Source organism: Pseudomonas sp. UBA5666, assembly GCF_002420785.1.
Lineage (GTDB): Bacteria > Pseudomonadota > Gammaproteobacteria > Pseudomonadales > Pseudomonadaceae > Aquipseudomonas > Aquipseudomonas fulva.
Genome location: NZ_DIIQ01000013.1, coordinates 1 through 112,391, shown reverse-complemented (window position 1 = coordinate 112,391; position 112,391 = coordinate 1). Strand labels below are relative to the sequence as shown.

Genomic DNA, 112,391 nt, shown 5'->3' with positions numbered 1-112,391 from the left:
TCAAGTGCGAGAAGGTGGACGACACCTATGTGCTGCGCGATGGTGCTTCGGGGCTGTTCCTGGCTGCCAGCCAGTTCCCGAAGAATCGCGAAACGCGTGCGCCCCTGGTGTGCGAGATTGTTCCGCACAAGCATGAGATCGATCCCAAGTACCATTTCCTGTGCGAAGCGCCCCAGAAGGATCCGGACGGTCGTCCTACCGTGATCCGCTACAGCCGCAAGACCAAGGAGCAATACGTCCAGTCCGAAGTGGACGGCAAGCCTACCGGTTGGAAGGCGTTCTACGATGGCAAGACCTGGAAAGTCGAAGACAAGCGCTGAGGTCTAGCGTTCAGGGATGGGGCCGCGCGGCGGCCTTTCGTGAGCTGATGCCACGAAAGGCCGCAGCACGGCCCCTTTCATTTATGATGCAGCAATCCGCTTAGCCACCTGATGGGAGGGCGACACATGGCCCAGGAGCTCTATACCCGTACCAATCAAAAACTGTTCTTTGCCGGGCTGGCACTGGAATCGATGGCCAAGGCTGAACAGAGTCAGGCCATGAACGCCCAGGGGCTGGTGCAGGCTGAGCGGGAGTCGGCATTGTTTCATCTGCACGGTGCATTGCTTGGCTTGTGTCACGAAATCAGTGGGTACTATCGCTTGCCTGCGCTGGCAACCGTCGAGCAGGCCCTGGCCCATGACGCCTTTAACGGCATCGCCATACCAGAAGTTGCCGAGCTTCTGGAGCTTGCCCGGCAACGGGAGACCTGGCTGGCGCAGATGCTGGCTGCGTATGCTGACTTGTTCCGAGCGCCCGTGATGCGCAAACCACCCAAGACTGACGTCACCCAGCCGCTGATCCAGGCCGTCAGCCTCGATGAGCAGGTGCCTGCGCCGCTGTCCCGTGCCGAGCTTGAAGCGTGGCGCAGCAACCTCAAGGCGCTTGTCAGGCGTTTTCGTGATGCGTTGAGTGAGTGCTGACGGCCTCGAGCGCTGGTACAATGCTCGCCTTTCGTGGAGAACCGCCCTTTATGTCTACGTCTTTTCTGGAAATTGTCGAGTTGCCTGATGGCCGCATCGAACTGCGTCGCGCCGAGGATGAAGGCTCACTGGTAACCCTGGATTTCTCAGAGGATGCCAAAGTATTTCTGCAAGGTCAGCACGTCGAGGTGGCCAAAGCCATGCTCAGCGTGGGGGTACAGATGGCTGGACGGCTTGTGGATGGCGAGCTCGAACGTGACGAAGGGCCGCGCGTTCTGCACTGAAACGCGCAGTCGTGTGATCGCTGCCACCGGCCTGGCCGGTGATGGCGGCAAGCGTATCAGACGGATGAATGTGGGGCAGTCGGAAAGGCGTTGCGCTTTCCCGGCGATCTTTACTCGTCAGGGTGAGCATGACCTGGGAGCGGTCAGGCTGGTAGCACGAATGCCGCAGTGTTAGCCGAAACGAATGTTCAGGCTTTGCGCGTTACCCACGCTTGCTGCACGCAACAGCAACTGACGTGCATTGGCATTGACGCTCCCCAGCCAGCTGACCACGGTATGGCTACGGCCCAGGCGTAGGGCTTCACACGCCAACTGAAGGGGAGGCTGGTTGCCGCGCGGATGAAGCAGCAGAATGCGCTCGCGGTTTAGGCCAGCCCTGCGCAGCCAGGCCTGTGTCAGGCTCGACGGTGGCGCAATGAGGGTCAGCCAGCGCGTTTCGTCTTCTTCGCTGAGTTCACGTAGCACAGGTGCCAGCAAGGTATGACAGTGACTGGGGGCGCCGTGCAGTGACAATTCGCTGAACAGGTCGGGCAAGTCACTCTTGCGCGCCAGTTCGCTGGCCTTGAGGCCAGGCAGGACGGGCTGGGCGAGGAATGCTTCGAACAGCGGCAACTGGACTTGCTCGGTTGTATGGGTGAATGGCTGCATGACGCCTCCTGATTCAGCGGCGAATGACGCCGACGCTCAAGCCCTCGATCACCAGTTCCTGATCTTTCAGGTTGACTTCGATAGGGGCGAATTCCGGGTTTTCGGCCAGCAGCCAGACCTTGTTGCCTTCGCGCTTGAAGCGCTTGACGGTGACTTCGTCGCCGATGCGCGCCACGACGATCTGGCCGTTGCGGGCTTCACGGCAGGTATGCACCGCCAACAGGTCGCCATCGAGGATGCCCACGTTCTTCATGCTCATGCCGTGAACACGCAACAGATAGTCGGCCTGGGGGTGGAAAAAGGCGGGGTTGATGTTGCAGGATTGCTCGATGTGTTGCTCGGCAAGGATCGGGGCGCCGGCAGCAACGCGGCCGATGATCGGGAGCCCGGCCTCCTCGGCCTTGGCTTCGAGGCCGGGAATGCGAATGCCTCGGGAGGCGCCTGGCGTCATCTCGATAGCGCCTTTACGGGCCAGCGCCTTGAGATGCTCCTCGGCGGCATTAGGGGATTTGAAACCCAGCTCCTGGGCAATCTCGGCACGGGTCGGCGGAAAGCCGTTGTCCTCGAGGCTGCGCTTGATGAAGGCGAGGATTTCGGCTTGGCGTGGCGTCAGTTTCAACATGATCAGCGCTCTGTCTTTTTGTACAGTGACTGGGATTATATACAGTATTGGTCTAGCCGCAAGCTTTGGCAGCCCCTAGGTAAGCCGACTGGAGCAGATCACCTCGAGATCACCGCTTCACGACCTTACAATGGCTTGACTGACCGGCCGGTCACGAGCGCTTGACAGATGTGGGGTTGAAACGTATGTTTCAAACACCTGTTTGTATGGCGGAGTGCTCGGAGTAGTCATGGCCCAATCGGAAACCGTTGAACGCATCCTCGATGCTGCCGAGCAGCTGTTTGCCGAGCGCGGGTTTGCCGAAACCTCGTTGCGGCTGATCACCAGCAAGGCCGGGGTTAACCTGGCGGCGGTGAACTACCACTTCGGTTCCAAGAAAGCCCTGATCCAAGCGGTCTTCTCTCGTTTCCTGGGGCCCTTCTGCGCCAGTCTCGAGCGCGAGTTGGAACGGCGTCAGGCCCGCCCCGAGCATAAGCCCACCCTTGAAGAATTGCTGGAGATGCTGGTCGAGCAAGCCCTTGCCGTGCAGCCGCGCAGCAACAACGACCTGTCGATCTTCATGCGGCTGCTTGGCTTGGCGTTCAGCCAGAGCCAGGGCCATTTGCGCCGTTACCTCGAAGACATGTACGGCAAGGTCTTCCGCCGCTACATGTTGCTCGTCAACGAAGCCGCGCCACGCATTCCTGCGATCGAATTGTTCTGGCGTGTGCACTTCATGCTCGGGGCTGCTGCGTTCAGCATGTCGGGCATCAAGGCGCTGCGGGCCATCGCCGAGACTGACTTCGGCATCAACACCTCCATCGAGCAGGTGATGCGCCTGATGGTGCCGTTCCTGGCTGCCGGCATGCGTGCCGATACCGGCGTCACCGACGCGGCCATGGCCAGCGCCCAGTTGCGCCCGCGCAGCAAAACCGCCAGCGGTGCAGCCCCCGTCAAGGCATAACTTGGCCTGTTGCCAGCCGCAAGCGGGCTTTTCCCTGTCTCTATTGAAGGATTTCTCATGACCGTCAGCCTGCAAGGCTCCTTGATGGTGGATATCGCCGGCACCTGGCTGACCGCCGAAGACCGGCAGCTGTTGCGCCAGCCTGAAGTGGCGGGGTTGATCATCTTCGCCCGCAACATCGAAAGTCCGCGGCAGGTGCGCGCGTTATGCGCCTCCATTCGCGCACTGCGCCCTGACCTGATCCTGGCCGTCGATCAGGAGGGAGGCCGAGTGCAGCGTCTGCGCCAGGGGTTCGTGCGCTTGCCGGCCATGCGTGCCCTGGCCGACACTGCCAATGCCGAGTACCTGGCCGAACAATGTGGCTGGTTGATGGCGACCGAAGTGCTCGCCGTTGGCCTGGACCTGAGCTTCGCCCCGGTGCTGGACTTGGATCACCAGCGCAGCGCGGTGGTGGGCAGCCGAGCCTTCGAGGGCGATCCGCTTCGAGCTACGCAACTGGCGGGCGCATTCATCCGCGGCATGAACGCGGCAGGCATGGCGGCCTGTGGCAAACATTTCCCAGGCCATGGCTGGGCAGAAGCTGATTCCCACGTAGCGATACCCACTGACGAGCGTAGCCTGGAGCAGCTGCGAGCGGCGGACCTGGTGCCGTTCAGCCGGCTGAGCGGTCAATTGGCGGCAGTGATGCCTGCCCATGTGATCTATCCGCAGGTCGACAACCGCCCGGCAGGCTTTTCCCGCCGGTGGCTGCAAGATATTTTGCGCGGCGAGCTGGGTTTTGACGGGGTCATCTTCAGCGACGACCTGTCCATGGCCGGTGCTCATGTGGTGGGTGATGCGGCCAGCCGCATCGAAGCTGCGTTCACTGCCGGGTGTGATATGGGGCTGGTTTGCAACGACCGGGCTGCAGCCGAATTGGCGCTGGGCGCGGCTCAGCGCCTGCGGGTCACGCCGTCGCCTCGGATCGCCAGCATGCGCGGTCAAGGCACGGCCTGCACCGATTATCGCCAACATCCGCGTTGGCTGCAGGCGCTGGGTGCGCTCAAGGACGCGCAGTTGATCGACTAGCCGCTTATTGCCAAGCAGGCTGTCGGGACGCGTTCACCCAGCCAGTGCGCGTCCCGACAGGTTTTACCGACCCCGCTTGCCCGGCAAGGGCGCAAACAACGCTTCGATTTCCTCGTCCCCCAGTCGCCACTGCCCAGCCTTGCCTCCGTCAAGCAGGCTGGTGGCCAGCGCTGCTTTCTCCTGCTGCAACAGCTGGATCTTTTCCTCCACTGTGCCGCGGGTAATCAGCTTGAACACGAACACGGGCTTGTCCTGGCCGATGCGGTAGGCCCGGTCGGTCGCCTGGTTTTCGCTGGCCGGGTTCCACCACGGGTCGTAATGAATCACGGTGTCGGCTGCTGTCAGGTTCAAGCCCACCCCGCCTGCCTTGAGGCTGATCAGAAAGACCTGGCTATCCCCCGCCTGGAATTGCTGTACAGGGGTGCGACGGTCGCGGGTGTCTCCGGTCAACAGGCTGTAGGAAATGCTGCGTTTTTTCAGTTCCTGCTCGATCAACGCCAGCATCGAGGTGAACTGGGAGAACAGCAGCACGCGGCGGCCTTCGCTCATCAGCTCTTCGAGCATCTCCAGCAGCGCGCCCAGCTTGCCCTTGTCGCTCTGGTTGCCCTTGATATCCACGCCCTTGACCAGCCGCAGATCGCAACACACCTGGCGCAGCTTGAGCAGTGCATCGAGAATGACGATCTGGCTGCGTGCGGCACCATTACGGGCTACCTCGTCGCGAACCTTCTTGTCCATCGCCACCCGCACGGCCTCGTAGGTGTCACGCTGTGCGTCGCTCAGTTCGACCCAGTGCACCAGTTCCGTCTTGGCTGGCAGTTCGGTGGCGACCTGCTCCTTCGTGCGGCGCAGCAGGAAGGGTCGAATGCGCGTGATCAGGTGGGTCAGGCGCTCGGTGTTGCCCTGGCGCTCGATCGGCGTGCGGTAGTCCTGGTTGAAACGCTTGAGGTCACCCAGCCAGCCGGGCATCAGGAAGTGGAAGATCGACCACAGCTCGCCGAGGTTGTTTTCCATCGGTGTACCGGTCAGGCACAGGCGCTGGCTAGCCTGCAGTTGGCACACAGCCATGGCGGCCTTGCTGGTGCTGCTCTTGATGTTCTGCGCCTCGTCGAGCAACAGCAGGTGCCATGGCTGCGCACGCAAATGCGCGAGGTCGCGGGGCACCAGGGCATAGGTGGTCAGGATGAGGTCGTAATCCTGCAGACGGGTGAAATGCTTGCTGCGTGCTGGCCCGTGCAGGGCCAGTACCCGAAGGTCAGGTGCAAAACGCTGCGCCTCGTCCAGCCAATTGGGTAGCAGGCTGGTCGGCATGACCGCCAGTGCTGGCGTCGTCAAACGGCCCGCTTCTTTTTCCAGCAGCACATGGGCAAGGGCTTGTAAGGTTTTGCCCAGGCCCATGTCATCCCCAAGGATGCCACCGGTGCCCATCTCCCGCAGTGCTTGCAGCCAGTTGAGCCCTTGCTGCTGGTAGCCGCGCAGGCTGGCGTGCAAGCCGGCAGGTGGGGTGACCTGCAGATCCCTGGTATCCCGCAGGCGGCGACCCAAATCGCGCACATGCTCCCCGCCTTCCCAATGCAGCGGCAGCGCTTCGATCCCGTTCAGGCGCGCAGCGTCTGCTCGGCTCATACGCAGTGCCGTTCCGGCTTCGGGTTCGCTCATGTACAGCTCGCCCAAGGTCGCCATCACGGCCTTGACCCGGCCATAAGGCAGTGCCACGCGCAGGGCGGAGGCGTCGATCCGGCCACGGTTGAGATCGATCAGCAGGTGCTCCTCGTCATTGCGCTTGGCCAGTTCGCTGGGGCGCAGCAGCTCAGGGCTATTGCGCAATAGTTGCAGCACGATGGGCAGCAGGCTGTGCCGCTGTCCATCGACGACGATACCCAGTTCGAGGTCGAACCATTCATGGCCTGGCGTTTCATCGACGGTGGCGTACCAGTCCTCCACTTCCTGCAAGTCGAACGCGAAGTCGCGGTTGACATCCACCTGCCAGCCCGCCTCACGCAGCCGGGGCAGGTCTGTACGCACGAACTGCAGCCAGGCTTCGTCGTCGGCGAGCAGGAACATCTCGCCCGCGCTGTCGGGCAGCGCCTTGCTCTGCCGGGTCGCGACCTTGAACCCCATGTCGCGCAGGACATTGCGCAGGGCTTGCTCAGCCTTGGGTTGACGGCTGATGCGCTGGCTCACACTGCCCACCAGGCGCGTGAGCGGCTTGTCGGTATTACCGCTGGCCGACAGGCCGTCGTAGTCGAACGACAACGCGGCGCGATGCTGCATCTGGCGCTGCATGCGGCCGGTCTTGGGCATGTAGGCGGTGAACTCCAGGCTCCCGAGCGCGAGGTGCGCCTTGGGCTGGATGTCATCGACGTGTTGCTCTTCGACCTCGGTCGGCGTAGGCACGGCATGGCTCAAGGCATTGAGCTTGTGGCTGAGTGGCACGACCAAGTGCTCCGGCACCTCGGGTGCGAGGGTCAGTTGCATTGCAACGTGGGGGTTGAGCCCATGTTCGAGGATACCGATCTCATGGGTGACCATGTCCAGGTAGTACAGCGGAAGCAACGGGATGACGCAGTTGGTTTTATCCCCGCCGGTGAACCACAAGCCACGGTACGCACCATTGTCCAGGCGCACCCAGCGAAACTCGCCCTGGCGCACCGGCCCGGGCACCAGTTGCGGTTGGGTGTCGAACAGGTACAGTCGGCCCGTGTCGATGATGCGCTGGAGCAACTCACCGCCTTCGGCCCCGGTCAGCCTGTAGCCTCGCTCCTGGCCGCCCCCCTGATTGAGCGAGGAGAGCAGACGCAGGATGCGCGCGTCTTCTTCGGTCACGAACTTCGGTCGGTCGTACAGGAAGTCGTAGACCGACTGCACCCGGCTGAAGCGAATGCCGTCTTCGGTTTCGGCGCCCTTGCGCACGACCACTGAGCAACTGGCATCGTCCTGAAGGCGCAAGTTGTAGCAGACCGAGCGCCCGCGCCTGTCCTTGCCCGGTTCGACTGGCGCGGGCGCTTGTTCGAGATTGCTGAGCCAATGTTGAAGCTCGGCTGACATCTTTGCAGAGGTGGGCTTGGCTATCAGTGGCGTGTCGAAGGGGTCGCTGATCAGCAGCAGCGCAGCCGCGCAGTGCTTGCAGTTGCGCGCAACAGGGCAACTGCACCGGCCTTTTACGAGCAGGCGCCCGGCATGCACGCTCACTTCGATGTCCTGCCGGTAGGTTTGTCCTGCACTGCCTTTGCACAGAGCGGAAAACCTTTGCCCGTTTAGGTACTCCAGCTCGGACATGCCCTCGCTCGCGTAAACCTCGCCTCGCCTCAGAGTGCCTGCGTCGAAACATTCGATCCAGTTGGGGTACTCGTTCAGCAGCTCGAAGGCATCCGGTCCATTGCGGCTCATGGGCTACTGCTCCAGCATGTCCAGCGATGGCATCTTGGGTGTGCCGGGTGGGGTGATCTTCAGGAGCATGGCCAGATGGCCGCCGTCCAGGTAGGTCAGTTGTCCGCCTTTCACATTGCTGTTGGCCTGGCGAAACTGCTCGCTCTGCAGCACGCTGCCGTTGCTGTCGAGCTGGTTGACCCAGAGGTTGGCTTCAACCTGGATGAAGCGGCCCTGGGTGATGCTCAGGTTGCCCTCGATCGGGAAATGGCCGAACTGCTCGGCACCCTCACCCAATGCGATGCGACTGGGCCCATCGCCTACCTGCTGTTGCCAGGCCCGATGCATGAGCACCGTGTAGTCGGCCGTGGCGCCCAGGCGCGTGGCCTCGTCTTCCAGGGCTGGGCGCTGCTCTGCGCTCTTGTCCAGCCGTGGCGCCCCAGCGCTCCAGTCTTCGGGAGCGAAGGGGCTGGTGAACGCGGGTACGTTGTTCTGCCGTACCAGGATCATTTCGACCTGGTACGGGCCCTGGGCGAATGCCGCTGGGGCAAACGCCACCAGCAGCAGGGTCAGACAGCGAATGGCGCGCATGGATCTTCCTTAGGCAGGCTTTGGTGTCAGGCGCTCGAACAGCGCCTCAAGGGTGTTGAAGCGCTCATCAGGCCGTTCCATTGGAACCAGGAAGCGGAACTGAGTGGCGCCCTCGAACTTGTAGCGCTTGGGCTGGCTCTGGATCAGCTTGATCAGGGTCAGAGGATCGACCGGCGTTTCGGCCTCGAACTCCAGCTTGCCGCCGTTGGGGCCGGCGTCGACTTTCTTGATGCCAAGTTTCTCCGCCTGCAACTTGAGCAGCGTCAGGCGCATGAGGTTCTTGGTGGGCTCTGGCAGAAGGCCGAAGCGGTCGATCATTTCGACCTGCAGGTCCTTGAGCCCTTCCTCATCGGCTGCCGAGGCGATGCGCTTGTACAGGATCAGCCGCGCATGCACGTCCGGCAGGTAGTCCTCGGGGATCAGGGCCGGCAGGCGCAGGTTGATTTCCGGGCCGCCGCCCAGTGGTTGCTCCAGGTTGGGCTGGGTGCCCTTGCGGATCGCCTTGACGGCGCGCTCGAGCATTTCCATGTACAGGGTAAAGCCCACCGCCTGAATCTGGCCGCTCTGGCCATCCCCGAGCAATTCGCCAGCCCCGCGGATTTCCAGGTCGTTGGTCGCGAGCACGAACCCGGCGCCCAGGTCTTGAGTGTTGGCGATGGCTTCGAGGCGTTTTTCGGCGTCGCCGCTGACCTTCTGGCGCGTTGGCGTCAGCAGGTAGGCATAGGCCTGGTGGTGGCTGCGACCGACTCGGCCACGCAGTTGATGCAGCTGGGCCAGGCCGAACTTGTCGGCACGCTCGATGACGATGGTGTTGGCGCTGGGCACGTCGATGCCGGTTTCGATGATGGTCGAGGCCACCAGCACGTTGAAGCGCTTGTGGTAGAAGTCGCTCATCACCTGTTCCAGCTCGCGCTCGCGCATCTGGCCGTGGCCGATGCCGATGCGCGCCTCGGGGACCAGCTCGGCCAGGTCGGCGGCGCATTTCTCGATGGTTTTCACATCGTTGTGCAGGTAGTACACCTGGCCGCCGCGCAGCAGTTCGCGCAGCAGTGCTTCCTTGACGGTGCTGTTGTTCTGTTCCATGACGAAGGTGCGCACCGACAGGCGCCGCGCCGGTGGCGTGGCGATGATCGACAGATCGCGCATACCCGCCACAGCCATGTTCAAGGTGCGCGGGATGGGCGTGGCGGTCAGGGTGAGGATGTCCACTTCGCTGCGCAGCGCCTTGAGCTGCTCTTTCTGACGCACACCGAAACGATGCTCTTCGTCGATGATGGCCAGGCCCAGGTCCTTGAAGCGCACATCGTCCTGGAGCAGCTTGTGGGTGCCGATCAGGATGTCGATCTTGCCCTCGGCCAGCTCGGCCGCGGCGGTGGCCACTTCCTTGGCCGATTTGAAGCGGCTCATCACCTCGACGGTGACCGGCCAGTCCGCGAATCGGTCGCGGAAACTGTTGTAATGCTGCTGGGCCAGCAGGGTAGTGGGCACCAACACAGCCACCTGGCGACCGCTGTGCACGGCGATGAACGCTGCACGCATGGCCACCTCGGTCTTGCCGAAGCCCACGTCGCCGCACACCAGGCGGTCCATGGGCTTGGGCGCCAGCATGTCGGCGCGTACCGCTTCGATGGCCGCTTGCTGGTCGGGGGTTTCCTCGAACGGGAAGCCTGCGCTGAACGTGGCGTAGTCGGCGGCGGGGTCGGCGAACGCATAACCCTTGCGCGCTGCTCGGCGGGCATAGATGTCGAGCAGCTCGGCGGCGACATCGCGTACCTGTTCGGCAGCCTTGCGCTTGGCTTTCTGCCAGGTTTCCGAGCCCAGGCGGTGCAGGGGCGCCAGCGCGTCATCGCTGCCGGTGTAGCGGGCGATCAGGTGCAGGTTGGCAACCGGTACGTAGAGCTTGGCGCCCTCGGCGTATTCAAGGGTAAGGAACTCGGCGGCCTGGCCGTCGATTTCCAGCGTGGCCAGGCCTAGGTAGCGGCCTACGCCATGGTCGATGTGCACCACCGGTGCGCCTTCGCGCAGCTCGGTCAGGTTCTTGATGACGGCGTCGTTGGCGGTTTCGCCGCGCTTGTCGCGGCGGCGGCGCTGCATCACCCGCTGACCGAACAGCGGGCTTTCGGCGATCAGGGCCATGGCCGGGTCGTCGAGCAGCAGGCCTTCGTCGAGCGGTGCGATGGTGATGTTCAGGCGTTCGCTGCCGGTGACGAAGTCGGTCCAGCCTTCGACCGTGTTCGGGCGCAGCTTGAGCCGTTCGAGCAGCTCGAGCAGCACTTCGCGGCGCCCGGCCGATTCTGCGGTGAACAAGACGCGGCCATCGAACTGGTCGAGAAACCCTGCCAATGCCGCCAGCGGCTGGTTGGCCTTGGCTTCGATGGCAAGGTCGGGCAGGGCGCGGGCGGCGAAGCGCTGGCGCCCGGCGCCGGGGTCCAGGTCATCGCGGCTGACCACCACCCTTGGCCACTGCTTGAGGCGTGCGAAACAGTCTTCCACTGGCATGAACAGCTCGGCCGGCGGCAGCAAGGGCCGGCTCAGGTCGCCCCGGCGGTCCTCATAGCGCCCACGCACGTCGTTCCAGAAATGCTCGGCCGCCTGCTCGACGCCCGGCAGCGAAAACACCTGGGTATCGGCTGGCAAGTAGTCGAACAGGGTCGAGGTTTCTTCGAAGAACAGCGGCAGGTAGTACTCGATGCCTGACGGGATGATGCCGCTGGCCAGGTCCTGGAAGATCGCGCTGCGGCGAAAATCCACGTCGAAACGCTCGCGAAAGCGTGCCTTGAACCGAGTGACTTCCTCTTTTTGCATCGGAAATTCGCGAGCCGGCAGCAGGCGAATGGAGTCGACCTTGTCGATCGAGCGCTGGGTCTCGGGGTCGAACGTGCGCAGCGTCTCGATTTCGTCGTCAAACAGGTCGATGCGGTAGGGCAGCTTGCTGCCCATCGGGAACAGGTCGATCAAGGCCCCACGCACGGCGAACTCGCCATGCTCATAGACGGTGTCGACGCAGCGGTAGCCACTGGCTTCGAGGCGGCTGCGCATCTGCTCCACATCGATGGTCTGGCCCACGTCCAGCACCAGGCTGCTGCCTAGCAGGAAGCGGGTAGGGGCCAGGCGATGCAAGGCCGTGGTAATGGGCACCACCAGGATGCCGTGGCTCAGCTCGGGCAACCGGTACAGGCTGGCGATGCGCTGGGAGATGATGTCCTGGTGGGGCGAGAACAGGTCGTAGGGCAGGGTCTCCCAGTCGGGAAACGGCAGCACTGGCAACTCGGGCGCGAAGAACTTCAGTTCCTGCTCCAGGCGGTCGGCGGCCTGGCTGTCTGCCGTCAGTAGCAGGGTAAAGCGGCCAGCGCTGCTGGCGGCCTCGGCGATGGCAAGGCTGAGGGCGGCACCGGGCAGGTTGCCCCAGGTTTGTTTGCCGGCGGTAGCCGACAGTTGCGGTAGGCGCAGAACTGACACGGGAGATTGCACTCCAAGCGTTTCGGCAAAGAGACCGATTGTACCGGTGACGCTGGCGGCTGTCAGGCTCCAATGGGGCAGGATGATCGATGTGCGTGACCTCGACAGGCGCTCATTGCCGGTTACGCATCGGGGCGTCATAATGTAGCCCCTTTTTTCTGTCCCTACATGTGGAAGGTTCCCGTGACTCAGAAGCCCGACCAGTGTCTTGGTGAGTGGATCGATCGTGAAGCCCTGGCTGAAGCGATGATCCCGCTTATCGGTCAGCTCTACCGCAACAACAATGTGGTGAGCTCGATCTATGGCCGCAGCCTGATCAACCGTTCGGTTATCTCGATCCTCAAGGCACACCGCTTTGCGCGTCATCGCCAGACCGACGAAACCGAACTGTCCGTTCACGAGACATTCCCCCTGCTCAAGGCCATGAGCGAGCTGAAGCTGGGCGCCGCCTCGGTCGACCTGGGCAAGCTGGCCAACAAGTTCAAGCTCGAAGGCAACGGCCGCAGCGCCGAGCAGTTCGTGCGTGAGGAGCTGGCCGACGTGGTGGGCCAGCAGAACGCCGCTGCGCGCAAGGGCACCGACGTCGTGCTGTATGGTTTCGGCCGTATCGGTCGCCTGCTGGCGCGTATCCTGATCGAGAAGACCGGTGGCGGCGACGGCCTGCGCCTGCGTGCCATCGTCGTGCGCAAAGGCGCCGAGAACGATCTGGTCAAGCGTGCCAGCCTGCTGCGTCGTGACTCGGTGCACGGGCCGTTCGATGGCACCATCACCATCGACGAAGCCAACAACACCCTGACGGCCAACGGCAACCTGATCCAGATCATCTATGCCAAGAACCCGAGCGAAGTCGACTACACCCAGTACGGTATCGACAACGCGCTGATCGTGGACAACACCGGCGTATGGCGTGATGCCGACGGCCTGGGCCAGCACCTGGCGTGCCCGGGTGCCAGCCGCGTGATCCTCACCGCACCTGGCAAGGGTGCCCTGAAGAACATCGTGCACGGCATCAACCATGGCGAGATCACGGCCGATGACAAGATCATCTCCGCCGCCTCCTGCACCACCAACGCCATCGTGCCGGTGCTCAAGGCCGTCAACGACCAGTACGGCATCGTCAACGGCCACGTCGAAACCGTTCACTCGTTCACCAACGACCAGAACCTGATCGACAACTTCCACAAGGGCAGCCGCCGTGGCCGCGCCGCGCCGCTGAACATGGTCATCACCGAAACCGGTGCTGCCACCGCCGCCGCCAAGGCCCTGCCAGTGCTCAAGGGCAAGTTGACCGGCAACGCCATTCGCGTGCCGACGCCGAACGTGTCGATGGCCATCCTCAACCTGAACCTGGAAAAGGCCACCAGCCGCGAGGAAATCAACGAGTACCTGCGCCAGACGGCCATGCACTCGGACCTGCACAAGCAGATCGACTACGTCAGCTCCCAGGAAGTGGTCTCCACCGACTTCGTGGGCTCGCGCCACGCCGGTGTGGTAGACGCCGAAGCCACCATCTGCAACGACAACCGCGTCGTGCTGTACGTGTGGTATGACAACGAGTTCGGCTACAGCTGCCAGGTCGTGCGCGTGATGGAAGACATGGCCGGGGTCAACCCACCTGCCTTTCCACGCTGATCGGCCGTTCAGACGCTGAACACACGGGAACCTTCGGGTTCCCGTTTTCGTTTGGGCGGCCGGGCACGGGTGCTTGTACTCGCAGAGCGCAGGGGGCACCGAGTGACTCAACGCGACATTTCAGGGACAATGACCGCCGTTTGGCAGGTGCCTGAGCGGTTTTTTCGCCTGAGCAGGTAGTGAAAGGTGATCGAAAGCGGGGACGAGGATGATTGCCGCCAAGGAGAAGGTTGTTTATGTAGTGCGGGCGAAATTGGCCTACGACGCGACCAAGGGTTAATGTGCGCGCCGTTCACGCTTGATTAGACTGCACCCGATTTTTTCTCATGGCGCCCAGGCGGCATGATCGTGCGCCGCAAGCGACCGTGGCTTGCGGGCCAGTTCTGAAGGAGTACGCATGGCTGTCTACAACTACGACGTAGTGGTGCTGGGTTCCGGCCCAGCCGGGGAAGGTGCGGCAATGAACGCCGCCAAAGCAGGGCGCAAGGTGGCGATGGTCGACACCCGCCGCCAAGTCGGGGGTAACTGCACCCACTTGGGCACCATCCCCTCCAAGGCACTGCGTCACTCGGTGCGGCAGATCATGCAGTTCAACACCAACACCATGTTCCGCGCCATCGGCGAGCCGCGTTGGTTCTCCTTCCCGGACGTGCTCAAGAGCGCCGAGAAGGTCATCGCCAAACAGGTGGCCTCGCGTACGGGCTACTATGCCCGCAACCGCGTCGATCTGTTCGTCGGCACCGGCAGCTTCGCCGACGAGCAGACCGTCGAAGTGGTCTGCCCCAATGGTGTGGTGGAAAAACTCAACGCCAAGCACATCATCATTGCCACCGGTTCGCGCCCCTATCGGCCAGCAGACATCGACTTCAACCACCCGCGTGTGTACGACAGCGACACCATCCTCAGCTTGAGCCATACCCCGCGCAAGCTGATCGTCTATGGCGCCGGGGTGATCGGGTGCGAATACGCCTCGATCTTCAGCGGCCTGGGTGTGCTGGTCGAACTGGTGGACAACCGTGGGCAATTGCTCAGCTTCCTGGATTCGGAAATCTCCCAGGCCCTGAGCTACCACTTCAGCAACAACAACATCACCGTGCGCCACAACGAAGATTATGAGCGGGTCGAGGGGCTGGACAACGGTGTCATCCTGCACCTGAAGTCGGGCAAGAAGATCAAGGCCGATGCTTTGCTCTGGTGCAACGGGCGTACCGGCAACACCGACAAGCTGGGGCTTGAGAACATCGGCATCAAGGTCAACAGCCGCGGCCAGATCGAAGTGGACGAGGCCTACCGCACCAGCGTGCCGAACATCTACGGCGCCGGCGACGTGATTGGCTGGCCAAGCCTGGCCAGTGCCGCGCACGACCAGGGCCGCTCGGCCGCAGGGAGCATCGTCGACAACGGCAGCTGGCGTTTCGTCAACGATGTACCGACGGGTATCTACACCATTCCGGAGATCAGCTCGATCGGCAAGAACGAGCAGGAACTGACCCAGGCCAAGGTGCCCTATGAAGTGGGCAAGGCCTTCTTCAAGAGCATGGCCCGGGCGCAGATTGCCGGTGAGCCCCAGGGCATGCTGAAAATCCTGTTCCACCGCGAGACGCTGCAGGTGCTGGGTGTGCACTGCTTCGGCTATCAGGCGTCGGAAATCGTGCATATCGGCCAGGCGGTGATGAACCAGCCGGGCGAGCTGAACAACCTCAAGTACTTCGTGAACACCACGTTCAACTACCCGACCATGGCCGAAGCCTATCGGGTAGCGGCCTATGACGGTCTGAACCGGCTTTTTTGAGCGGCTCCGACCGGTGGCCTGAGCCGGTCGGAGAGACCGAATTCAACCCTGCCCGAGGGTGGTCCTGGCCAAACCGGGAAAGTCTGTAATCAGGCTGTCCACGCCAAAATCAGCGAGCCGGCGCATCAGTGCCGGCTCGTTGACCGTCCATACCGACACGTGCAAGCCCTGCTTTTGCGCTTTTTGCAGGCGTTCCGGGGTGCACAGCGTCCAGTTCAAGGCCAGCATCTGGCAACCATAGTTCTGTGCAACTTTCAGCGGGTCGAGCCAGGCGTACTCGGCCACCAGGCCGCGTTGCACATCCGGCACCAGTTCTTGAGCGGCGCCCAGCACTTCGCGTGAACTGGAGGTGATCGTTACCTTGTCCAGCAAGCCAAACTGCTGGGCCAGTTCGCGAATGGCCAGCACCGTGCTGGCTGCGCGGGTGCGCGAGGCGCTCTTGACCTCCAGCTGCCAGTGCTCGAACGGGCATTTCTCGAACAACTCTTCCAGGCGTGGGATGGGGCAGGGCTGGACCCAGCCCGGGCCACCCTGACGTGCGTCGAGCTTGACCAGGTCTTCGGCCGGGTGCTCGACCACCTTGCCGCGCTTGCCGGTGGTGCGCTTGAGGGTAGGGTCATGGATCACCATCAGCTGGTTGTCGGCCGACAGGTGCAGATCCAGCTCGCAGCGCATGATGCCGTGGGACAGGCACTGGCGGAAGCTGTTCAGGGTGTTCTCGGGCGCTTCGCCCTTGGCGCCGCGATGGCCATAGATCAGGGTCACGTTCGTTCCTTCAGTGAGAAAAATGGAGTCAGGGTGATGGGGCGTTCTGTTCCAGTTGCTGGCGTCTTTGCTGCTGCTGGCGCTGCAGGATGTAGCGGGCAAGCAGCTGGCGCTGGGCATCGACCATGTCGATGAACTCGATGCCGACCTCGAAGCCCTCCTCGGGCCTGGCCTCGCAATGGGTGATCTTGCCACGCAACAGCAGGCCATGGGCGCGTGGCATCAGCACCATTTGTACCTTCACTTGGGTACCCGGTGCAAAAGGCCCTGGCTGGACGCACTCCAGACCGCCTTCGGACATCACCACTGCCTGCGGTTGGCCTACCTCGCCCAGCAGGGTATGGGCGACCACGGCGCTGAGCACGTCCAGGCGCTTGTTCTGTACCCGCAGAAACGCTGCGAGGGTGCGGTCCTTGTCGCTGAGCTGGCGCAGCAGGTGCTGGGCCTCGAAGTCGGCCAGGTGCAGCTCGCTGAGCAGATTGAACAGTGGGGAATCATCCTGCAACACATCTGGATCAAGGGCTTGGGCCGCGCTCAATGGGCTGATTTGAAGTGCGATCCGATCAGCAATGCGGTAGTATTCGCGGCGATCTTCTTCGTCTAATGTCGTCATGGCGAACCCATGGTAGCGGCGGTGGTCCGAGTGTAAAGCCGCCGTAGGCGCCTCGCCACAAGGACGTTCCCTTCCATCCGAACAAGCCCCGACATGTTCAGACCTCTTTTCGCATTCATCGGCACGCGTTATACCCGTGCCAAACGTCGCAATCACTTCGTCTCGTTCATTTCCCTGACCTCGATGATCGGCCTCGCCCTGGGCGTGGTAGTCATGATCGTGGTGCTGTCGGTGATGAACGGGTTCGACCACGAGATGCGCACCCGCGTGTTGGGCATGATCCCTCACGCCACGCTCGAGAGCGGCCAGCCCATCGCCGACTGGCCTGCCCTTGCCGAACAAGTAAAGCAGAATCCGCAGGTGGTGGCGGTCGCGCCCTTCACCCAGATGCAGGGTTTGCTTACCCATGACGGCAAGGTGCAGAAGGTGTTGCTCAACGGCATCGATCCGGCCCGGGAACGGGAGGTATCGATCATCGATAACTTCGTCCAGCAGGGCCGGCTGGACCAGTTGGCGCCCGGTGAGTGGGGCATCATGATCGGCGACAAGGCGGCAGCCAAGCTGGGCGTGGCCGTCGGTGACAAACTCACCTTCGTGGCCCCGGAGGTCAGCGTTACACCGGCCGGCATGTTCCCGCGCATGAAGCGCTTCACCGTGGTCGGCACCTTCCATGTGGGAGCCGGCGAAATCGACGGTTACCTGGGGCTGACCAACATCGCCGACCTGTCGCGCCTGCACCGCTGGAAGCCCGACCAGGTGCAGGGCCTGCGCTTGAAGTTCGATGACCTGTTCCAGGCCCCGCGGGTGGCTTACGACATCGCCCAACAGCTGGGCGACCAGGACTTCTACAGCCGCGACTGGACCCGTACCCATGGCAACCTCTACCAGGCCATTCGCATGGAAAAAGCCATGATCGGCCTGCTGTTGCTGCTGATCGTCGCTGTTGCCGCGTTCAACATCATTTCCACGCTGGTGATGGTGGTCAACGACAAGCGAGGGGACATCGCCATTCTGCGCACGTTGGGTGCCACCCCCGGGCAGATCATGCTCATCTTCATGGTGCAGGGCACCGTGATCGGTGTCGTGGGCACGTTGATCGGCGCCGTGGTGGGCATCATCGCCGCGCTCAACGTCAGTACGGCCATCGCCGGGATCGAGCATTTGATCGGCCACAAATTCCTCAACGCCGACGTGTATTTCATCGATTACCTGCCCTCGCAGATCCAGGCCCAGGACGTGTACATGGTCTGTGGTGCGGCATTGGTCCTGAGTTTCTTCGCCACCCTGTACCCTGCCTGGCGTGCGGCACGCACCCAGCCGGCAGAGGCGTTACGTTATGAGTGAGTCGCGCATGAGTGATAAAGCCGTTCTGAGTTGCCGCAACCTGGGCAAGTCCTACGACGAGGGCCCCGAGTCGGTGCAGGTGTTGTCTGGCCTGAACCTGGAACTGCACGCCGGCGAGCGCATCGCCATCGTCGGCAGTTCGGGGTCGGGCAAGAGCACCTTGCTCAACCTGCTGGGCGGCCTGGATCGCCCCACACAGGGCAGCGTGTGGTTGGCCGGCGAGGAGCTGTCGGCGTTGGGCGAGCGCGCCCGTGGCCTGCTGCGCAACCGCGAGTTGGGCTTCGTGTACCAGTTTCATCACCTGCTGCCCGAATTCACGGCCCTGGAGAACGTGTGCATGCCGCTGCTCATCGGCCGTACCGCTATCCCAGAGGCGCGTGAACGTGCCGAGGCGCTGCTCAAACGCGTTGGGCTGGGGCATCGCCTCAATCACAAGCCGGCCGAGCTGTCTGGCGGTGAGCGTCAGCGGGTGGCCATTGCGCGTGCGCTGGTCAACCGCCCGGGCCTTGTGATGCTGGACGAACCCACCGGGAACCTCGATCACCACACTGCCCAAGGCATCCAGGAATTGATGCAGGAACTGTCCAGTGCTTCGCGCACGGCGTTCCTGGTGGTGACCCACGACCTGAGCCTTGCGCGTCAGATGGACCGTGTACTGAAACTCGACAATGGCCACCTGGTGGCGATCTGACCGACCGAGCGGGATGACCCTTTCATCCCGCGACCTGTTTTGATTGGGTGTATTCGCACATGTTCAGACCCCTGCCCATCTTCATCGGCGCGCGCTATACCCGGCCCAAGCGTCGCAACCATTTCATCTCGTTCATCTCCATGACCTCGATGATCGGCCTGTCCCTGGGCGTGCTGGCCATGATCGTGGTGCTGTCGGTGATGAACGGCTTCCAGCGCGAAATGAGCTCGCGCATCCTGGGCTTGGTCCCCCACGCGGCCATTCTGGGCCAGCAGCCGCTGGACAACTGGCAGCAGGTGGCCGATGCGGCCATGAAAAACCCTGCCGTGGTTGCCGCGGCCCCGATCACCGAGATGGAAGGCATGTTGTCCTACAAGGGCGCCATGCAACCCATTCAGGTGGGCGGTATCGATCCGGCCGAGGAAAACAAGGTTTCGATCGTAGGGCGGCACATCGTTCAAGGCCGCTTGCAGGACTTGCAGCCTGGCGAGTTCGGCGTGGTGATTGGCGAGCTGACGGCCCGCCGTTTTCGCCTGAATACCGGGGACAAACTGACCTTGATCGTGCCAGAGATCAGCAGCGAGCCTGGCGGGATCACCCCACGCATGCAGCGCTTGACCGTGGTGGGCATTTTCAAGGTGGGCGCCGAGCTCGATGGCTCCCAGGCCTACATTCACATGGCCGATGCCGCGACCATGCAGCGTTGGGCACCCGGCCAGGTTCAAGGTGTGCGGCTGAAGCTGCATGACCTGTATGCCGCCCCGCAAGTCTCCAAGGCCATCGCAGCGCAGCTTGGCGAGGGCTACCGGGCAGATGACTGGTCCCACACCCAAGGCAGCCTGTTCAGCGCCATGAAGATGGAAAAGACCATGATCGGCCTGTTGTTGCTGATGATCATCGCCGTGGCCGCGTTCAACATCATCGCCACCTTGGTCATGGTGGTGAATGACAAAGGGCCGGATATCGCCATCCTGCGCACCCTGGGGGCAACGCCTGCGCAGATCATGGGGACATTCATGGTCCAGGGCAGCTTGATCGGCGTCGTCGGCACGCTGATCGGTGGGGTGCTCGGGGTCATCGCCGCGCTCAACGTGAGCCAGATCGTGGGCTGGCTGGAGCGCATCAGCGGTCAGCATATCTTCACCTCCGACGTGTACTTCATCAGCAGCCTGCCCTCGGAGCTGCAAAGCGGAGATGTGGTGATGATCTGCGCGGCAGGGCTGGTGATGAGCTTCCTGGCTACCCTCTACCCAGCCTACCGGGCTTCCCAGGTACAACCGGCCATTGGCCTGGCGGTTTGACCAAGCCTTTACCGGCCTGAGAAATCGAGCGTGAAGCGGGTCCACCCCGCCTCGCACGCCACCTGAATCCGCCCGCCATGGGCCTGCACGATCGACCGCGTGATCGCCAGGCCCAGCCCGGCATGTTCGCCCCCGCCTTCATGCCTGGACGGGTCCACCCGGTAGAAACGATCGAACAGCCTAGGCAATGCCGTCGCCTCGATGGCGCTGCCGGTATTGCTCACGGTGATGCGCGGTCCTGTCGCCAGCGTGATCCGCACCTGTCCCCCCGTCGGCGTGAAACGCAGGGCGTTGTCGAGCAAGTTGGAGAGCGCCCGGCGCAGCATGGTCCTGTCGCCGGGCAGCCACGCCTGTCCCTCGCGTGTCAGCTGCACGGCCGCTTCTTCAGCAGCCAGGGCGTAAAACTCCAGTAGAGAATCCACTTCATCATGCAGGGCAAGTGGGGTGTCACCTGGTGTCAGTAGTCCCTGGTCAGCCTTGGCGAGAAAGAGCATGTCATTGATCATCTGCGCCATCGCCTGCAATTCTTCGAGGTTGTCGTGCAAGACCTCTCGGTAGGTGTCGAGGCTGCGTGGGCGAGTCAGGGTGACCTGGGTGTGGGTCAGCAGGTTGGACAGCGGCGTGCGCAGCTCATGGGCGATGTCGGCCGAAAACGCCGACAGGCGCTGAAACGCATCGTCCAGGCGCTGCAGCATGGCATTGAGGCTGTCAGCCAATTGAGCCAGTTCGGCGGGCATTTGCTCCACGGGTAGCCGGGTGGTGAGCGAACGGGCAGAGACGCGTGCGGTGATGCGGCCCATCTGCCTCAAGGGCCGCAGGCCGCTGCGCGCCGCCCAGGCCCCCAGCAGGGCGGTGACCAGCGCCGACAGTCCGACTGTCAGCCAGATCAGGCGCTGCATGCCTTGCAGAAAATGCTGGTGATGGGTGATGTCGAGGTACAACACAAGTTGCGGCGAGGTCGCGCTGCCTGGTATCAGCGCCACAGCAAGGCTGCGGTAGTCAATGCCGTGCGCATGCAGCGTGTTCAACCCCGTGGAGGAGGGCGCCGGGGGGAGGCCGGCCTGGCTCTCGAACCAAGTGACGCCCCCACCCGAGGTGACCCGCACGGACAGGTCGGCCTGATGGCTCAGCTCCTCGCGCAGGGCCGGCAGGCGGGTTTGCAGGTCGGCCTGCGTGCCGACGTCCGTCAGGTGACGGCGCAACAACGACAAGCGCGAGGCCAGCAACTGCTGGTCAAGTTCGATGAAATGCTGCTCGCTGGCCTGATTGAACACCAGGCCCGCCCCGAGCGAAACCGCAGCGGTGCAGGCAGCGAACAGCAGCGCCAGGCGACTGGTCAGCGAAATGCGGCGCCTCACGATGGGCGCACTTCCAGCACATAACCCATGCCGCGTACCGTATGGATCAGCTTGTCCTCGTAGGCATCGTCCACCTTGGCCCGCAGTCGGCGGATGGCCACTTCGATCACGTTGGTGTCGCTGGCAAAGTTCATGTCCCAAACCTGGGACGCAATGAGCGCCTTGGACAGCACCTCGCCCTGACGGCGCAGCAGCAGTTCGAGCAAACCGAACTCCTTGGCGGTCAGGTCGATGCGTTGGCCGCCGCGCTCGACACGTCGACGAATCAGGTCAAGGCGCAGGTCTGCTACCGTCAGCAAGGTATCGGCACTGGGCGTGGAGCCGCGCCTGAGCAGGTTGCGCACGCGCGCCAGCAGCTCCGAGAAGGCGAATGGCTTGATCAGGTAATCATCAGCGCCCAGTTCCAAGCCATGTACCCGGTCCTCGACGGCATCGCGGGCGGTCAGGAACAGCACGGGCGTATCGATACCGGCTTGCCGCACGGCCTTGAGGATCTGCCAGCCGTCGCGCCCTGGCAGCATCACATCCAGGATCAGCAGGTCATGATCGCCCGTCAGGGCCAGAAACTGGCCTGTTTCGCCGTCGGTGGCCAGCTCCACCGTGAAGCCGGCCTCGCTCAGGCCCTGATGCAGGTACTGGCCAGTACGGGCCTGGTCTTCGACGATCAACAGTTTCATTGAGGCAAGCTCCGGCGGTTGATGCGGCGCGCCGCAGTGAGGTCCAGCCGGCGCGTGGGTGCCAGGATCATACGTGACCTGTGCGGCATTGAACCAAACTGACACGCTTGTAATGCAGCGGTCAGCTTGATGGCAGTCGCGTGGGCTTAATCTGGCGCCGTTCAATCCAACGCATGGGAGCCTCGATGTCTCGCTTTATCATTGCCTGCGCACTGACGCTGGCCAGTAGTTTTGCCCAGGCAGGCACCGCACACCCGCTAGCTTTCGGTGAGCCTGCACCAGCCGAGGAGGCCACCCGTACGGTTGAAGTGCGGCTCAAGGATATCGCCTTCGAGCCCGCCAGCCTCACTGTCAAGGCAGGTGAGACGGTACGCTTCGTGTTGATCAACGAGGGGCAGTTGCCCCACGAGTTCAACCTGGGTGACAAAGCCATGCATGCCCAACATCAAAAACAGATGGTTGCCATGCAAGCCAAGCTGTTCAATGCAGCCGCAGATGAGCAGGGCATGGGGCATGGCGACATGAGCGGGCACGATCACGGTGCAGGTCATGGGCATGGCGGCGGTAACACGGTGCTGGTGATGCCTGGCCAGCGCGCTGAGTTGACCTGGACCTTCAAGGCCTCTGCACCCATCGAATTCGCCTGCAATGTGCCAGGCCATTACCAAGCGGGCATGGTTGGGCCGCTGACCATCGAGTGAGGGGCGCTGCAAGGCGGCAAGCAACAGGGTAGACTGGGCGCCCTACGCGTCATCCTGTACACGACAGGGTTACCCCAGCAATGGGGGCGCGCACCGTACGAACGCTAGCGTCCACTCCACACTTTCAGGTCAGTTCCAATGCACCCTGCCGCCGAACACTCCCCGCTGGGCAAGTCCAGTGAATACGTCGCCACCTATTCCCCGGAGCTGCTGTTCCCGATCCCACGCACCGCCAAATGGGCGGAGCTGGGTGTCACCGCGCAGACGCTGCCCTGGCAAGGTGTGGATTACTGGAACTGTTTCGAGCTGTCCTGGCTGCTGCCCTCGGGCAAGCCCGTGGTAGCCATAGGCGAGTTCGCCATCCCCGCCGATTCGCCCAACATCATCGAATCGAAGTCATTCAAGCTGTACCTGAACTCCTTGAACCAGACCGTTTTCGCAGGCATCGAGCCCTTGCAGGCGTGCCTTGAGAAAGACCTTTCGGCGGCCGCCGGCAAGGCGGTAGGGGTGAAGGTGAGGACGCTGGAAGAGGTCGAGGCCCAAGGCGTGGTCGCTTTGCCAGGCACCTGTATCGATGGGCTGGATGTGGCTATTTCCAACTATGCGCAGCCGCAACCGGAGCTGTTGCAATGCGACGCTCATCAGGTGCTCGAAGAGACGCTGCACAGTCACCTGCTCAAATCCAACTGCCCGGTTACCGGTCAGCCGGACTGGGGAAGCGTGGTAGTGACCTATAAGGGCAGGGCGCTCGATCACGCCAGCCTGCTGACCTATCTCATCAGCTTCCGCCAGCATGCGGATTTCCATGAACAATGCGTCGAGCGCATTTACCTGGACCTGAAGAATCTCTTGCAGCCTGAGCACTTGACCGTTTATGCCCGGTATGTGCGCCGGGGTGGCCTGGATATCAACCCCTACCGCAGCATGGGGGAAATCGTCGTGAGCAATGGGCGCCTGGCCAGGCAGTGACCGCCGCCGGGGTGCGCCTGCGTTGAACCGCACCCGACCCTGACAACAGGCCGCGTGCTGTTCGACCCTGGACGCAGTGCGGGTCATGGCAGGCCACTGCGCTACGCTGTGTGCGCAGCAGCCCGAGCCGTATGCCTCAGATACCCATGCTGTGCAGCGAGTTGGCAATGCTGCGCAGGGTGGCCGTCAGGTCAGGGTGGTCGGCTTCAAATCGCTCCACGGCAAGGTTCACACCGTCGGCCAGGTTGTTGTCAGGCGTGGCGTTTTCCAGCTTCAGCTGCGCTTCGATTTGACGCGCTTCTTCATGGAGCGCAGCCAGCTCTTCGTCCGAAAGCGGCACGTTGCGATCCAGTTGCTCGCGCAGGCTGTTGAGGCGCTCTTGCAATTCGCGGGCAGGCATTGGCACTTCTCCATCATAGGTTTGGCAAGCCATGGACCTCAGCGAGGCGGCAAAGGTTCTGGCCTGTATTGAGCGTAAACCTTTCGCGTGGGATTTGCATGGCTGGCAGCCGCTGAGCTGTGTCCGTATTTTTCGCGCATTCGCTGGGAAGCGGTTCGTTTCATCCATGAGGTCGGCGAGCAACAGGTTCTCGTTAAATCTTGCTGCCATTGCGTAGCACCACTGACGTAACACTTGGTCACATTAAACTTCATAGATGCCGAAAGCTGTCTATCGGCCTGCAAAACTCTATACTGCCGCACTACAGCAGCGCGACCGTTGCGCTTGCGGCCGATAATCCTGATGGAGAAACACTATGCGTAGGATCGGTGCCAGTGTGATCGAACGAGTCACCCAGGCCTGTGTATGCGCCAGCATGCTGCTGGCGCCCGTGGCGGCTACTCAGGCCGCCACTGAAGAAGATCCCTGGGAAGCGGTCAATCGCCCGATCTTCCGCTTCAACGATACGCTCGATACCTACGCGCTCAAGCCGCTCGCCAAGGGTTACGACGCCGTGACGCCGCAGTTTCTCGAAGACGGCATCCACAATATGTTCCGCAACCTGGGCGATGTGACCAACCTGGCCAACAACGTCCTGCAGCTCAAACCCCATGCGGCAGGGGTGGATACGGCGCGCTTGATCGTCAACACCACCTTCGGCGTGGCCGGGTTCTTCGATGTCGGCACCAAGATGGGGCTGCAGCGCAGCGATGAAGACTTCGGTCAGACCCTGGGCTACTGGGGTGTGCCCAGCGGCCCGTATGTGGTCATTCCCTTGCTGGGCCCAAGCACTGTGCGCGATGGCGTAGCCAAGTACCCGGACACGTTCACCCGGCCTTATCGCTACGTGGACCATGTGCCTACCCGAAACTCGGCCTTCGCCCTGGACGTGGTGGACACCCGTGCGAGCCTGCTGCCGGCCGAGAAGCTGATTCAGGGTGACAAGTACATCTTCATTCGCAACGCTTACCTGCAGAACCGCGAGTTCAAGGTGCGCGATGGCGAAGTCGAGGACGATTTCTAAGGCTACCGCATGGCCAGGATGCGCAGCCCGAACGTGTGCTGCCCATCCGCCTGGGCCGCGATCCACACGACTTCCGCCGTGGCGTGCAAGCCTTCGAGCGAAGGGTGATCCGACTCCAGGCGCACCTCCAGCCGATCCCCGACGTGAAACGGCTGAGGCGCCTGTACTTGCATCCCGCTGCTGGACAGGTCGAGACACACCGCGGCGATGACCTTACCCTCGTGTACCAGGGTAACCGGCGTGTCGATGCGCATGCGGATGAAATCGCGTTTCTCGCTGTGGCTGGTGGCGTTATCGGGCATGCTGCATCCTTCCTGTGAGGTTACATCGTGAGGGTTTCTTATAACTCTCGGTCATTTGCCCTGTAAAGCCGCTCAAGCGTACCGTTCGATGCTTGAAACCCCTGGCGGATGGGAGTACCGTCTGCGCCTTACACCGCATATCTCGCAGTTGCCGGGTAGGCTTTCTTGCCCTACAACTCGCAGAACGTGCGACCTGTTCAGAATTCCCGCAGCTGTTGGTCTGCCTTGCCGGCTCGCTGCACAAACCCCAATCGGCGCCGTTCGCCCACATGCAGAAAACCAGTGCAACGCTGCTGATCATCGATGACGACGACGTGGTCCGTGCAAGCCTCGCCGCGTATCTTGAAGACAGTGGCTTCAGCGTTCTCCAGGCTGGCAACGGCCAGCAGGGGCTTCAGGTCTTCGAAGAGCACCAGCCTGATCTTGTGATCTGCGATTTGCGCATGCCGCAAATGGGCGGGCTTGAACTGATTCGTCAGATCAGCGCCCGTGCACCGCAGATACCCGTGATCGTGGTGTCGGGTGCCGGGGTCATGGCCGATGCGGTGGATGCATTGCGACTGGGCGCTGCGGATTACCTGATCAAGCCACTTGAAGACCTGGCGGTGCTGGAGCACTCGGTGCGCCGTGCGTTGGATCGAGCGCACCTTGTGCTGGAAAACCAGCGCTACCGCGAGAAGCTCGAGGCTGCCAACCGCGAACTGGAGGCCAGCCTGCACCTGTTGCAGGAAGACCAGACCGCTGGTCGGCAAGTGCAGATGAACATGTTGCCCCAAAGCCCTTGGCACGCCGGTGATTTTGCCTTCGAGCACCAGATCATCCCGTCGCTGTACCTGTCGGGTGATTTCGCCGACTACTTCCGTGTGGACGAGCGGCGTATCGCTTTCTACCTGGCCGACGTGTCCGGGCACGGTGCTTCTTCGGCTTTCGTCACCGTGCTGCTGAAGTTCATGACCACCCGCCTTCTGTTCGAATTCAAGCGTGGCGGCAACATGCGCGAGTTCCAGCCTTCTGAAGTGCTCAGCCACATCAACCGTGGGTTGATCAACTGCAAGCTGGGCAAGCATGTGACCATGGTGGGCGGGGTGATCGATGAAGACACCGGGTTGCTGACCTATGCCGTAGGCGGGCACCTGCCGCTGCCGGTGCTGCATACACCCGAGCACACCCGCTACCTCGAAGGCCGCGGTTTGCCCGTGGGGCTGTTCGAGGAGGCCCGCTACCAGGACCTGGTGGTTGAACTGCCACCACGTTTCAGCCTGAGCCTGATGTCCGATGGCATCCTGGACCTTTTGCCAGGTGATACGCTCAAAGATAAAGAAGCTGCGCTGCCTGAAATCGTCAGGGCGGCAGAGGGTAGCCTGGATGGGCTGCGTCAACGTTTTGGATTGGCTACGCTAGGGGAGATGCCGGATGATATCGCCCTATTGGTGTTGAGCAGGAACCTTCAATGAGTACCGGTAGAATCCAGTTCGCCGAGCAGGACGGTACCTTCGTACTGAAATTCGTCGGTGAAGTGCGCCTGACCTTGTGTTCGGCGCTCGATGCAACGATCGAGCGAATATTCACCGCGCTGAATTTCTCGACCATCGTGATCGACCTGACCGAAACCGAAAGCATCGACAGCACCACCCTTGGCTTGCTCGCCAAGCTGTCGATCCTGTCGCGACAGAAAGTGGGCCTGCTGCCTACCGTCGTGACCACCAACCCGGATATTTCCCGGCTGTTGCAATCGATGGGGTTCGATCAGGTATTCAACATCGTCGACCGCCCCATCCCGTGCCCCGAATGCCTGTCTGACCTGCCATCTCAGGACCAGAACGAGGAGGTGGTGCGTTCCAAGGTGCTGGAAGCGCACCGGATTCTGATGGGCTTGAATGAGTCCAATCGCGAAGCCTTTCATGACTTGGTGAGTGCGCTGGAGCGCAGTTGACCTGGTTCGCCGCGTTGTGATGCGCCAATGGCTGCTTCATCAGAGGAACTCCACGACGCGATGGATGAACCTCGCTTCGACAGCGGTGCTAACCAGCGAGGCTGAGCGCAGGGCGCCTCTTTGAGTGGCAAGCACTACCAGCAACCCGTTTAGCTGCTGGCGTACCTGCACACCGGTGCAAATGACTGTTCGAGGCTTGGTTTGCAGATCAGACCACCCTGAATCGATGGGTGCCATCACGCTTGAGCTGATCAACCAAGCCAAATTCCCACTCTAGATACCCTTGCATGGCCTCCCGGGGATTGTCCGTACCTTCATAGGGCCGTCTGTAGCGATCGCTACGCGGCACGGCAAGCCGTGACTCACCGCTCTCCAGCGGTTTTCCAGCAGCGATCCACTGTGCAGTGCCACCTTCGAGCAGATACACGGGCGTGCGCGTGAGGGCTTCAAGATCACGCGCGGCGAGGCGTGCCAACAGACCGCTGCCGCAGGTCAGCACAATGCGGCTCGCCTGTGGCACGTTTTCCAGTACCTTCGGCAGTTGGGCACGAATGGCCCAGTAGGCACCGGGGATGTGGCGATTGACGTAGTTGGCGCTGGTGGTGAAATCGAGCAAGACGGTGTCGCCTTCATTCAACCAGGCCGCCAGTTGCTCCACCCCAACCGTGGTGACGGGCGGCAACGCTGGCAACGGTGGCTGCCACTGGCCGGTGGCGGTGAAGTCAGCAGCGTGCAATCCGTCAAGCACTGCTACCTGCCAGCCCATCTGCGCCAGCCACGAGGCCGTCATGTTGGCGCGCACGCCGTCGTCATCGACCAGCACGATACTAGCGCCGCGTACACTGGCGACGTGGTCGGTTTCTTGTACCAGCTGGCCACCTGGCACCGAGCGGCTACCGGGCAGGTGGCCTGCGCCATATTCCTCGGGCGTGCGCACATCGAACAGGTAAGTGGTGCGGCTGGCATCGGCCTGCCATTGGGCAAGCCCGACGCGGTCAATCCTCAGGACGCCGGCACGGTCAGCCACGGCGCGTGCCTTGACCGCAGCCTGTGCCTGAATGCCTGCGTCCACTTCGGTGAAGCGTCGCTGCTGGCCATGGGCCAACTGCTGGCCGGCCAGCGTCCAGCCGATGGTACCGTTGCGCAGCGCTGCCACGGGATTGGGGATGCCGGCATTGACCAGTGATTGAGTGCCGATGATGCTGCGAGTCCGCCCAGCACAGTTGACGGTCACCTGGGTGCTCGGGTCTGGTGCCAGCTCAGCCACCCGCAGCACCAGCTCGGCGCCAGGTACGCTGACGCTGCCAGGGATGCTCATGGTCTGGTACTCATCGAAGCGGCGCGCGTCCAACACCACCACGTTGGCCTCTGCATCCAGCAACGCCTGTACCTGCTCGGCGCTCAGCGAGGGCGTGTGCCGCACACTTTCCACCAGTTCACCGAAGGCCTTGCTCGGTACGTTCACGTCGCGGAACAGCTCTCCACCGGCAGCCTCCCAGCCGGCCAGCCCCCCTTCGAGAAGCGCCACGTCGCTGTAGCCCAGCGACAATAGCCGCTGGGCGGCTTCGGCCGCCAAACCCTCGCCATTGTCGTAGAGGGTGATGGCAGTGTCTGCCCGCGGCACTCTGGCCAGTACCTCCAGCTCCAGTTTTGACAGGGGAATGTTGGCGGCAAACAGAGGGTGAGCCTGGGCAAAGGGGTCTTCTTCGCGCACGTCGATCAGGGCGAGCTCTTCTTGCGCAAGGAGGGCGCGGCGGATGTCGTGGTAGTGCCGTGTGTTGACGGTGCTCATCGGGCGGGGTTCTCTTTGGACAGGTCCCAGATATTGGGCAGGAAGGCGTTGGAATAGCCGGAAATGAAGGGTTTCTCGCTGCCGTCCACGGTGTACACGGCGCGCGTGACAGCGCCGATGTTGGCGCCGTAGACGTGAATGCTGATCGACACCTGGTCGGCGAAGGCATTGCTGACTTGATGGATATCCCCAATGATCGGCGATACCGCTTCGACTTGGCCAGGTTCAAGGCGTACCGGCGCGCCCTCGGTCTGCAGCGCACTGCTCGCATCGCGCGCGAAGCCTTGAGCGAGCTCAGCGCCGCGCAACATGCCGATCAGGCCCCAGACCCGATGATCATGGATGGGGGTGCGCTGCCCAGGGCCCCACACGAAACTAACCACCGAGAAGCGTTGGCGTGAGTCGCAATGCAGCAGGTACTGCTGATAGCGCTCTGGATCGGGTTGGGCAAGATCGACTGGCAGCCAGTCGTCATGGGCTACCAATTCGGCTAGCACATGCTTGCCCCGGTCAAGCAGGGTGGCCTCGTCGGGCTGTTGGTCGAGCAACGTGGCGAATTGGTCGATGAAATGGCGCAAGCGCTCCGGGCGAAGGGGTTGAGTCATGGGTCAGGCTCGGCAGTCCAGAATTTGGAAGACCCTAACAAAACGTCTGTATATTCTCAAAATGCAAAATAGTAATAACCTAATATGTAAAAATAGAATATAAAGTTCATTGTTGTCACACCGTCCCAAAAGATGAATATCGCATGAGGTTATGCCTAAAGCGCATTTCACAAGTCAGTTATTGCGCATTAGATTATAAAAAATTCTGTGCTAATGCTTTGAAGCTATAAATGACTTCCGGCCAGACCGCACGTGCGGATCGCCTCACATCCCACTGGGTTTACGGAGACGAACGTGCGCTATCTCAAACACCTGGCTGCTACCGTACTGGCCACTACCTTCAGCCTTGCCGCCGCTGCCCAGACGCTGGTCGTGGGCGATCAGAGCTACAACGCCCGCGCTGTCATGGAGGCTGCCGGCGTGCTGGACAATCTGCCCTATTCACTGGAGTGGAAGCAGTTCACCGCAGGCTCGCCGGTGGCCGAGGCGCTCAATGTTGGCAGCCTGGACATCGGCTTGCTCGGCGACGCGCCGCCGCTGTTCCTGGGCGCCCTGGGGGCGCCGATCAAGGTGATCGCCGTCAGTCGGCAGAACCTTGCGGGGGTGGCCATCCTGGTGCGCAAGGACTCGCCGATACGTAGCCTCCAGGATCTACGCGGCAAACGCGCCGCAATCTGGAAAGGCTCGTGGAGCCAGCAACTGCTGTTCAGTGCCCTGGACGAGGCCGGCGTGCCCCGCGACACCCTTGAGCTGCGCTACCTCAGTGCACTGGACGCCTCCCATGCGTTGGATGGCGGAGCCGTGGATGTGATCGCCACCTGGGAGCCCTATGTCACCCAGCAGGAGCGGCAAGGCGCTCGGGTGCTGGCCACTGCCGACGGGGTGATACCGGCGCAAAGTTTCGTGGTCGCCAACAGCCAGGCCGTGGAGCACAAGCGTGCACAGATCGCCGACTTCCTTGAGCGCCTGAGAAAAGCTCGGGACTGGACCTTGAGCGACCCTGCGCATACCGAAGCCTATGCCGATGCCTGGGCCCTGCGCACCCGCGCCGACCGTGACATCGCCCGGACATGGTTCGCCCGGGCGCGCACCGACCTTGCGCCACTGGACCCGCAGGTGATTCTCGACGCGCAGAAGACCGTGGATTTCTTCGCAGGGCTGGGCCTGATCAAGGCCTATCCGGCGGCAGACTTGTTCGATACCTCGTTTGGCGCAGCCGTTAAGGGCCACGCCTCGACCGCAACTGAGTGAAGGTTCCCATGAGCAAACGACAGATCAAACTCGGTGCGCTGACCATGGGATGTGGCGGCCCGGGGCGGCATAACCTGTGGCTTGACCCCGAGCTGCCCGTAGACGCCAGCGTCAATATCGACTGGTACATCGACATCGCTCGTCAGGCTGAGGCGGCGCTGTTCGACCTGATGTTCATCGTCGACAGCCAGTTCATCACCGAAGGTTCACCCTCGCACTACCTCAACCGCCTGGAGCCGCTGACGCTTCTCTCGGCGCTGGCGGTCAGCACCCGCCACATCGGGCTGGTCGGCACGCTCACCACGTCCTACAACGCGCCGTTCAACGTGGCCCGCCGGCTCGCTTCGCTGGATCTGATCAGTAAAGGCCGAGCAGGCTGGAACGTGGTCACCAGCGGCGATGCCGGCACGGCAGGCAACTACGGCCTGGACGAGCACTATGATTACGACACCCGCTACGCCCGCGCGCAGGAACATGTAGGAGTGGTACAAGGCCTGTGGCATTCCTATGAGGATGACGCCTTCCCGCGCGAGCGGGCCAGTGGTCGTTTTCTGGACCCCTCCAAGCTGCATCGACTGGACCACAAGGGGGAGCACTTTTCAGTCGAGGGCCCTTTGAACATTCAACGCTCGCCTCAAGGGCAGCCGGTGATTTTCCAGGCGGGCGATTCGGAGCAGGGCCGCGACTTGGGCGCTGCCACTGCCGATGTGGTGTTTACCCATGCCGCGAGCATCGAGCAGGGACAAGCGTTCTACCGGGATATCAAAGGCCGTGCCCTGCGCCTGGGGCGTGATCCGGAGCAATTGCTGGTGCTGCCAGGGGCGGAGATCTACGTAGGTGATACTGACGAGCACGCCCGAGAGATCGAACGTCACTACCATCAGGTCGACCACAGCTTCGAGCTGGCCCTGAAAGAGTTCGGGCGCAACTTTGGCTGGCATGACTTCACCCAGTACGACCTGGACGCACCCTTCCCGCAGCACAGCCTGGAGCACGCCCGCAGCAGCTTCTACACCAACGCCAAGCGCATTGCCGACCAAGCGCGTGAGAAAAGCTTCAGCTTGCGCCAGGCGGTTGAATTCGGTCGTCAACTGCTCCCTGGTACGTTCGTGGGTTCGCCCTCTACCGTAGCGGCCAAGATGGCCGAGTGGTTCGAAGCCAGAGCCCTGGACGGCTTCAACATCTACATTGGGCATCCGGGGCAATTTCGCCGCTTCACCGAGCAGGTAGTGCCGTTGCTGCAAGAACGCGGGATCTATCGCACGGCTTACGAAGGTAGCACCTTGCGCGAGAGCCTTGGGCTGACCATCCCGCACTTCAATCGGTAGGCCGCAGACACCCACACGCGGGGCTGCCATGACGCCCAGGCGGGTCGGGCGCTGTCTGACAGCGCTCGAACCCGCGTACAAGCCCTAGCCCAGGCGTGCCTGGCGCTGCGCTTCGAACCGCTCGACCTGTTGGCGAATGCGTGGAATCAGTTCCTGGCCGTACTCCACTGCATCGCGCAGTTGTTCGAACCCCCGAAACAGGAACGTACTCACGCCCAATTCGTAGTAGGCCAGCACTGCCTCGGCCACTTGCTCGGCGGTGCCCACCAGTGACGTGGAATTGCCAGCGCCGCCGCCCAGGGCTGCGATCTCGGTCCACAGCCGGGTGTCATGCACTTTACGCTCCTTGGCGAGCTGAACCAGACGCTCTGACCCTGCGTTGCTCTTGCCGAAGTTCTTTTCGCGGCGATTGCCCTGACGGATGCCGATGGTGTTCTGAGCGTCGGCCAGAATGCGCTCGGCTCGCGCCCAGGCGTCTGCTTCCGTGGCGCCGAGGATCGGGCGCAGCGACAGGCTGAAGCGAATCTGATTTTCTCGACCGTAACGAGCTGCAGCCTTGCGCACCTGCCTGATGCGCTCGCGCACTTGTGCCAGTGGCTCGCCCCACATCATGTACACATCGGCGTGCTTGGCCGCCACTTCCACAGCCGCATCCGAGGCGCCAGAGAAGTAGACGGGCAATTTGCCGACGGGCTTGACCAGTGTGAGGTTGTCTTCGACCTGGTAATGCGTGCCGTGATGATCGAAGGCAGTGCGCTGCGTCCAGGTGTTGTGCATCACCTCCAGGTATTCGTCGGTGCGGGCGTAGCGGGCATCCTTGTCCAGGTAGTCGCCGTCGCGTTGCAGGTCCCCGCTGTCGCCGCCAGTGATCACGTTGATCGCGGCGCGGCCGCCGCTCAACTGGTCCAGGGTGGCGAACTGCCGGGCGGCGAAGGTGGGCGCTTGAAAACCAGGCCGATGCGCGACCAGAAGGCCCATGCGGTCGGTCAGCGCCGCGACGTAGCTGGCCAGAATCATCGAGTCCGGTGCGCTGGTGCTGACCGCCAGCAGTGCTTTGTCGAACCCGGCGTACTCCTGCGCCTGGGCGAAAGCCTTGATGAACGCCAGATCGACAAGCGGGCCACGGGGCGCTTGTGATTCACTGCTTTCCTGAGGGCCGATCAGGCCGATGAATTCGAGGGTCATGGGTTGAAGCTCCTGTTCCAGTGGGTAGGCGTCAAGCCATGCGGCTTGACAGGGCGTTGGGTAATGCAGTGGATGGGCGCGGCGCAGTGGTTAAACCGCTACCGGCAGCACGCTGCGCGAGTGCCCCGGTATTGCCTGGATCAGTGCCCGGGTATAGGCGCTGGCGGGCCGGCCGAGCACCTCTGCCGCCGGGCCCTGTTCGACGACCTGCCCGTGTTGCAGCACCAGCACGTGGTCGGCCATGGTCGCCACCACTGCCAGGTCGTGAGAGACCAGCACGTAGGCCATGCCCAGGTCGCGTTGCAGTTCAGCCAGCAGGGCAAGAATCTGTGCCTGCACCGACACATCCAGCGCGCTGACCGGTTCGTCCAGCAGCAGCAGATCTGGCGCCAGTGCCAAGGCTCGGGCAATGGCCACGCGCTGGCGCTGGCCACCTGACAGTTCATGCGGCAGGCGATCAAGGAAATGCACAGGCAAGTGCACCCTGGCGATCAATTCCCGCGCCCTGCGCTCCAGTGCCTCACCCTTGCCCAGGCCGAACGACACCAGCGGCTCGACGATGCTGTCGAACACGGTGAAGCGGGGATCCAGCGCGGCAAACGGGTTCTGTTGCACCAATTGGATGCGCCTGCGTAGAGGGCGAAACTGCTGCCAACTCAATGCGCTGACGTTTTGCCCAGCGAGTTCCACATGGCCTTGGCTCGGTGTTTCCAGCCCCAAGGCAATACGCAACGCTGTGCTTTTACCCGAGCCTGACTCGCCTACGATGGCCAAGGTCTGGCCGGGGTGCACGGCAAGGTTCAGGTCGTGCAGGGCGGTGAACGGGGTGGACTGCCCAGGCAAGGCAAAGCGTTTGCAGATGTTGTGAAGCCGAAGCAGGGGAGGCTTACCGGTTGGCGAGACCGCGCTGCGCCGCGACACGAAGGCGGGCGCTGCCGTCAGCAGTTCACGGGTATAGGGCTGCTGCGCGCCCCACAGGATCTGCCTGGGCGAGGCGTGCTCGATGAGCTTGCCTTGCTTCATGACCAGCAGGCGGTCGGCGCGATCGCACGCCATGCCCAGGTCATGGGTGATGATCAGCAGCGAGATGCCGCGCTCGGCGGTCAGGTGTTGCAGGTGGTCGAGGATACGCCGCTGCACCGTGACATCCAGGGCGCTGGTAGGCTCGTCGGCCACGATCAACTTGGGCTCGCCGGCCAGCGCGATGGCAATCAGTACGCGCTGGCGCATGCCGCCGGATAACGCGTGGGGGTACTGGCGAGCACGCAGCGCCGGCTGGTCCAGGCCTACTTGGGCCAGCAGGGCCTGTATGTCTGTGTTCAGGCCGGGATAGCGACGGCCACGGGCCAACACCAGTGCCTCGCCGATTTGCTGGCCGATGCGCAGGGTTGGGTTGAGGCTGACCATCGGATCCTGCGGCACCAAGGCAATGGTGCGCCCGCGCAAGCGGCGCCTGGTGCGCTCGTCAGCCTGGGCCACATCGACCCCATCGACCCACAATTGACCTTGGTCGATCTGGGCGTTGACCGGCAGCAGGCCGAGCAGGGCGTTGGCGAGGGTCGACTTGCCGGAGCCGGACTCCCCGACAATGGCCAGTGTTTCGCCTTTGGCCAGGCTGAAGGACAGCTGGCTCACGGCCGGGGTACGCTGTCCTGCAAAGGCGTAGCTGATCATCAGGTCGCGTACCTCGACCAAGGGTGGCTGGCTCATCGGGCATGCTCCTCAGCGCTGCGCGCCAGGTGATTGAGGCTGAACACCACGGCCACCACGAACAGCCCCGGCAGCAGGGATACCCAAGGCGCTGTGACGAGAAAGTGACGCCCGTTGGCGATCAGCGTGCCCCACTCAGCAGCGGGCGGCGCTGCGCCGAAGCCAAGGAAGCTGAGCCCAGCGGTGGCCAGGATCGCGGCGCCAAAGTCCAGGGTGGCCAGTACCGCCACCGGGCCCCACGCATTGGGCAGTACGTGGCGCATCAGGGTGCGTGACCAACTGGCGCCGCCAAGGCGCGCCGCTTCGACGTATGGCAGCGATTTGATGCGCAGCACCTCGGCGCGGGTCGTGCGGGCGAAGCCTGGAATGATCCCGACCCCCACCGCCACGGCCACGGGCACCGTGCCAAAGCCAATGGCCGTGACGATGGCCAGTGCCAACAGCAAGCTGGGCAGGGCGAGCAAGACGTCGATCAGGCGCATCAAGGCTGGATCGAGGCGTCCTCCGGCAAACCCCGCCAGTACGCCAAGCCCAAGGCCGCCCACGAGGGCGATGGCCACTGCCAGCAATGCCGCCATCACCGACAGGCGCGCGCCGTACATCACCCGCGTGTACAGGTCGCGGCCCAACTCGTCGGTACCGAACCAATGCACCAGGTTAGGGGGCGTGAGCTTGTCGGCGGGTGCTGTGGCGTAGGGGTCGAAACTGGTGAGCAGCTGAGGTGCCAGCGCTGCGAATAAAGCGAACAAGACGATCAGTAGCGCCAGGCTGAAGCCAGGGCGGCGCAACAGCGGCGTCAAGGCGCGATGGACGCGCTGATACCGCGTGCGTCGTTTCCAGATGCGGGGTGCGCCTGGCTCACCGCTGGTCGAGGCGGCGTCGGGTGCGATCAGGGGAATATCCATGGTCATCTCAGTTCACCTTCGCCGTAGGGGTGATGCGGGGGTCGAGGTAGGGGTAGAGCAGATCGACGATCAGGTTGACCAGCACGAAAGCGGCCGCCGATACCGCGACAATCGCCAGCACTACCGGTATGTCCTGACGCAGCACGGCTTCCTGGGCCAACCGGCCTACGCCATTACGCGAGAAGATGGTCTCGACCAGCACGGCACCGGACACGGTGTTGCCGACCTGCAGGCCGATCAGGGTCAGCAGCGGCAGCGTGGCGTTGCGCAGGCCGTGGCGGGCCTGGACCTGGGCGCGGCTGAGCCCTTTGGCGAAGGCGGTGGTGATGTAGGGTTCCTGCCACACCCCTTGAAAGCCCCGCTGCAACACCTGGGCATACACGGCGGCGCTGGGTATCGCCAGGGTGATTGCCGGCAGCACCAGGCTGGCAACTCCTTGGCTGCCTGTGGCCGGGAACCAGCCCAGCGCGAAGGCGAAGACCTGGATCAGCAACAGGCCCATCCAGAACACGGGTATTGAAAAGCCCAGCGACGGTACCCTGGCGAGTGCCGTCTTGAGCGGTCGCCATTGCAGGTAGGCGGTCAGGTAGGCAAGGCCGACCCCACCCACCACCGACAGCACGATGGCAGAGCCCGCCAGCGCCAAGGTCTGCGGCAAACGTTCGGCCAGCAGTGCGGTAACGGGTCGCCCTAGTGACAGCGACTGCCCCAGATCACCGTGCAGGGCACGCCACAGCAGGTCGATGTATTGCTCGAACAGGCCTTTGTCCAGCCCGTAGAAAGCACGAGCCTTGGCCAGTGCTTCGGGTGACAGGCCATCGGCCTCCATGCCGGAGGCGCTGAGCATGATGGTCAGGGTGTCGCCAGGCAAAAGGTAGAGGATGAAATACGTGATGGTGTACGCACCCCACAGTACCAGCAGCGCCTGACCCAGGCGGGTGATCAGGTAGCGCTTCATGGCTGGCTGACCTCGATGTCGCTGAACAGCGCAAAGCCTTCGGCGGTCCAGCGAAAATCCTTGACCCGGGGTGAGGTGGCGGCTTGCCAGACGCGCTCGTACAGCGGGAAGGCCGAGGCTTCGTCGATCAGCAGGTCTTGCAGCTGCCCGTAGGCTTGGGCCCGTTGCGCATCGTCAGTCGCGGTGATGCCACTGTCGAACAGCGCCTGTGCCCGTGTCAGGGTTTGCGGCTCGTAGGTATTGGTGGCCAGGGTGGCGCTGTTGGCCGAACGTGGATCAAGAATGGTCTGCAGAATGATCGGGTCGGCACGGGTCATGTAGGTGGAAGTCAGGTCATAACTGCCGGCGGCATTGCCCGCGACCCACTCGGCGCGGGTCAGGACATTGAGCTTCAGGTCGATGCCGACCTTGCGCAGCTGGTCCTGCACCAGCACATCACCGGCGCTTTCGGCCGGGGTGAGGTTGTAGCGCAAGGTCAGGCGCTTGCCGTTCTTGTGCCGGTAACCGTCTTCGCCCTTGTGCCAACCGGCAGCGTCGAGCAACTGCTCGGCGCCTGCAGGGTCATGGACGAGCTTGTTGGCCTGGGGCTTGAAGTACGGCGTGGTGACGTCGTACACGCCGCTGACAACGGGGAACTGCGCGTTGTAGACGGTGTGCGCATAACTGGTGCGATCGATGGCTTTCTGCAGCGCAAGACGAACGTTTCGGTCAGCCAGCAGGCGATTGTCACGGGTGTTGGGGTAGAGGTTCAGCGCGGGGCCTGGCAAGGACCGGCTCTGGATGGTGGCGCCCTTGGCCTGGAACAGTTTGAGATCGACCTCGGAGAAGGGGTTGCGCGGCCACAGGATGTCGGTCTTGCCCTGAAGAAACAGGCCATTTCGCACACTTTCTTCAGGGATGTAGCTTATGTTGATGGCGTCCACGTGCGCAGCGCCCCGGTTATGCACGTTGGCCGAGGGCCATCCGTAGTCGCTGCGCTTGACCAGGCGGGCGCCCACTTCGGGTGTGTAGTGATCGAGGATGAAGGGTCCGGTACCGATGATGTTGCCCAGTGAGCGGGCTTTGGCGGTCAGCTGGTACGAAGCTGGGGCGAGGATGGCCAGGTTGGTGGTGGACGTGGCCTGCAAAAAGCCTGCATTGGGCCGCGATAGCACCAGGCGCACGGTGAAGGCGTCGAGTACCTCGGCATGGTCGTAGCCTGCGAGGTAGGTAGCGCCGAAGGTGGCCGGCAACTGAGCAGCAAACGCCTTGTTGCTGTCGAAGGCTGCTTTCACGGCGTGCGCGTCGAAGCGCTCGCCATTGCTGAACGTGACGTCCTGACGCAAGTGGAAGGTGTAGCTCAGGGCGTCGGCACTGACTTCCCAGCTTTTGGCCAGCCAAGGAATGATCTGCCCGCTATCGGGGTCTTGATCGGTGAGGGATTCAGCCACGTTGCGCAGCAGCACACGGTGCTCCAACCAGTAGACCTGGAAAGGATCGAGGCTGACCAGGGTGGTGTTGTCGCCCCAGAAGGCGATGTTGAGTGTTTTGTCAGCACTGGCTTCATCGCCGGGGGAGCAGGCAGTGAGGGCCAGGGTCAGGGCGCCAAAGGCGAACAGGTGGTGCAGTGGGGGCATTGCGTGCTCCTTCAAGGAGAAAAAGTGCGTCGGCATCCGGCCACGCGCAAAGCGAGCCGGTCGCCACTGACAGCATGTCGAGCGTCGGAACAGGGATGCCCCTGAGCGGGCGAGCCTGGGCTCAGCGCAGGCACAGCAAGGCGCCTTCAGTTCTGGTAGTCGCGGCCCTCGCGATCCAGTTGCCGAATCAACGCGTCCCAATGCCGCTGGATGCCGTCGCCCTTGCCATCGGAAAAGCGCTTGGACTGCTCATGCACCTTGGCAATGGCCGCCTGCGAGGCATGCAGCAATTGATCGTTGCCCCCAGCCTGGGCTGCCACCTGAATATTGCAGGCACGCTCTAGCCCATGCAGTTCGCGAAATGCATGCTCCACGCTGATGCCCCCGGTCAGCAGCCCGTGGTTGCGAAGGATCAGGATGTTGCTGTCGCCCAGGTTAGCCACCAGTCGCTGCTGCTCGTCCAGGTCCAGGGCCACGCCCTCATAATCGTGGTAAACCACCCGGCTGTAGTACGCCAGGGCATGCTGAGAAATCGGCAGCAAGCCGTCGCGCTGGGCTGACACCGCTGCGCCGTCGCGGGTGTGGGTGTGCAGCACAGCCTTGAGGTCGGGCCGGGCGCGGTGAATGGCGCTGTGAATCACATAGCCGGCCTGGTTGATACCCAGGCCTAGCGGGTCGTCGATAATGGAGCCGTCGACGTCCACCTTGACCAGGTTCGAGGCGCTGATTTCGTCGAACAGCAAGCCAAAGGCATTGATCAGGAAATGTTCTTCGGGGCCCGGTACACGGGCCGAAAAATGCGTGTAGATATGGTCAGTCCAGCGGAACAGGGCCGCCAGGCGGTAGGCGGCGGCCAGCTTGACACGCACCTCCCATTCTTCGGCGCTGACCCGCTCGCGCACATTGCTGGGGGTTTGCTTGACGGCAGACAGTGAGCTCATTGAGGTGTTCTCCGGTGATCAGTAGCCACGGGCGGTGTCGACCAGGTTGGTCAAGGGCGCTCGCTCGCGGTAGCGGTGGAAATTGGCGATGAAGGCTTCGAGAAACGCCGGGTAACCTTCATCGGAAATGGCCGAGGTATGTGGCGACAGAAACACGCGTGGGTGGTCATACAGCGGGTGGCCAGCGGGCAGCGGCTCGGGGTCGGTCACATCCAGGCTGGCGCGGGCGATTACTCCGCTGTCCAGCGCCGCTAGCAGCGCCTGCTGATCGATCAGCCCGCCACGGGCGACGTTGACCAGGTGCAAGCCCGGGCGGGCCGCGCTCAGCACGTGTCGATCAATCAGCCCGCGGGTGTAACGGGTCAGTGGGGCGGCCAGCACCAGGTGGTCGCTCTGTGCGAACAACTGGCGTAGATCATCGACGCGCGCCACGCCGCGCATGTCGGCGATAGGCTGTCCCGGCCGGCTCAGGGCCACCACCCGCATGCCGAGCGCCGCGGCCTTGCGAGCAAGGCTCTGGCCGATATTGCCGAAGCCCAGAATGCCCAAGGTGCGCCCGCGCAAGGGCGCCAGTGCGGTGAGGCGCCAGTCGGCGTCCTTGACCCACAGGCTTGGCAATTGCTTTGCCGCGGCGAACATCAGTGCCAGCGCGAACTCGGCGACCTGCTCGGCATTGGCGCCTTTGCCGCTGGTGACAGGGGGGCCGTCGAAGATCCATTGGGGGTAGAGATCGATACCCGAAGACACCAATTGCACCCACTTCAACCCCCAGGGCCACTGCGTCGGCGGGCTGTCGACACGCTGCCCACGCACATTGATCGGGCGCAGGATGAACACGTCGGCGGCCACCTCAAGGCTCAGCTGGCCGGGTGGGACATCGATGACTTCATGACCCGGCAACTGCTTGCGCAGGTAGTGATTGGCCTGGGCGTCGAGGTGGCTGGCAATCGTTGAATGGCTCATGCCTGCACCTGCGCCAGTGCAGCTCGGCCGGCCTGGCTGAAGACGACGTCGTCCTGGGGGGTGTGGATACGGCTGCAGAGCACATCGCGGTAGTGCCGTTCCAGGGCATTGTGCCGCGACAGCCCAGGGTTGCCCGCCGCCTCGACCGCCAGCGTCACGGCCTCGATGGCATTGGCGCTGACCAAATGCTTGAGCTGCCCGGCATGGTGCGCGGCGGTCTGCCCGGCGACGGCGCCATCGAGCAGGCTCTGGTTGGCAAAGAGCAGGGTATCGATGCGCCCGACCGTCTGCTGAAAACGCGGCAGACTCGCCAAGGGTGCACCCAGGTTCGACGGTGTGCGCTGCGTGAGAAATGCCACCAACCAATCGCGTGCTGCCTGTGCCACCGCGTCGTAGACGGCTGGCAGCAATACGCTCATCCACAGCAAACTGTCTTCGTCGAGTTCGGCTTTCGGGGCATTGGTCGGGCTGAGGCTGACGGCGTGGTCAAGCGGGATCAGCACGTCCTCGAAATGCACTTGATGGCTGCAGGTCGCACGCATGCCCAAGTGGTCCCAGTCCTCGACGATGGTGATACCGGGCGTGTCGCGGTGTACCAGAAAGGCGCCTACCAAAGGCACGGCGTCGTCGCTGCGGCCCCAGACCAGGAACCAGGTCAGACCATGGCTGCCCGTGGAATAGATCTTGCGCCCGCTCAGGCGCCAGCCCTGCGCCGTGCGGCGCGCCAAGGTGGCGGGCAAGCCGCCGCGGGTCGGGGTGCCGAGTTCAGGCTCGACGCGCAGCGCATTGATCAGCGCGCCGTGTTCCACGGCGTCGCGTGCGATGCGGTGACGCAGGTGTTCAGGCCAGTCTGCTGTCCGATGCGCACGCACGTGCTGCAAGTACTGCATCACCAGGATAAGCCCGGTGGCGGGGTCGCCTTTGGAGACCGCGTTGATCACTCGGCGAGCGCTCGCCAAGTCCGCACCGCCGCCGCCGAGGTGGCGCGGCACCGTGTAGGCAAGCAGCCCGTGGTGGTGCAGCAGCTCGAAATTGTCCCGAGGGAACCGAGCGCTGCGGTCATAGCGCTCGGCATTGGCCGCAAGGGCCTGCGTCAGCTCGGCGAGGGCGCTGCCTGAGGGGTGACTCATGGGTTTCATCCCTGAATGACGGTGTATTTCTTAAGACCGTATTCGTATGGATGAACCCTGTAAAAGTCTTTTTGGTTCTATGCTAATTATCAGTTAAGGGAATTTCATAAAAATACTTTTATGCGATTAATGCATATAATGTGCTGGGATTCACTACCCGAGTGATCCGAACTTTCGAACAGCCGGGCATATCAGCCCTGCAAGCGGTGCCCGGCCACCTCGCCGAACAGCTCCACTGGCTCCTGGAGATTACCCAGGTAGCGTGGATGAAAAAGCCACAGGTCTACTTGTGGCTTGAAATCACTGACGGTGAGGACGTCGAGCAAGTCGCGGTGGCGGCTGGCTTGCAGCAAGGGCTCCGGCACCAGTCCCAGCCCCTGGCCATTGGCGACCAACCCCAACTGCAGCTCAGTACCGAATGTCTCCAGGTTGATCGACAGGCTCAGCCCTTGCTCGCTCAGCGCGCGTTGCAGCCCAGCGCGAAAGCCGCAGCCGTCGGGGTTCAGTACCCAGCCGCGGGTGTAGCAATCCTTGAGCTTGTAACTGCGTTTGCTCGCGCTACCCTTGGCCGCTACCACCTTCAGCGGCATACGTGCGATGGACTGGCTGGCGATTCCTTCGGGAAAAATCTTGCCAGGCGGAAACAGCGCGGCGGCGGCGTCCAGTTCACCGTTTTCCATACGCCCGATCAAGCTGCTACCCCAGCCGCTGGTGACCTGGGTGCGCAGTTGCGGGTAGGCCTGGCGGATCTGCGCCAGGGCGTCGAGCAGCACCACGTCCCCCAGGGTCTGCGCAACGCCCAGGCGCAGCGTTCCGGACGGCGCGCCGTCGTTGGCCACCAGTTCGCGCAACGAGTCGATCTCGCGCAGGATCGCTTTGCATTGTTCATAGACCCGCAGCCCCATGGGGGTAGGTTTGAGGGGCTTGGTGTTGCGGTCGAGCAAGGTAGCGCCAAGGTCATGCTCGAAGTTCTGCACACGCCGGGTGATGGCCGGTTGCGTGACTTGCAGCGCCTCGGCGGCAAGGTTGGTCGACTGGCAACGCATGACGGCGACGAACGCGTCCATGTCATCGATTTTCATGATCGGCCCTTACCTGAGAGGTAAAAAAATAAGGCATTAGCATAATGCTGATCTTCAGAAATGCTAAGGCCGACATTCAAAAGTCTAAAAATGCATATTAGGTTATTCCTAAAATCAATTTAGGTTATTAAAAAATAATCGCTAGAGTCGTCCGCTCGGGCTGCACGACGCCGCCCCACAGGCCGATGAGGCGTTCCATGTCTATTCGAATGAAAGTACTGACCCTGGCTGCGGCCATCCTGTTGATAGGCCAGGCTAGCGCCTCGGAGCGCCTGACCCTGCGCATCGGTGACCAAAAGGGCAACATGCGCGCCCAACTGGAGGCGGCTGACGTACTGCGCGATCTACCCTACGACATCCAGTGGGCGGAATTCCCCGCGGCGGCGCCCCTCGCCGAAGCGCTCAATGCCGGTGCAATCGATGCCGGCATCATCGGTGATGCGCCACTGTTGTTCGTGCTCGCCTCAGGGGCGCCGGTCAAGGCCGTGGCGGTAGACAAGTCTGATCCCTACGGTACGGCACTGCTGGTAAGGCCCGATTCGCCGGTGCGCACAGCGGCTGAACTCAAGGGCAAGCGCATTGCAACCGGGCGAGGCTCCATCGGGCATCACCTGGCGCTCAAGGCCCTGGCGCAGGTAGGGCTGAGCGAAAAGGACGTGCAATTGCGGTTTCTCGGGCCGGTGGATGCCAAGATCGCTTTGGCCAATGGGTCGGTAGACGCCTGGGCCACCTGGGAGCCTTACACCGCGCTGGCTGAACTCAGCGGGCAGGGAAGGGTGCTGGTCAACGGGCGGGGGCTTTCCAGTGGGAACAGCTTCCTCGCCGCGACCGACAAGGCGTTGAGCGAACCTGCACGGCAGGCTGCACTGCAGGACTACCTCAACCGCCTGGCCGAGGCGCAGGTCTGGGCCAACCAGCACCTGGACAGTTACTCGAAAACCCTGGCCGCCATCATCGGCTTCCCCCAGGACGCAGCCCGCCTGCAATTTGAGCGTCGTCATTTGCGCTGGCAGGTGATCGACCCTCAGACCATCGCCACTCAGCAGGAGACAGCTGATTTCTACCATGCGCACGGGCTGATGACTGAGCGCCTTGACGTGGCACCCACCTTCGCCAGCGGCTTCACAGTCCCCGAAAGCACCAAGCTGGCTGCGCAACCTTGACCCGGAGATACCTTGATGAGCGTGATCATTCTACGCAGGCTTTGCCTGGCGCTATTGGCCAGTACGGTGCTACCAAGCTTGGCTAACGCCGACCAAACACTGCGCATCGGCTACCAGAAATCCTCGACCCTGCTGACCCTGCTCAAGGCCCGCGGCAGCCTGGAGCAGCGCCTGCGGGCCGAGGGCATTCGTGTCACGTGGCATGAATTCCCAAGCGGGCTGCCGCTGTTGGAGGCACTGAACCTGGGCAATGTCGATATCTCGGCGGATGTGGCCGATACCGTGCCCGTGTTCACCCAGGCAGCAGGTGCAAAGCTTACGTATTTTGCCCGCGAGGCACCGTCGCCGACCGCTCAGGCGATCCTGGTACCCGCGGATTCGACCCTCAAGACCCTGGCCGACCTCAAGGGCAAGCGCGTGGCCGTGACCAAGGCAGCGGGCAGCCATTACCTGCTGATCCAGGCGCTGGCGCAGGCGGGACTGACGTTCAAGGACATCAGCCCCGCCTACCTGATACCGGCCGATGGCCGCGCCGCGTTCGAAAACCGCAAGGTCGATGCCTGGGTGACGTGGGACCCGTATGTGGCCAGCGCCCAACGCCAGCAGCATGCGCGCATTCTGGCCGATGGGAGCGAGTTGGCCAGCTATCAGCGCTATTACCTGGCGGGCAGCGATTATGCCAAAGCGCATCCTGAGGTGCTGGAACAGGTCTACCTCGCCTTGCGTGAGGCCGGCACGTGGACCAAAGCGCACCCGGCCCAGGCCGCGCGCATCCTTGGCCCGCTGTGGGGCAACCTGGACAGTGCCACGGTGCAGCAGGCCAACGCCCGGCGCAGTTACGACGTACAGCCGGTCAAGCCAGAGAACCTGGGCGAGCAGCAGCGTATCGCCGATGCGTTCTACCGCGAAGGGCTGTTGCCGAAAAAGGTGGATGCGAGTGCCGTGAGCCTTTATGAGCCGGTTCAGAAGTAGTGCAGGAAAACTCACTCGCCCCAGCACTGAATAAGCCTGCAGGGCATGCAGGGTAGAGGTCCCGCTACCAAACACTTGTAAACAAAACGGGCGGGAAATGTCGAACACTTCCCGCCCGCGAGACGACCCCTGATTGGATCAGCCTTTTTCAGCCATCACCCTCTCAAGCTTCTCCTGATCGCGCGCAAACTGGCGGATGCCCTCGGCCAGCTTCTCGGTAGCCATGGCGTCTTCGTTCATGTCCCAGCGGAACTCGCTCTCACTCAGATGACGCTTGGGCTCACCGGCATTGCCTGGCTTCAATACCTGCGGCAGGTCGCCTTGGTCTTCGCTCAACTGCTGCAGCAATTCCGGGCTGATGGTCAGGCGATCACAACCGGCGAGCTGTTCGATCTGGTTGGTATTGCGGAAGCTGGCGCCCATGACCACGGTGTCGTAGCCATTAGCCTTGTAGTAGTTGTAGATCCGCGTGACGGACTGTACGCCTGGATCATCGGCACCGGTGTACTCCTTGCCCGTGCTTTTCTTGTGCCAATCGTAAATCCGGCCCACGAACGGCGAAATCAGGAACACACCAGCGTCGGCGCAGGCCTGGGCTTGGGCGAAGGAGAACAGCAAGGTCAGGTTGGTCTGGATGCCTTCCTTCTCCAGCTTCTCGGCGGCGCGGATACCTTCCCAGGTGGACGCCAGCTTGATCAGCACACGGTCCCGGCCAACACCGGCCTTGTCGTACAGCTCGATCAGCGAGCGAGCCTTGGCCAGCAGGGCAGGTTCATCGAACGACAGCCGCGCATCCACTTCGGTCGAGATACGCCCGGGGATGGCTTTGAGAATGCCGGAACCCACCGCCACCGCGAACATGTCGCAGGCCTGGTCCAGATCACCGTTGGCCTCGCCCTTCACGCGCGTGAGCAACTCGGCATAGGCCGGGATGGCGGCAGCCTTGAGCAGCAGCGACGGGTTGGTGGTGGCGTCTACCGGTTTCAGGCGCGTGATGGCGTCCAGGTCACCGGTGTCGGCGACCACGGTAGTGAACTGCTTGAGTTGTTCCAGCTTGGAAGTCATGGGCGTGCTCTGTCCTGTGCAATGACTCGACATTACCCCAGCCCCCACGGTCGCTCAAGGGCCCGGCTGTACGAGAGGTGAATGTTCGAGTACCCACCGTCCCTCAGGTTCCCTTCAGGCCGGGCCTTGCATCGTGTCGCGCAACCGGCAGGCGCCTGCGTGACACGCCAGCGCCTTCAACGCCCCTGCAACAGCTCAACGGCCTGGTCGAACATGACCAGCGGCTCGGCTGCCTTGTGAATGTCTGCCGAAAGCAGCTGACGGAACCGACGAGCGCCCTTGAAGCCCTGGGCAAGGCCGAGAATATGCCGGGTCATGTGATGCATCGCACCCCCTGCCTGCATATGGGCCACGATGTAAGGCCGTAACTGCGCCAGCACTTCGGTGCGGGTGACCACCGGTGCCGTGCTGCCGAACAGCTGTTGATCCACCTCGGCCAGCAGGTAAGGGTTGTGATAGGCCTCGCGGCCCAGCATCACGCCGTCGAAGGTCTGAAGGTGGGCATGGCAGTCGGCCAAGGTTTTGATGCCGCCGTTGAGCACGATCTCAAGGTCCGGGAAATCAGCTTTCAGTTGCGCGGCCACGTCATAGCGCAGCGGCGGCACTTCGCGGTTTTCCTTGGGCGACAACCCTTCGAGGATGGCGATGCGTGCGTGCACGGTGAAACTGCGGCAACCCGCCTCGCGCACCTGCCCGACGAAGTCACACAGCTCTGCATAGCTGTCGCGGCCATTGATGCCAATGCGGTGCTTGACTGTCACCGGTGTCGAGACAGCGTCGCGCATCGCCTTCACGCAATCGGCCACCAACGCCGGGTGCGCCATCAGGCAGGCGCCGATCATGTTGTTCTGCACCCGGTCGCTGGGGCAGCCGACATTGAGGTTGACCTCATCATAGCCATCGGCCTCGGCCAGCCGCGCACACGCCGCCAGGTCCGCCGGCACGCTGCCGCCCAGTTGCAGGGCCAACGGGTGCTCGGAGGCATCGTGGCGCAGGAAACGCTGGGCGTCGTTGTGCAGCAGGGCACCGGTGGTGACCATTTCGGTGTAGAGCAGGGTGTGTTTGGAGAGCAGGCGCAGGAAGAACCGGCAGTGGCGGTCGGTCCAGTCCATCATCGGTGCAACAGAAAACCTCCTAACTACCGTATCGCTTGGGGCTGCCTGGCTTTCTGCGGGTATCACGGGCATTTTCAAATCTCTCGTTTACTACCGTTTCCCACCATTTTTGCTTATTCGCCAAGTGCCATTGCTACAATGTAGCAACCTCAACCGGCCGTGTAGCAAAAGACCATGGGATCCATCACGCTCAGGAAGCGCAAGGACGGATCTGCCGCGTACACCGCGCAGATCCGAATAATGAAGAAGGGCCAGACAGTTTATCAGGAAAGCCAGACGTTCGACCGAAAGACCACAGCCCAGGCTTAGATCAGGAAGCGTGAGGCAGAACTGCATGAGCCTGGGGCGATCGAGAAGGCGAACCGAGACGGCGTGACAGTCAAGCACATGGTTGACCGTTATCTGTTGAGGGCTGAGAAGGCCCGGCCCCTTGGTGAGAGCGAGCGCCGCACGCTTGGTGCCATCCAGCGCAGGCCACTGGGCGACGTGATCGACTCAGATATCTCACAGAAGGTGCTCGTCGACTACGCGTTGTGCCGCATGAGCCTCCGAAGGTGGGACAGTGAAGCCGCAAACTGCTGGCAATGACTTGGCTCACTTAGGCTCGGTACTGTCACTCCTCGCGCCGCTTGGGGGTACGAGGTGAACCCCCTTGCGATGAAAGACGCCCGCCTTGTGCTCAAACAGTGCGGCTACAACATGCGCAGCCGCGAGCGAGATCGCCGGCCGACTTTGGCTGAGCTCGATCTCGTGGTTGAGCACTTCTTTGAGATGCTGCAGCGCCGGCCGACAGTGATACACATGCCGAAGGTGATGGCGGTCGCGATCTACTCCACCCGACGCACGGACGAGATTGCCCGGATTCGCTGGGAAGATCTGGATGAGCACCGGCAAGCAGTCAAGGTGCGGGACATGAAAAACCCTGGCCAGAAGATTGGCAACGACGTGTGGTGTCACTTGCCCGATGAGGCCTGGCAGATCGGGCAGAGCATGCCCAGCGAGTGTCAAGAAATCTTCCCCTACAATACTGACTCAATCGGTACCGCCTGGGCCAGAGCGTGCAGACTCATAGGTATTGAAGACCTGCACTTACACGATCTGCGTCATGAGGGGGTGAGTCGGCTGTTTGAGATGGACTGGGATATACCGAGAGTGGCGAGTGTGTCTGGGCATCGAGACTGGAACTCGATGCGGCGGTATATGCATTTGCGCGGGCGCGGAGATCGGTACAAGGGGTAGGTCTGGCTGGAGCAGATTGTCCAGGCTCAAGTCACTCTGGGCGGAAGGGCTACATAGCTGGCTGACTCAAGCGTACGCCATCATTGCTGGCAGCTTTCGACCCTAAGCTGCCCTCACGAAGGGGAGGAATCGACCCAAACCTGCCCTTCATTCGAAAATCAATCTGGAAAGCATACGTTCCGTGCTTTGAATCTTTAGGCTTATCTTTCAGTTTGGTCAGGCGTGGGATCAACTAGACATGGGCGAAGGATCGCGATGAACGAGGGCTTATCAACAAGCCGGGCCTGTCGCGCTTGTCGTAGTTGGCCGAGGGTATGATCGACTTTCACCACCGCGATCTATCTCATGGTTGTGACGGTAATATTGCACGCATGGCGAAGGCAGTCAGCGACTCCTGCGGTCAGCTCAAATACTATGAGGGTTACTGAAGCTAGGACAGCCATTTCTTATGAAGACTTTCGTTTATCACTTCGATCCAACCGACAAGTTCTACCTCGGCGCTGATGAGGCAGACGTTTGTCAAGTCACTGGCCAACCACTGGTACCGGGGTCTGCTACGTTGCAAGCACCGCCATCATTCGATGTCAAGAATGAGCTAATAGCTGTGTTTATCAGCGAAGAACAAGGTTGGACGATAGCCGCTAACAATTTCTGGCGCCCGGCTATAGTCCGAGACCAGCCGGTGCTTGGGAATCCCATGACTGGGAAGTTCAGTGTCATCCAATATCCTGCTTACAAACTCTTAAAGTATCCTGGCATTCCTAGAGTGATAGCTCCAATGATCGTCGGAATGGCAATCTCAGGTCGGCTTGCCTATATGCAAAAGCGCCTCGAAGAGGTTATCCATCTCTACCAGGAACGCGCACAATCGGTTCTTCCTTATGATCTCGTCTACGAAAAAATCGCCACCGAAGACTTAGTGCTTCAGATGAAACGGGTAGTCGATGAAATTTTCATGAACGAATGGATTCGCCTCGAAGGAGCGGGGCAAAAATTTGCTGAAGATCATGTTATTAGAGTGCGTGGAGTCAACGAAATCGACAGCGCACCGGCTGGACCAACCAGAACGCATTTGATCAATATGCGGGAAGAGGATCCGATGTTCTTCACAGTGCTGACCGACCTTCGAAATTCTTTTGCTCATCACTTGCCAGTCGCCGAAGCTTATAACCTGATCGGAGTTGATCACTTAACTGTAAACACACTGTTTGTAAAGAATGGAGACGTTAATACAGTGCGATTAATCGAAGTGTGGTTGGAGGACCTCGTGAGGTCTTTTAATCGCTTCATGGTTCGTACCTTTGGTGCGCCAGTCTAAGGACTGTATTACACTGCCGCTCGCTGCGAAGGGCAGCTTCGGGTCGGCAGCGGTCACGATCTAAAAGTCCGTCACTGTTGTATTGAGGAGCCGCCAGTTGGCGGCTTCCCTGCCTGTAGCATCAAGTCTGAGCCTGCAAAGGAAAGTCTTTCTTCGAGAGTTCGGACAGCCAAATCATGAACAGTACCAATCCGACTAAGAAGTAACAGGCTGCATTCCAGATACTCACAAGAAGTAGCAGAAGTTCGCCCCGGGTTGGAGCACCATCCGCCGATCCGAAAAGATAAATATTCCACACGAAATAGCCAGATGTGATCGCGGCTAGAACTACGGGAACAATCTTGGTTGAGTGCTCCCACAGCGATTTCAGGATCCTTCTTAGCTCTGCACGCTGGTTCCCGCTCAGCGATACCCACGCGACCAACCCCCCAAACAGTGTACCGATTGAACCGAGCGTGCTCAGCACAGCCAGCAAGCTTTCCATTGTATAACCTCACTAAATTGATCCACATCGGTGGATTTTGGATTCCCGTATGACAAATGAGCAACCAGCTTTAGCCGAACTGCCGATCTGGATGGTGATTGTGCTGTCCTTGGCCGGCGGAGTTTCTGGAGAAATGTGGCGGGCCGACAAAGCAGGCGCTCGCGGGTGGGAGCTGGTTCGCCGGTTGGCATTGCGGTCTGGTGCCTGCGTCACCTGCGGGCTGTCGACCAACATGCTGCTGTATGCCCTGGGTGTCTCGGTGTGGGCTGCGGCGGTGGTCGGCTGCCTAACAGCCATGGCCGGCGCCGATGTGGCGATCAATCTCTATGAGCGCTGGGTCGCCAAGCGGTTGGGCCTCGAGCAGGCGCCGCCCCAGGCCGGGGAACCGGGGCAGTGATCCGACCGGTAACAGGCAGTGAGTTATCCCGGGACCCCAAAGTGTAAAGTTACGAGACGGGAGCCCACCGAAAGCACCTCGCCCGCCAAGCTCCCAAGAATGCTTTTGGTTCCGCTCTTAGTGGCGTCAACGAGTCGGTCGCCCAAAGGTGGGCCTGCGGTGAGACTTTCCGGAACGGCTTTTAAAGCTTCCAGGCCCTTGGCGGTCAAAACTGCGTTCAGAAACCCGCTGCCATGAGATTGATTTTTGAAACGAAGATATCCGGATTCGGACAACCACTCGATACAGGCTATGAAGAACTCGCCTCGCTCGTTAGCAATGTCCATCCCCATTTGTTCGTGGAAGGTGTAACCGGTTTCAATGAACTGCTCGATCAGTAAATGGCGTGGAACTGGAAAGTTTTCGTACAGAGCCCCGAGTACTTGTCCGGTGATCTCATCAAATTGTTGGATGTTGGAGGTGGTCATGTCCTTGACTCCTGAAGTAGAGAAAACGTGCTCTCAATCATGTGAGCAGGTGATGCGTTACATCGACATGCAGGTTCGGCGGGACTGCGACCTGTCGCGTGCGCGACATTACTGGCAGAAGACCTTGGAGGAAACCCCTAAAGATGTGCTTGTAGAGGCGTTTAGAATGGCGTAGGCCACGGGCCGTTACCAAGAGAAGCCACGTGGCCAGTGGTGCCGGGTTGCTGATGCTTCGAAAACACCGTAGGTCCACGGACTGCAGGCTAGAGCCGGGGACCCTGGCAACCTGACCAGAGTACGGGACTGGGAACCCGCGGTTCTTCGTTAGCGGGAGGTGCACCAGCTTAGTGAACTGCGGTGAACTGGTTAACCCCTTAGATTCATTGGGTAAACTGCACATTGAGCAATTACATACCTGACGAAATCGGAATTCGCCGCCAGGCGCGGATGGTCAAAATCCTATGTTTCCAAGCTTGCCAGCCAGGATCGGCTAGTGCTTACCGAGGTTGGCAAAGTTGATGTCCAGGCGACATAGGCGCTGTTAGCCGAGTCGGCTGACCCCAGCAAAGCGTCCGTCCCGGCCCGGCATGAGGAAAACCGAATTGACCGAGATGTCCGAAGCCAACTCCTGCCGGTCAATGACACTCCTGCGGTGCAGCCAGCGGTTCAGCAACCAGGCAATCAACGAGAAACAGTTGTTACAGATCCTCCCGAACGCCGGCCGCAAAGCCGGCGTTTTTGTTCCCGGCCTCAACGCCACCATGGGCAAGCACGCCATCGTTGCGCGACTGCGCATGGCCGCGTTCCTGGCTCAGATCGGCCATAAGTCGGGCCAGCTGCAGTACGTTCGCGAACTCGGCAATGACAAGTAGCTGTCCAAGTACGACATCGGTCGCCCGGCTCAACGGCTTGGCAACAGGCCTGAGCCGGATGGTGATGGCCAACTCTATCGCGGCCGAGGGCTGATTCAAGTGACTGGCCGCTCCAACTATGAAGCTTGTAGCGAAGCACTGTTCGGAGATAGCCGGTTGCTGAATACGCCAGGGCTGCTTGAGCACCCGGTCTACGCATCAATGTCTGCAGGCTGGTTCTGGCAGAAGGAGGGCCTTAACAGCCTGGCCGACAAGGGTGACCTCCTGGCCATCACCAAGCGCATCAATGGCGGGACCAATGGCCTGGAGGATCGAAAGGCCATCTACGCTCGAGCGCTTGAGGTGCTGCAGTGAACGGGTGGGTCTCCCGCCTATTGGCTGTCGCGGCGCTGCTGCTCGCCTGTGCGGTTGGCGCCCGAGCAGCTTGGGTTTGGCAGGCTAACGCATACAACGCGCAGCTCGCTGATCAGGCCGACGACTACGGCAAGCAGCTAGCAGAGAAAGATCGTATCAACAGCCTGGAGCGGGAGAGGGCGGCAGCCACCGCGCTCGGTCAACTGGCTGAACAACAGCAAGCCCGCAGCGCCCTTGAAGTCCGTCTGCGGTCCCAGGCACAAAACCACTGGCAGGAGATGCAAGATGCTCAACAAACTCAAGCTCGCCTGCGTGACCGGCTTGCTACCACTGATCTGCGGCTGTCAGTCCTTGTCGACTCAGGAGCCGTTGCCCGCTCGGGTTGTGACGGTGGGGTGCGAGAAACCGCCGGCACCGGAGGCGTGGTACCTGGCGCCGTACGCGCCTAACTTGACCCAGCGCATGCTCAACGAATTATCGCCATCACCGATGAAGGCGACCGAGGACTGATCGCCTTGCAGGCCTGCCAGGCCTACGTCCGCGAAATCACCAAGCAGTAAAAGAGGCGAGCCGGGAAGGATGCGTCAACATCCAGCCCGGCCCACCGAACCCGCAGACCCTTCCTGCAAGTCCAGCCGTGGCCTCTGCCTTGTGCACAAAGCGCGGCGAGCCTAACACCTGTTTATCTATACAGTAAAGACTTGCACGCCTATGACCTCTCCAATCATCCCCTGGATGGGTGGCAAACGCCGCCTGGCCGACCGCCTGATCCCACTCTTTCCCCCTCATGCATGCTATGTCGAAGTCTTCGCCGGCGGTGCCGCGTTGTTCTTCATGCGTCCCCAGCCCGCCCCGGTGGAGGTGCTGAACGATCTCAACGGTGATCTGGTCACCCTCTACCGCGTTGTGCAGAACCACCTCGAGGAGTTTGTGCGCCAGTTTAAATGGGCGCTCAGCTCTCGGCAGATATTCGAGTGGCAGAAGATGACGCGCCCCGAAACCCTCACTGATATCCAACGGGCTGCACGTTTCTTCTACCTGCAGCAGCACGCCTTCGGTGGCAAGGTCACTGGGCAGACATTCGGTACTGCCACCACGGGGCCGGCCATCAACCTGCTGCGCATGGAGGAAAATCTGTCCGCCGCATGGCAGCGTCTTGCCGGCACCTACGTCGAGAACTTGTCCTGGCTCGCGTGCGCCGAACGCTATGACCGAACGCACACGTTCTTCTACATGGACCCTCCGTACTGGCAGACCGCGGGCTATGGCGTGGACTTCCCTTTCGAGGAGTACGAGCGCATGGCCGACTTCATGCGCCAATGTAAGGGCAAGGTGATGGTCAGCATCAACGACCACCCGGATATCAGACGTGCCTTCGACGGCTTCCATTTCGAGTATCTGGATATCCGCTACACCAACACGAACCAGCGGCAGGGTAAAGCGGAGGTGACTGGCGAGCTGGTGATCATGAACTGGCAGCCTTCCTCGCTGGGTGGCTTGTTCTGATTTGATCACCGCTTCTGCACAGGAATATCATTTACGTTAGAAATGCCAGTACACTGGCCATCACGCATCTAACTGTAATGTAGTTTGGCGTTGCCACTGACCAATGCCCAGCCAGACTGAAGGGGGTTGGCGGTGCTGAAGCGGTAATTGGAAGTGTCCGAAACTGGCTATTGAGAAGGGAGGCAATATGAATTCCAAAGGGTTCATTACCAACATTAAGGGTGCAATCGTTACAACCAATAAAGATGTAAATATTGAGTTCTCTTCGAAAAATGTGATTCTAATAGGTCGTAATGGCTCGGGGAAGACGTCTTTTTTGACTTCTCTCCATAATGTTTTGAATCATAATATTGTTCACGAGCAAATCTTGCATTTGCCTGGCTATAGGACTACTTTGAGCCATTTTGAAACTCAGATTGATGAAAATCCCGGCTTGCAAAGTTCGGTGGATCAATATCGAAGTTTCATTGCTGCTAATACATCCCCTGTGGCGGTTTCATATGTAGATGCGCCTAAGTTCGTAAGGGACTATAAGAGCGGTCACGCCATTATTCGCTTTTATGAAGCAACGCGAAAAATTGCAATTACTAAAGTAATGGCGGCCACTCCACTAAAAGCCGAAAGGCCAGCGCACCAAAATCATTCTAATTTCGGGGTGGATTTAGAACAGCATTTGGTCAACTTAAAGGTCAACATGGCACTGGCGCTGCTACGTGACGACAAAGCAAGAAATGCGAAAATAGACGAGTGGTTTGCGCGATTTCAAGAGGATCTGCGGTATCTCTTTGAAGATGACTCCCTTAAGTTGGAGTTTAATGATGAGGGATTGTCGTTTGCGTTGGTGCAGGAAGGTCGGCCGCCATATTCGTTCCAATCACTATCCTCTGGGTATCTAGCGATTTTCGACATTTATGCAGACTTGCTAGTCAGGGCGGAATATTTCAATGTTCTGCCTGCTGATATTTCAGGTGTGGTCCTGATTGACGAGATTGATGCGCATCTCCATATTTCCATCCAGCGAAAAATTTTGCCTTTCCTTACTCGATCGTTCCCGAAAGTACAGTTTATTGTATCGACTCACTCGCCATTTGTAATAAGTTCTACTGATGACTCATTAATCTATGATCTATCCACTGGGAAAATGTGCGAAGATCTTTCCTTATTTTCCTTGGAGCACATAGTGGAGGCGGTGCTCGGCGTGCCGCCCATCTCTCAGAGGATGCAAGAAAAAATAGCTGACCTTGTCGATATTAGTGCCTCCGCAGAGGTTGAGCTTGAATCTCTGGAGAGCTTGCTAGTAGAGCTTGCGCCCCATGTCGACACGTTTGACGATGAGTCAAGGATGTTTTACGAGATATCAAGGAACAAATATCTGGTTCGGAAAAAGGGAGGCTCTAATGTTCAACGTGGTTAGGTCAAAGACTATTCCTGAGTCATTACTTGCCCAGAGAAGCTACTCCGATCCAGATGTGCTCGAGGCTTTAAATGAGGCGTTTCACGGCAAGTGTTATATGTGCGAGACAAAAGAGCCTCTTTCCCTAAATGTGGAGCATTTCCAAGCTCATCAAGGTTGTAGCGTAAAGAAGTTTGAATGGGTGAACCTCTATTACTCGTGTGGTCGCTGCAATAATTTTAAGCGCCATCATTATGATGATATATTGGATTGTGCTGACTTAAATTGTGACGTATTGAGGCTTATTAAGCATACCCCTCCCGTGACGCCGTACGCAAAAATATCAATCCAAGCCATGGAGGATGACCCAAAGGCTGTGCGCACTGCTGAACTTCTTACGCGGATATTTAACGAGGATGACACCGGTAATAAGGCAATTGTTAGTACGCATTTGCGAAAGCGAGTTTATAAGAGGTTTGCCAAGGTTATTGAGCATATCAATGTTTATATTGATGATGATCAGTTGCCTGCAGCGCGAAAGCTAGCAGTCGAACATTTGAAGGCGTTAATGGATGTGAAGCAGGAGTATTCTGCTTTTTTGAGATGGGTAGTTATTGATTCGCCACCACTTTATGATTTATTAAAAGATTCGATTAACCTATACGAGGTGACTGATAATCCCTGAGTCCCAGCTGAATTTCAGCAGGTTAGTGTGGGGTCAGTTGAATAGAATATCGTCAGCCAGCTCGGCCATTCGCTGAGTGGCGCTGTTGTCGATCAGAATCTCTACTCGCTCAATATCGGAGCGAGAAATCACATGACCTATGTCCAAGCCGAGACGTACCCCGTGGGCGTTAGCTTGCGCTACCAGGCAGTTCACGGGCTGCAACAGCTCGGCTTCATCGGGGTGGAACCCCGGTTTCTCCATGAGGCGGAAATGGGGCAAACCATGTGCCATTTGCTACCAATCTAGGCCCTCGCATGCACAGATGGCAGAATGAAAACGGCGCCCAATCCTTACTGTGGGGCTTTGGCGCCTTTTTCTGTTCCTACTGCAGCACAATGGGTGTGCGTAAAGAGCGTAAGCTCTCCTTAGGCCGGTTCTTGATCAGTTGGATCTGGTGTCAAGCCTAGGATATCAATGACTGAATCCGCAATATCAGGGCTGATCTCGGTTACCCATTTGTTAACAAGCGATAAATAGAAGGCGTTAACGTCGTCGTCCGAAATGATCCACCGAATTTGATTGTTATCAATTGCTGCTTGGAACAACCGCTCCGCATCATCTTTTGTCAACCGATCTAGATAGGGCGTGGCATTTGCTACTGCCCAGTGAGTAGTAGAAAAGCTTCCGCTTCCTTCTAATTCCGAGATTGCCTCATCTACTGGTTCGCGTGGAAGCTGGGGGGCTGCAGGCGGCGAGAGCGGACTATCAGCATTTATCTCTGGGGCTGGTTTTTCGGGAGCAGGTGGTGGCTCAGCGGCTTCCGCCGCAGACTCTTGTTTCTCAGCCTGCGGATCTTCAATGTTTTCGGGTTGAGACTGAAGGTTTTTGTAGTATTCAACAACTTCACTTATAGTTTTGAATACCGTCAACTTCCCTTTATTTTTTGCCTCACTCCACTCGTCGGTAAGAAACGATAAGGGTCGTATGGTTTTGTCGGTTGTCAAAGGTGAAGCATAATCTCCGTCTTTTGAGATTATGAATAAGTCTTCGTTTGGGGTGCGGGCAAGAAGTGTCTCCCAGATATAGCGGTCCCCGATATTTCCTGCCTTGCCTGGGGGGTTGCCTTTGTGCATTCTAACAATGGCCTGATTATACAGTTCATCGTCTTCGGGATGGCGAGTGGCTCTTTCAAATAGCTTTGTTATTTTTGTGTCAACTTCTAGCTGGTTGCTCAATGCAAGAGATGCAGCGTTTGCTATTAAGAGTTTTTTTGCTTGTTTAGCACTTTTTATCGCTTCATCATACTGTCGAGCAGCTTCTGTGCCGCGCATATGATGCGGGACGCCTGTCGGAAGTTGAGCGTTATTGAAGTTATTTATTGCGAATTGAAGTTTCGACTCTCTGTTGCGCTTAAGCTCGTTCTCGACTTGCTTTGGCAAATGGAGCGTTATGGCATCAGGAGAGACAAGCTCAGTGAGTTCGTCGAGTATTTCGAGTTTGTCGTCTGAAAATTCATAGAAGTTCAGTAGGATGTTAGTGTCAATGAATACCTGTAAGGCCGGCATCTGAGATGGTCCTTCAGCAAGATGGTGAGCCGACATGGCGGGTGTTGAGCTTAAAAGGTAATCGTCCGTGACGACAAGAGAGATCGTGTGAGAAAAAGGCTCTCAAACGTTGAGGGTGGTACAGAATTGGTACAGGGCTCAATGCTATGGCATAGAAGTCTTTAAATTTGGGGTGTTGGGGGAAACTATGCCCAATCCATCATGGGGGCAACAGAAAACCGTCTCACTACCGTATCCATGGGGCTGGCCGCGTTTTCTGGCGTTTCGGGGGGCATTCGGAAATCTCTCGGTTACTACTGATGTAGAGCGCTTTTTGCTGACCGGTCACCGCCATCGTCCTCAGAGAGGAGGCCTATTAGCCGTGTCTTGTGCTCAGTCCACGATCAAGCGCAAAAGCAGGAATTCTATCAGGTCTGCTGATCAAGAAGTCCCCGTTGACTGCACCTCTCGGCCAGTAAGCCTCTCGATCTGTTACGCCCAACTCCCTCTAGCCAAGCCGCGATGACCTCGACTGAACGCCGTCCCCCCCAGCCAGCTCTGACTCTAAACACCCCACAAGCTCAACAAGGTCAAGCGATGACGATCACCATCAACAGCTACACCACGGTCAAAAGACGCGAGCGCGTCCCACACGCCATCTTCGCCCACTACTGGCGCGACGTGCACGGGCCGTTGTGCTCCCGGTTGCCAGGCCTGGGCTTGTACATCCAGCACCACTTCTCGCGTAATCAGGACGCACACCTCTGGCCATTGGCCGAGGGCGTGGCAGAGATCGCAGACTACGAACTCGATGGCGGTGTGGAGATCGGCTTCAAGTCCGCCGACCAGCAGGAGCGCTTCAAGCAAGCCAGCCCTCTATTGTTTTCGGACGAGCAGAACATGTTCGAGGAAACGCTGGCGTACGACCTGCCGCACGGATCAATGAGGGTGGTGAATCGACTGGCAGACGAGCGCCTCAATGGGCTCGATCATGCCGATCGGATCCATGTGCACATGAGCCCACGCCAAAGCCTTGAAGATCTGCAAGCGTATGTGCGCGACAAACTCGCGCCGTCTCTGGCGCAGGATACCTCGGTCTTGAAAGTGCAACTGCACCTGTGCGCCCCTTTCCAGAACGATGGGAGCCATCCACCGGCGCCAGACGTGGCACACACGGCCACGCCGGCGCGCGCCGAACTGGTGATCATGGAAGTCGCCTTCGGAAACCCTGTGGCACGGCGCCGGTTTTTCGAGGGGCAGGCGTTCAAGAAGACGCTGGCGGATCAGGCGCGGCACATCGGAAGTTTGAAGGCGTTTGCGGTAAGTGGTGTGTACAGCTATGTGGTCGATGGAGAAATGACCACGGCCGGGCTGCGTGGTAGCCGGGCGGCAGAGTTGATCGAGTATCTCGGCGCGGTCAATCAACTGGAACCTGGAGTAGAGGCGGTGTTCAAGCGCGTCGATGCAGCGAGTTAAGCTGCCCCGGCCTACAACACGCGCGGGGCATGCTCGCGGTGGATGCGCGGCTCGGTCCTACCGTCGAAAGCAAGAGCAGGTTGTCGCTCAGGTGCCTGTTAGTGGTTCAGTTGGCGCCCAAGGGGCACTCCCTGCTCAATGCAACACCTGACTCAAGAACAACCGCCCTCGCTCACTCAAAGGTCGCTCGAAAAACACCGCTGGCGCAGCCTGCTCGACCACCTCGCCCTGGTCCATGAACACCACCCGGTGCGCCACGGTCCGGGCGAAGCCCATTTCATGGGTCACGCACACCATGGTCATGCCGTCCTCGGCCAGGCTGACCATGGTGTCGAGCACCTCCTTGACCATTTCCGGGTCCAGTGCCGAGGTGGGTTCGTCAAACAGCATGATCTTGGGTTTCATGCACAACGCCCGGGCAATCGCCACGCGCTGCTGCTGGCCGCCGGACAATTGGCCAGGGTACTTGTGCGCCTGTTCGGGAATACGCACCCGCTCCAGGTAATGCATCGCCAGGGCTTGCGCCTCGTGGCGCGGCAGCTTGCGGGCCCAGATGGGCGCGAGGGTGCAGTTCTGCAGGATGGTCAGGTGGGGGAACAGGTTGAAGTGCTGGAACACCATGCCGACTTCGCGGCGGATGGTTTCGACCTGCCGGGCGTCGTCGGTCAGTTCGACACCCTCGACGACAATGCGGCCCTGCTGGTGTTCTTCAAGGCGGTTCAGGCAGCGAATGGTGGTCGACTTGCCTGAGCCGGATGGGCCGCACAGCACGATGCGCTCACCTGGCTGCACGCTGAGGTTGATGTTCTTGAGCACCTGGAAGCTGCCGTACCACTTGCTGACGTTCTCCATCTGGATCATGGGGCGCAGGCCCGGTGAGTCCAGCGATTGGGTCGCTTGGTTCATCTGGAATACTCCTGGCTGGCGCGCAGCCACGCTTGGCCGGTGCAAGCGGGCGCACCGGCATTGGGAAGAGGATGTTCGTTCAGCGCAGGACGCTTTGCAGAAACTGCCGGGTGCGGGCCTGTTCAGGGGCGCTGAAGAGCTGCGACGGCGGCCCGGTCTCGATGACCTTGCCGGCATCGAAGAACACCACGCGGTCGGCCACTTCGCGGGCGAACCCCATTTCGTGGGTGACGACGATCATGGTCATGCCCTCGGCCGCCAGGCCCTTCATGACGTTGAGCACGTCGCCGACGGTTTCCGGGTCGAGCGCAGAGGTGGGCTCGTCGAACAGCATCAGCTTGGGTTTCATCGCCAAGGCGCGAACGATCGCCACCCGCTGCTGCTGGCCGCCTGACAGCTCGGCCGGGTAATGCCCGGCCTTGTGCTGCAGGCCGACGCGCTCGAGCAAGGCCAGGGCATGGGCCTGGGCTTGCGCCTTGGTTGCGCGCTTGAGCTTGACTGGGGCAAGCATCATGTTGGCCAGCACCGTCATGTGCGGAAACAACGTGTAGTCCTGAAACACCATGCCCACGTCCTCGCGCAGCCGGGCCAGGGCTTTACGGTTTCCCGCCTGGGTCTGATCGCCATCGCCCACCACCACGGTGCCCTTGGAGGGCGGTTCCAGGCTGTTCAGACAGCGGATGAAGGTGGACTTGCCCGAGCCGCTGGGGCCGATGATGACCACCACCTCGCCTTGGCGCACGTCCATGTCGACGCCCTTGACCACTTCATGGGTGCCAAAGCTTTTATGCAGGTCGCGCACCGTCAGGATCGTGCTCATAGGCCCGCCTGTGCCCGGGTCAGGGCTTGCAGGTTGAGGTCGGCCTCGCTCATGCGCGCGCGGCGTTGCTGGTTGGCCGTACGCTCTGCGCTTAGGCGCTCGCTGGCGCGGGCGAGGCTTGGCATCAGCGACCCAAGCGACGGGCCGCCGGCGGAGCTGCGGCCCTGCACGTTGCTGACCGGGTCCAGGCAATCACGCACTTTCTGCTCGGGTAGGTGCAGGGCATGACCCAGCTGCTCGAGGGCGCAGGCATCGACCATCTGGGTGGTGATCTGATGGGCCGGCAGGCCCTGGTCCATGGCCATGCGCACCACGCCCCCGACCACATGGTGGGCTTCGCGGAACGACAGGTCGACCTCGCGCACCATCAGGTCGGCCAAACCGGTGGCGGTGGAAAAATCCTCACCGGCGCGGCGTGCCGCCAGGTCGATGTTGGGGGTGGCGGTGCGCAGCACCAGGTCCAGCAGTTTCAGGCAGCGCAGGCTTTCTTCGGCGGCCTCCCAGAAGCCCCGCGTCCCTTCGCGGTTGCCGTCGCCGGTGTGGGAAAAATTGGTGCCCTTGATGGTCACGCTCGCACCCATCAGCAGGCCGACGATATGGCCACTGCGGCCCTTGAGGTACTCCAGCACGGTGGGGTTCTTCTTTTGCGGCATGATGCTGGACGTGGCGGCGACGCTGTCGGGGAAGTCGATGAGGTTGAACTCATGGGTACTCCACACGAAATAGTCCTGCGCGACGCGGCTCCAGAACACCGCCAGGTTGCTCAGGTGCGACAGGCTTTCGAGCAGAAAGTCCCGCGAGCCGATGGCATCCAGGGCATTGTCCAGGTAGCCGTCGAAGCCCAGCAGCTCGGCGGTGCGCGCGCGGTCGATGTCGAACGGCGTGCCGGCGAAGGCAGCGGCACCCAGCGGGCACTGGTTCATCGACTCCAGGGTCTGGGTCAGGCGCTTGCTGTCGCGCTCCAGGGCCTGTTCCACTGCGCTCAGGTAATAGCCGTAGGTGATTGGCTGGGCCGGTTGAAGATGCGTGTAGCCGGGCATCACCACTTCGGCGTAGCGCTTGGCACAGCACAGGGCCGTGGCCCGTACCGTTGCCAATTCGTCGATCAGGTCCATCAGCAGGTCGCGGCAGCGCAGGCGGTCGAGGGTGGCCAGGATGTCGTTGCGGCTGCGACCGGTGTGCAGGCGCCCGCCGATGTCAGCGCCGATATGCTCGATCAGGTGCGCCTCGTAGTTGAAGTAGGCGTCCTCGCGCGAAGGGTCCAGCTCGACCGCCTCTGGTCCTGCCTGCTCCATGTCCAGCACACCCTTGGCCAACACGCTGGCATGTTCGCCGCGGATAAGGCCCTGTTCGGCCAGCATCAGGATGTGCGCCTTGTTGACGTTACCCAGGTTCGCGAAGCCGCTGGCAAAGCCTTCCAGGCGCGGGCGGTAGATGTACTCGTTCACTTGCGGCGCAGTGCTTTCCTTCAGGCGCCGACTGACTTTGGATGCTTGCATGCTGGAACCTCTTCAATGGAAGTACGTGCCGCCGGACGACCCAGACGACGTTCGAGATAACGGCTGAGCCAGGTCAGCGCCGAACAGATGACGAAGTACACCAGCAACACCACGCCGTAGACCGCGAAGGCAGGGCTGACGCCGGTCATGACGGTTTCACGCTCGATGATGATCTGGCCGACCTTGAGAAACTCCCCCACACCCACCAAAGCGCCCAGGGACGTGGCCTGCACCAGGATCGTCAGCAGCCCGGTGTAGGCTGGCAGAATGGCTTTCATCGACTGCGGCACAACCACGTGCAGGTAGATCTGCCAGGGGCGCAGGCCCAGGGCCCAGGCGCTTTTCCACTGGTGCCTGGACACCGACTCCAGCCCGCCACGCACGATCTCGATCCCGTTGGCGCTGCCCCACAGGGTCAGGCCCACGGTGACGGCGGCGAACGGGCTCAGGTCCACACCGAACATCGGCGCACCGAAGAAGATGAAGAACACGTTGACGATCAGCGGAATGGAGCGAAACAGCTCCACGTAGGCATGGATCGTCCACCCCAACAGGCGGTTCTTGACCGTGGCCAGCACGCCGAGCACGGCCGAGATCAGCGTGGTGAACAGCAACACCACCAAAGCCAGGTACAGGGTCATCAACAACCCTTTGCACACGAAGCTCCAGTTTTCGAGTAGGAAATTCATGGTCGCCTCACTGCCGGAAAGGGCGTTGCAGGTGGGCAGACAGCCGCGCAGTCATCAACGCGAGCCCCCCCACCAGCACCAGGTACATGACGCAGATGGCCGTGAACATCTCGATGGCGCGAAAGTCCGTGGCGATGCGGTCCACCGCGACGAAGGTCAATTCCGCAAGGCCGATGGCCTGTAGATAGGAAGAGTTCTTCAGCAGTGAAATCGCGGTGTTGAGCATCGCCGGCAGGCTGGTGCGAAACGCGATGGGCATGGCGATCAGCGCGAAGTACTGCACGGGCTTGAGGCTCAGTGCCAGGCTCGCCTCGCGCATGCCGCGCTCCACCGTGGCCAGCCCGCCGCGGATGTTCTCGATCTGGTATGCACCGGCCCACAGCGACAGGCACACCACCCCCGACCAGAACAGCGACAGCCCAAGCCCAATGGCCGGCAGGCCATAGAAGATGAAGAACAACTGCACCAGGATCGGCGTATTGCGGATCAACTCCACGTACAGCGCCACTGCCTGGGACAGCACCGGGACCTTCATGACGCGCACTGCCCCGCCCAGCACCCCGATCAGCAGGGAACACAGGATGGCCAGGGCCGTGATGCGCAGCGTCATCAGCACACCGTCGAGCAGGGCAGGCCATTGCTCGATCAGATAATGGACGTCGAACTCCATGATGGCGGCCGATCAAAGTGCTTCGGCAGGCTTGGCCTGCTCGAAGACGCTGATGTAGTAGCTCTGGATGTTTTCGGGTACGAACTGCTGCACCCAGCCTCGGAACAGGTGTTCTTCGCGCATGCGCAATACCGCCGCGCTCAGGAAGTCGCGCCATTGCGCTTCGTTCTTGCGTACGCCGATGGCCGCGTCGGAGATCTGGAACGGTTGGCCTATCAGGCGAGCATCCTGGTCGTTGTCGGCGACCACCACCAGGGTCGCGGCATCGTGGGTGTAGGCGTCGGCGCGACCTTGGCGGAAGGCTTGCAGGGCATCGGCTGCGCTGTTCATGCGCAGGGTCTTGACGTCGGGCATGTGGTCTTCGAACCACTTGGCCTGCACCGACCCCTTGAGCGTGGCAAGGGTCTTGCCCTTGAGGTCGGCGATGGTCCGGGCCGGGCTGTCCTTCTTCACGACCACGTCACTGGCACCCCACCGGTAGGGCGTGGTGAAGTCGATCACCCGTTGGCGTTCCGGGGTGACGCCCAGCGTGGCGATCAGCAAGTCCACCTTGCGGCCCAGCAGCTGCGGCACTCGGTTTTCGGCGGTGACGCAGGTGAAGCTCACCTTGTCCTTCGAGCCCAGGGCCCATAGCGAAATCTGCTTGGCCATTTCGACCTCGACGCCAGCGAATTCACCCTTGTTGTCCTGATAGCCATACGGTGGCTGGTCGCAGCGCACACCCGCGCGCAGGTGGTCCGCCTCTTTGATGGCTGCTGGAACTGCTGGCAGGTCGGCGGCCTGAACGGTGGATACCGCCGCCAACGACACGCACGTCAGGGCCAGTGCAGCGCTTAGTTTTTTATACGAGAACGACATGATGCCTCCTGATTACCGGGCTGCATCGCGCCAATGTGCTGGAGCGATGCGTGAGTACAAGGGCAGAGCTGAAGTGACGCTGGAGCACCGGTTTTATGTGTGTTGTTGCCGGTATGCGCTCGGGGGTATCGCGCTGCATCGGGGCAGACGTCGATGTGGTTGTAGTTATAAAATCTGCGCGTCATGCAATCAAATGACAATACATCAACCCGTCATGCAGAAATGATATGGCCATCAATTTCAAGCAGATCGAAACCTTCCGCGCGGTCATGCTCAGCGGCTCCATGACAGCAGCGGCGCAGGCGCTGCATACCTCCCAGCCCAATGTCAGCCGGCTGATCGCGCAACTGGAGCGGGCCAATGGGTTCAAGTTGTTCGAGCGGGTAGGGGGGCGCTTGCTGCCGACCGATGAGGGCGCGCAGTTCTTCGCCGACGTGGAGCGCGCGTTCATCGGGCTGCACAGCCTGGAAACCTCCGCCGAGCACCTCAAGCGCGGGGGCACCGGGCAATTGCGCATCGGTGCGGTGCCTTCCCTGACCCATGGCTTGCTGCCCAAGATTATCCAGCGCTTTCGCCAGCAGAACCCGCACGTTCATATCTCCATCCACACCAACGACTCGCCGAACGTGGCGCACTGGGCCGCGACCCGGTTTTGCGACGTGTGCCTGGTGTCTTATGTGGCCGAGGACATGGCGGGCGTGCAGTCCCAGATCATCTGTGATGTACCGGGTGTGTGCATCTTCCCCAAGGAGCACCGGCTCGGTGCCTTGCAGGCCGTGACGCCCGCGGACCTCAAGGGCGAAGAATTCATATCGCTGTCGCACACTGACGGCTCGCGCACTCGGCTCGACCGGCTGTTTGCCGATGACGACCCGCGGGTGCTCAACCTGGACGCTACCCATGCCGCCACCGTGTGCTCACTGGTCGGGCTTGGGCTGGGGGTGAGCGTGGTCAGTCCACTGGTTGCGGCAGAGTATTTGCACACCGGCATCGACATACGGCCGTTTGCCCCGCAGTTGCGGTTCTACACGTATCTGCTGCGCTCATCCGACCGGCCGGAGAACGTGCTGACTCGACGATTTCGGGTGTTGGCGGGGGAAATGCTGGGGCAGGCGGCGCAGGCGTGTACGGCTGGCCTTGGGTAACAGGCTCGGTACCGCGCCTCATTGCCTCGGCAGCACCAGCGCTGCCTCTAGCCCGCCCGCCGCTCGGTTTTTCAGGACCACCCGGCCACCCAGGTGCTCCATGATGGTTGCCACGATCGACAGCCCAAGGCCAGCGCCGTTGGGGCTATTGCGGCTGTAGAAACGTTCGAACACCCGTGAGAGGCTCGCCTCGTCGATGCCTGGCCCTTCGTCTTCCACCACCAACTCGACACGCTCATCGTGGCCCCGCAGCGAGACCGTGATGCGCCCCCCGAGAGGCGAGTGCTCGACCGCGTTGGACATCAGGTTCTGCAATGCAATGCCCAACGCGCTGGCGTCGACGGCTACACGGTGCTCGCCGCCCTCTATTTCCAGCGAGGGCTCCAGCCCTTTGTCCAGTATCCAAGGGGTAAGCTCGGCCAGGATGTCGGTGACCACCTCGGCAAGGTCGACAGGCTCATGGGGGCGATGGCCGAGCCGAGGCTCCACGCGGGCCAGTGTCAGCAGTTGGTTGACCACTCGCGTCAACCGATCCACACCGCCCATCAGGAACGTCAAGGCCTTGTTGCGTTCGACGTCGTTGCTGGCAGCCAGTGCGTTCTGCGCATGCAGGCGCAACACCGCCAAGGGTGTTCGCATTTCGTGGGCCGCGTCGGCAATGAAGCGATGTTCACGGCGCAGCAGGTCCTTGATCTGCGCCAGCAGGCGATTGAGGGCAGCCTGCATGGGCTCGAGCTCCGATGGCAGCGGCACCAGCTGCAGCGGTTCGAGTGATTCGGCATGCCGCGCGCGAATGACGTCGGCCATGTTCTTCAACGGCTTGAGCCCCCAGCCAATGGCGGCCCATACCAGCACGGCAAGCGCCAGGGCCCCCAGCAGAAATGGCATCAAGGTGTGACGAACGATTCGGTCGATCAAGTCATAGCGCACGTCATCGCGTTCACCCACCCAGATCACCCAGCCTTTCTCGGGCACAGGTAGCACGAAGCCGCGCCATTGCTTGTCGTCGCTGGTGAAGTCGTAAAACCCAGGCCGCATGGGCCGCGGGTCCAGGCGAGGTGCGCTGGGCGTCTGCACCATCAGGGTGGCGTTTTCGTCCCAGACCTGGAAGGCCAGCTTGCTCTCGTAGGGATGCCCCACCCGGTGTCGGCCCGCCTGAGCCAGCGCGGCGTTGAAGGCACGGTACAGGTCGTCACGCGCGCCGCCTTGCACTGGCATGCTCATTACTCCCTGGAGCAGGCGTGCGTTCTGGGCAAGGTGCGCGTCGTACACTTCGTTAATTTCATGGCGGCTGTCGTGGTAGTTGTACAACGCAAGCAAGCCGGTGCCGATCAGCAGCAAGAGCATGACGCGCCACAGCGTGCGCTGGCGTAGCGACCTCATACCTTGGCCTCGACCAGGTAGCCGATACCACGCACGGTGCGTATCAGGCCATTGAACAGTTTCTTGCGCAGCTGATAGATGTTCACTTCCAGGGTATTGCTCTCCGGCTCCTCGTCCCAGCCATAGAGCAACTGCGTCAGGCGTTCGCGGGTAAAGACTTTGCCGGGCTGGGCGAGTAGCTCGTGCAGCAGCCGGTACTCCTTGGGCGTGAGCACCACTTCGGCCCCCTTGAAATGCACCTGCTGGGTTGCCGGGTCCAAGCTGACACCGCCGTGCTCGATCAGCACCGTGGCGCGGCCAGCGCTGCGGCGCAGCAGTGCACGCAGGCGTGCCTTGAGTTCATTGAGGTCGAAGGGTTTGACCAGGTAGTCATCCGCCCCGGCGTCAAGCCCTGCGATGCGATCGTCCAAGGCATCGCGTGCGGTGAGAATCAGCACCGGCAGGCTGTTGCCTCCCGCGCGAAGCCGCCGCAACAATTCAATGCCGTCCAGGCGTGGGAGGCCCAGGTCCAGTATCAACACGTCGAATGCTTCATGCTGCAAGGCGTGCAAGCCACTGACGCCGTCCTGCAACCAGTCAAGGGTATAGCCCTCCTGGCGCAAACCATCGCAGATGCCTTCACCCAACGCGCTATCGTCCTCAACCAGCAGCAGGCGCATGTCTAGTCCTGTTTGTCCTTGATGGTGTCGAGTAAAGCATTGATATCGGCACGCCGGCCCTCATCGGCCAATTCCCGGCCCGGCCTGGGCGGTGCCTGCAACCCCTTGTGCAGCGCGGCCCTGGCCTCACTGTAACGCTTCTGGCGCACCAGATGATCGCCCCAGAAATAGTTGCTGTCGATGCCTGCGGGATTGATTTTCAAGGCCTGCCTGAGCAGCGTGTCGGCTTTGTCGTCATCCCCGAAGCCGATGGGCCAGCCTGGAACCTGGTCATACAAGGTGCCCAGGCTGGTGTAGGCCGAGCCTTGCAGGGCTTGAGGGTCGAGGGCGATGGCCTTTTCCAGGCTGGCCTTGGCGGCCTTGACCTTGCCTAACGCACTCAGCCCACCGGTTGCGCCAGCCCAGCTGCTGTTGATGATGCCGTCCCAGATCAGAGGCTCGGGGGTATTGGGGTTCTGGCGGACGAAAACGGCCGCCTCGTTTGCCAGCTTCTCGAACGCGCCTGCGCGTTGATCCTTGGGCAACTGATATTGGATATGCGCCCATTGTTGCTGCAAGTCGTGCAGGTGTTGGGCGCCTGTCTGATCAAGCGCCCAGCCAAACGGGGTAAATGCCAGCAGGCTGGCCAGTACGATGGGCTTCATTTGCTCGGTTCCTTTATGTGGCTGCCGATATGGCGCCGAATCAAGGGCAGTTGTTTACGCAAGGCTCGATCCACCAACCCTGGCAGGATGCCGTTCAGGCGCACGAACATTTTCTCCGGCCAGCCCAGGTAGAGCTCGCTGCGCTCGGACTGGACCGCCTGGAGCACGGCTTTGGCAACGTAGACCGGGTCGTCCATGCCTACCTTCAGCGCCTGGTTGAGGGCGGTAGCGGCGCTGCTGTTCATGCTGGTGCGGGTTGCGCGTGGCGCGACGTACAGCACATTGACCGGGGTGTCGGCCAATTCACGGCGCAGTGCTTCGGAAAACCCGCGCAGCGCGAACTTGCTGGCGCAGTAGCTGGCATAGCCGGGGTAGCCGATCGAGCCATAAGTCGAGCCGACGTTGACGACCAACGCCTTGGGTTGCTCGCGCAGAAGAGGCAAGCAAGCCCGGGTCAGTTGCAAAGGTGCCTTCAGGTTGATGTCCAGCAGCTCATCGAGGGCCTGTTCGTCCAGCTGGTCGAGCAAGGCGAAGCGATTGACCCCGGCAGCGTTGATCAGCACATTGAAGCCGCCCAGCTCGCGCGCGCGCGTCACGACCTGTGCCCGGCCCTCCTGTGTCCGCAAGTCCGCCGACTGCCAGCGCAGGCTGCCTGGGTAGCGGTTCATCAAGCTGGCCAGTTTGCCCATGTGCCGACTCACGGCCAAAACCTGCGCGCCGGCATGGCAGAGCTGCTCGGCCAGCTCCAGGCCAATCCCGCCGCTGGCGCCGGTGAGCACCACGATCGACTCATGCAACCGCATGGCGCACCCCTGACTGGCCCGCACGGGGCAACGTTTGGAACATCTCGGCGTACAGGCGGTAGACCATCTTGGCCGCGTGAATGACCGCCTGCTGGTCTTCGGCATTGTCCAGGCGGTCCATCAACTGCCTGTAGGTCACCATATGGTCCTGGTCGAGCGCGCCGTGGGACTTGAGGTAGCTCATTGCCCGGTCTGGCAGCGAAAGGCTGTGTGCAATGGCGCCGGCGGCCTGTGTGGCCAGGGCAATGCTGGTGCCTTCCAGGACGTTGACCATGCCGAACAGCCCTACCGGGTTGCCCCTTGCGATCAAGTCGTAGAGATAAGCGACCATGAGCTCAATCGACTGCGCGGGTCGGCCGTCGCGTACCGCCTCCCAGTCGCCCCCACAGGCCTCGATGTCGTTGAGGATCCACTGTTCATGGCCGTATTCTTCCTCGATGTACTCGCACACGGCACCGCGCAGCCATTCGAGCCGGGCGGGCAGGCGCGCCCCGCATGCCATCATCAGCGGGACGGTGTGGCGCACGTGGTAGTAGGCCTGGGTGAGAAATGCGATGTAGCTGTCGAGGCTGACCTGCCCAGCCATGGCCTCGCGGATCACCGGAACGCCGAACAGCGCCTGGCGCTCATGGGCGGTTTGCAGTTGCAACGTTTCAAAGAAGGACATGGCGAACTCACTCCTGGGGTATGCGGATCAGAGATTGATAGCGTTCAAGAATCGCCTCGCGCCGAGGGCGGCCGTTGGCTGTCAGGGTTTGATCGGTGACGCTGAGCGGCGCCGTGAGGCGTCGCCAGTGGTGGGCACGTGCGTAATCGGGCAGCCGTGCATTGCACTGGCCCACTACCTGGTCGATCTGGTCGTCACTCAGGCTCGGGTCCATCGGCCAGATCAACGCCACGTTGCCTGGCAGGCTCTCGCCGTGCACGAATGCCTGGGCAATGACGCCGCTCTGGGTCAGTTCGGCCTCTACCCATTCAGGGCTGACGTTTCGGCCGAAACTGGTGATGAACTGGTGCTTCTTGCGTCCGTCGAGGTACAGGTAGCCGTCGTCATCCAAATGGCCCAGGTCCCCGGTTGCCCACCATCGACCGTCGAAAGGCGCGGCATCGAGGTAGCCCAGTAGCGTGCAACCGGCCACCAGCACCTCGCCATCCTTCGCGATGCGCACCTGCACGTGGGGCAGCGGCTTGCCCACACTGCCACGGCGGACGCTGCCCGGACGGTTGAGCGCGACCACCGACGCGCATTCAGACAGCCCATAGCCTTCGTACACCGCAAGCCCGACAGCCTCGGCACGGGCCAGCAAGCTGGGCGATACCCGAGCGCCACCTACGGCGACGAACCTCAGCTGCTCAGCGGGCATCGCCCCTTGTTCAACAGCGGCAACCAGCCCCATCAGCAGTTGCGGCACAAGGATCAGGCTCTGGGCCTGACGCTGCACAATCACACCCACTAGCCGCTTGAAGTCCACCTGGGTGGCGCCGCTGATGCCCAGGTGCTGCTGGCTGAGCAGGTGCACGCAGGCCCCGGCGATCAGCGCGGCGTATACGCCCAGGTTTTCCAGCAGAACGCCCAGTGGCAGAACGGCCAGGTGATGCATGGGTGCGCTGGCGCGGCTAGCCGCCTCAAGTTCATGGGCCACGCCCAGCAACGCCTCGGCGCTCAGGCAGACACCTTTCGGTGATCCCGTGCTGCCGGAGGTGTAGGTGATTTTTGCCGTTTCGGGCGCAATGGCCGCCGCAGCGAACGATTTACAGAGCCAGAACCCCGGCCGAGCGTGTGGGGCGTAGCCCAGCTCGACAAGGCGCGAGTCCCATCCGCTTTCGCTCAGCACCAGGGTGACGCCACTTTGCCTGAGACAATGGGACATTTGAGCGCGGGTGAAAAACGGAGGGATGACCACGCAGGGACGTTCGGCGAACAGCGCTGCAAGGTCCCACAGCAGCAGTTGCGGGCCATTGTCCAAGGCCAGGGCGAATGCGCCCTGAGGTTGGCTCCCAAGCCAGGCGGCGCGTACCTCGACCGCCTCGAACAAGGCGCGATAGGTCAGGTGCTGGTCGGCACCTTGCACGGCGATGGCGTCAGGCTGACGTTGGGCGTGTTCCTTCAGCAAGGCCTTGAAGCGGTTCAGTTCATGCCGCATGACCGGATTCCTCTGTCAGGACCGGAAAGCCAAGGCGCTGAAAGACGCCTGACCGGGTCAAGGCATCGAAGCCGTAACGGATATTTCCGGCAAACACCTGAGGGCAATGGCTGTAGTAGGTGCCCCATATTTCAGCCTGGTCCTCAAGGCGAGCAGGATCGGCTGGCGCCAGGACGACGGGCGTCAACCCCAGTCGCTGGAAGCTGTTGATCAGCGTCGCCGCGCCGGTGAATGCGACCCAGTGCAGGCCGCGTGAGGCCAGCAGCCACGTGACCGCAGCGATCATCAAGCGCGCGCTGCCGGCGCTGAGCGAGGCCAGGTTACCCACCTCGACCATACAACTGCGCGGCAGGGTTGCCCCGACCACACGGGACACGGCGTCTTCCAGAGGCATGTCGAGGTAGCGCTCCAGAAATAGGGGGCCGTCATTGGCTGGGCGAATGCCCGCGGCGGCTGTCAACCGGCCTTGGCTGTCGTGAAACGCCAGTAATTGCGGCAGGAAATGCTGAATGTCGGCCTGATGGCTTAGCGCAAAGCACTGATGTATGAACCGCTCGAGGGCCATTCGCCCCGGGTCGTCTGCCAGGTGTAGCGACAATGTTGCCTGACGATCGGCCTGGCTGCCGATGGCCAGTGGAAGCAGGTGGCTCCAGTCACGGTGGGTCATGAAACGTCTCCCAGCAGGTTCGATGGGAGACAGTGTCGAGTGCTTATCTGAAGGGAATCTGAAGTCAGGCTGTTTCGGGTTCGATTTCGACGAATGCCATTGCGATGTTTCTCCGGGGCCTACATGGCATCGCCAGCCGTTGCCGACGAGCGCCCCCTTGATGGCCACCGTCCGATTTACCGCAGACCTGGCCTGTGACCTGCTCCGCACCCTTGCCGTCAACCTGTGCATGGAACGGCACCGCTTGTGCCGACGTGGAAAGCAGGAGCATTCATGGCCAAAAAAAAACCGTTATCCCCAGGCCCGTCCTGGAACGAAAATTTCGTGGTGTTGGGAGAGATTCTTTTCTGGGGTTTTTGGGCGCCAGTCCTGTTCTTGATCGCTGCACCCTGGTTGAGCCTGGCCATCGTCAGCTACTGGCCCAAGCCTGTGCTTGCCGGATTTTTCAGCGCCATGGCATCCACCGGTTGGCTGGTCGCCTCGGTGGTGATTCTGGCAGTGATTGCCTACCAGGCGGGCATGGGTTACTACCGTCAGCACCGTAGCCGCAAGCGCACTGCCGCTGAGCTGGCTGCCAAAAGGGCCCAGGGCGACAAGCGTCTTTGATCGATCCGGCCGGCTGATTGGCCTGTGTGGGTGGCCGGCGCTAGCGGCCCGCTTGGGGCTTGCTTGGCACCCTCACATAACTGATATCGTAATGATGTCATTGCCGCGCAACCTTTGTCGTTGTGCTGCTGTCGTAGTACGCACCACCGGTCAGGCAGCAGTGATCGCGACCTGCGATTGCTGTGCGTGACCCAGTATTGAAGCCAGGGATTGGTCTTTTTCGTCTTCCTCCGAGTACCGACCCATGCTTCATCTTTTTCGTAACCGCGGCGAGCGTCAGGCGCTCACGCAGCTGGCTGCCTCCCTCCCGCAAACCCACACTGACGGTGGCCGCACTGCCCCCAGATGGACAGAGGTGCAACGTGAATGGACCTCGCGTGAGTTGCATGCCACTGCGCGTGAAGGCCGTATTGCCGAGCTCGAGCGCGAGCTGGAAAACGCCCGGCTGATGCTGGCCGAGGCCGACGCCAATGCGCGCGCCTCGGAAACCCGTTTTGACCTGGTCAACCGTGCCTCCAGCGAAGGCCTGTGGGACATGGAAGTGGTGGCAGGTGATCCGGTCAACCCGCGCAACCGCTTCTGGTGGTCGCAGCAATTTCGCGAAATGCTGGGGTTTCGCGACGAGCGCGATTTTCCCAATGTCCTGGCCAGCTGGGCTGATCGCCTGCACCCGGAAGACAAGGCCGCCACGTTGGACGCCTTTGCCCGCCACCTGAACGACAAATCAGGCATGACCCCCTACCGGGTGCGCAACCGCCTGGCCATGAAAGACGGCAGCTACCGCTGGTTCTTCGCCCAGGGCGAAACCCTGCGCGATGCACGTGGCGTGCCTTTGCGCGTTGCTGGCGCCTTGCGCGACATCCACGATGAGTTGCAACGTGAACAAGAGCACGACGTGATCATCACCCGTTTCGAACTGGCGCGGGAAATGCTCTCCGACGGGCTCTGGGACATGGAAGTGATCGCCGGTGACCCGGTCAACCCCAAGAACCCCTTCTGGTGGTCGCCCCAGTTTCGGCGTTTGCTGGGTTTCGAAACCGTCGAGGAATTTCCGGATGTGTTGGACAGCTGGGCCTCACGCCTGCACCCGGAGGACAAGGCCTACAGCCTGGAAGCCTTCCAGGCGCACCTGAACGACCGTACAGGCAAGACGCCGTTCGATATCGAGTACCGACTCAAGATGAAAAGCGGGGAGTACCGCTGGTTCCGCGCCCGTGGCCAGACCAAGCGCGACCCTTATGGCGCGCCATTACGTGTGGTCGGGGCATTGGTGGACGTGGACCTGGAGCATCAGCAGTCGGCCATGCGCGAGACGGAGGCTGCGCACCAGCGCACCCTGGAATCCAACATCACCAAGCTCACCCAGATCGTCGGCACCATTCAGAGCATTGCCAGCCAGACCAACCTGCTGGCACTCAACGCGGCCATTGAAGCAGCACGTGCCGGGGAAGCGGGCAGGGGGTTTGCAGTGGTGGCCGATGAAGTACGCAAGCTGGCCACGCGCACGACGGAGGCCACTGAACAGGCGGCCGACATGATGCGCGGCTGACAGCTGGCAGGCCAGGTGCCCAAGCTACGGCTACAGGTCCGTTGCACCCGCTCTTTTGACACTGTTGTTTTCTCTCACTTCGTTCAGGTTTCAACTCATGAATTGGTTCTACGATGCCAGGTTGTCGGTCAAGCTGTACCTCGCTTTCGCGCTGTGCGCACTGATCACCTTGAGTGTTGGAGTTGTCGGTAGCCAAGGAATCGGCTCGCTCTCGTCCAGCTTGCAACAGGTGTTTTCCAACAACCTCGTGTCCGTGGCACAAGTTGCAGAGGCACGCTCCAGTGCTATTGCCCAGAGCCGCGACCTTTACCGACTAGTGGCGGCCACCGCCATCAATGCGCCGCAAGCTGAACGCGCTGCCATTCTTGCGTCGATGAAAGAAAACCGGCAGAGCAGCGAGCAGGCATTTGCAGTCTACCGAGCCACGCCCCTGGCCGATGATGAACGCCTTGCCGGCGATCGCATGGAAAAGGACTGGCCAGCCTACCAGGCCATCATGGATCGGACGGTAGCCACCATCGCACGAGGTGATCTGGCTGAAGCCAGGCAATTGATGGCCGGCGAATTGCATCAGGCGTTTCGTACCGTGCTCGACGAATTGACCACAATGGTCGAGTCCAATAACCGGCAGATCGATGAAGGCGCGCGAGCGGCAAAACATAACGAGGCGGCGGCCAAGCTCAACCTGTACCTGGGCATCGGTGCGGCGTTCGTGGCGGCCATTTTGCTTGGCATGTTCATCAGCCGTGTCATCAGCAAACCGATCGCGCTGGCGGTGAACACGGCCGAGCGCATTGCAGGCGGCGACCTGAGCAAACCCGTGGCCACAGGTCACGCCGACGAAACCGGGCAACTGCTAAATGCCCTGGGGGGCATGCAGCAAGGCCTCAAACGCACCCTGGAGCAAATCGCCAATGCAGCGGATCAGCTCGCCTCTGCGGCCGAAGAACTCAACGCCGTCACAGATGAGAGCACCCGCGGGCTCACGCGCCAGAATGATGAAATTCAGCTCGCCGCCACGGCGGTCACGCAAATGAGTGCGGCAGTGGAGGAAGTGGCTCGCAACGCCACCTCCACTTCCGAAGCCTCCCGGCAGACGTCCGAGGAAGCGGCCAGTGGCCGCGACCAGGCCCGGGAAGCCGTGCAGGCCATCACCAGCGTGAACAGCGAAATCGGGCAGTCCACGGTCATCGTGGGGGAATTGGCCGGTAGCGTGCGCGAAATCGCCAAGGTGGTCGATGTGATCCGGGGCATTGCCGAACAGACCAATCTACTGGCGCTTAACGCGGCCATCGAGGCGGCACGCGCTGGCGAGCAGGGCCGAGGTTTTGCGGTGGTGGCAGACGAAGTACGGGCACTGGCGGCGCGTACCCAGGCCTCGACGGGTGAGATCGAAGCCATGATCACAGGCGTTCAGTCGCGTGCCGACGATGCGGTCAAGGCCATGGGCAACAGCCGAAACCTGGCCGACAGCACCCAGGCCTTGGCCCAGGCGACCGGCGAATCGCTGGAGCGGATCGCCCGGAACATCGCCCAGATCAACGATCGCAACCTGCTGATCGCCACGGCGTCCGAAGAGCAGGCCCATGTGGCCCGCGAGGTGGACCGCAACCTGATCAACATCCAGGACTTGTCGACCCAGACCTCGGCCGGTGCGCATCAAACCAGCGCATCCAGCCAGGAATTGTCGCGCCTGGCCATCTCGTTCAACGACATGGTCAGCACCTTCAAGCTCTGAGCAGGGCGTAGACGATCTGTAGCGTGGCATGCCCCGCCCACCGCCGTAATGCACTTATCGGCGGTGGGCGGGGCGCAGGCTTTTTAGTCGACGCGCACGAAGACGTTCTTGGCCATGTCGCTACCGCCGACGGCCTCCAGGCGCTTGCCGCCGTCGAGCACGCGTACGTTGATCAACGCCATGCCATCCTTGTTGCGGGCGGTGACCATGTCATCCTTGCGCTCCCATTCATCCACCTTCAGCTTGTTGCCGTTGGTGATGATGTAGTCCTTGGAAAACTCCCACGTCTGTTTCGGGCTCTGGATACCCATCACGGTCGTGGTTTGCTCATAGGTGCCTTCCAGGGCGTCATTGCCGCAACCGGCGATGACGAAGAACGGCAGGGCGGCGAGGGCGAGTTTGAGTTTACGCATTGGGCTTCCTTTTCAGTGGGTCGATCTCAGACTGGGTCGATGGCAGGTGCCATGGCGCCGCGGCGTCGAGATGCAGGTGGGTATCACGTGTCGGTATGAAGGGGGTATCGAGGGTGCCAAGGGCGATCGAGATCCAATCGGCGTATTGGCCTGCACTGCGTGACCAGAACAGGCTCGAGCCGCAGGATGAACAGAATTGGCGCAGGATTGTGGGCGACGAGGCGTAAGCCGCAAGCCGGTCAGCGCCGCGCAGCATGCGCAGCGCCTCACGCGGCACACTACCGTATGAGGCATATGCAGCACCGTGGCCTTTGCGGCACTGGCTGCAATGACAGTGGCTGATGGCCCTGGGCGGGCCAAGCAGCTCATAACCTATTGCCGCGCAAAGGCAGCTTCCTTGGTATGTGCTGGACAAACGCGATTCCATGCGTACGAAAAGGCGCCAGCTTAAACGCAGCGCCAAAGGTAGTCGAGCCGGTTCTGGCCACGCGCGTCGGTAGCAGGTACCCGGGAAGCGGTTCTTGCACCCGCTGGACCGTCAGGGTGCACAGCCCTGTGCTGCGCCGTCCGACGATCGCACCGTAAGTGAAAGAACCGGACGTCGGTTTCAGAATGTGCCTGGTCGTTCGCGCGCAACCTTCTGGCGCTGCAAGTGCCATGCTTGCAGGATGCCGTCGGACCCGCGCGCAGACGCACGGTCGATGGCAAGGAGGCCGTCAGCACCACGCCACCGTGACGTGGCTGATGCGCCGCAGCAGAACACGCCGGAACCCGCCAATACAACAACAGGGGCGGGCCGTGATGCCGAGGTCCGCTGTATGCCTGATCAAATGTTCAACCTGCCCGCTGTCCAACGTATCGTGGCCGATCACCAGCAAACGCCTGGTGCGCTGCTACCGATCCTGCACGCCATTCAGCATGCCGTCGGCTACATTCCCGATGCCGCCATCGGTGAGATCGCCCATGCACTCAACCTGAGCCGGGCCGAGGTCCAGGGCGTCATCAGCTTCTACCATGATTTCCGTACCGCTGCGCCTGCCCGGCACACCCTGCGCCTGTGCCGGGCCGAGTCGTGCCAGAGCCGTGGCGCCGAGGCCCTGGCCGCACAGCTGCGCGAGCAGTTGGCGCTCGATGACCATGGCACCAGCGCCGACGGTGCCATCAGCCTGCGCCCGGTCTATTGCCTGGGCGCCTGTGCCTGTTCGCCGGCCCTTGAGCTGGACGGTCAGGTGCACGCCCGGCTCACGCCCGAGCGGCTACGCGAGTTGGTCAAGGGTTGCCAGGAGGGCGCCACATGCTGAAGGTCCATGTACCCGGTGATTCGGTGGCCCGTGCCGTCGGCGCAGACCAAGTGGTCGAGGCGTTGCAGCGCGAGGCCGAGCGGCGCAATGTGCAGTTGGACATTCGGCGCACCAGTTCTCGTGGGCTTTATTGGCTCGAACCGCTGCTTGAGTGCGACAGTGAGCAGGGGCGCCAGGGTTTCGGGCCGGTGACGCCACAGGACGTGCCCGGCCTGCTGGATGCCATGATCGGTGCAGAGGCAGACCACCGGCTGGCGCTGGGGGCTGTCGAAGACATGCCTTATCTCAAGACCCAGCAGCGCCTGCTGTTCGCGCGCGCCGGCATCACCCGACCCTTGTCCTTGGATGATTACCGCGCCCATGGCGGCTTTGCCGGGCTGGAAGCGGCCGTTGCCCTGGACGGCGCCGAGGTGGTGGCTGCCGTGCTCGATTCCGGCCTGCGTGGTCGTGGCGGGGCTGCGTTTCCTGCCGGCATCAAGTGGCGCACCGTGCGCGACGCCAAGCCTGCCCAAAAGTATGTGGTGTGCAACGCCGACGAAGGCGACTCCGGCACGTTTGCCGACCGCATGCTGATGGAAGGCGACCCGTACCTGTTGATCGAGGGCATGATCATCGCGGGCCTCGCGGTGGGTGCCGACAAGGGCTACATCTACGTGCGCTCGGAATACCCCGACGCCATCCGCACACTTGATCAGGCATTCGTCATCGCACGCCAGGCGGGCTACCTGGGCACCAATGTGGCCGGTAGCGGCAAGGCGTTCGACCTGGAAGTGCGCGTGGGCGCAGGTGCCTACATCTGCGGTGAAGAAACCGCGCTACTCGAATCCATCGAAGGCAAGCGCGGCATCGTCCGCGCCAAGCCGCCGCTCCCGGCGCTCGAAGGCCTGTTCGGCCTGCCGACCTTGGTGCACAACGTGCTGACCCTGGCCTCGGTGCCTATCATCCTGGCCAAGGGAGCGCCGTTCTACCGCGATTTCGGCATGGGCCGCTCGCTGGGCACCATGCCGTTCCAGTTGGCGGGCAATGTTCGCCATGGCGGCCTGGTGGAACGTGCCTTCGGCTTAACGCTGCGTGAACTGGTGGAGGACTACGGCGGTGGCACGGCCAGTGGCCGGCCGCTGAAGGCCGCACAGGTGGGTGGGCCGTTGGGCGCCTGGGTACCTCCCAGCCATTTCGACACACCGCTGGACTACGAGGCCTTCGCGGCCGTGGGCGCCATGCTCGGCCACGGCGGCGTGGTGGTTGCCGACGACACCTTGAACATGGCCAGCATGGCCCGCTTCGCCTTGCAGTTCTGTGCCGAGGAGTCCTGCGGCAAGTGCACCCCGTGCCGTATCGGCTCGACCCGTGGCATGGAAGTGGTGGACCGGCTGATCGCCAGTGATGACATCACCGAGCGCCATGATCATGCACTGCTGCTTCGCGATTTGTGCGACACCATGCAATACGGCTCGCTGTGCGCCATGGGCGGCATGACCGCTTACCCAGTCGCCAGCGCCCTCAAGTATTTCCCTGCCGATTTCGGGCTGACCCAAGCGGAGGCCGCGCAATGATCCATATCTTCGATCCGCAAACTGACCTGGGCACCCCCGCCCGCGACAGCGAGGTGCAGGTCAGCCTGAACATCGACGGCCGCGCGATCAGCGTTCCGGCTGGCACGTCGGTGATGCGTGCGGCAGCCATGCTCGGCACGACCATCCCGAAGCTGTGCGCCACCGACAGCCTCGAAGCCTTCGGCTCCTGCCGCATGTGCATGGTGGAAATCGAGGGCATGCGCGGTTACCCGGCCTCCTGCACCACGCCGGTCACCGAAGGCATGGTCGTGCGCACCGAAACGCCGCGCCTGGCGGGCCTGCGCCGTAACGTGATGGAACTCTACATTTCCGACCACCCCCTCGATTGCCTGACCTGTTCGGCCAACGGTAACTGCGAACTGCAGACCGTGGCGGGGCAGGTGGGGCTGCGCGAGGTGCGCTACGGCTATGACGGTGCGAACCATCTGACCGAAAGGAAGGACATTTCCAACCCGTACTTCGACTACGAACCCAGCAAGTGCATCGTCTGCAGCCGATGCGTGCGTGCCTGCGAAGATATCCAGGGCACCTTTGCCTTGACCATCACCGGGCGCGGCTTCGAATCCCGGGTAGCGGCGGCCGGCGGCGACAATTTCCTGACCTCCGAGTGCGTGTCTTGCGGCGCCTGCGTGCAGGCCTGTCCGACCGCGACGCTGACCGAGAAAAGCCTGGTGCAACTGGGCCAGCCGGAACGTGCGGTGATCACCACCTGCGCCTATTGCGGCGTTGGCTGCTCGTTCCGTGCCGAAATGAAGGGCGACCAACTGGTGCGCATGGTCCCGGACAAGAACGGCGGGGCCAACCACGGCCATGCCTGTGTCAAAGGCCGCTTTGCCTGGGGCTACGCCACGCACCCGGACCGCATCACCAAGCCCATGATTCGCAAGCGCCTGGAAGATCCGTGGCAGGAGGTGAGCTGGGACGAGGCGGTGGCCTATGCCGCCAGCGAGTTGCGCCGTATTCAGCTCAAGTATGGCCGGGACTCCATCGGCGGTATCACCTCCAGTCGCTGCACCAACGAGGAGGCCTATCTGGTTCAGAAACTGGTGCGCACGGCCTTCGGCAACAACAACGTCGACACCTGCGCGCGAGTCTGCCATTCCCCCACCGGCTACGGCCTGAAACAGACACTGGGCGAGTCGGCGGGTACCCAGAGCTTCGATTCGGTGATGAAGGCCGATGTGGTGCTGGTCATTGGCGCCAACCCGACCGATGCGCACCCGGTGTTCGGCTCACAGCTCAAGCGCCGCCTGCGTGAAGGCGCACGCCTGATCGTGATCGACCCTCGCCGCATCGACCTGGTGGACTCGCCCCATGCCCGGGCCGAGCTGCACCTGCAACTTCGTCCCGGCACCAACGTGGCCATGCTCAACGCCTTGGCCCACGTGATCGTGACTGAGGGACTACTGGCCCAGCGCTTTATCGACGAGCGCTGCGAAACCGCAGAATTCGCCCGCTGGCGCGACTTCGTCAGCCTGCCGGAAAATGCCCCTGAAGTGCTGGGCGAGGTGTGTGGCGTTGCAGCGCAACAGATACGCGCCGCGGCCCGGCTGTATGCCACTGGCGGCAACGCGGCCATCTACTATGGCTTGGGCGTGACCGAGCACAGCCAGGGCAGCACTGCGGTGATGGGCATTGCCAACCTGGCCATGGCCACCGGCAACATCGGGCGTGAAGGGGTAGGGGTCAACCCGCTGCGCGGCCAGAACAACGTCCAGGGTTCCTGTGACATGGGCTCGTTCCCTCACGAGCTGCCGGGTTACCGGCACATTTCCAACGAAGGTGTACGGGCCGAGTTCGAGCAGGCATGGGGTGTGACGCTGCACCCTGATCCGGGGCTGCGCATCCCCAACATGTTCGAAGCAGCCCTCGATGGCAGCTTCAAGGCCTTGTACTGCCAAGGCGAGGATATCGCCCAGAGCGATCCGAATACCCAGCACGTCACCGCCGCCCTGCTGGCCATGGAGTGCGTGGTGGTGCAGGACATTTTCCTCAACGAAACCGCCAAGTTTGCCCATGTGTTCCTGCCGGGCAGTTCGTTCCTGGAAAAGGACGGCACGTTCACCAACGCCGAGCGCCGGATCTCCCGGGTTCGCAAGGTCATGGAGCCACTGGCGGGCAAGGCCGACTGGGAGGCGACCGTGGCATTGGCCAATGCGCTGGGCTACCCGATGAACTACCGGCACCCCTCCGAGATCATGGATGAGATCGCGCGCCTGACGCCGACCTTCCGCCGGGTGAGCTATGCCGAAATCGAGCGCCACGGCAGCCTGCAGTGGCCGTGCAACGATGCAGCGCCCGATGGTACTCCTACCATGCACATCGACCAGTTCGTCAGGGGCAAGGGGCGGTTCATGCTGACCGGGTACGTACCGACCGACGAGAAGGTCAACAGCCGCTATCCGCTGCTGCTGACCACCGGGCGCATCCTCAGCCAGTATAACGTCGGCGCCCAGACCCGGCGCACAGGCAACGTCGCCTGGCACGATGCCGATCGCCTCGAGATCCATCCGACCGATGCCGAAAGCCGTGGCATCCAGGACGGTGACTGGGTCGGTATCGGCAGCCGTGCCGGGCAGACCGTGCTGCGCGCCAAGGTCAGCAGCCGCGTGGCGCCAGGTGTCGTCTACACCACCTTCCACTTCCCGGAGTCGGGTGCGAACGTGATCACCACGGACAACTCGGACTGGGCGACCAACTGCCCGGAATACAAGGTCACGGCAGTGGAGGTGGTCAAGGTGTTCCAGCCATCCCAGTGGCAGAAGCGCTACCAGGACTTCAGCGACGAGCAGCGTCGGCTGTTGCAGGAACGCCGAACCGCCGAGAAAGCCGAGGTGCGCCAATGAGCCAGGACAGTTTGGTGAAGATGGCCAACCAGATTGCCCATTACTTCGACAGCGAGCCGAATCGGGACCTGGCTGTGCAGGGCGTTCGCCAGCATCTACACAACTTCTGGACGCCGGCCATGCGCCGGCAGTTGGGAGAATGGATCGAGGCCAATAATGCGGGGGAGGGGTTGGATCCCAAGGTGAAGGAGGCGCTGGGCTGAAAGGTGTTGGCTGCCGTTGCAGTTAGCATATACAGCTCTCTGACGCCGCCTCTGGCAGCTAGCGAGGTCCCCGTGTAGATACCCTCTTGACCCTCACCTCGCAAGCGCGATTTGAGGGTCGAGACGGCACAACAGGGACTGCATACGGTTCACCCCCGCGCCGAACCCACCAGATGCGCTATCGCCTCTTCACTCTTCAATACCAGTACATCCCCCTCCAACGCATCGAGTACCACCTCGGAAGTATTGCCGATCAATGCGCCGGTAAGCCCTGTGCGGCACACGGTACCGATCACCGTCACCACCGCATCCAGCTGTTTTTCGGTATGGGGAATCAGCACATCGGCCGGGCCTTCGGCCACGTGCAAGCACTCGTCGGTGATACCGTACTGTGCCTGGAAAGCAGCGCACGCCTGGCGATAACGCTGTTCGATGGTGTCGCTCAGCTGATAGACAGGGTCGGCAGCCGACAGCATGGGCGAAGGGTGGGCACTGATCACATGCAGCGCCCCCTTGGCCAGCCTGGCAATCTCGTAGCCATGGTCGACGATGCTGGCATGCAGGCGCTGGTGATCCTCGTCCTGGTTGCCCACATCCACCGCTGCCAGAACATTGCCGCCCGTCCATGGTCGCTCGCTCTTGACCATCAGCACCGCGCACGGGCAAGCGCGCAGCAGCTTCCAGTCGCCAGGGGTGAGCAAAGCCCTCTTCAGTGGATTGTCGGGACGATGCTCCTTGATCACCAACTCGCAGCCTTCGCGCTGCTGCACGTGGATGATGGTGTCATGCAGGTTGTCTCGCCACGCCGCTTCGTGGGTGACGTGGTCAAAACCGTCTTCCTGCAACTGGTTGCCCAGCAGGCTCAACAGCGCACTGTGATCGTGCCGCTTGTCACACATCAACAAGTGCAGGCGTGCGCCCGTGACGCTGGCGATCAGCTTGGCGCGCGTCAGCGCCCGGCTGTGGGCGTGCTCGGGGTCGAGGACGACGAGAATGCTGCGAACGGCTTGCATGGGCGTGTACTCCCTGGAAGGTGGGCAGGCGGTGCCAGACTATAGGCCGCGCGCGTTGCGCTGACGCTTGATGCACATCAAGCATAGCCACTGACGCCGCTGGCTGCCGCCGCTATAATCGCCGCCCCTGCCTGTCTCCGTATGGTCGTATCGCTTATGTCCCTGATCCCTGAAATCGACGCCTTCCTGGGCTGCCCCACACCCGATGCCTGGATCGAGGCGGCGCTGGCCGATCAGGAAACGCTGCTGATCGATCACAAGAATTGCGAGTTCAAGGCGGCCAGCACGGCATTGAGCCTGATCGCCAAGTACAACACCCATCTTGACCTGATCAACATGATGTCGCGCCTGGCGCGCGAAGAGCTGGTTCATCACGAGCAGGTCTTGCGGCTGATGAAGCGTCGAGGCGTACCGCTGCGCCCTGTGTCGGCCGGTCGCTACGCCTCGGGCCTGCGTCGTCTGGTGCGCGCCCACGAGCCGGTCAAGTTGGTGGATACGCTGGTGGTCGGGGCATTCATCGAGGCACGCAGCTGCGAACGTTTTGCGGCCCTGGCGCCGCACCTGGATGAAGAGCTGGGCCGTTTCTATCACGGCCTGCTCAAAAGTGAAGCGCGCCACTATCAGGGCTACCTCAAGTTGGCGCATCACTATGGCGATGAGGCGGACATCGCGCGTCGGGTTGAACTGGTACGCGCCGCAGAAGCGGAACTCATCGCCTCAGCGGATCAAGAGCTGCGTTTTCACAGCGGCATACCGCTGGCACAGGCCGCCTGAGCTCAGCAGGCGGCAGGGTGGGTGTCAGTCGCGTCGACCCAGCAGCAGGCCCACCACCAGGCCGACGCCCGCTGAAAGAGCCACGGTCTGCCAAGGGTGGCCGCCAATGTAATCCTGGGTGGCCGCGACCATGGGCTTTGCCTTGTCACGCAGGTTACCGGCGGCTTCGCGGGCCTGACGTAGCTTGAGGCTGATCTGGGTGCGCAGGGTTTCGGCTTCTTCGCCCACCAGCGCGGCGCTGTCGTTGAGCAACCGCTCGGATTCCTCGATCAGCGCCTGTAGCTCGCTGAATACCTGGTCCTTGATCTGGTCGCTGTCGGGTACTGCGGCATTTTTACGGGCCATGCCATGCTCCTCCTGGACGGGTCGTTAGAACAATGGATACTCGTGCGCCAGAAAAGTTGCCTCGCAGTGGGCGCTGGCGCCTTGGTGTAAGATACCGGTCATTTCCATCAGGCAGGTGATCCATGAGTTTCAATCTGGCCAACATGAGCTACGAGGAACGGGCACAGATCGAGGCCGAGAAAGCCCGGCTGTTCGAGATGTGGCAAGCAAACCTGGGTAAGGCCAAGGGCGAGGCGGCCCGGCTGATCGCTGAAAAACCTCGGCGCAAGGGCAAATGGGCCGAATGGGTGCGCAATGAGCTGGACACCATGACGCCCCCTGAATACGCCAGCATGGTGCGCAGCGAAGTCAACAAGCTGATGGCCGCTGCCAGCGCTGCTCGCTAAGCCCTGCACGTGTCGCCCTACCACTCGCTGCCCTTGGGCAGGTCCAGCGTGCCTTTGTCACTGAACCGCACCGTGCCGAAGGGGCCGCTGGCCAGTTTGCCGCGCAGCGTATAGGGCAGACCTTGCAGCGTGTTCAACTTGCCTAGCCCATACGCCTGGCGCAGAAACGCAAACGCGGTGATGCTCACCGGCACTTGGACCACAGCCTCGCCATACCGGCCAATCTGTCCGCCCTGGTCGCTGACGCCCGCTGCCAAGGGCTGGCCGTTGACCTCCAGGTTCACTGCAATACCGTTGTACTCGATCGGTGTTTCATTGGGGTTTTGTACCCGCAGCTTTACCGCCATGCGCACTTCCAAGTCCTGTCCAGGCAAGGGTTCCAGGCCGATTACGCTGATCGAAACCGGATCCCGGGGTTGCAACAGCGCGCACGCGCTCAAGGTCGCCGACATCAGCAGGACAGTGAGCAGACGGGTGAGGCGCAAAGGGCGTAGGGTCATGGGGCAGGCCTTGGGAAGAATCGTCCGGCAGTGTGGCAAATGCTCGGCAGCGTTGAAAGTGTCGGTGAAGATGAAAGATACTGTTTCTCATTAACGCCCGACAATTTCTCTTACTGTGTAGTTGCCTAACCATGCTGACGTCTCACGTGCCGGGCCTGCTGGCAAGTTTCCAGGAACACTATGACGACTTGTTGCAGTTTCTGACACGGCGCATGCGTGACCGCCAGCGCGCTGCGGACGTTGCCCACGAAACTTACCTGAGGCTTGCGCAGATCGATGCGCACGGCGTGCCGGTGCTGCACCCGCGCCGCTTCATTTTTCGCGTGGCGGGAAACATTGCGATCGATGCCCTGCGTCGTGATCAGCGCCTCGCCGCGTGCCACGACGACAGCGAGGGCATGGCACACGTGGCCTGTGGCGCGCCGGCACCGGAGGCGGCGCTGCTGGCGAGCGAGCGCCTGATGATTCTTGACCAGGCCCTGCTGCAACTGCCCCCCAAAGCGCGTCAGGCGCTCTTGCTCAACCGCGTGGAAGGGTTGACGCAAAGGCAGGTCGCGCAAAGGCTCGGCGTGTCCGAAAGCATGGTGGCCAAATACATCGGCCAGGCGCTGCGGCACTGCCGGGGATGGCTGCAGAAGGCAGGCGTTGCCGCGTGCATGGCGTTGATGCTGGGCAGTTGGATGGCGTGGCAGCAGGCACCTGTGTGGTTGTCCGACTATCACACCAGCACCGGCGAGCGGCGCATGCTCACCTTGCCCGATGGCACCCGTGTCACCCTCAACAGCGCCAGTGCCATAAAGCTGGAATTCGACGCGCACGAACGTCGGGTGGTGGTCGTGGCTGGCGAAGCGCTGTTCGAGACGTCCGCCGATGCCCGTCCTTTCGTGGTCGAAACGACAGGGCTGCCGGTAGACGGCACCGGCGCGAGGTTCAGCGTGCGGCGCGACGGGCATGTGGTGCTTGGCCAGGGGGCTGCTCGGCAGGGCGCCCAACCCTTGAGCGTGGCGCCCGATGCCGAGGCGCAGCTGGCCTGGCAACGGGGCAAGTTGATCTTCAATGGCAAGCCTCTGGGGCAGGTGCTCGCTGAGCTTGAGCGCTACCGCCTTGGGCGCATCGTGTTGTCCGACCAACAGCTGGCGGGTCTTGAGGTCAGTGGCGTGTTCGACCTGGACGAACCGCAAGCCATGCTGCGCACCCTGGAGCAGCGATATGGCCTGAAAGTCTCCTACTTGCCGTGGCTCGCAGTGGTGTATTGATCCTCGCAGCGGCCGTTTCGAGACTCACCCGAAAAATTTTCCATCGGTACTGCAAGTTCTTGTGAGCTGGATCGTCGTAGTGGGGCTAAGCCGCAAACCATTCCCATTCACGACTTGCCTGGAAGCTTTTCTCGTGCCTCTCATGCCCAAGCCCTCGAATAGCCGCTGCCGTTTTCTGCCACCTGTATTGATGTCGTGCGGCGCGTTGGCCGTGTTGGCCGGCACGCTGCCTGCTCATGTCGCTGCGGCGACACAGCAAGGGCAGGTGCAGACCGCGCAGGTTCAGCTGAACGTCCCGGCGCAGCCGCTGGACCAGGCGTTGACGCGCTTTGCCGATCAGGCCGGCCTGCATTTGCTGTACACCACGGCTGATGTGGCGGGTCTGCAGAGCCCGACCTTGCAGGGCGCCTACAGTGTCGAACACGCCTTGCAGCGGTTGCTCGAAGGCAGCGGCTTGAGCTGGCAGTTCACCGATGCGCGCACGGTGACGCTGCGCAAGCGCGATTCCACCCTGGAAGCCATCAACCTCAAGCCGATCGAAGTGAGCGTGGCCTCGCGTACCAGCACCGCCATCAGCGAGATCCCAGGCACCGTGTGGGTGGTCGATCAGCAGCAGCTTCGCGAGCAGATCGACAGTGGCGTAAGCCTCAAGGAAGCCATCGGCAAACTGGTGCCTGGCCTTGACCTGGCGCCGGAGGGACGCACCAATTACGGGCAGAACATGCGTGGGCGCAGCGTGCTGGTGATGATCGATGGCGTCAGCCAGAACAGCTCGCGAGGCCTGTCGCGCCAGTTCGACAGTATCTCGCCGTTCAACGTCCAGCGGGTCGAAGTACTGTCCGGCGCCAGCGCCATCTACGGAGGCGGTGCGACCGGGGGCATCATCAATATCGTGACCAAAAAGGGCGAGGCGGGCCCTGCGCATTTCGAAACCCAGCTCGGCGCCAGCAGCGGCTTCAACAACAGCGATGATCTGGCGACCCGCTTTGCCCAGTCGGCCAGCGGTGGCAACGAGCGCTTCACCGCCCGTCTTGGTGTGTCCGGCGAGCAGAACGAGGCGTTCTACGATGGGGCAGGCGATCAGATCTTCATCGACAATACCCAGACCGACCTGCAATACAACCGCACGCTGGACCTGCTTGGTAGCCTGGGCATGCAGTTCGATGAGCAACAGAGCCTTGACCTGCTGGCCCAGTACTACGATTCCGGCAACCATGGCAGCACCGGCATCTGGTTTCCCAACCTCAATTACAACGGCCCCTCCGACCTGGAAGAGGCCCAATTGCGCAGTGGGTACTCGTCTGACCTGAACCCACGCACCCGGCGCCTGCTGCTCAACGCCAATTACCACCACAATGATGTGCTGGGCCAGGATTTCTACCTGCAGGCTTCCTACCGCAAGGAAAACAACAACTTCTACCCTTTCCCTTACTACAACCGAGGGACACCCACCGGCTCGCGCGGGGTGTATTTTGCAGCCTCGCAGCAGAACTTCGAGGTCACCAGCCTCAAAGGGTTGTTCGCCAAGCAGTGGGACACGCTGAAGTTCACCTATGGCGTGGACATTGACCGCGAACGTTTCAACGCTGACCAAACCGTGTTCGATGCGCGGGTGTCCTCCGAAAGTGGCGGGCTGGACCTGGACAAGGCCAGCAAGGCTGCGCGCTACCCCAGTTATGTCGTCGATGGGGTCTCGCTGTATGGCCAGCTCGAATGGCGCGCCACCGACAACCTGACGTTTTCCGGCGGCGCCCGGCGCCAGCAGATGGATGTGGAGGTGGGTGACTTCAAGGGCGTTCCGGGCGGCAGTAACGACTACCAGGTCAATCTCTACAACCTGGGGGCGATCTACGACTTCAAGAACGGCCATCAGCTGTGGACCAACTACGGTGAAGGCTTTGACTTGCCCGATCCGGCCAAGTACTACGGCAAGCCCGGCCTCAGTGTCGGGGACAACCCGCTGGCTGGGATCAAGAGCCGCCAGGTGGAAGTGGGCTGGCGCTATGCCGACGTGCAGTGGGACGCTCAAGCTGCGCTGTACTACATCTGGTCGGACAAGATCATCAATGTGGATTCGCAAACCCTCACCATTGACGTCGAAGACCAGAAGAGTCGCGACTTTGGCTTCGAGGGGGCACTCACGCGCCACTTCGACCAAGGTTGGGAAGCCGGCGGCACGCTGCACCTCACCCGTTCCGAGGAAGAGGCAGACGGCGGCGGGTGGCGCAAGCGCGATGCGCGTTATGCCTCCTTGTCCAAAGCCACCGCTTTCATTGGCTGGACGGATGACGGGCGCAGTGCGCGGCTGCAGGCCAATCGCGCTTTCAGCTTGAAGGACGACGCCCAGCACAAGATCGATGGCTACACCACGCTCGATCTGCTGGGCAGCCAGGAGACCGATTACGGCACCTTCAGCGCAGGTGTCCAGAACCTACTGGACAAGCAGTACAGCACCGTATGGGGCCAGCGCGCGACGCTGTTCTACGCGCCCACCTATGGGCCTGCCTACCTCTACGATTATCAAGGTCGAGGCAGGACCTACACACTGACCTGGAGCCTGGCCTACTGAGGCCGTTGCGCACGGCCTAACCCACACCGGCGCCCCGATCAGTGGGCGCTGGCTGAAACATCGTGAATCACCTGTAGCGTCGCCAAGCCTTTTGACTCGAACCCTTTGCGCCGTAGGCTATCAAAGCCACCAGGCCAGGCGTTTTCGTACGGAGGTGAAGCATGAAACTGACGATACCGTTGTTGGTAGTAGGCATGGCCGTCTGGCTACCTACCCATGCGACCGCGCAGCCGTGGCTGCACGTTGCCGCCAATGGCAACAACCCCTACAACAGCCCCGTACAGCGTGCCAATCCCAACAGCCGCCAGGGCAGCGTCCCGGCGACGCCGCCTGTGCGCGGTCCGTCTACCCAGCCCATACCGCGCACCCCGACGGTAGAGAACCGCGGCATCGGCAACGGTGAAAACCTGCGCCGTCAGCAGCAAACGCCCAATCTGGAGCCTGTGCGGCCCCCGCGGGATAACCCGCGCGCGCCCTGACTCCAGTACCCTGTATATGTCAAAGGAACTTCGCATGTCTCGAGCAACCTGGCTGGTTACCCTGGCCGCTGCCGCGTTATCGCCTCTGTTGGCCAATGCCGCTGCCCAGCAGACGTTCAAAAGTGAAGAGGGCACCCTTACCGTCGATACCGTGGCCAATGGTCTGCGTACGCCGTGGGCGCTGGCGTTCCTGCCTGGCGGCCAGGACATGCTGGTCACCGAACGCCCAGGCAACCTGCGCGTCATCAACGCCGAAGGCAAGGTCGGCCCGGCCATCAATGGCGTGCCTAAAGTCTGGGCCGAGGGCCAAGGCGGCTTGCTGGATGTGGCCTTGTCGCCCGAGTTCGCCAAGGATCGCACGGTCTACCTGTCCTATGCCGAGGAGGGCAGCGACGGCAAGGCGGGGACCGCTGTGGGCCGCGGCCAGCTGTCGACCGATCGTGCCCGGCTGGAAAACTTCACCGTCATCTTCCGTCAGCAACCCAAACTGTCGGTGGGTAACCATTTCGGGTCGCGCCTGGTGTTCGACCGCAACGGGTACCTGTTCATCGCCCTGGGCGAGAACAATCAGCGCTCGACGGCTCAGGATCTGGACAAGCTGCAAGGCAAGGTGGTGCGCATCCTGCCAGACGGCGAAGTACCCAAGGACAATCCGTTCTATGGCCAGAAAAACGTGCGGCCGGAAATCTGGTCGTTTGGTCACCGTAACCAGCAGGGTGCTGCGTTGAATCCTTGGACTGGCGCTTTGTGGACTAACGAACACGGTCCCCGCGGTGGTGACGAAATCAATATCCCGAAGCCGGGCAAGAACTACGGTTGGCCCATCGCAACCCACGGCATCAACTATTCGATGCTGCCCATTCCGGAGGCCAAGGGTAAACATGTCGATGGCATGGTCGATCCGAACCACGTGTGGGAAAAGTCGCCCGGGGTTAGTGGCATGGCATTTTATGACAGCCCCGTGTTCACGGCGTGGGATCACAACCTGTTCATCGGCGCGTTGGCCACGCAGGAGCTGATCCGCCTGCAGCTCGAGGGCGACAAGGTGGTACACGAAGAACGCCTGCTGGGCGATTTGAAAGCGCGCATTCGTGATGTTCGGGTAGGACCAGACGGTTACCTGTACGTGTTGACCGATGACAAGGATGGCGAGCTGCTGAAGGTGGGGCTGGCGCAGCCAGACTGAAGCAGCACTGTCGTCGGCAAGGAGGCGACAGGTACAATGCGCCATGACCACCAATCCCTTGCAGCGCTACCAGCAAGCCCTGGAAACCCAGGGCTTTGTCGTGGACCCCGCACAGCGCCTTGCCATCGAGGCGCTCCAGGCCTGCTACGAGGCTGTCGAAGGTGGACGATCCACGCACGGCCTTTACCTTTGGGGGCCAGTAGGGCGTGGCAAGACCTGGTTGATGGATCAGTTTCATCGTTGCCTGACCGTGCAGAGTCGCCGCCAGCATTTTCACCATTTCATGGCCTGGGTGCACCGTCGGTTATTTGAGCTCAACGGCACGCCGGACCCCTTGATGGCGCTGGCAGAGGGGCTGGCAAGCGAGATTCGCGTGCTGTGCTTCGACGAGCTGTTTGTCAGCGACATTGCCGACGCGATCATCCTAGGCCGTTTGTTTCAGGTCCTGTTCGACTTGGGCGTGGTCGTGGTTGCCACGTCCAATCAACCGCCCGGCCAACTGTATTGCAACGGTTTCAACCGCGAACGTTTCTTGCCCGCCATCGCTGCCATCGAGCGGCACATGCGTGTGCTGCCGGTAGCGGGCGAGCAAGACCACCGGCAACACCCAGGTCTGCCGTGCCAGCGCTACTGGGTGACCGACGACCGGGGCAGTCACCTGGCTGCGGTCTTCGAGCGGCTGAGCCCAGACGATCCAGGCACCGACCGGCCCCTCATGTTGGGGAGTCGCCAGGTACAGGTAGTGCGCCGAAGTGCGAAGGCCATCTGGTGCCGTTTCGACGCGTTGTGCGAACAACCGATGGCTACCCAGGAATTCATGATGCTGTGTGACCGTTTCGCGGCGATCCTGGTGTCGGACATACCGGCTCTAAGTGGTCAGCAACAGACCGGACGCATTGCCCGCGGCACGGAGGACGGTGCTTCGCGTGTACTAGCGGGCGACCGCGACTTGCCGGCACTCTCGCCCAAGGACGATGCCGTGCGCCGCTTCATCGCCCTGGTCGACGAATGCTACGACCGCCGGGTGGCGCTGTACCTGGAAGCAGGAGTGCCGCTCGAGGCGCTGTACACGCAGGGGTATCTCGCCTTTCCCTACCAGCGCACCCTCAGCCGGCTGCGTGAAATGCAGCTGCAGCGCTTTGCCTGATGCGGCCGCGCCCGATCAGCGGTTCAGCCATTGGATCAGCGTGCGGTTGAAACGCTTGGGTTCCTCGATCTGCGGCGCGTGGCCCATGCCCTCGAAGGTGATCAGTTCGCCCTTGGGAATGAGCTTGGCCACCTGCGGGCCGAGCAAGGCGTAATTGCCCAGCTTGGCCCTGAGCTGCGGTGGCGCGATGTCGCTGCCAATTGCCGTAGTGTCCTTGTCACCGATCAACAAGAGGGTCGGCATCTGCAGGTCCTTGAGCTCGTGATAAACCGGCTGAGTGAAGATCATGTCGTAGATCAAGGCCGAGTTCCACGCGACCCGTTCGTGACCTGGGCCCTGATTCAGGCCCACCAGCATCTGCACCCAGCGCTCATATTCAGGTTTCCAGCGGCCGGCATAGTAGGTTTTGCGCTCGTACTCGCGCACCCCGGCTGCGTCGAGCTTGAGTTCGCGGTCGTACCACTGGTCAACGGTGCGGTAGGGCACCCCCAGGGCTTTCCAGTCTTCAAGGCCGATCGGATTGACCATGGCCAGGCGCGTGACCTGCTGCGGGTACATCAAGGCGTAGCGGGTGGCGAGCATGCCCCCGGTCGAATGCCCCAGCACGATGCTCTGCTTCACGCCCAGGTGTTCGAGCAGTGCATGGGTGTTGCTGGCCAGTTGCTGGAAGCTGTACTGGTAGTGGGCAGGTTTGCTGGAGGTGCAGAAGCCGATCTGGTCAGGGGCAATGACGCGATAGCCTGCCTTGGTCAGGGCATCGATACTGGTTTCCCAGGTGGCTGCGCAAAAATTCTTGCCGTGCATGAGCACGACCGTGTGGCCATTGGCATTACCCGAAGCCGGGACGTCCATGTAACCCATCTGCAGCGATTGGCGCTGTGATTCGAAGTCGAAATGCTTGAGCGTATGCGGGTAGTCGAACCCTTCGAGCTGGGCGCCATAGGTAGGCGATTCGGCGGCAATGGCCGGGCTGCTGGCCAGGCACACCATGGCCAGGGCGGATGCTCGCAGCATGAGGCACTCCATGTCAGATCAAGTAGGAAGACTCGACTGTAGCAGCCGGGCAGTTGCCATAGAGGCGCAAGGTGTTACCAAGCGTGAAACCAGCCCCGGGTCAGTAATCGGCGACCACCGAGTCCTTGCCTTCAGTGTCGATACCGATGACCTGATAGGCATCCTTGCGCTCGCCCATTTCCATGCCCGGCGAACCGACCGGCATGCCGGGAACGGCCATGCCCTTGAGGTCACTGCGGCTAGCCAGCTCATGCACCTGGGTTGCGGGGACATGGCCCTCGACGAACTTGCCAGCGATGACGCCGGTATGACACGACGCATGCCGCTGCGGGACTTCCAGGCGTTGCTTGACGGCGCTCATGTTCGTTTCGACATGGTCGTTCACAGTGAAGCCGTTGTCTTTGAGATGACTGATCCAGGCTTTGCAGCAACCACAGTTGGGGTCGCGGTAGACATCAATGGTGTCGGTGGCCTGTGCAAGGGTGGTGAAGGCCAGCAGGCCAAGGGCCAGCCGATTCGATCGCAGCATGGATGAGCTCCTGATAAACGTGTGACCTGCGCCCAGCATAGCGCACGGCCTGGTCCAAACGCGCAAGGCGCCAGGGTCGCCCCGTCTGGCTTTCAACCTGCTGACCGGCGCATTACAGTTCCGTCAGCCAGCGGCCTGGTCACCGTTCAGGTCGCGCATTAGTAGCCCGAACGCCAACGACACTTGTTCAGGTACTGGTAGGTACACCACATGGCCATCCCCGGGTGCAACTTCGATGGCCTGCTGCTGCCGGTCATGCAACTGATTCAGGTCGAAGTGGTAATTGCCGCGCGGTGTCATCAGCTCCAGGTGGTCGCCCAGGGCAAAGCGGTTCTTGACCTTGACCTCGGCCCAGCCGTCTACCCGCTGTCCGGTCAGTTCACCCACGAACTGCTGGCGCTCGGAAACCGAGCTGCCCCGCTGATAGTTCTGGTACTCGTCGTGCACATGGCGGCGCAGAAAGCCCTCGGTGTAGCCCCGCTGCGCCAAGGATTCGAGGTTGTCCATCAAGGTGCGGTCGAAAGGCTGCCCATCGGCCGCATCGTCGATGGCTTTTCGGTAGGACTGCACGGCCCGTGCGCAATAGAAATGCGACTTGGTGCGACCCTCGATCTTCAGCGAGTGCACGCCCATGCGCGCCAGTCGCTCGACATGCTGGATGGCCCGCAGGTCCTTGGCGTTCATGATGTAGGTGCCGTGCTCGTCCTCGAATGCGGGCATTTCGGTACCGGGACGCTCGCTTTCCTGCAGCAGGAACACTTGGTCGGTGGGCGCACCCTGGCCCAAGGTCGGCTGCACTTCGCGCACGATATCGCCTGTGACGCTCTCGGTTGCCGGCGTAACATCATACTTCCAGCGACAGGCGTTGGTGCAGCTGCCCTGATTGGCATCGCGCTTGTTCAGGTAGCCCGACAGCAGGCAGCGGCCTGAGTAGGCCATGCACAGTGCCCCATGCACGAATACTTCCAGCTCCATGCCAGGCACCTGCTGGCCAATTTCTTCGATTTCTTCAAGCGACAGTTCGCGCGAGAGGATGACGCGGCTGATGCCTTGCTGCTGCCAGAACTGCACGCTGGCCCAGTTGACCGTGTTGGCCTGTACCGAGAGGTGCACGGGCATCTGCGGGTAATGCTGGCGTACCAGCATGATCAGGCCCGGGTCGGACATGATCAACGCGTCCGGTGCCATGGCGATCACAGGGGCCAGGTCCTTGAGGAAGGTCCTGAGCTTGGCATTGTGAGGCGCGATGTTGACCACCACATAGAAGCGCTTGCCCAGCGCGTGCGCCTCCTGGATGCCCAACGCCAGATTGGCATGGTCGAAGGCGTTGTTGCGCACCCGCAGGCTGTAGCGGGGCTGGCCGGCATAGACCGCATCAGCACCGTAGGCGAAGGCGTAGCGCATGGTGTGGAGCGTGCCGGCAGGCGCCAGCAATTCGGGCTTGGCAACGGAGTTCATGAATACACCGGTTAAAGGGCGCGGATGCTAAGCCGCTTGCGGTTGGGCCTTATTGATCTGAATCAAGGGGCAGGTGGCACTTTTACCCCAGCACCACGCACTAATACCCCAGAACCCATCCGAGGACCGGAAATGAACGAAACTGCTTTGCAGAACAAGGCGCTGGCGGTGCTCCTGGCACTGGTCACCATTGCCTTCGTCTGGATCTTGCTGCCTTACTACGGCGCCATCTTCTGGGCGGTAATCCTTGGCATCCTGTTCGCGCCGTTGCAACGCAACCTGCTCATGCGCTTCGGGCGCCGACGCAATGTGGCCGCTGCCGTGACCACGCTCATCTGCTTACTGGTGGCGGTACTGCCGGTGATCATCATCAGCGGTCTGCTGGTGCAGGAGGGGGCAACGCTGTATCAACGCATCCAGAGCGGCCAGCTGGACATCGCAGGTTATGTCGAGCGGGGCAAGGACATGCTGCCAACGTTCGCCCAGAACGCGCTGGATAACCTGGGCATGGGCAACCTGGAAGCCTTGCGTGACAAGATCACCACCTGGGCCTCCCAAGGCAGCCAGGTTCTGGCTACCCAGGCTTTCAGCTTTGGCCAGGGCACATTCGACTTCGTGGTTGGCTTCGGCATCATGATGTACCTGCTGTTCTTCTTTCTGCGCGAGGGCGCCGAGGTCGTGCGCAAGGTGCGCATGGCCGTGCCGCTGCCTGAACACCAGAAGCGTCGCCTGCAGTTGAAGTTCAAACGTGTGGTGCGCGCCACGGTCAAGGGCAACGTGCTGGTGGCCATCACCCAAGGCGCGCTGGGCGGCTTGATTTTCTGGATCCTGGGGATCCCCAGCGCGCTGGTCTGGGCGGTGATGATGGCTTTCCTTTCGCTGCTGCCTGCCGTTGGCGCAGGCATCGTCTGGGGGCCGGTGGCGATCTACTTCCTGATGACCGGCGCAATCCTGCAAGGCGTGATCCTGACCGCATTCGGCGTGCTGGTGATCGGCCTCGTAGACAACGTGCTTAGGCCTATCCTGGTCGGCAAGGACACCCGCATGCCCGACTATTTGATCCTGGTATCGACTCTGGGCGGCCTGTCGGTGTTCGGCCTCAACGGTTTCGTCATCGGCCCGCTGATCGCCGCGCTGTTCATCTCCAGTTGGGCGATCTTTGCTTCGAGCAAGCCTCAGGTGCAGCTACCGCGATAACCGCCAACCAGGTACTGGCTTTGGAGGTAAAGGGGTTGGCTGCCAGGTCTGCCCCTTGGCATCCTGCCTCGCAGAAGGGCAATGCGGCTGTGTGAGGTGATCGAGTTCCCTCTGTATTGATTCGCAAGGTTCGGTAAAGGTGCGCGGCAACCCTTAACCTGGAGCCTAGCATGGCCGTCCTCACTACGCCTTCGAACCATACCGACAGATTCATCGCACAGCACATGCCTGAGTGGCTGCGTGCCGCTTCTTTAGGGCAGATACAAGCCCTGCGCATGCACGCTGAAGAAAACCGCCGTATCGAGCAGCGCCTGGCGTCACTGTTCAAAGGCATGGTCTCGCCGAAGTGGTACGCAGAGCAGATGCTGACTGCCACGATAGAGCAGAAGCTGGGCGTGCAGGTGGATCTGACGCATGCGCTCTGGCGAGAGCGCTGGGACAGCTATAGCGTGCTTGGGGGCGAGACGCTACGTCATCACTACACGTTTCACCCTGTCATGGCTCACCTGATGCAGAATTTTCCCTCCGGATCGAGCTTCGACGCCCGCAGCGGCATCATCTCCGGGGCTCATGGCATGTCTTTGACCGCGCCACTGCTGGTGAACAGTGCGAGCCTGGCCACTGCCTGCCGCTTGGTGGACACGGGCAAGCGCTATCAGGACTACCTCAAAAGCTTCTTTGACGACGCCGCCTGCACGCTGCTCGCCCAGGGCCAGCGCGCGCGCCTTGCGTTGGCCATTGACGTTGCCGGGCTGCGAGGCGACATCAGCGAAGTAGATGCCGCTGCCCTGGGGCAAACCTTTGACAAGGTGGTGGCGCCTGATCCGAAGCAACTGGCAGTCGTGGTCAAGCACCTTCATGTGCTCGGACATGCACTGATCGGGGCGCTGGTGATCGAACTGTCCGACGGCGGGGCCAGCGGCCTGGCCAGTCCGGGTGCAGGGGTGGTGCTCTACCTGCCCCATGGGCCTTTGAAGAAGTTTGACGATCTGGACAGTTTGAAGGCCCACATGGTGAACCTGTTCAAAACGCCAGCGCATGCCTTCGATCTATTGAGGCTAGTGGCGGCCGATGCCCGGGCAGCGTTTCAGACAGTGCTGAAAAAGCGTCTGAGTGATGCAGCCCCTGATCTTGAAGTGACCGGCAAAACCGCCGGCGCATCGCTGTTTGCCGAGCTGGCTGGGCTGCAAGTGGCCCGCATCAAAGCGGACGCCCTGTTTCTTCTGGTGCCTGTCGAAGAGGTAGATAGGCTGCAAAGGCTTCAACGGCTGCAGACGCTTGAACAGGTGGGAATGAACCTGGCACAGATGGCAGCGTTGTTCGTCCCGGAGCTGGGCGCGATGATGTTGGCCGCGACCGTAGTCGACGTGCTGGGTGAAATTGGCGTAGCGGTATATGACTGGTCGCGGGGCCATCAGCACGAAGCGTTGGAGCATGTACTGGGTGTGGCCGAAACGGTTGCAGTTACCGCACTGACGGCGGCAGGTGGCGCGGCGGTTGCACGCGGCTTCATGCGCAGCGCCTTCGTTGACGAGATGGTGCCAGTCGAACTGGATAATGCATCGCCTCGGCTGTGGGCTGAAGACTTGAGGCGCTATCGAGCAGTTGGCGTGCCTCACAATGCCGTACGAGGCCAGAATGGTCTGTTCCAGCACGGCGACAGGCACTGGTGGGTTCATGAAGGCGCTTATTACGCCGTCAGCAGAAAGACTGCGTCATCCCCCTGGCGCCTAGTGCGCAACGATGGCAAGACGGGCTTCGGGCCGGCGTTGGACTGGAACGGTGAGCATGGCTGGCGGCTGAACTGGCAGCGACCGCAATTGTGGAGTGGCGAGCGAGCCTTGTTGAGTCATCTCTGGCCCGTGACTGGCGACCTGGATTCGGGACGTGTGACTCAGATACTCAAGGTCGCCGACGTGGACCAGGCTCAGTTGCGCCGGGCGGTCGCTGAGCAGAGGGCGTTGCCGGTACGTCTGCGCGACACATTGGAACGGTTTGAAGCCGATAAGCGCATCGAAGACTTCTTCGCCACATTCGCGAGCCACCAGGGCAAGAACGATCCCTCTCTGTTGCAATGGTGCCTCGATCAGCTGACCGAGCAACAGCGCGCACCCGCCTCCGTATCTGCGTCGATCCTCGCGCAGGCGCCTCGCTTGCGTGAGGGCCTGATGAGCCACTTGACGCGCAGGCTTGCCATGAGTCCCGAAGCGGCGGCAATCCAACGTGATTTTCCAGGGTTACCCGATGCTTACGCTGAAGGGGTAATAGCCAATGGCACTGCCGAGCAGTGTGAGCGATTGCTCGCGCAGGGCCGTCTTGATCTGGGGCTTGCCGAGAAGGCGCGCCTGGCATTACAGGAGGCCCGCGCCTGTCGCGCATTACAGGGCCTGTACCTTGAAAATGCCTATCACCCTGACCTGGCGTCGCTGGTCTTCGGACTCTTGCGAAAAGAACCTGCATGGCCCATGGCCCACAATGTCCAGGTTCGCGAAGCGTCACCCACAGGGCGCGTATTGGCACAGCTGTACCCGGTGACGGATCCCGCCAGTGTGAAGGTGCTGGTGTGGGAGCATGGGCAGATGTCGGTCTATGAGGGGGGCAAACCCGTTCCACAAGACGTGCCTGGCGCCTGCGGTTTGCTTGAGAGGCTTTGGCAGCTTCTGCCTGAAGACCAGCGTAGTCGCTTGGGGTGGTCAACAACCGATGGTGTGAAAGCGCTGCGGGAAGGCTTGCAAGCGCGCATTCCGGCACAAAGAAGGGCTGTGCAGGAACTGATGGGCATGCAGGTGAGCCAGCCGACCTTTCGCCCACCCGCCCGCCTGCCTGATCATCGCTATGGCTACTTGCTAAGTGGTCGCGGCAGCGTCAACCACCTGGCCGAGCGGACGCTTCAGGATCGCGTGCGCAGCCTGTATCCAGGTTTCAGCGCACAACAACTCGAACTCTATCTTCAAGTGCTTGAGGAGCAGCCCGGTTCGCCTTTCACCCATTTGCTGGAGCTTGAGGGCCAATACTCGCGCCTGGACCTGACCCTTGAGCAATGGACTGCACTGCCTGCCGATGCGGCCAATGTAGCGCTGCGACGTAGAGTCAGCGACCAGCTAAGGCGCTGCTGGCGCTTTCAGGGGCACGCAGGTAGGCGGCAGACCAATGGGGACCCAGGTATGCTGCTATCGCTATCGGATATTGGTGCTGGCGAGCTGCCCGACTTGAGCGCGGTGGAGGGTTTCGGCCATGTCAGCGAGGTCGTGTTGGCCAACATGCGGCTGGGTGAAGTGCCCGAACGCTTTCTCAGGCCCTTTCATGGCATTACGACGCTGAACCTGGACAACAACGCCCTGACCCGGCTCCCCTCTGGGCTTTCGCAGTTGCGTGAGCTACAGGAGCTGACGATTTCGCGCAATAGCCTGCATCTGGACGATGCTGGTTTAGAAGTGCTTGCGGGCATGCCGAGGCTGAGTGTGCTTGACCTGAGCGACAACAGTATCGGCCATTTCACGATTGCCATGGACCGATTACCTCGCCTGCGTCAGCTGGGGCTTCGTAGAGTGGGGTTGACGCAAGTCCCGGTCCATCTGGAGCGAGCGGTTTCGCTGGAGTATGTAGACCTGCGTGACAACCATATCGGCGAGCTGCCCTTGCCCTTGCGGGCTCAGCGAAACCATTGGCGAAGCAGATTGGCATTGACGGGCAACCCTCTGCCTGCCCTTTACCGCGACTTGTGGATCGATGCCAGTCGCACCTCCGAAAGCGAGGTCAGTGCCGACGGTGACGCGTTTCATCTCAGCCGTTGGGTCGAGCGCTTGAGCCCAGCACAACAGGACGCTCGTACCGCCCAGTGGAACCGTCTGGTGGATGAGTCTGGCAGTGGCGATTTCTTCACGCTCATAGGTGAACTCACTGACACCAGTGATTTTCGTCTGGCCAGGGACGATCTGGAGGCCAGGGTCTGGGCAATGCTAGACAGAATCGAGAGTAACACCGCACTGCGCGAACAAACTTTTGCCTTGGCCAGTGAACCTCGTACGTGCGTGGACAGTGTCATATCCAGTTTCGGCTTGCTTGAGATCAGGTTACTGAGTGCGTCGGTCGAGGCGGCCGCTGGAGAACACGCAGAAGGCGAACTGTTGAGTCTGGCGCGACGTTTCTTCCGCCTGGACCAAGTGGAGGCCTACGCCCGCCAAGACATGAGTAGTCGCGAAACCCGTGGCGAGGAGGTGGATCAGATCGAAGTCAGCCTTGCCTACAGGGTGGGGCTGGCGCGGACGCTGGAGTTGCCAGGTCAGGCAACCACCATGCAGTTCGGGACGATTGCAGGGGTCACGGAAGAGCACCTGAACGCAGCCGAAGCAGCGGTTCGCGCAGCCGAGGCCAGCGATGATCTGGCCATGGACATCAGTGAGCGTGGCTTTTGGTTCGATCACCTGCAACGCCAGTACCGCTCAGCCTTTGACGTTCTATGCGAGCCGTTCGTGCAGCAGATGGAGGCGCTCTATGCAGGGCGTGAGAGTCTGACAGATGCCCAGTACGATACCCAGGCCAGGGCAATCGCCAAGGCGTGTGATGAGGCGGTAAAGGCCAAGGCGCTCGAACTCACACGCCAAGCACTGGCCCGGGAGGGTGAAGCCTTACCAGGGTGATTGGGCCTGTGGTGATCAAATGCTAGCCTTTTGGCGCTGTGGTCCTAAGATGGCTGCATTCGAGCAAACTGGGCCGTCAATGAGCGACAAGGACACTATCTCCATCGAACTGGTACGCGAGGCGTTGTTGCAGGCTTGTCATCAAGCAGGCGACGCGCCTCTGGTGCTGCGCAAGGCAGGCATCGAGCCGCATCTGCTCACGATGCCAGGTGCGCGCGTGCCGGCAACTGCTTACGCACGCCTCTGGCGCCTGCTGGCGCGGCGCTGCAACGATGAGTTCTTTGCCATGGACCCGCGCGGGCTACGCAGCGGCAGCCTGGCATTTCTCTGCCGTGCCAGCAGGGGACAACCGACGATCGGAGCAGGTATCGAAACCGCACTGGCTTTCCTGTCGTTGACCCTGGATCATCTACAGCCCCACTTGATTCGGCAGCAAAGCCTGGCCGAGATCGTCATCGTCGAGCCCTGTGATGAGCCTCGACGAGCATTCACTTACTTCACATTCTGGATGATCGTCCATGGTGTAGCGTGCTGGCTGGCAGGGCGTCGCATCCCGATCCTGGCCATCGAGTTGCGCTGCACCGAACCTGCGTTCTGCGATGACTACCGTGTCATGTTCTCGGAAAACCTGCAGTTCTCGCGCCCGCGCACCCGCATGATCCTGGCAGCCGACTGCTTCGATCAGCCCATCCGGCGCAGCGACGATGAGCTGCACCGTTTTCTGGCCCAGGCGCCGGCCAATATCCTGGTCAAGTATCGGGACCCTGACAGCCTCGCTCGACGCATTCGACGCGATCTGAGCGAGCGCGACCCAGCGTCGTGGCCCGATGCGAATGAACTTGCCCGCCAGTTATGCCTGTCGGCCTCCACGCTACGGCGCAGGTTGGCAGAGGAGGGGCATAGCTATCAGGCCCTCAAGGACAGCGTGCGGCGTCAATTGGCTATCAGCTGGCTGGCTCAAGAGCAGGTGGGGATGCTGGAAATTGCAGCGCGTCTGGGCTTCGCCGACAGCAGTTCGTTCTACAAGGCCTTCCGCAAGTGGTTTGGTTGCAATCCGGGTCACTATCGAACGTTGGCCCTGGGTGCAGGGAAGCTCGGTTAGGTGGGGTTTCCGTGTGCCAGTCGCTGAGCGCCCATCACACAGTCGAGGTTGAATCAGCATCGACAGGACTACACGATGACAGCTTCTCTCACGACCGCTCCCGGCCCGAATCCCTCCTCTGCAAAGGTCGCCAGCGCTACACATGACTTCATAGCCGCGCGCCTACCTGAGTGGCTCAAGCGGGGTTCTCCCGCTCAACTCAACCGGCTGCGTGATCGCTTCAAGGCCCACCAGGGCAGCCAGGAGCGTGTGCGCGCCTTTACTCGGCGGTTGATTCCACTGCAAAGCTTCGCTGAGCTGCATATGCAGAGGCTGGTTGCACACCTGCCGGGCAGTCCGGCCCTGGATGCGCTGCAGTGGCGGGAGATACGGCGCAATTTCAAGGTCCCGCATGGCATGGTCCTGCCTGTCGATGAGGTCATCGAGGTGAGAGAGCCTGCCGTCTTGCGCCTGATGCAGAATTTTAACGAGCAGGCCAGCTTCTATCTGGGCACCGGTTTGGTGAGTACAGGTGAAGACGCCCTGCTCACTGCGGGCACGGATGCACTGGTGCAAGCGTGCCGGGACCTGGATGCGGGCGGGCGTTACCAGAAGCTCTTGTCGCAGGTATTCACCGATGACACCTGCCAAGCGCTGATTGCAGACAAGCGAGCGGCGTTTGCGTTGGCCACCGAAGTGGCGGCGCTGCGCGGTGATTTAACGGCAAGACAGCAGATTGCGTTGGCGGGCTTGGCAAACGATGAGGTCTCTCACGCTGAGCTGGGTGCCTATCCGGGTATGCTGAGCATGCTGGGGCATACCCTGAGCGATGTCGTAGTCGTCCAGTTGCGCGATCGGCAAGGTGTGGATCGAGGGATCGTACTCTACAGACCCAGCGATCCGGGCCAGGCATTGCGCCATTTCACGTCCATTCAGGAAATGAACACCGTGCTCGCGGCCGCTCTGCAGAAGGAGGATTACCGGGCTTACTTCAGTCAGTTGGTGTCTGTGGAAGAGCGCGCACGCTTCCTCGATACATTGAGCAAGCGCTTGAGCGACGCCGTGTCTGACCTTTCCCTTGAAGGCGTCACGGGACCTGAGGATATCTTCTCCAGGCTGGTCGACCAACAGGTTCAGCGAATCAAAGACGACGCCCGTCTGCTGTTGGTACCCACCGCACAGGTGGACCGAGACGCCTCTGAAGCGCGACGCAAGCAGTGGCGCTCGTTGGGCTGGAATCTGGTCAACCTGGCCGGGCTTTTCATACCTGTGGTGGGCGCGATGCTGCTTGGGCAGTTGGTGGTGCAAACGCTATCGGAAGTCTTCGAGGGTGCAACTGATTGGTATCACGGTCATCAGCACGAGGCTCTGGAGCAGATGCTTGGCGTGGCCGAGACGCTGGCGGTGACTGCGGTTGTCGGCGCCGGAGCCAATATTCTGGCCAGAGGCTATGCGGCCACTGATTTCGTAGAAGGGCTGGAACCCGTGCGCGGGGTCGATGGGAAATCGCGGCTATGGGCCAACGACCTCAAGGTCTATGCCAGCTTGCCGGAGGACCCGCAATTGCACAGCGACGGTCTGTACAGGGACTGGGGGCGAGCCTTTTTCCGTAGTGGCAAACGTTATTTCCAGGCGCATCGCCCTGATCCAAATGAGCCATGGCGCTTGCGTCATGCTCGGCGTCCGGCAGGCTTTGGGCCGGTTCTGGAGCACTTCGGCGAGCGAAGCTGGCAGTTGAACGCTGGTCGAGCAGTGGAAATGGATCAGCCTGATCTCATGCTTGAACAGCTTTGGCCTCAGCCTAGATCGCTCACTCATCAGCAGGCCAGCAGGGTGATGCAGGCCGCCGGAATGGATGTCGCGGCACTTCGCGGGTTACTGGTGGAGGCGCGGGACATTCCAGCCAGTTTGTGTGACAGCCTGGAGCGTTTCGAAGCCAATGCGCGTGTCAGCAGGTTTTTTACCGCCCTTCAACACGGTGCGAGCCCGCGAGATGAAAGCGCGTTGGTGCAGTGGTGCCTGGAACAAACCGGTAGCGGTAGCCTTGTGCAGCTGCAGGAAAACCTACTTGAGCATGCAGATCGCTTACGTGGGCTAATGTTCCAGCACCTGTGCCAGGTGCCAGCGGTCGATGACCCGTTGTCGGCCGTCATCAGAACAGGCATGCCGGGTTTGCCCGAGCGTTACGTTCAAGCGTTGGCCGCGGACGTAGGGCGAACCGAGCGCGATCTTGCTCTGAGCATGGGAAAACTGCCGTTGCGTTGCCTACGCCAGGGTGCTTCGTTGCTGCGTGTTGCCAGGTTGACCCGGGCCATGTGCGGTGTGTACCTCCCTAACGCTTACTGCGATGAAGCGGGCGAACTCGCGTTGGCCCTGCTGCAGCGATTGGATGCATGGCCGGCCCGTCACATCGAACTCTGGACAGACGGCCCGGGTGCGCGCCGGATTGCGGCGGTAGGTAATCAGTTGCCGGGCGCCAATCTGGTCAAGATCGTTCACAAGGAGGGGCGTTTCCGGGCGATCGAAGAGCCAGAAGCAGGCTATGGAGCCGTGGTCGATGAGTCGAACGACTTCTACCAGACGCTGCTCGCATTGCTGGAGCCTTCCCAGCGTACTGCGCTTGATCTGGATGGCGATCACGCTGCCTCGACCTTGCGTGATCGCCTGATTGAGCAGTTGCCTGAAACGCACGCCGAAGTCGAGCAACTGCTGGGCTGGCCTCGACAAGATCGTTGGTTCAATCCAGGCCGTCGTATGCCCGACGGTCGCATAGGCTACCCACTCAGTGGTAGCCCGGCTCGACGACGTAACCCCGACAGCCTACTGCGAAGCCGTTTGCGCAACCTGTACCCTGGCCTGGACGACAGTGCGATCGACAACCGTTTGGCGCGTTTGCTTACAGGCCCTCATACTGCCTATGACGCCTTGCTGGAACTGGAAGAGGACCATGCTGACCTTGAAAGACACCTGAGCCGCTGGACAGGCTTTGAGTCCAATCCGGCCCGTCAGCGGGCTCGTCGACAGGTCGCCGATCAGATCCGCCGCGCCTGGCGACAGATGGGCGAACCTCTGGGCGATGAGACGGCTGGTCAACGGCTGAGCATTATCAACCTGAATGTCGGCAGTCTCCCCGAACTGCCTGCCCATATCGAGTTCGAGCTGACACGCTCATTGGTCATCCGTGATGTGCCGATCACGCATATGCCTACTGGGTTCCTTTCAAGCTTCACCCGCTTAAGAGAGCTGAACCTGAGCAGCACCGGCCTGCTCGGCGTGCCTACAGAAGTCGCCTACCTGGTCGATTTGCGCACCCTGCGCCTGGCACGCAACAACATTCGGCTGAACGATCAGGCCTTGAACGCATTGACCCGCCTGCCGCAGTTGACTCACCTGGATCTGAGCTACAACCCGCTGGGGGCATTCGAGATGCGCTATAACCAGTTGACGCGCCTTGTCGAATTGAACTTGCGTCGCTGCAGGTTGGGTGCGTGGCCCTCGGGGTTGGAGTTGTGCAGCACCTTGGAACGCGCCGACCTGCGTGACAACCTCTTGCACGTTGTGCCAGCGGAAATTGTACAGCTGCCACATGCCCGCCGAATGGGTTTCATGGTGGAGCGAAACCGGTTGAGCAGTGTCGAGATGCAGCGGCTGTTTGCCCTTGATTCGATCGCCGAGCATTTCCATCTTCCCGAGCCACGGCGCGTAATCGACCGGCAGGTGACCCGTGATCTATGGCTCGATGCAGGCGATCCGCATTTGCGCGTCAGCCGTCAGGCCCTTTGGTCACGCTTGGTGGCTGATCCGGGCAGCGATGGTCTGGTACGGTTGCTGGGGCTTCTCGGGGATACCGGCGACTACGACACTGCACCGTTCCAGCTGGCGGAGCGAGTGTGGGCATTACTCGAAGCAGTTGACGCAAACGAGCAGCTGCGCCAGAGAATCCATAGTCTGGCTCGCCTGCCGTTAACCTGCATGAACACCGTTGCTGATCGGTTCAGTGAGCTTCAAGTCAGAGCACTTATCGATAGGTCTGAGCACAACGTCGCGCCGGAGCGCGGTAATGAGCTATTGGGTATCGGGCAGCAACTGTTTCGTCTGGACCGGCTTGAGCAGGTCGCCAGGCGAGATGTGTTGCAGCGCCTCGCAGCGCTGGAGAGGGTGGATCAGGCTGCCGTCAGCCTGGCTTACCGTGTGAGGTTGCGGGCTCGCCTGAACCTGCCGTGTCAGCCCCATAGCATGCTCTACGCCGATGCTGCCGAGCTGACCAGCACTCAGCTTGAGAACGCCTACCGTGAGGTGATCGCAGCGATGACCCCTGATGCGCTGTCGATGAGCCTGTCCCAACGTGTGTTCTGGGCGAATTATATCCATGAGCGGCATACCGAGGTGTTCGAGGCGCTGCACGCTCAGTTCGCCGCACGTCGATCGGCATTGGCCTTGCGACAATCAACGTTGGATGCCATCGATTATCAGCTTCTGCTAGACAGCCTGGACACCGAACAAGCCACTCAGGACCAGTCGCTGGTGTTCGAACTGACTCGGCAGTTTCTTATAGGTCGCGAACGCGGATTGTCTTAACCGCCGTTGTGGCCAAACCGATCATTCACAATGAATGGTTTGGCCATTGTGGTTACCCCTGAGCGGCGCGAACATCGTCCTGACTTGACAGTGCACTCCAACAATAAAAAGCAGGAGTCTGACGATGCGTGATTACGCCGAGGCCGTTCGCTCGTTCCATTACCTTGGGGCCGCGCAGGCTGCCCTGCAGGGCGAACTGCAGGCCCTCAACGCCTGTGTCGAATGTTGTGATCGCCACACTGGCTTCGACAAGCTGGCCCTGAACTGGCTGGACAGCGAAGGCAACTGCGAACAGATGAGTTTCGACAACCTGCAGGCACTGGCCACCCGCTTTGCCAGTGTCTTGCGCGCCCACGGGGTGAGTGCGGGCGACCGTGTAGCGGGGCTGTTGCCGCGCACCCCGCAACTGTTGATCACCATTCTAGCCACCTGGCGTCTGGGTGCCGTTTATCAGCCGTTGTTCACCGCCTTCGGGCCTGCTGCCATCGAACATCGACTGCACCAGTCGCATGCCCGTGTCGTGGTGACTGACCGCAGCAACCGGATAAAGCTCGATGACGTCCACGGCTGCCCGCTCACGATAACGGTCGATGCCCGTGACGGCGAGCTGGACTTCCAGGAGTGCCTTGAAAACGCCTCGCCTGAATGTGAACCGGTCATGCTCACAGGTGACGATCCCTTCCTGCTGATGTTCACATCCGGAACCACCGGCCCTGCCAAACCCCTTGAGGTCCCGCTACGGGCCATCGTAGCGTTCCAAGGCTACATGCGTGATGCCATCGATCTGCGCCCAGAGGATAGGTTTTGGAACCTGGCGGACCCAGGCTGGGCCTACGGACTTTATTACGCAGTGACCGGGCCGCTTTCACTCGGGCAGGCGACCACCTTCTACAACGGCCCCTTTAGTGTCGACAGCTGCACGAAGGTCATTACCCAGCTGGGCATCAACAACCTGGCCGGCTCGCCAACGGCCTTTCGCCTGCTCATTGCAGCCGGTGATCAGTTCAGCACCCCAGTCAAAGGACGCCTGCGCGTGGTGAGCAGTGCAGGAGAGCCGTTGAACCCTGAAGTGATCCGCTGGTTCGCCGAGCATGCCGGGGTAACCATTCATGACCACTATGGGCAGACGGAGCTAGGCATGGTGCTGTGTAACCATCACGGCCTGGCCCACCCGGTGCACGTGGGATCTGCAGGTTTTGCCATACCGGGGCATCGCATTGTCGTACTCGATGAGCAGGGACGCGAACTGCCCGCCGGTCAGCCGGGTATCCTGGCGGTGGATCGCGAACGATCGCCCCTGTGCTGGTTCGCCGGTTACCACGGGTTGCCAACCAAGGCCTTCGTTGGCAAGTACTACCTGAGCGGCGACACCGTCGAACTGAACCCCGATGGCAGCATCAGCTTCGTCGGGCGCAGCGATGATGTAATCACCACGTCCGGGTATCGGGTTGGGCCCTTCGATGTGGAGAGCGCACTGATTGAGCACCCGGCCGTCATCGAAGCGGCAGTGGTCGGCAAGCCTGATCCTGAACGCACCGAGGTGATCAAGGCATTCGTGGTGCTGGCCACGGGTTACGGCCCTAGCGCCGAACTTGAAGAGCAATTGCGCCAGCATGTCCGCCAGCGCCTCTACGCTCATGCCTACCCCAGAGAAGTCGAGTTCGTCAGCGAGTTGCCCAAGACACCCAGCGGCAAGCTGCAACGCTTCATCCTGCGCAATCAGGAAGTAGCTCGACAACACGCGCAGCTCGCCACCACGGCCGGCGTTTGAGAGGAAACCGATCATGCAAATAGCCAACAAACACTTCATCGTCAGCGGCGCAGCCTCCGGTCTGGGCGCCGCTACCGCGCACATGCTGATCGAGGCAGGCGCTTCGGTCATGCTCGTGGACCTCAACGGCGACGCCGTGCAAGCCAAAGCCCACGAGCTGGGCGAGCGCGCGCGCTTCAGCGTGGCCGACATCAGTGACGAAGCCGCTGCGCAGGCGGCCGTATCGGCGGCACTGGCAGCGTTCGGTAGCCTGCACGGTCTGGTGAACTGCGCAGGCATCGTGGGCGCTGAAAAGGTAGTGGGGAAGCAAGGCCCGCACCGTCTGAGCAGTTTTGCCCACGTCATCAATGTCAACCTGGTGGGCAGCTTCAACCTGCTGAGGTTATGTGCCCAGGCCATGGCCGAGGGAGGGGCGGACGACGCAGGCGAGCGGGGCGTGATCATCAACACGGCCTCCGTCGCGGCCTACGACGGCCAGATCGGGCAATGTGCCTATGCAGCGTCCAAAGGGGCCATTGCCAGCATGACGTTGCCCGCCGCGCGCGAGCTGGCGCGTTACGGTATTCGTGTAATGACAATCGCGCCAGGCATTTTCGAAACGCCGATGATGGCCGGGATGACGCCCGAGGTTCGTGACTCGCTCGCAGCGGGTGTGCCTTTTCCTCCGCGGCTTGGGCGTCCAGAGGAATACGCGGCGCTGGCGCGCCACATCATCGAGAACAGCATGCTCAATGGTGAGGTCATCCGTCTGGACGGTGCCTTGCGCATGGCAGCCAAGTGAGGATTACACCCATGAACACCCGCGAAGATCCCATCGTCATCGTCAGTGCAGTCCGAACCCCGATGGGTGGATTACAAGGCGAGCTTAGCAGTCTCTCTGCCGTGCAGTTGGGCAGCGCGGCCATTGGCGCCGCGATTGAGCGCGCGGGCGTGGAGGCGCACAGCGTCGATCAGGTGCTGTTCGGCTGCGTGTTGCCGGCTGGCCTTGGCCAGGCGCCGGCGCGTCAGGCTGCACTGGGTGCTGGCCTGGGCAAGCACACCACCTGTACCACGCTCAACAAGATGTGTGGGTCCGGCATGCAGGCCGCCATGCTCGCCCATGACCTGCTGGCGGCAGGCACCGCCGACATGGTGGTCGCCGGCGGCATGGAGAGCATGAGCAACGCCCCCTATCTACTGGACAAGGCCCGCGGCGGTTACCGCATGGGCCATGGCAAGGTGATCGATCACATGTTCATGGATGGTCTTGAGGACGCCTATGACAAGGGTCGCTTGATGGGCACGTTTGCCGAGGACTGTGCCCAGGCCAATGGTTTCAGCCGTAAAGACCAGGACGATTTCGCCATCGCATCGCTTACCCGTGCCCAACAGGCCATCCTCAGTGGCCGCTTTGCGGATGAAATCGTGCCGGTAGAGGTGACGCAAGGCAAGCAACGCCGTCTGGTCAAAGACGATGAGCAGCCGCCCAAGGCACGCCTGGACAAGATCGCCCAATTGCGCCCGGCGTTTCGAGACGGCGGTACGGTAACGGCTGCCAACGCCAGCTCCATTTCCGATGGTGCGGCAGCGCTGGTGCTGATGCGTCGCTCCGAGGCGCACAAGCGAGGCCTGAAGCCGATGGCGATCATCCACGGCCATGCGGCCTTCGCCGATGCCCCGGCCCTGTTTCCGACCGCGCCTATTGGGGCCATCGACAAGCTGATCAAGCGTACGGGATGGGCGCTGAGCGATGTCGACCTGTTCGAAATCAACGAAGCGTTCGCGGTTGTGACCCTGGCAGCCATGAAGCATCTGGACCTGCCCTACGATAAGGTCAACATTCATGGCGGCGCTTGCGCCTTGGGCCACCCGATCGGCGCCTCAGGGGCGCGCATTCTGGTCACCCTGTTGCATGCCCTGCGCCAGAACAACCTGCGTCGCGGGGTGGCGGCCATCTGCATTGGCGGTGGTGAAGCCACGGCCATGGCTGTCGAATGCCTGGAGTGAGGTGAACCATGCTGGTCAACGAGGAACAACAACAAATCGCCGATGCTGTGCGCAGCTTTGCACAGGAACGGTTGAGACCGTTTGCCGAACAATGGGACAAGGACCATCGGTTTCCGCGCGAAGCCATCGAGGAAATGGCAGCGCTCGGCTTGTTCGGCATGCTCGTGCCTGAGCAGTGGGGCGGCAGCGACACCGGTTATGTGGCCTATGCCATGGCCTTGGAGGAGATCGCTGCCGGCGATGGTGCGTGCTCGACCATCATGAGCGTGCACAACTCGGTAGGGTGTGTGCCTATTCTGCGTTTTGGCTCGGAGCAGCAAAAGCGCGAGTACCTGACGCCGCTGGCAACCGGCGCCATGCTTGGGGCGTTCGCCCTGACAGAGCCTCAGGCAGGCTCCGATGCCAGCAGCCTGAAAACCCGTGCGCGCCGCGAGGGCGACGACTACGTGCTCAGTGGCAGCAAACAGTTCATCACCTCCGGCCAGAATGCCGGGGTGGTGATCGTGTTCGCCGTGACGGATCCGCAGGCAGGCAAGCGCGGCATCAGCGCGTTCATCGTGCCGACCGACGCACCGGGGTATCAGGTGGCCCGCGTCGAGGACAAGCTCGGCCAGCATGCGTCCGACACCTGTCAGATCGTGTTCGAGAACGTGCGCGTGCCTGTGGCCAACCGACTGGGTGAGGAGGGTGAAGGCTACAAGATTGCCTTGGCCAATCTCGAGGGCGGACGCATCGGCATCGCGGCGCAGTCCGTAGGCATGGCGCGCGCCGCGTTCGAAGTGGCCCGTGACTATGCCAAGGAGCGGCAGAGTTTCGGCAAACCGCTGATCGAGCATCAGGCCGTGGCTTTCCGGTTGGCGGACATGGCAACCCAGGTCGCCGTCGCCCGGCAGATGGTGTTGCACGCTGCCGCCTTGCGCGATGCGGGGCAGCCTGCGCTGATGGAAGCGTCCATGGCCAAGCTCTTTGCCTCGGAAATGGCCGAGAAGGTTTGCTCACATGCCTTGCAGACCCTGGGCGGTTATGGCTATCTGAGCGACTTCCCGCTGGAGCGCATCTATCGTGACGTGCGGGTTTGCCAGATTTACGAAGGCACCAGCGATATTCAGCGCATGGTCATTGCGCGCAATCTTTGAAGGAGCAGACCACATGGCATTCGAAACCATCCTGTTGGACATTCATGGCAAGGTTGGCCTGATCACGCTCAATCGCCCGCAGGCGCTCAACGCCTTGAACGCGCAGATCGTCAGCGAACTGAACCAGGCCTTGGATCAGCTTGAGCGCGACCCTGGCATTGGCTGCGTGGTGCTCACAGGTTCGGCGAAGGCGTTTGCAGCTGGCGCAGACATCAAGGAAATGGCTGAGCTCAAATACCCGCAAATCTACGTGGACGACCTGTTCAGCGATGCCGACCGCATTGCCAATCGGCGCAAGCCGATCATTGCCGCAGTGTCGGGGTTTGCGCTGGGCGGTGGTTGTGAACTGGCGATGATGTGCGACTTCATTCTGGCGGGTGACAATGCCAAGTTCGGTCAGCCGGAAATCAACCTGGGGGTGTTGCCGGGCATGGGTGGAACGCAGCGCTTGACCCGTGCGGTGGGTAAGGCCAAAGCCATGGAGTTGTGCCTGACCGGTCGCCTGATGGGTGCTGAGGAAGCGGAGCGCTCAGGGCTAGTGGCGCGTGTCGTGCAGCAGGACGAGCTGTTGCAGGAGGCGCTGAAAGTGGCCGCCACCATCGCTGCCAAATCCGTTCCGGTGAGCATGATGGTCAAGGAGAGCGTCAACCGCGCGTTCGAGGTCACGCTCAGCGAAGGTGTGCGGTTCGAGCGGCGAGTGTTTCATGCGGCGTTCTCGACCGCAGATCAGAAAGAGGGCATGGCCGCTTTCATTGCCAAGCGTGAAGCGCAGTTCAAGGATCGTTGACAGGGGGCGTTTTGCAGTGATTTGCACGGTGGTTCAAGGATGAAGAGGCGTCGCGCTCAGGGTGATGCCGGTGCGATAGTGTGGGTGGTCCTGTTTGTTGCTGCGCTTGGCCTGTGGGCGTCTCGCTACCCCAGCATGATCGAGCGCAGGGTTGAAGCGCGCAAGGCGCAGCAACAGGCGGTCCAGCCTGAGCGGCGGGTCTCCGAGACGACCGTTGAGATCATGTTGCCGGACGGGCGGCGTCTGCGGCAGCTGGAATCGGAGGCATTGACCAAATAGCCTAAGTGGTTTGCAATCCTTGATGCTGATGCTGATGCTGATGCTGATGCTGATGCTGATGCTGATGCTGATGCTGATGCTGATGCTGCCATTGCCATTGCCATTGCCATTGCCGTTGCCGTTGCTCTTGCTTCTAAGCGCGCGATAGTCCAGGCGCCACAGATCGCGACTTCAGGAG

The 112,391-nt window shown here is 61.5% G+C and carries 99 protein-coding genes and 7 pseudogenes (1 of these 106 running past the window's edge); 57 read left to right on the top strand and 49 right to left on the bottom strand.

Annotated features, from left to right (window positions below):
- From topA to B2Y33_RS07845, 3 genes are all read left to right on the top strand, one after another.
- On the top strand, positions 1-320 hold the end of the coding sequence (gene topA, locus B2Y33_RS07855) for a type I DNA topoisomerase (RefSeq protein ID WP_027915088.1). 2,290 nt of this gene lie to the left of the window's left edge; the window shows 320 of its 2,610 coding nt (coding positions 2,291-2,610); the start codon falls outside the window, past its left edge; the stop codon is at positions 318-320.
- Between the two features lie 126 nt (positions 321-446).
- A complete protein-coding gene (locus B2Y33_RS07850) occupies positions 447-962 on the top strand; it encodes a DUF6586 family protein (RefSeq protein WP_028687363.1) in 516 nt (171 codons plus the stop codon).
- A 50-nt stretch (positions 963-1,012) separates the two neighbouring features.
- The gene (locus tag B2Y33_RS07845) at positions 1,013-1,246 is read left to right on the top strand and encodes a hypothetical protein (RefSeq protein WP_023534164.1); all 234 of its coding nucleotides are present in this window, start codon (positions 1,013-1,015) and stop codon (positions 1,244-1,246) included.
- A 171-nt stretch (positions 1,247-1,417) separates the two neighbouring features.
- Here B2Y33_RS07845 and sulA read toward each other — a convergent pair whose 3' ends face one another.
- Together sulA and lexA are read right to left on the bottom strand one after the other, a co-directional pair.
- A complete protein-coding gene (gene sulA, locus B2Y33_RS07840; protein ID WP_023534256.1) occupies positions 1,418-1,894 on the bottom strand; it encodes an SOS-induced cell division inhibitor SulA in 477 nt (158 codons plus the stop codon).
- Positions 1,895-1,907: 13 nt separating this feature from the next.
- Positions 1,908-2,516, bottom strand: coding sequence for a transcriptional repressor LexA (lexA, locus tag B2Y33_RS07835; RefSeq protein ID WP_023534260.1), 609 nt, complete (start codon positions 2,514-2,516; stop codon positions 1,908-1,910).
- Positions 2,517-2,745: 229 nt separating this feature from the next.
- Here lexA and B2Y33_RS07830 point away from each other — a divergent pair, with 229 nt between their 5' ends.
- Both B2Y33_RS07830 and nagZ read left to right on the top strand, forming a co-directional pair.
- Positions 2,746-3,459, top strand: coding sequence for a TetR/AcrR family transcriptional regulator (locus B2Y33_RS07830; protein ID WP_027915086.1), 714 nt, complete (start codon positions 2,746-2,748; stop codon positions 3,457-3,459).
- Between the two features lie 69 nt (positions 3,460-3,528).
- A complete protein-coding gene (nagZ, locus tag B2Y33_RS07825; protein ID WP_174435402.1) occupies positions 3,529-4,527 on the top strand; it encodes a beta-N-acetylhexosaminidase in 999 nt (332 codons plus the stop codon).
- 63 nt (positions 4,528-4,590) lie between these two features.
- On the opposite strand, the gene B2Y33_RS07820 is transcribed toward nagZ, so the two are convergent.
- Genes B2Y33_RS07820 through mfd form a run of 3 tightly spaced genes read right to left on the bottom strand, consistent with a single transcriptional unit; the run spans position 4,591 to position 11,946 of the window.
- On the bottom strand, positions 4,591-7,917 hold the full coding sequence (locus B2Y33_RS07820) for a DEAD/DEAH box helicase (protein WP_288632822.1): 3,327 nt from the start codon (positions 7,915-7,917) through the stop codon (positions 4,591-4,593).
- 3 nt (positions 7,918-7,920) lie between these two features.
- On the bottom strand, positions 7,921-8,487 hold the full coding sequence (locus B2Y33_RS07815; RefSeq protein WP_027915084.1) for a peptidoglycan binding protein CsiV: 567 nt from the start codon (positions 8,485-8,487) through the stop codon (positions 7,921-7,923).
- A 9-nt stretch (positions 8,488-8,496) separates the two neighbouring features.
- Positions 8,497-11,946 carry a transcription-repair coupling factor gene (gene mfd / locus B2Y33_RS07810; protein WP_027915083.1) on the bottom strand — a complete coding sequence of 1,150 codons (3,450 nt, stop codon included), beginning with the start codon at positions 11,944-11,946 and terminating at the stop codon, positions 8,497-8,499.
- A gap of 168 nt (positions 11,947-12,114) precedes the next feature.
- Here mfd and B2Y33_RS07805 point away from each other — a divergent pair, with 168 nt between their 5' ends.
- Positions 12,115-13,578: a glyceraldehyde-3-phosphate dehydrogenase gene (locus tag B2Y33_RS07805; RefSeq protein ID WP_027915082.1), complete on the top strand. Its 1,464-nt coding sequence runs from the start codon at positions 12,115-12,117 to the stop codon at positions 13,576-13,578.
- Between the two features lie 397 nt (positions 13,579-13,975).
- Complete coding sequence (gene sthA / locus B2Y33_RS07800) at positions 13,976-15,370, top strand: Si-specific NAD(P)(+) transhydrogenase (protein ID WP_206405872.1); 1,395 nt, start codon at positions 13,976-13,978, stop codon at positions 15,368-15,370.
- A 42-nt stretch (positions 15,371-15,412) separates the two neighbouring features.
- On the opposite strand, the gene B2Y33_RS07795 is transcribed toward sthA, so the two are convergent.
- Together B2Y33_RS07795 and B2Y33_RS07790 are read right to left on the bottom strand one after the other, a co-directional pair.
- Positions 15,413-16,135: a glycerophosphodiester phosphodiesterase gene (locus tag B2Y33_RS07795; protein WP_027915081.1), complete on the bottom strand. Its 723-nt coding sequence runs from the start codon at positions 16,133-16,135 to the stop codon at positions 15,413-15,415.
- Between the two features lie 28 nt (positions 16,136-16,163).
- On the bottom strand, positions 16,164-16,748 hold the full coding sequence (locus tag B2Y33_RS07790; protein ID WP_088523568.1) for a PilZ domain-containing protein: 585 nt from the start codon (positions 16,746-16,748) through the stop codon (positions 16,164-16,166).
- A 93-nt stretch (positions 16,749-16,841) separates the two neighbouring features.
- Here B2Y33_RS07790 and B2Y33_RS07785 point away from each other — a divergent pair, with 93 nt between their 5' ends.
- Genes B2Y33_RS07785 through B2Y33_RS07775 form a run of 3 tightly spaced genes read left to right on the top strand, consistent with a single transcriptional unit; the run spans position 16,842 to position 20,084 of the window.
- Complete coding sequence (locus B2Y33_RS07785; RefSeq protein WP_027915079.1) at positions 16,842-18,092, top strand: lipoprotein-releasing ABC transporter permease subunit; 1,251 nt, start codon at positions 16,842-16,844, stop codon at positions 18,090-18,092.
- A 7-nt stretch (positions 18,093-18,099) separates the two neighbouring features.
- Entirely contained in the window at positions 18,100-18,783 is a 684-nt protein-coding gene (lolD, locus tag B2Y33_RS07780; protein WP_174435400.1) for a lipoprotein-releasing ABC transporter ATP-binding protein LolD, read from the top strand.
- A gap of 59 nt (positions 18,784-18,842) precedes the next feature.
- Positions 18,843-20,084 carry a lipoprotein-releasing ABC transporter permease subunit gene (locus B2Y33_RS07775; RefSeq protein WP_206405871.1) on the top strand — a complete coding sequence of 414 codons (1,242 nt, stop codon included), beginning with the start codon at positions 18,843-18,845 and terminating at the stop codon, positions 20,082-20,084.
- 8 nt (positions 20,085-20,092) lie between these two features.
- Here the strand turns inward: B2Y33_RS07775 and B2Y33_RS07770 are convergent, their stop codons facing one another.
- Positions 20,093-21,442, bottom strand: coding sequence for a heavy metal sensor histidine kinase (locus tag B2Y33_RS07770; RefSeq protein ID WP_288632820.1), 1,350 nt, complete (start codon positions 21,440-21,442; stop codon positions 20,093-20,095).
- A complete protein-coding gene (locus tag B2Y33_RS07765; protein WP_206405869.1) occupies positions 21,439-22,119 on the bottom strand; it encodes a heavy metal response regulator transcription factor in 681 nt (226 codons plus the stop codon). Before B2Y33_RS07765 ends, B2Y33_RS07770 begins: the two co-directional genes overlap by 4 nt.
- A gap of 185 nt (positions 22,120-22,304) precedes the next feature.
- Between B2Y33_RS07765 and B2Y33_RS07760 the strand changes: the two genes are divergently transcribed.
- Together B2Y33_RS07760 and queF are read left to right on the top strand one after the other, a co-directional pair.
- A complete protein-coding gene (locus tag B2Y33_RS07760) occupies positions 22,305-22,820 on the top strand; it encodes a cupredoxin domain-containing protein (RefSeq protein ID WP_206405868.1) in 516 nt (171 codons plus the stop codon).
- 138 nt (positions 22,821-22,958) lie between these two features.
- On the top strand, positions 22,959-23,789 hold the full coding sequence (queF, locus tag B2Y33_RS07755; protein ID WP_028687358.1) for an NADPH-dependent 7-cyano-7-deazaguanine reductase QueF: 831 nt from the start codon (positions 22,959-22,961) through the stop codon (positions 23,787-23,789).
- Positions 23,790-23,925: 136 nt separating this feature from the next.
- On the opposite strand, the gene B2Y33_RS07750 is transcribed toward queF, so the two are convergent.
- Positions 23,926-24,189, bottom strand: a complete 264-nt coding sequence (locus B2Y33_RS07750) for a DUF4404 family protein (RefSeq protein WP_023534264.1) — start codon at positions 24,187-24,189, stop codon at positions 23,926-23,928.
- 355 nt (positions 24,190-24,544) lie between these two features.
- On the opposite strand from B2Y33_RS07750, the gene B2Y33_RS07745 reads away from it, so the two are divergent.
- A complete protein-coding gene (locus B2Y33_RS07745; protein ID WP_027915073.1) occupies positions 24,545-25,252 on the top strand; it encodes an MlaA family lipoprotein in 708 nt (235 codons plus the stop codon).
- Between the two features lie 2 nt (positions 25,253-25,254).
- Here the strand turns inward: B2Y33_RS07745 and B2Y33_RS07740 are convergent, their stop codons facing one another.
- Complete coding sequence (locus tag B2Y33_RS07740) at positions 25,255-25,554, bottom strand: PilZ domain-containing protein (protein WP_059183162.1); 300 nt, start codon at positions 25,552-25,554, stop codon at positions 25,255-25,257.
- 269 nt (positions 25,555-25,823) lie between these two features.
- On the opposite strand from B2Y33_RS07740, the gene rssB reads away from it, so the two are divergent.
- Together rssB and rssC are read left to right on the top strand one after the other, a co-directional pair.
- Complete coding sequence (rssB, locus tag B2Y33_RS07735) at positions 25,824-27,008, top strand: two-component system response regulator RssB (protein WP_027915071.1); 1,185 nt, start codon at positions 25,824-25,826, stop codon at positions 27,006-27,008.
- Positions 27,005-27,487, top strand: a complete 483-nt coding sequence (gene rssC / locus B2Y33_RS07730; RefSeq protein ID WP_027915070.1) for an anti-sigma factor antagonist RssC — start codon at positions 27,005-27,007, stop codon at positions 27,485-27,487. The genes rssB and rssC overlap by 4 nt, the downstream gene beginning before the upstream one ends.
- A 208-nt stretch (positions 27,488-27,695) precedes the next feature.
- Here the strand turns inward: rssC and B2Y33_RS07725 are convergent, their stop codons facing one another.
- A complete protein-coding gene (locus B2Y33_RS07725; RefSeq protein ID WP_206405867.1) occupies positions 27,696-29,279 on the bottom strand; it encodes a rhodanese-related sulfurtransferase in 1,584 nt (527 codons plus the stop codon).
- Entirely contained in the window at positions 29,276-29,884 is a 609-nt protein-coding gene (locus B2Y33_RS07720; protein ID WP_145280706.1) for a cysteine dioxygenase, read from the bottom strand. The genes B2Y33_RS07725 and B2Y33_RS07720 overlap by 4 nt, the downstream gene beginning before the upstream one ends.
- A gap of 294 nt (positions 29,885-30,178) precedes the next feature.
- On the opposite strand from B2Y33_RS07720, the gene B2Y33_RS07715 reads away from it, so the two are divergent.
- Together B2Y33_RS07715 and B2Y33_RS07710 are read left to right on the top strand one after the other, a co-directional pair.
- Positions 30,179-31,135, top strand: a complete 957-nt coding sequence (locus B2Y33_RS07715; RefSeq protein WP_206405866.1) for an ABC transporter substrate-binding protein — start codon at positions 30,179-30,181, stop codon at positions 31,133-31,135.
- 8 nt (positions 31,136-31,143) lie between these two features.
- The gene (locus B2Y33_RS07710) at positions 31,144-32,463 is read left to right on the top strand and encodes an LLM class flavin-dependent oxidoreductase (RefSeq protein WP_288632817.1); all 1,320 of its coding nucleotides are present in this window, start codon (positions 31,144-31,146) and stop codon (positions 32,461-32,463) included.
- An 84-nt stretch (positions 32,464-32,547) separates the two neighbouring features.
- Here the strand turns inward: B2Y33_RS07710 and B2Y33_RS07705 are convergent, their stop codons facing one another.
- The 9 genes from B2Y33_RS07705 to B2Y33_RS07665 form a co-directional block, all read right to left on the bottom strand.
- Positions 32,548-33,648: an LLM class flavin-dependent oxidoreductase gene (locus tag B2Y33_RS07705; RefSeq protein ID WP_206405865.1), complete on the bottom strand. Its 1,101-nt coding sequence runs from the start codon at positions 33,646-33,648 to the stop codon at positions 32,548-32,550.
- Positions 33,649-33,738: 90 nt separating this feature from the next.
- A complete protein-coding gene (locus B2Y33_RS07700) occupies positions 33,739-35,358 on the bottom strand; it encodes a dipeptide ABC transporter ATP-binding protein (RefSeq protein ID WP_206405864.1) in 1,620 nt (539 codons plus the stop codon).
- Complete coding sequence (locus B2Y33_RS07695) at positions 35,355-36,269, bottom strand: ABC transporter permease (RefSeq protein ID WP_288632816.1); 915 nt, start codon at positions 36,267-36,269, stop codon at positions 35,355-35,357. The genes B2Y33_RS07700 and B2Y33_RS07695 overlap by 4 nt, the downstream gene beginning before the upstream one ends.
- A gap of 1 nt (position 36,270) precedes the next feature.
- The gene (locus tag B2Y33_RS07690; RefSeq protein WP_145280718.1) at positions 36,271-37,221 is read right to left on the bottom strand and encodes an ABC transporter permease; all 951 of its coding nucleotides are present in this window, start codon (positions 37,219-37,221) and stop codon (positions 36,271-36,273) included.
- Positions 37,218-38,837, bottom strand: a complete 1,620-nt coding sequence (locus B2Y33_RS07685) for an ABC transporter substrate-binding protein (protein ID WP_206405862.1) — start codon at positions 38,835-38,837, stop codon at positions 37,218-37,220. The genes B2Y33_RS07690 and B2Y33_RS07685 overlap by 4 nt, the downstream gene beginning before the upstream one ends.
- A gap of 146 nt (positions 38,838-38,983) precedes the next feature.
- Entirely contained in the window at positions 38,984-39,778 is a 795-nt protein-coding gene (locus B2Y33_RS07680; RefSeq protein WP_206405861.1) for a class II aldolase/adducin family protein, read from the bottom strand.
- Between the two features lie 18 nt (positions 39,779-39,796).
- Positions 39,797-40,741, bottom strand: a complete 945-nt coding sequence (locus B2Y33_RS07675; RefSeq protein ID WP_206405860.1) for a D-isomer specific 2-hydroxyacid dehydrogenase family protein — start codon at positions 40,739-40,741, stop codon at positions 39,797-39,799.
- The gene (locus B2Y33_RS07670; RefSeq protein ID WP_206405859.1) at positions 40,738-41,871 is read right to left on the bottom strand and encodes an acyl-CoA dehydrogenase family protein; all 1,134 of its coding nucleotides are present in this window, start codon (positions 41,869-41,871) and stop codon (positions 40,738-40,740) included. The genes B2Y33_RS07675 and B2Y33_RS07670 overlap by 4 nt, the downstream gene beginning before the upstream one ends.
- 191 nt (positions 41,872-42,062) lie before the next feature.
- The gene (locus B2Y33_RS07665; RefSeq protein WP_206405858.1) at positions 42,063-42,953 is read right to left on the bottom strand and encodes a LysR family transcriptional regulator; all 891 of its coding nucleotides are present in this window, start codon (positions 42,951-42,953) and stop codon (positions 42,063-42,065) included.
- Positions 42,954-43,150: 197 nt separating this feature from the next.
- Between B2Y33_RS07665 and B2Y33_RS07660 the strand changes: the two genes are divergently transcribed.
- Together B2Y33_RS07660 and B2Y33_RS07655 are read left to right on the top strand one after the other, a co-directional pair.
- Positions 43,151-44,116 carry an ABC transporter substrate-binding protein gene (locus tag B2Y33_RS07660; protein ID WP_206405857.1) on the top strand — a complete coding sequence of 322 codons (966 nt, stop codon included), beginning with the start codon at positions 43,151-43,153 and terminating at the stop codon, positions 44,114-44,116.
- A gap of 15 nt (positions 44,117-44,131) precedes the next feature.
- Entirely contained in the window at positions 44,132-45,088 is a 957-nt protein-coding gene (locus B2Y33_RS07655; RefSeq protein ID WP_206405856.1) for an aliphatic sulfonate ABC transporter substrate-binding protein, read from the top strand.
- A 138-nt stretch (positions 45,089-45,226) separates the two neighbouring features.
- Here B2Y33_RS07655 and tal read toward each other — a convergent pair whose 3' ends face one another.
- Complete coding sequence (gene tal / locus B2Y33_RS07650) at positions 45,227-46,153, bottom strand: transaldolase (RefSeq protein WP_206405855.1); 927 nt, start codon at positions 46,151-46,153, stop codon at positions 45,227-45,229.
- Between the two features lie 176 nt (positions 46,154-46,329).
- Positions 46,330-47,340: a tRNA dihydrouridine(20/20a) synthase DusA gene (dusA, locus tag B2Y33_RS07645; protein ID WP_206405854.1), complete on the bottom strand. Its 1,011-nt coding sequence runs from the start codon at positions 47,338-47,340 to the stop codon at positions 46,330-46,332.
- A 102-nt stretch (positions 47,341-47,442) separates the two neighbouring features.
- On the opposite strand from dusA, the pseudogene B2Y33_RS07640 reads away from it, so the two are divergent.
- Positions 47,443-48,507: pseudogene (locus B2Y33_RS07640) on the top strand (tyrosine-type recombinase/integrase).
- Between the two features lie 448 nt (positions 48,508-48,955).
- The gene (locus tag B2Y33_RS07635; RefSeq protein WP_206405853.1) at positions 48,956-49,825 is read left to right on the top strand and encodes a hypothetical protein; all 870 of its coding nucleotides are present in this window, start codon (positions 48,956-48,958) and stop codon (positions 49,823-49,825) included.
- Positions 49,826-49,946: 121 nt separating this feature from the next.
- On the opposite strand, the gene B2Y33_RS07630 is transcribed toward B2Y33_RS07635, so the two are convergent.
- On the bottom strand, positions 49,947-50,309 hold the full coding sequence (locus tag B2Y33_RS07630; RefSeq protein WP_206405852.1) for a hypothetical protein: 363 nt from the start codon (positions 50,307-50,309) through the stop codon (positions 49,947-49,949).
- A 49-nt stretch (positions 50,310-50,358) separates the two neighbouring features.
- Here B2Y33_RS07630 and B2Y33_RS07625 point away from each other — a divergent pair, with 49 nt between their 5' ends.
- A complete protein-coding gene (locus B2Y33_RS07625) occupies positions 50,359-50,706 on the top strand; it encodes a phage holin family protein (protein ID WP_206405851.1) in 348 nt (115 codons plus the stop codon).
- Between the two features lie 23 nt (positions 50,707-50,729).
- Here the strand turns inward: B2Y33_RS07625 and B2Y33_RS07620 are convergent, their stop codons facing one another.
- Positions 50,730-51,173, bottom strand: a complete 444-nt coding sequence (locus B2Y33_RS07620; protein WP_206405850.1) for a hypothetical protein — start codon at positions 51,171-51,173, stop codon at positions 50,730-50,732.
- Between the two features lie 406 nt (positions 51,174-51,579).
- Between B2Y33_RS07620 and B2Y33_RS07615 the strand changes: the two are divergent.
- The 6 genes and pseudogenes from B2Y33_RS07615 to B2Y33_RS07590 form a co-directional block, all read left to right on the top strand.
- Positions 51,580-51,852 (top strand): annotated as a pseudogene (locus tag B2Y33_RS07615) (terminase small subunit); the annotation flags it as partial.
- Positions 51,812-52,399 (top strand): annotated as a pseudogene (locus tag B2Y33_RS07610) (glycoside hydrolase family 19 protein). The pseudogenes B2Y33_RS07615 and B2Y33_RS07610, both read left to right, overlap by 41 nt.
- Positions 52,396-52,959, top strand: a pseudogene (locus B2Y33_RS23200) (lysis protein). The pseudogenes B2Y33_RS07610 and B2Y33_RS23200 overlap by 4 nt, the downstream one beginning before the upstream one ends.
- A 151-nt stretch (positions 52,960-53,110) precedes the next feature.
- Positions 53,111-53,905, top strand: coding sequence for a DNA adenine methylase (locus B2Y33_RS07600; protein ID WP_206405849.1), 795 nt, complete (start codon positions 53,111-53,113; stop codon positions 53,903-53,905).
- Between the two features lie 187 nt (positions 53,906-54,092).
- Entirely contained in the window at positions 54,093-55,319 is a 1,227-nt protein-coding gene (locus B2Y33_RS07595) for an AAA family ATPase (RefSeq protein WP_206405848.1), read from the top strand.
- Positions 55,303-55,983 carry a hypothetical protein gene (locus B2Y33_RS07590; RefSeq protein WP_206405847.1) on the top strand — a complete coding sequence of 227 codons (681 nt, stop codon included), beginning with the start codon at positions 55,303-55,305 and terminating at the stop codon, positions 55,981-55,983. The genes B2Y33_RS07595 and B2Y33_RS07590 overlap by 17 nt, the downstream gene beginning before the upstream one ends.
- A 33-nt stretch (positions 55,984-56,016) precedes the next feature.
- On the opposite strand, the gene B2Y33_RS07585 is transcribed toward B2Y33_RS07590, so the two are convergent.
- Both B2Y33_RS07585 and B2Y33_RS07580 read right to left on the bottom strand, forming a co-directional pair.
- Positions 56,017-56,256, bottom strand: a complete 240-nt coding sequence (locus B2Y33_RS07585; protein ID WP_206405846.1) for a hypothetical protein — start codon at positions 56,254-56,256, stop codon at positions 56,017-56,019.
- 134 nt (positions 56,257-56,390) lie between these two features.
- Positions 56,391-57,530 carry a PIN domain-containing protein gene (locus B2Y33_RS07580; RefSeq protein ID WP_206405845.1) on the bottom strand — a complete coding sequence of 380 codons (1,140 nt, stop codon included), beginning with the start codon at positions 57,528-57,530 and terminating at the stop codon, positions 56,391-56,393.
- 576 nt (positions 57,531-58,106) lie between these two features.
- On the opposite strand from B2Y33_RS07580, the gene B2Y33_RS07575 reads away from it, so the two are divergent.
- Positions 58,107-58,985: a hypothetical protein gene (locus B2Y33_RS07575; RefSeq protein ID WP_059183152.1), complete on the top strand. Its 879-nt coding sequence runs from the start codon at positions 58,107-58,109 to the stop codon at positions 58,983-58,985.
- A 135-nt stretch (positions 58,986-59,120) separates the two neighbouring features.
- On the opposite strand, the gene B2Y33_RS07570 is transcribed toward B2Y33_RS07575, so the two are convergent.
- The 6 genes from B2Y33_RS07570 to B2Y33_RS07545 all read right to left on the bottom strand — a co-directional run bounded on the left by B2Y33_RS07570 (position 59,121) and on the right by B2Y33_RS07545 (position 64,427).
- A complete protein-coding gene (locus B2Y33_RS07570) occupies positions 59,121-59,891 on the bottom strand; it encodes an amino acid ABC transporter ATP-binding protein (RefSeq protein ID WP_033695059.1) in 771 nt (256 codons plus the stop codon).
- A gap of 79 nt (positions 59,892-59,970) precedes the next feature.
- Positions 59,971-60,711: an amino acid ABC transporter ATP-binding protein gene (locus B2Y33_RS07565; RefSeq protein ID WP_027915019.1), complete on the bottom strand. Its 741-nt coding sequence runs from the start codon at positions 60,709-60,711 to the stop codon at positions 59,971-59,973.
- Positions 60,708-62,210: an argininosuccinate lyase gene (gene argH / locus B2Y33_RS07560; RefSeq protein WP_027915018.1), complete on the bottom strand. Its 1,503-nt coding sequence runs from the start codon at positions 62,208-62,210 to the stop codon at positions 60,708-60,710. Before argH ends, B2Y33_RS07565 begins: the two co-directional genes overlap by 4 nt.
- Positions 62,180-62,899 carry an amino acid ABC transporter permease gene (locus B2Y33_RS07555; protein ID WP_027915017.1) on the bottom strand — a complete coding sequence of 240 codons (720 nt, stop codon included), beginning with the start codon at positions 62,897-62,899 and terminating at the stop codon, positions 62,180-62,182. Before B2Y33_RS07555 ends, argH begins: the two co-directional genes overlap by 31 nt.
- A 7-nt stretch (positions 62,900-62,906) precedes the next feature.
- Positions 62,907-63,569 (bottom strand): amino acid ABC transporter permease, encoded by a 663-nt coding sequence (locus B2Y33_RS07550; protein WP_027915016.1) that lies wholly within the window; start codon positions 63,567-63,569, stop codon positions 62,907-62,909.
- Positions 63,570-63,581: 12 nt separating this feature from the next.
- Positions 63,582-64,427 (bottom strand): transporter substrate-binding domain-containing protein, encoded by an 846-nt coding sequence (locus B2Y33_RS07545; protein WP_028687316.1) that lies wholly within the window; start codon positions 64,425-64,427, stop codon positions 63,582-63,584.
- Positions 64,428-64,654: 227 nt separating this feature from the next.
- On the opposite strand from B2Y33_RS07545, the gene B2Y33_RS07540 reads away from it, so the two are divergent.
- Positions 64,655-65,572, top strand: coding sequence for a LysR substrate-binding domain-containing protein (locus B2Y33_RS07540; protein WP_241194968.1), 918 nt, complete (start codon positions 64,655-64,657; stop codon positions 65,570-65,572).
- A gap of 18 nt (positions 65,573-65,590) precedes the next feature.
- Here the strand turns inward: B2Y33_RS07540 and B2Y33_RS07535 are convergent, their stop codons facing one another.
- From B2Y33_RS07535 to B2Y33_RS07505, 7 genes are read right to left on the bottom strand one after another with little or no spacing between them, the layout of a single operon-like run.
- On the bottom strand, positions 65,591-66,955 hold the full coding sequence (locus tag B2Y33_RS07535) for an ATP-binding protein (protein ID WP_028687314.1): 1,365 nt from the start codon (positions 66,953-66,955) through the stop codon (positions 65,591-65,593).
- On the bottom strand, positions 66,952-67,614 hold the full coding sequence (locus B2Y33_RS07530; protein ID WP_027915012.1) for a response regulator: 663 nt from the start codon (positions 67,612-67,614) through the stop codon (positions 66,952-66,954). Before B2Y33_RS07530 ends, B2Y33_RS07535 begins: the two co-directional genes overlap by 4 nt.
- A 2-nt stretch (positions 67,615-67,616) precedes the next feature.
- The gene (locus B2Y33_RS07525; protein ID WP_088523565.1) at positions 67,617-68,258 is read right to left on the bottom strand and encodes a hypothetical protein; all 642 of its coding nucleotides are present in this window, start codon (positions 68,256-68,258) and stop codon (positions 67,617-67,619) included.
- Positions 68,255-69,061 carry an SDR family oxidoreductase gene (locus B2Y33_RS07520; protein ID WP_028687313.1) on the bottom strand — a complete coding sequence of 269 codons (807 nt, stop codon included), beginning with the start codon at positions 69,059-69,061 and terminating at the stop codon, positions 68,255-68,257. The genes B2Y33_RS07525 and B2Y33_RS07520 overlap by 4 nt, the downstream gene beginning before the upstream one ends.
- Positions 69,048-69,728 (bottom strand): TenA family transcriptional regulator, encoded by a 681-nt coding sequence (locus B2Y33_RS07515; RefSeq protein WP_027915009.1) that lies wholly within the window; start codon positions 69,726-69,728, stop codon positions 69,048-69,050. Before B2Y33_RS07515 ends, B2Y33_RS07520 begins: the two co-directional genes overlap by 14 nt.
- A gap of 7 nt (positions 69,729-69,735) precedes the next feature.
- Positions 69,736-71,205, bottom strand: coding sequence for an AMP-binding protein (locus B2Y33_RS07510; protein WP_059183151.1), 1,470 nt, complete (start codon positions 71,203-71,205; stop codon positions 69,736-69,738).
- Entirely contained in the window at positions 71,195-71,872 is a 678-nt protein-coding gene (locus B2Y33_RS07505; protein ID WP_028687311.1) for a thermostable hemolysin, read from the bottom strand. The genes B2Y33_RS07510 and B2Y33_RS07505 overlap by 11 nt, the downstream gene beginning before the upstream one ends.
- Positions 71,873-72,145: 273 nt before the next feature.
- Here B2Y33_RS07505 and B2Y33_RS07500 point away from each other — a divergent pair, with 273 nt between their 5' ends.
- The 5 genes and pseudogenes from B2Y33_RS07500 to B2Y33_RS23185 all read left to right on the top strand — a co-directional run bounded on the left by B2Y33_RS07500 (position 72,146) and on the right by B2Y33_RS23185 (position 75,765).
- Positions 72,146-72,478: a hypothetical protein gene (locus tag B2Y33_RS07500; RefSeq protein ID WP_050437996.1), complete on the top strand. Its 333-nt coding sequence runs from the start codon at positions 72,146-72,148 to the stop codon at positions 72,476-72,478.
- A 244-nt stretch (positions 72,479-72,722) separates the two neighbouring features.
- Positions 72,723-73,733, top strand: a pseudogene (locus B2Y33_RS07495) (PAS domain-containing protein); the annotation flags it as partial.
- An 81-nt stretch (positions 73,734-73,814) separates the two neighbouring features.
- Positions 73,815-74,003, top strand: a pseudogene (locus B2Y33_RS23195) (methyl-accepting chemotaxis protein); the annotation flags it as partial.
- Between the two features lie 121 nt (positions 74,004-74,124).
- Positions 74,125-74,907, top strand: a pseudogene (locus B2Y33_RS23190) (MCP four helix bundle domain-containing protein); the annotation flags it as partial.
- On the top strand, positions 74,902-75,765 hold the full coding sequence (locus tag B2Y33_RS23185; protein ID WP_404940327.1) for a methyl-accepting chemotaxis protein: 864 nt from the start codon (positions 74,902-74,904) through the stop codon (positions 75,763-75,765). The pseudogene B2Y33_RS23190 and the gene B2Y33_RS23185, both read left to right, overlap by 6 nt.
- 83 nt (positions 75,766-75,848) lie before the next feature.
- Here B2Y33_RS23185 and B2Y33_RS07485 read toward each other — a convergent pair whose 3' ends face one another.
- The gene (locus tag B2Y33_RS07485) at positions 75,849-76,178 is read right to left on the bottom strand and encodes a hypothetical protein (RefSeq protein WP_023534182.1); all 330 of its coding nucleotides are present in this window, start codon (positions 76,176-76,178) and stop codon (positions 75,849-75,851) included.
- Positions 76,171-76,593, bottom strand: coding sequence for a GFA family protein (locus B2Y33_RS07480; RefSeq protein ID WP_206405876.1), 423 nt, complete (start codon positions 76,591-76,593; stop codon positions 76,171-76,173). Before B2Y33_RS07480 ends, B2Y33_RS07485 begins: the two co-directional genes overlap by 8 nt.
- Positions 76,594-76,996: 403 nt before the next feature.
- Between B2Y33_RS07480 and B2Y33_RS07475 the strand changes: the two genes are divergently transcribed.
- Genes B2Y33_RS07475 through B2Y33_RS07460 form a run of 4 tightly spaced genes read left to right on the top strand, consistent with a single transcriptional unit; the run spans position 76,997 to position 82,102 of the window.
- Entirely contained in the window at positions 76,997-77,479 is a 483-nt protein-coding gene (locus B2Y33_RS07475; protein ID WP_027915004.1) for a formate dehydrogenase subunit gamma, read from the top strand.
- Positions 77,473-79,032: a formate dehydrogenase beta subunit gene (locus tag B2Y33_RS07470; protein ID WP_027915003.1), complete on the top strand. Its 1,560-nt coding sequence runs from the start codon at positions 77,473-77,475 to the stop codon at positions 79,030-79,032. Before B2Y33_RS07475 ends, B2Y33_RS07470 begins: the two co-directional genes overlap by 7 nt.
- Complete coding sequence (gene fdhF / locus B2Y33_RS07465; protein WP_049696290.1) at positions 79,029-81,899, top strand: formate dehydrogenase subunit alpha; 2,871 nt, start codon at positions 79,029-79,031, stop codon at positions 81,897-81,899. Before B2Y33_RS07470 ends, fdhF begins: the two co-directional genes overlap by 4 nt.
- On the top strand, positions 81,896-82,102 hold the full coding sequence (locus B2Y33_RS07460) for a formate dehydrogenase subunit delta (protein ID WP_049696289.1): 207 nt from the start codon (positions 81,896-81,898) through the stop codon (positions 82,100-82,102). The genes fdhF and B2Y33_RS07460 overlap by 4 nt, the downstream gene beginning before the upstream one ends.
- A gap of 149 nt (positions 82,103-82,251) precedes the next feature.
- On the opposite strand, the gene B2Y33_RS07455 is transcribed toward B2Y33_RS07460, so the two are convergent.
- On the bottom strand, positions 82,252-83,115 hold the full coding sequence (locus B2Y33_RS07455; RefSeq protein ID WP_028687307.1) for a universal stress protein: 864 nt from the start codon (positions 83,113-83,115) through the stop codon (positions 82,252-82,254).
- A gap of 156 nt (positions 83,116-83,271) precedes the next feature.
- On the opposite strand from B2Y33_RS07455, the gene B2Y33_RS07450 reads away from it, so the two are divergent.
- Positions 83,272-83,889 carry a tRNA-(ms[2]io[6]A)-hydroxylase gene (locus B2Y33_RS07450; RefSeq protein WP_027914999.1) on the top strand — a complete coding sequence of 206 codons (618 nt, stop codon included), beginning with the start codon at positions 83,272-83,274 and terminating at the stop codon, positions 83,887-83,889.
- A 24-nt stretch (positions 83,890-83,913) separates the two neighbouring features.
- On the opposite strand, the gene B2Y33_RS07445 is transcribed toward B2Y33_RS07450, so the two are convergent.
- Positions 83,914-84,234 carry a DUF883 family protein gene (locus B2Y33_RS07445; RefSeq protein ID WP_027914998.1) on the bottom strand — a complete coding sequence of 107 codons (321 nt, stop codon included), beginning with the start codon at positions 84,232-84,234 and terminating at the stop codon, positions 83,914-83,916.
- Between the two features lie 122 nt (positions 84,235-84,356).
- On the opposite strand from B2Y33_RS07445, the gene B2Y33_RS07440 reads away from it, so the two are divergent.
- Positions 84,357-84,620 carry a hypothetical protein gene (locus tag B2Y33_RS07440; RefSeq protein WP_027914997.1) on the top strand — a complete coding sequence of 88 codons (264 nt, stop codon included), beginning with the start codon at positions 84,357-84,359 and terminating at the stop codon, positions 84,618-84,620.
- 17 nt (positions 84,621-84,637) lie between these two features.
- Here B2Y33_RS07440 and B2Y33_RS07435 read toward each other — a convergent pair whose 3' ends face one another.
- The gene (locus B2Y33_RS07435) at positions 84,638-85,120 is read right to left on the bottom strand and encodes an LEA type 2 family protein (RefSeq protein WP_027914996.1); all 483 of its coding nucleotides are present in this window, start codon (positions 85,118-85,120) and stop codon (positions 84,638-84,640) included.
- Between the two features lie 131 nt (positions 85,121-85,251).
- Between B2Y33_RS07435 and B2Y33_RS07430 the strand changes: the two genes are divergently transcribed.
- From B2Y33_RS07430 to zapE, 5 genes are all read left to right on the top strand, one after another.
- Positions 85,252-86,376 carry a sigma-70 family RNA polymerase sigma factor gene (locus B2Y33_RS07430; protein WP_028687305.1) on the top strand — a complete coding sequence of 375 codons (1,125 nt, stop codon included), beginning with the start codon at positions 85,252-85,254 and terminating at the stop codon, positions 86,374-86,376.
- 142 nt (positions 86,377-86,518) lie between these two features.
- Positions 86,519-88,945: a TonB-dependent receptor gene (locus B2Y33_RS07425; protein WP_288632814.1), complete on the top strand. Its 2,427-nt coding sequence runs from the start codon at positions 86,519-86,521 to the stop codon at positions 88,943-88,945.
- A 161-nt stretch (positions 88,946-89,106) separates the two neighbouring features.
- Positions 89,107-89,424 (top strand): hypothetical protein, encoded by a 318-nt coding sequence (locus tag B2Y33_RS07420; RefSeq protein ID WP_027914993.1) that lies wholly within the window; start codon positions 89,107-89,109, stop codon positions 89,422-89,424.
- A 34-nt stretch (positions 89,425-89,458) separates the two neighbouring features.
- Positions 89,459-90,610 carry a PQQ-dependent sugar dehydrogenase gene (locus B2Y33_RS07415; protein ID WP_027914992.1) on the top strand — a complete coding sequence of 384 codons (1,152 nt, stop codon included), beginning with the start codon at positions 89,459-89,461 and terminating at the stop codon, positions 90,608-90,610.
- Positions 90,611-90,653: 43 nt separating this feature from the next.
- Positions 90,654-91,757, top strand: a complete 1,104-nt coding sequence (gene zapE / locus B2Y33_RS07410; protein WP_088523561.1) for a cell division protein ZapE — start codon at positions 90,654-90,656, stop codon at positions 91,755-91,757.
- A gap of 15 nt (positions 91,758-91,772) precedes the next feature.
- On the opposite strand, the gene B2Y33_RS07405 is transcribed toward zapE, so the two are convergent.
- From B2Y33_RS07405 to yegQ, 3 genes are all read right to left on the bottom strand, one after another.
- Positions 91,773-92,771 carry an alpha/beta fold hydrolase gene (locus B2Y33_RS07405; RefSeq protein WP_059183143.1) on the bottom strand — a complete coding sequence of 333 codons (999 nt, stop codon included), beginning with the start codon at positions 92,769-92,771 and terminating at the stop codon, positions 91,773-91,775.
- A 100-nt stretch (positions 92,772-92,871) separates the two neighbouring features.
- A complete protein-coding gene (locus B2Y33_RS07400; RefSeq protein ID WP_027914989.1) occupies positions 92,872-93,300 on the bottom strand; it encodes a DUF411 domain-containing protein in 429 nt (142 codons plus the stop codon).
- Positions 93,301-93,423: 123 nt separating this feature from the next.
- Positions 93,424-94,758, bottom strand: a complete 1,335-nt coding sequence (yegQ, locus tag B2Y33_RS07395) for a tRNA 5-hydroxyuridine modification protein YegQ (protein ID WP_027914988.1) — start codon at positions 94,756-94,758, stop codon at positions 93,424-93,426.
- Between the two features lie 132 nt (positions 94,759-94,890).
- Here yegQ and B2Y33_RS07390 point away from each other — a divergent pair, with 132 nt between their 5' ends.
- From B2Y33_RS07390 to B2Y33_RS07340, 11 genes are all read left to right on the top strand, one after another.
- Complete coding sequence (locus tag B2Y33_RS07390; protein ID WP_027914987.1) at positions 94,891-95,955, top strand: AI-2E family transporter; 1,065 nt, start codon at positions 94,891-94,893, stop codon at positions 95,953-95,955.
- A 170-nt stretch (positions 95,956-96,125) separates the two neighbouring features.
- The gene (locus B2Y33_RS07385) at positions 96,126-100,595 is read left to right on the top strand and encodes an NEL-type E3 ubiquitin ligase domain-containing protein (protein ID WP_206405842.1); all 4,470 of its coding nucleotides are present in this window, start codon (positions 96,126-96,128) and stop codon (positions 100,593-100,595) included.
- Positions 100,596-100,674: 79 nt separating this feature from the next.
- Positions 100,675-101,697 carry an AraC family transcriptional regulator gene (locus B2Y33_RS07380; protein ID WP_206405841.1) on the top strand — a complete coding sequence of 341 codons (1,023 nt, stop codon included), beginning with the start codon at positions 100,675-100,677 and terminating at the stop codon, positions 101,695-101,697.
- 75 nt (positions 101,698-101,772) lie between these two features.
- A complete protein-coding gene (locus tag B2Y33_RS07375; RefSeq protein ID WP_206405840.1) occupies positions 101,773-106,254 on the top strand; it encodes an NEL-type E3 ubiquitin ligase domain-containing protein in 4,482 nt (1,493 codons plus the stop codon).
- 124 nt (positions 106,255-106,378) lie between these two features.
- A complete protein-coding gene (locus tag B2Y33_RS07370; RefSeq protein ID WP_027914984.1) occupies positions 106,379-108,025 on the top strand; it encodes an AMP-binding protein in 1,647 nt (548 codons plus the stop codon).
- Between the two features lie 13 nt (positions 108,026-108,038).
- The gene (locus B2Y33_RS07365; protein ID WP_027914983.1) at positions 108,039-108,806 is read left to right on the top strand and encodes an SDR family NAD(P)-dependent oxidoreductase; all 768 of its coding nucleotides are present in this window, start codon (positions 108,039-108,041) and stop codon (positions 108,804-108,806) included.
- A gap of 11 nt (positions 108,807-108,817) precedes the next feature.
- Positions 108,818-110,011: an acetyl-CoA C-acyltransferase gene (locus B2Y33_RS07360; RefSeq protein WP_028687300.1), complete on the top strand. Its 1,194-nt coding sequence runs from the start codon at positions 108,818-108,820 to the stop codon at positions 110,009-110,011.
- Between the two features lie 8 nt (positions 110,012-110,019).
- On the top strand, positions 110,020-111,147 hold the full coding sequence (locus B2Y33_RS07355) for an acyl-CoA dehydrogenase (protein ID WP_027914981.1): 1,128 nt from the start codon (positions 110,020-110,022) through the stop codon (positions 111,145-111,147).
- Positions 111,148-111,160: 13 nt separating this feature from the next.
- Positions 111,161-111,934 (top strand): enoyl-CoA hydratase, encoded by a 774-nt coding sequence (locus B2Y33_RS07350; RefSeq protein WP_206405839.1) that lies wholly within the window; start codon positions 111,161-111,163, stop codon positions 111,932-111,934.
- A 39-nt stretch (positions 111,935-111,973) separates the two neighbouring features.
- Positions 111,974-112,213, top strand: a complete 240-nt coding sequence (locus B2Y33_RS07345) for a hypothetical protein (protein WP_027914979.1) — start codon at positions 111,974-111,976, stop codon at positions 112,211-112,213.
- Between the two features lie 19 nt (positions 112,214-112,232).
- Entirely contained in the window at positions 112,233-112,361 is a 129-nt protein-coding gene (locus B2Y33_RS07340) for a hypothetical protein (RefSeq protein WP_288632811.1), read from the top strand.
- Positions 112,362-112,391: the final 30 nt, after the last annotated feature.

What these genes read in the sequence shown, in the direction of transcription:
- sulA (WP_023534256.1), bottom strand. Translation starts at nt 1,894, where the DNA reads ATGCAGCCATTCACCCATACAACCGAGCAAGTCCAGTTGCCGCTGTTC.
- B2Y33_RS07675 (WP_206405860.1), bottom strand. Translation starts at nt 40,741, where the DNA reads ATGAGCCATTCAACGATTGCCAGCCACCTCGACGCCCAGGCCAATCAC.
- B2Y33_RS07545 (WP_028687316.1), bottom strand. Translation starts at nt 64,427, where the DNA reads ATGTCGTTCTCGTATAAAAAACTAAGCGCTGCACTGGCCCTGACGTGC.
- B2Y33_RS07745 (WP_027915073.1), top strand. Translation starts at nt 24,545, where the DNA reads ATGCGTAGGATCGGTGCCAGTGTGATCGAACGAGTCACCCAGGCCTGT.
- B2Y33_RS07440 (WP_027914997.1), top strand. Translation starts at nt 84,357, where the DNA reads ATGAGTTTCAATCTGGCCAACATGAGCTACGAGGAACGGGCACAGATC.
- B2Y33_RS07665 (WP_206405858.1), bottom strand. Translation starts at nt 42,953, where the DNA reads ATGAAAATCGATGACATGGACGCGTTCGTCGCCGTCATGCGTTGCCAG.
- sthA (WP_206405872.1), top strand. Translation starts at nt 13,976, where the DNA reads ATGGCTGTCTACAACTACGACGTAGTGGTGCTGGGTTCCGGCCCAGCC.
- B2Y33_RS07820 (WP_288632822.1), bottom strand. Translation starts at nt 7,917, where the DNA reads ATGAGCCGCAATGGACCGGATGCCTTCGAGCTGCTGAACGAGTACCCC.
- B2Y33_RS07525 (WP_088523565.1), bottom strand. Translation starts at nt 68,258, where the DNA reads ATGAAGCCCATCGTACTGGCCAGCCTGCTGGCATTTACCCCGTTTGGC.
- B2Y33_RS07790 (WP_088523568.1), bottom strand. Translation starts at nt 16,748, where the DNA reads ATGACGACATTAGACGAAGAAGATCGCCGCGAATACTACCGCATTGCT.
- queF (WP_028687358.1), top strand. Translation starts at nt 22,959, where the DNA reads ATGCACCCTGCCGCCGAACACTCCCCGCTGGGCAAGTCCAGTGAATAC.
- B2Y33_RS07705 (WP_206405865.1), bottom strand. Translation starts at nt 33,648, where the DNA reads ATGACCCTCGAATTCATCGGCCTGATCGGCCCTCAGGAAAGCAGTGAA.
- B2Y33_RS07385 (WP_206405842.1), top strand. Translation starts at nt 96,126, where the DNA reads ATGGCCGTCCTCACTACGCCTTCGAACCATACCGACAGATTCATCGCA.
- B2Y33_RS07655 (WP_206405856.1), top strand. Translation starts at nt 44,132, where the DNA reads ATGAGCGTGATCATTCTACGCAGGCTTTGCCTGGCGCTATTGGCCAGT.
- B2Y33_RS07475 (WP_027915004.1), top strand. Translation starts at nt 76,997, where the DNA reads ATGCCTGATCAAATGTTCAACCTGCCCGCTGTCCAACGTATCGTGGCC.
- B2Y33_RS07355 (WP_027914981.1), top strand. Translation starts at nt 110,020, where the DNA reads ATGCTGGTCAACGAGGAACAACAACAAATCGCCGATGCTGTGCGCAGC.
- B2Y33_RS07415 (WP_027914992.1), top strand. Translation starts at nt 89,459, where the DNA reads ATGTCTCGAGCAACCTGGCTGGTTACCCTGGCCGCTGCCGCGTTATCG.
- B2Y33_RS07450 (WP_027914999.1), top strand. Translation starts at nt 83,272, where the DNA reads ATGTCCCTGATCCCTGAAATCGACGCCTTCCTGGGCTGCCCCACACCC.
- B2Y33_RS07620 (WP_206405850.1), bottom strand. Translation starts at nt 51,173, where the DNA reads ATGACCACCTCCAACATCCAACAATTTGATGAGATCACCGGACAAGTA.
- B2Y33_RS07695 (WP_288632816.1), bottom strand. Translation starts at nt 36,269, where the DNA reads ATGACCATGGATATTCCCCTGATCGCACCCGACGCCGCCTCGACCAGC.
- dusA (WP_206405854.1), bottom strand. Translation starts at nt 47,340, where the DNA reads ATGCCCGTGATACCCGCAGAAAGCCAGGCAGCCCCAAGCGATACGGTA.
- B2Y33_RS07405 (WP_059183143.1), bottom strand. Translation starts at nt 92,771, where the DNA reads ATGCTGCGAGCATCCGCCCTGGCCATGGTGTGCCTGGCCAGCAGCCCG.
- B2Y33_RS07710 (WP_288632817.1), top strand. Translation starts at nt 31,144, where the DNA reads ATGAGCAAACGACAGATCAAACTCGGTGCGCTGACCATGGGATGTGGC.
- B2Y33_RS23185 (WP_404940327.1), top strand. Translation starts at nt 74,902, where the DNA reads ATGCAGCAAGGCCTCAAACGCACCCTGGAGCAAATCGCCAATGCAGCG.
- zapE (WP_088523561.1), top strand. Translation starts at nt 90,654, where the DNA reads ATGACCACCAATCCCTTGCAGCGCTACCAGCAAGCCCTGGAAACCCAG.
- lexA (WP_023534260.1), bottom strand. Translation starts at nt 2,516, where the DNA reads ATGTTGAAACTGACGCCACGCCAAGCCGAAATCCTCGCCTTCATCAAG.
- B2Y33_RS07365 (WP_027914983.1), top strand. Translation starts at nt 108,039, where the DNA reads ATGCAAATAGCCAACAAACACTTCATCGTCAGCGGCGCAGCCTCCGGT.
- lolD (WP_174435400.1), top strand. Translation starts at nt 18,100, where the DNA reads ATGAGTGATAAAGCCGTTCTGAGTTGCCGCAACCTGGGCAAGTCCTAC.
- B2Y33_RS07690 (WP_145280718.1), bottom strand. Translation starts at nt 37,221, where the DNA reads ATGAAGCGCTACCTGATCACCCGCCTGGGTCAGGCGCTGCTGGTACTG.
- B2Y33_RS07595 (WP_206405848.1), top strand. Translation starts at nt 54,093, where the DNA reads ATGAATTCCAAAGGGTTCATTACCAACATTAAGGGTGCAATCGTTACA.
- B2Y33_RS07550 (WP_027915016.1), bottom strand. Translation starts at nt 63,569, where the DNA reads ATGGAGTTCGACGTCCATTATCTGATCGAGCAATGGCCTGCCCTGCTC.
- B2Y33_RS07375 (WP_206405840.1), top strand. Translation starts at nt 101,773, where the DNA reads ATGACAGCTTCTCTCACGACCGCTCCCGGCCCGAATCCCTCCTCTGCA.
- B2Y33_RS07390 (WP_027914987.1), top strand. Translation starts at nt 94,891, where the DNA reads ATGAACGAAACTGCTTTGCAGAACAAGGCGCTGGCGGTGCTCCTGGCA.
- B2Y33_RS07380 (WP_206405841.1), top strand. Translation starts at nt 100,675, where the DNA reads ATGAGCGACAAGGACACTATCTCCATCGAACTGGTACGCGAGGCGTTG.
- B2Y33_RS07360 (WP_028687300.1), top strand. Translation starts at nt 108,818, where the DNA reads ATGAACACCCGCGAAGATCCCATCGTCATCGTCAGTGCAGTCCGAACC.
- B2Y33_RS07590 (WP_206405847.1), top strand. Translation starts at nt 55,303, where the DNA reads ATGTTCAACGTGGTTAGGTCAAAGACTATTCCTGAGTCATTACTTGCC.
- B2Y33_RS07585 (WP_206405846.1), bottom strand. Translation starts at nt 56,256, where the DNA reads ATGGCACATGGTTTGCCCCATTTCCGCCTCATGGAGAAACCGGGGTTC.
- B2Y33_RS07775 (WP_206405871.1), top strand. Translation starts at nt 18,843, where the DNA reads ATGTTCAGACCCCTGCCCATCTTCATCGGCGCGCGCTATACCCGGCCC.
- B2Y33_RS07535 (WP_028687314.1), bottom strand. Translation starts at nt 66,955, where the DNA reads ATGAGGTCGCTACGCCAGCGCACGCTGTGGCGCGTCATGCTCTTGCTG.
- B2Y33_RS07670 (WP_206405859.1), bottom strand. Translation starts at nt 41,871, where the DNA reads ATGAGTCACCCCTCAGGCAGCGCCCTCGCCGAGCTGACGCAGGCCCTT.
- B2Y33_RS07575 (WP_059183152.1), top strand. Translation starts at nt 58,107, where the DNA reads ATGACGATCACCATCAACAGCTACACCACGGTCAAAAGACGCGAGCGC.
- B2Y33_RS07625 (WP_206405851.1), top strand. Translation starts at nt 50,359, where the DNA reads ATGACAAATGAGCAACCAGCTTTAGCCGAACTGCCGATCTGGATGGTG.
- B2Y33_RS07420 (WP_027914993.1), top strand. Translation starts at nt 89,107, where the DNA reads ATGAAACTGACGATACCGTTGTTGGTAGTAGGCATGGCCGTCTGGCTA.
- B2Y33_RS07530 (WP_027915012.1), bottom strand. Translation starts at nt 67,614, where the DNA reads ATGCGCCTGCTGCTGGTTGAGGACGATAGCGCGTTGGGTGAAGGCATC.
- B2Y33_RS07500 (WP_050437996.1), top strand. Translation starts at nt 72,146, where the DNA reads ATGGCCAAAAAAAAACCGTTATCCCCAGGCCCGTCCTGGAACGAAAAT.
- B2Y33_RS07520 (WP_028687313.1), bottom strand. Translation starts at nt 69,061, where the DNA reads ATGCGGTTGCATGAGTCGATCGTGGTGCTCACCGGCGCCAGCGGCGGG.
- B2Y33_RS07630 (WP_206405852.1), bottom strand. Translation starts at nt 50,309, where the DNA reads ATGGAAAGCTTGCTGGCTGTGCTGAGCACGCTCGGTTCAATCGGTACA.
- B2Y33_RS07370 (WP_027914984.1), top strand. Translation starts at nt 106,379, where the DNA reads ATGCGTGATTACGCCGAGGCCGTTCGCTCGTTCCATTACCTTGGGGCC.
- B2Y33_RS07725 (WP_206405867.1), bottom strand. Translation starts at nt 29,279, where the DNA reads ATGAGCACCGTCAACACACGGCACTACCACGACATCCGCCGCGCCCTC.
- B2Y33_RS07540 (WP_241194968.1), top strand. Translation starts at nt 64,655, where the DNA reads ATGGCCATCAATTTCAAGCAGATCGAAACCTTCCGCGCGGTCATGCTC.
- B2Y33_RS07805 (WP_027915082.1), top strand. Translation starts at nt 12,115, where the DNA reads ATGTGGAAGGTTCCCGTGACTCAGAAGCCCGACCAGTGTCTTGGTGAG.
- B2Y33_RS07445 (WP_027914998.1), bottom strand. Translation starts at nt 84,234, where the DNA reads ATGGCCCGTAAAAATGCCGCAGTACCCGACAGCGACCAGATCAAGGAC.
- B2Y33_RS07685 (WP_206405862.1), bottom strand. Translation starts at nt 38,837, where the DNA reads ATGCCCCCACTGCACCACCTGTTCGCCTTTGGCGCCCTGACCCTGGCC.
- B2Y33_RS07760 (WP_206405868.1), top strand. Translation starts at nt 22,305, where the DNA reads ATGTCTCGCTTTATCATTGCCTGCGCACTGACGCTGGCCAGTAGTTTT.
- B2Y33_RS07505 (WP_028687311.1), bottom strand. Translation starts at nt 71,872, where the DNA reads ATGACCCACCGTGACTGGAGCCACCTGCTTCCACTGGCCATCGGCAGC.
- B2Y33_RS07660 (WP_206405857.1), top strand. Translation starts at nt 43,151, where the DNA reads ATGTCTATTCGAATGAAAGTACTGACCCTGGCTGCGGCCATCCTGTTG.
- B2Y33_RS07720 (WP_145280706.1), bottom strand. Translation starts at nt 29,884, where the DNA reads ATGACTCAACCCCTTCGCCCGGAGCGCTTGCGCCATTTCATCGACCAA.
- B2Y33_RS07740 (WP_059183162.1), bottom strand. Translation starts at nt 25,554, where the DNA reads ATGCCCGATAACGCCACCAGCCACAGCGAGAAACGCGATTTCATCCGC.
- B2Y33_RS07425 (WP_288632814.1), top strand. Translation starts at nt 86,519, where the DNA reads ATGCCCAAGCCCTCGAATAGCCGCTGCCGTTTTCTGCCACCTGTATTG.
- B2Y33_RS07400 (WP_027914989.1), bottom strand. Translation starts at nt 93,300, where the DNA reads ATGCTGCGATCGAATCGGCTGGCCCTTGGCCTGCTGGCCTTCACCACC.
- B2Y33_RS07765 (WP_206405869.1), bottom strand. Translation starts at nt 22,119, where the DNA reads ATGAAACTGTTGATCGTCGAAGACCAGGCCCGTACTGGCCAGTACCTG.
- B2Y33_RS07455 (WP_028687307.1), bottom strand. Translation starts at nt 83,115, where the DNA reads ATGCAAGCCGTTCGCAGCATTCTCGTCGTCCTCGACCCCGAGCACGCC.
- B2Y33_RS07555 (WP_027915017.1), bottom strand. Translation starts at nt 62,899, where the DNA reads ATGAATTTCCTACTCGAAAACTGGAGCTTCGTGTGCAAAGGGTTGTTG.
- B2Y33_RS07460 (WP_049696289.1), top strand. Translation starts at nt 81,896, where the DNA reads ATGAGCCAGGACAGTTTGGTGAAGATGGCCAACCAGATTGCCCATTAC.
- B2Y33_RS07350 (WP_206405839.1), top strand. Translation starts at nt 111,161, where the DNA reads ATGGCATTCGAAACCATCCTGTTGGACATTCATGGCAAGGTTGGCCTG.
- B2Y33_RS07600 (WP_206405849.1), top strand. Translation starts at nt 53,111, where the DNA reads ATGACCTCTCCAATCATCCCCTGGATGGGTGGCAAACGCCGCCTGGCC.
- B2Y33_RS07510 (WP_059183151.1), bottom strand. Translation starts at nt 71,205, where the DNA reads ATGCGGCATGAACTGAACCGCTTCAAGGCCTTGCTGAAGGAACACGCC.
- B2Y33_RS07570 (WP_033695059.1), bottom strand. Translation starts at nt 59,891, where the DNA reads ATGAACCAAGCGACCCAATCGCTGGACTCACCGGGCCTGCGCCCCATG.
- B2Y33_RS07565 (WP_027915019.1), bottom strand. Translation starts at nt 60,711, where the DNA reads ATGAGCACGATCCTGACGGTGCGCGACCTGCATAAAAGCTTTGGCACC.
- argH (WP_027915018.1), bottom strand. Translation starts at nt 62,210, where the DNA reads ATGCAAGCATCCAAAGTCAGTCGGCGCCTGAAGGAAAGCACTGCGCCG.
- B2Y33_RS07785 (WP_027915079.1), top strand. Translation starts at nt 16,842, where the DNA reads ATGTTCAGACCTCTTTTCGCATTCATCGGCACGCGTTATACCCGTGCC.
- B2Y33_RS07850 (WP_028687363.1), top strand. Translation starts at nt 447, where the DNA reads ATGGCCCAGGAGCTCTATACCCGTACCAATCAAAAACTGTTCTTTGCC.
- B2Y33_RS07845 (WP_023534164.1), top strand. Translation starts at nt 1,013, where the DNA reads ATGTCTACGTCTTTTCTGGAAATTGTCGAGTTGCCTGATGGCCGCATC.
- B2Y33_RS07470 (WP_027915003.1), top strand. Translation starts at nt 77,473, where the DNA reads ATGCTGAAGGTCCATGTACCCGGTGATTCGGTGGCCCGTGCCGTCGGC.
- B2Y33_RS07580 (WP_206405845.1), bottom strand. Translation starts at nt 57,530, where the DNA reads ATGCCGGCCTTACAGGTATTCATTGACACTAACATCCTACTGAACTTC.
- rssC (WP_027915070.1), top strand. Translation starts at nt 27,005, where the DNA reads ATGAGTACCGGTAGAATCCAGTTCGCCGAGCAGGACGGTACCTTCGTA.
- B2Y33_RS07815 (WP_027915084.1), bottom strand. Translation starts at nt 8,487, where the DNA reads ATGCGCGCCATTCGCTGTCTGACCCTGCTGCTGGTGGCGTTTGCCCCA.
- fdhF (WP_049696290.1), top strand. Translation starts at nt 79,029, where the DNA reads ATGATCCATATCTTCGATCCGCAAACTGACCTGGGCACCCCCGCCCGC.
- B2Y33_RS07635 (WP_206405853.1), top strand. Translation starts at nt 48,956, where the DNA reads ATGAAGACTTTCGTTTATCACTTCGATCCAACCGACAAGTTCTACCTC.
- B2Y33_RS07435 (WP_027914996.1), bottom strand. Translation starts at nt 85,120, where the DNA reads ATGACCCTACGCCCTTTGCGCCTCACCCGTCTGCTCACTGTCCTGCTG.
- rssB (WP_027915071.1), top strand. Translation starts at nt 25,824, where the DNA reads ATGCAGAAAACCAGTGCAACGCTGCTGATCATCGATGACGACGACGTG.
- B2Y33_RS07750 (WP_023534264.1), bottom strand. Translation starts at nt 24,189, where the DNA reads ATGCCTGCCCGCGAATTGCAAGAGCGCCTCAACAGCCTGCGCGAGCAA.
- B2Y33_RS07345 (WP_027914979.1), top strand. Translation starts at nt 111,974, where the DNA reads ATGAAGAGGCGTCGCGCTCAGGGTGATGCCGGTGCGATAGTGTGGGTG.
- B2Y33_RS07485 (WP_023534182.1), bottom strand. Translation starts at nt 76,178, where the DNA reads ATGCGTAAACTCAAACTCGCCCTCGCCGCCCTGCCGTTCTTCGTCATC.
- B2Y33_RS07515 (WP_027915009.1), bottom strand. Translation starts at nt 69,728, where the DNA reads ATGTCCTTCTTTGAAACGTTGCAACTGCAAACCGCCCATGAGCGCCAG.
- yegQ (WP_027914988.1), bottom strand. Translation starts at nt 94,758, where the DNA reads ATGAACTCCGTTGCCAAGCCCGAATTGCTGGCGCCTGCCGGCACGCTC.
- tal (WP_206405855.1), bottom strand. Translation starts at nt 46,153, where the DNA reads ATGACTTCCAAGCTGGAACAACTCAAGCAGTTCACTACCGTGGTCGCC.
- B2Y33_RS07700 (WP_206405864.1), bottom strand. Translation starts at nt 35,358, where the DNA reads ATGAGCCAGCCACCCTTGGTCGAGGTACGCGACCTGATGATCAGCTAC.
- B2Y33_RS07830 (WP_027915086.1), top strand. Translation starts at nt 2,746, where the DNA reads ATGGCCCAATCGGAAACCGTTGAACGCATCCTCGATGCTGCCGAGCAG.
- B2Y33_RS07430 (WP_028687305.1), top strand. Translation starts at nt 85,252, where the DNA reads ATGCTGACGTCTCACGTGCCGGGCCTGCTGGCAAGTTTCCAGGAACAC.
- B2Y33_RS07680 (WP_206405861.1), bottom strand. Translation starts at nt 39,778, where the DNA reads ATGAGCTCACTGTCTGCCGTCAAGCAAACCCCCAGCAATGTGCGCGAG.